The 108,986-nt window shown below is 65.6% G+C and carries 121 protein-coding genes and 2 pseudogenes (2 of these 123 cut by a window edge); 67 read left to right on the top strand and 56 right to left on the bottom strand.

The window, feature by feature from the left end:
- Positions 1-236, top strand: partial view of a rod-determining factor RdfA gene (rdfA, locus tag P1K32_RS17510; RefSeq protein ID WP_276252306.1) — the end only. It extends 379 nt beyond the left edge of the window; only the last 236 of its 615 coding nucleotides appear in the window; its start codon lies off the left edge, out of view; it ends in the stop codon at positions 234-236.
- Here rdfA (P1K32_RS17510) and P1K32_RS17505 read toward each other — a convergent pair.
- Entirely contained in the window at positions 212-2,200 is a 1,989-nt protein-coding gene (locus P1K32_RS17505; RefSeq protein ID WP_276252305.1) for an archaea-specific SMC-related protein, read from the bottom strand. The genes rdfA (P1K32_RS17510) and P1K32_RS17505 overlap by 25 nt on opposite strands.
- Before the next feature lie 240 nt (positions 2,201-2,440).
- Between P1K32_RS17505 and P1K32_RS17500 the strand changes: the two genes are divergently transcribed.
- From P1K32_RS17500 to pfkB, 10 genes and pseudogenes are all read left to right on the top strand, one after another.
- Positions 2,441-3,586: a PTS fructose transporter subunit IIC gene (locus tag P1K32_RS17500; RefSeq protein WP_276252304.1), complete on the top strand. Its 1,146-nt coding sequence runs from the start codon at positions 2,441-2,443 to the stop codon at positions 3,584-3,586.
- A gap of 5 nt (positions 3,587-3,591) precedes the next feature.
- A complete protein-coding gene (locus P1K32_RS17495; RefSeq protein WP_276252303.1) occupies positions 3,592-4,065 on the top strand; it encodes a PTS sugar transporter subunit IIA in 474 nt (157 codons plus the stop codon).
- Positions 4,062-4,340, top strand: coding sequence for an HPr family phosphocarrier protein (locus P1K32_RS17490; protein WP_276252302.1), 279 nt, complete (start codon positions 4,062-4,064; stop codon positions 4,338-4,340). Before P1K32_RS17495 ends, P1K32_RS17490 begins: the two co-directional genes overlap by 4 nt.
- A 2-nt stretch (positions 4,341-4,342) precedes the next feature.
- A pseudogene (ptsP, locus tag P1K32_RS17485) lies at positions 4,343-6,021 on the top strand (phosphoenolpyruvate--protein phosphotransferase).
- A complete protein-coding gene (locus tag P1K32_RS17480; protein ID WP_276252301.1) occupies positions 6,018-6,458 on the top strand; it encodes a PTS fructose transporter subunit IIB in 441 nt (146 codons plus the stop codon). Before ptsP ends, P1K32_RS17480 begins: the two are co-directional and overlap by 4 nt.
- Before the next feature lie 104 nt (positions 6,459-6,562).
- Positions 6,563-7,351 (top strand): class I fructose-bisphosphate aldolase, encoded by a 789-nt coding sequence (locus P1K32_RS17475; protein ID WP_276252300.1) that lies wholly within the window; start codon positions 6,563-6,565, stop codon positions 7,349-7,351.
- 3 nt (positions 7,352-7,354) lie between these two features.
- Positions 7,355-7,891, top strand: a complete 537-nt coding sequence (locus P1K32_RS17470; protein WP_276252299.1) for an aldehyde dehydrogenase family protein — start codon at positions 7,355-7,357, stop codon at positions 7,889-7,891.
- On the top strand, positions 7,801-8,073 hold the full coding sequence (locus P1K32_RS17465) for an aldehyde dehydrogenase family protein (protein WP_276252298.1): 273 nt from the start codon (positions 7,801-7,803) through the stop codon (positions 8,071-8,073). The genes P1K32_RS17470 and P1K32_RS17465 overlap by 91 nt, the downstream gene beginning before the upstream one ends.
- The gene (locus P1K32_RS17460; protein ID WP_276252297.1) at positions 8,070-8,741 is read left to right on the top strand and encodes an aldehyde dehydrogenase family protein; all 672 of its coding nucleotides are present in this window, start codon (positions 8,070-8,072) and stop codon (positions 8,739-8,741) included. Before P1K32_RS17465 ends, P1K32_RS17460 begins: the two co-directional genes overlap by 4 nt.
- Positions 8,741-9,646: a 1-phosphofructokinase gene (pfkB, locus tag P1K32_RS17455; protein ID WP_276252296.1), complete on the top strand. Its 906-nt coding sequence runs from the start codon at positions 8,741-8,743 to the stop codon at positions 9,644-9,646. The genes P1K32_RS17460 and pfkB overlap by 1 nt, the downstream gene beginning before the upstream one ends.
- Here pfkB and P1K32_RS17450 read toward each other — a convergent pair.
- Complete coding sequence (locus tag P1K32_RS17450; protein WP_276252295.1) at positions 9,643-10,836, bottom strand: outer membrane protein assembly factor BamB family protein; 1,194 nt, start codon at positions 10,834-10,836, stop codon at positions 9,643-9,645. The genes pfkB and P1K32_RS17450 overlap by 4 nt on opposite strands.
- Before the next feature lie 78 nt (positions 10,837-10,914).
- On the bottom strand, positions 10,915-11,058 hold the full coding sequence (locus P1K32_RS17445) for a hypothetical protein (protein WP_276252294.1): 144 nt from the start codon (positions 11,056-11,058) through the stop codon (positions 10,915-10,917).
- 476 nt (positions 11,059-11,534) lie between these two features.
- Here P1K32_RS17445 and P1K32_RS17440 point away from each other — a divergent pair, with 476 nt between their 5' ends.
- From P1K32_RS17440 to P1K32_RS17430, 3 genes are all read left to right on the top strand, one after another.
- A complete protein-coding gene (locus P1K32_RS17440) occupies positions 11,535-11,780 on the top strand; it encodes a DUF8028 family protein (protein WP_276252293.1) in 246 nt (81 codons plus the stop codon).
- Positions 11,777-11,950, top strand: a complete 174-nt coding sequence (locus P1K32_RS17435) for a DUF8106 domain-containing protein (RefSeq protein WP_276252292.1) — start codon at positions 11,777-11,779, stop codon at positions 11,948-11,950. Before P1K32_RS17440 ends, P1K32_RS17435 begins: the two co-directional genes overlap by 4 nt.
- Positions 11,951-12,028: 78 nt before the next feature.
- Entirely contained in the window at positions 12,029-12,226 is a 198-nt protein-coding gene (locus P1K32_RS17430) for a hypothetical protein (RefSeq protein WP_276252291.1), read from the top strand.
- A 44-nt stretch (positions 12,227-12,270) separates the two neighbouring features.
- Here the strand turns inward: P1K32_RS17430 and P1K32_RS17425 are convergent, their stop codons facing one another.
- From P1K32_RS17425 to rdfA (P1K32_RS17415), 3 genes are all read right to left on the bottom strand, one after another.
- A complete protein-coding gene (locus P1K32_RS17425; RefSeq protein WP_276252290.1) occupies positions 12,271-12,747 on the bottom strand; it encodes a hypothetical protein in 477 nt (158 codons plus the stop codon).
- 288 nt (positions 12,748-13,035) lie between these two features.
- Positions 13,036-14,925 (bottom strand): archaea-specific SMC-related protein, encoded by a 1,890-nt coding sequence (locus P1K32_RS17420; RefSeq protein ID WP_276252289.1) that lies wholly within the window; start codon positions 14,923-14,925, stop codon positions 13,036-13,038.
- A gap of 44 nt (positions 14,926-14,969) precedes the next feature.
- The gene (gene rdfA / locus P1K32_RS17415) at positions 14,970-15,593 is read right to left on the bottom strand and encodes a rod-determining factor RdfA (RefSeq protein WP_276252288.1); all 624 of its coding nucleotides are present in this window, start codon (positions 15,591-15,593) and stop codon (positions 14,970-14,972) included.
- Between the two features lie 308 nt (positions 15,594-15,901).
- Between rdfA (P1K32_RS17415) and P1K32_RS17410 the strand changes: the two genes are divergently transcribed.
- A complete protein-coding gene (locus P1K32_RS17410; RefSeq protein WP_276252287.1) occupies positions 15,902-16,270 on the top strand; it encodes a DUF5789 family protein in 369 nt (122 codons plus the stop codon).
- A gap of 11 nt (positions 16,271-16,281) precedes the next feature.
- Here the strand turns inward: P1K32_RS17410 and P1K32_RS17405 are convergent, their stop codons facing one another.
- On the bottom strand, positions 16,282-16,446 hold the full coding sequence (locus tag P1K32_RS17405) for a hypothetical protein (RefSeq protein ID WP_276252286.1): 165 nt from the start codon (positions 16,444-16,446) through the stop codon (positions 16,282-16,284).
- An 89-nt stretch (positions 16,447-16,535) separates the two neighbouring features.
- Here P1K32_RS17405 and P1K32_RS17400 point away from each other — a divergent pair, with 89 nt between their 5' ends.
- Together P1K32_RS17400 and P1K32_RS17395 are read left to right on the top strand one after the other, a co-directional pair.
- Positions 16,536-16,799, top strand: a complete 264-nt coding sequence (locus tag P1K32_RS17400; RefSeq protein ID WP_276252285.1) for a DUF6684 family protein — start codon at positions 16,536-16,538, stop codon at positions 16,797-16,799.
- 90 nt (positions 16,800-16,889) lie between these two features.
- On the top strand, positions 16,890-17,684 hold the full coding sequence (locus P1K32_RS17395; protein ID WP_276252284.1) for a mechanosensitive ion channel family protein: 795 nt from the start codon (positions 16,890-16,892) through the stop codon (positions 17,682-17,684).
- A gap of 60 nt (positions 17,685-17,744) precedes the next feature.
- Here the strand turns inward: P1K32_RS17395 and P1K32_RS17390 are convergent, their stop codons facing one another.
- On the bottom strand, positions 17,745-18,071 hold the full coding sequence (locus tag P1K32_RS17390) for a DUF7344 domain-containing protein (protein WP_276252283.1): 327 nt from the start codon (positions 18,069-18,071) through the stop codon (positions 17,745-17,747).
- A 218-nt stretch (positions 18,072-18,289) separates the two neighbouring features.
- On the opposite strand from P1K32_RS17390, the gene P1K32_RS17385 reads away from it, so the two are divergent.
- Both P1K32_RS17385 and P1K32_RS17380 read left to right on the top strand, forming a co-directional pair.
- On the top strand, positions 18,290-20,242 hold the full coding sequence (locus P1K32_RS17385; protein ID WP_276252282.1) for a GAF domain-containing protein: 1,953 nt from the start codon (positions 18,290-18,292) through the stop codon (positions 20,240-20,242).
- A gap of 189 nt (positions 20,243-20,431) precedes the next feature.
- Positions 20,432-20,956: a four-helix bundle copper-binding protein gene (locus P1K32_RS17380; RefSeq protein ID WP_276252281.1), complete on the top strand. Its 525-nt coding sequence runs from the start codon at positions 20,432-20,434 to the stop codon at positions 20,954-20,956.
- 377 nt (positions 20,957-21,333) lie between these two features.
- On the opposite strand, the gene P1K32_RS17375 is transcribed toward P1K32_RS17380, so the two are convergent.
- Complete coding sequence (locus P1K32_RS17375; RefSeq protein WP_276252280.1) at positions 21,334-22,095, bottom strand: hypothetical protein; 762 nt, start codon at positions 22,093-22,095, stop codon at positions 21,334-21,336.
- Between the two features lie 162 nt (positions 22,096-22,257).
- Complete coding sequence (locus P1K32_RS17370; protein WP_276252279.1) at positions 22,258-23,808, bottom strand: FAD-dependent oxidoreductase; 1,551 nt, start codon at positions 23,806-23,808, stop codon at positions 22,258-22,260.
- Positions 23,809-23,961: 153 nt separating this feature from the next.
- On the opposite strand from P1K32_RS17370, the gene P1K32_RS17365 reads away from it, so the two are divergent.
- The 8 genes from P1K32_RS17365 (at position 23,962) to P1K32_RS17330 (ending at position 30,795) form a co-directional block, all read left to right on the top strand.
- Entirely contained in the window at positions 23,962-24,093 is a 132-nt protein-coding gene (locus P1K32_RS17365; RefSeq protein WP_276252278.1) for a hypothetical protein, read from the top strand.
- Positions 24,094-24,136: 43 nt separating this feature from the next.
- Positions 24,137-25,303: a DUF7972 family membrane protein gene (locus P1K32_RS17360; protein ID WP_276252277.1), complete on the top strand. Its 1,167-nt coding sequence runs from the start codon at positions 24,137-24,139 to the stop codon at positions 25,301-25,303.
- 63 nt (positions 25,304-25,366) lie between these two features.
- Complete coding sequence (locus P1K32_RS17355; RefSeq protein WP_276252276.1) at positions 25,367-26,689, top strand: cation:proton antiporter; 1,323 nt, start codon at positions 25,367-25,369, stop codon at positions 26,687-26,689.
- A gap of 52 nt (positions 26,690-26,741) precedes the next feature.
- On the top strand, positions 26,742-27,041 hold the full coding sequence (locus P1K32_RS17350) for a DUF7553 family protein (protein WP_276252275.1): 300 nt from the start codon (positions 26,742-26,744) through the stop codon (positions 27,039-27,041).
- A 93-nt stretch (positions 27,042-27,134) separates the two neighbouring features.
- Complete coding sequence (locus tag P1K32_RS17345) at positions 27,135-28,514, top strand: hypothetical protein (RefSeq protein WP_276252274.1); 1,380 nt, start codon at positions 27,135-27,137, stop codon at positions 28,512-28,514.
- A 206-nt stretch (positions 28,515-28,720) separates the two neighbouring features.
- Positions 28,721-29,068: a HalOD1 output domain-containing protein gene (locus P1K32_RS17340; protein ID WP_276252273.1), complete on the top strand. Its 348-nt coding sequence runs from the start codon at positions 28,721-28,723 to the stop codon at positions 29,066-29,068.
- Positions 29,069-29,391: 323 nt separating this feature from the next.
- The gene (locus P1K32_RS17335; RefSeq protein WP_276252272.1) at positions 29,392-30,330 is read left to right on the top strand and encodes a hypothetical protein; all 939 of its coding nucleotides are present in this window, start codon (positions 29,392-29,394) and stop codon (positions 30,328-30,330) included.
- 114 nt (positions 30,331-30,444) lie between these two features.
- A complete protein-coding gene (locus P1K32_RS17330) occupies positions 30,445-30,795 on the top strand; it encodes a hypothetical protein (protein ID WP_276252271.1) in 351 nt (116 codons plus the stop codon).
- 139 nt (positions 30,796-30,934) lie between these two features.
- Here the strand turns inward: P1K32_RS17330 and P1K32_RS17325 are convergent, their stop codons facing one another.
- The 3 genes from P1K32_RS17325 to P1K32_RS17315 form a co-directional block, all read right to left on the bottom strand.
- Positions 30,935-31,273 carry a DUF7130 family rubredoxin-like protein gene (locus tag P1K32_RS17325; protein ID WP_276252270.1) on the bottom strand — a complete coding sequence of 113 codons (339 nt, stop codon included), beginning with the start codon at positions 31,271-31,273 and terminating at the stop codon, positions 30,935-30,937.
- A 117-nt stretch (positions 31,274-31,390) separates the two neighbouring features.
- Positions 31,391-31,999, bottom strand: coding sequence for a DNA starvation/stationary phase protection protein Dps (gene dps / locus P1K32_RS17320; protein WP_276252269.1), 609 nt, complete (start codon positions 31,997-31,999; stop codon positions 31,391-31,393).
- Between the two features lie 209 nt (positions 32,000-32,208).
- Positions 32,209-32,886, bottom strand: coding sequence for a hypothetical protein (locus tag P1K32_RS17315; RefSeq protein ID WP_276252268.1), 678 nt, complete (start codon positions 32,884-32,886; stop codon positions 32,209-32,211).
- Between the two features lie 533 nt (positions 32,887-33,419).
- Here P1K32_RS17315 and P1K32_RS17310 point away from each other — a divergent pair.
- Complete coding sequence (locus P1K32_RS17310; protein WP_276252267.1) at positions 33,420-34,127, top strand: CBS domain-containing protein; 708 nt, start codon at positions 33,420-33,422, stop codon at positions 34,125-34,127.
- Between the two features lie 70 nt (positions 34,128-34,197).
- Here the strand turns inward: P1K32_RS17310 and P1K32_RS17305 are convergent, their stop codons facing one another.
- The 3 genes from P1K32_RS17305 to P1K32_RS17295 all read right to left on the bottom strand — a co-directional run bounded on the left by P1K32_RS17305 (position 34,198) and on the right by P1K32_RS17295 (position 38,359).
- On the bottom strand, positions 34,198-34,941 hold the full coding sequence (locus tag P1K32_RS17305; RefSeq protein ID WP_276252266.1) for a GNAT family N-acetyltransferase: 744 nt from the start codon (positions 34,939-34,941) through the stop codon (positions 34,198-34,200).
- 924 nt (positions 34,942-35,865) lie between these two features.
- A complete protein-coding gene (locus P1K32_RS17300; RefSeq protein ID WP_276252265.1) occupies positions 35,866-37,053 on the bottom strand; it encodes an orc1/cdc6 family replication initiation protein in 1,188 nt (395 codons plus the stop codon).
- A gap of 928 nt (positions 37,054-37,981) precedes the next feature.
- Positions 37,982-38,359, bottom strand: coding sequence for a hypothetical protein (locus P1K32_RS17295; protein ID WP_220590071.1), 378 nt, complete (start codon positions 38,357-38,359; stop codon positions 37,982-37,984).
- 282 nt (positions 38,360-38,641) lie between these two features.
- Between P1K32_RS17295 and P1K32_RS17290 the strand changes: the two genes are divergently transcribed.
- Positions 38,642-38,989 (top strand): DUF7510 family protein, encoded by a 348-nt coding sequence (locus P1K32_RS17290; RefSeq protein WP_276252264.1) that lies wholly within the window; start codon positions 38,642-38,644, stop codon positions 38,987-38,989.
- A gap of 57 nt (positions 38,990-39,046) precedes the next feature.
- Here P1K32_RS17290 and P1K32_RS17285 read toward each other — a convergent pair whose 3' ends face one another.
- Positions 39,047-40,096 carry a glycosyltransferase family 4 protein gene (locus P1K32_RS17285; protein WP_276252263.1) on the bottom strand — a complete coding sequence of 350 codons (1,050 nt, stop codon included), beginning with the start codon at positions 40,094-40,096 and terminating at the stop codon, positions 39,047-39,049.
- A 237-nt stretch (positions 40,097-40,333) separates the two neighbouring features.
- On the opposite strand from P1K32_RS17285, the gene P1K32_RS17280 reads away from it, so the two are divergent.
- The 3 genes from P1K32_RS17280 to P1K32_RS17270 all read left to right on the top strand — a co-directional run bounded on the left by P1K32_RS17280 (position 40,334) and on the right by P1K32_RS17270 (position 43,311).
- Positions 40,334-40,708 carry a DUF4112 domain-containing protein gene (locus tag P1K32_RS17280; protein WP_276252262.1) on the top strand — a complete coding sequence of 125 codons (375 nt, stop codon included), beginning with the start codon at positions 40,334-40,336 and terminating at the stop codon, positions 40,706-40,708.
- Between the two features lie 83 nt (positions 40,709-40,791).
- Complete coding sequence (malQ, locus tag P1K32_RS17275; protein WP_276252261.1) at positions 40,792-42,282, top strand: 4-alpha-glucanotransferase; 1,491 nt, start codon at positions 40,792-40,794, stop codon at positions 42,280-42,282.
- 201 nt (positions 42,283-42,483) lie between these two features.
- Positions 42,484-43,311, top strand: a complete 828-nt coding sequence (locus P1K32_RS17270; protein WP_276252260.1) for a formyltransferase family protein — start codon at positions 42,484-42,486, stop codon at positions 43,309-43,311.
- A 50-nt stretch (positions 43,312-43,361) separates the two neighbouring features.
- Here P1K32_RS17270 and P1K32_RS17265 read toward each other — a convergent pair whose 3' ends face one another.
- The 4 genes from P1K32_RS17265 to malA all read right to left on the bottom strand — a co-directional run bounded on the left by P1K32_RS17265 (position 43,362) and on the right by malA (position 53,618).
- Positions 43,362-45,533, bottom strand: coding sequence for a hypothetical protein (locus P1K32_RS17265; protein ID WP_276252259.1), 2,172 nt, complete (start codon positions 45,531-45,533; stop codon positions 43,362-43,364).
- Between the two features lie 4 nt (positions 45,534-45,537).
- Entirely contained in the window at positions 45,538-46,542 is a 1,005-nt protein-coding gene (locus tag P1K32_RS17260; protein ID WP_276252258.1) for a hypothetical protein, read from the bottom strand.
- A gap of 412 nt (positions 46,543-46,954) precedes the next feature.
- Positions 46,955-51,490: a DUF7997 domain-containing protein gene (locus P1K32_RS17255; protein WP_276252257.1), complete on the bottom strand. Its 4,536-nt coding sequence runs from the start codon at positions 51,488-51,490 to the stop codon at positions 46,955-46,957.
- Positions 51,491-51,614: 124 nt separating this feature from the next.
- Positions 51,615-53,618: an alpha-amylase MalA gene (gene malA, locus P1K32_RS17250; RefSeq protein WP_276252256.1), complete on the bottom strand. Its 2,004-nt coding sequence runs from the start codon at positions 53,616-53,618 to the stop codon at positions 51,615-51,617.
- Between the two features lie 238 nt (positions 53,619-53,856).
- Between malA and P1K32_RS17245 the strand changes: the two genes are divergently transcribed.
- Positions 53,857-54,138, top strand: a complete 282-nt coding sequence (locus tag P1K32_RS17245; RefSeq protein ID WP_276252255.1) for a hypothetical protein — start codon at positions 53,857-53,859, stop codon at positions 54,136-54,138.
- Positions 54,139-54,239: 101 nt separating this feature from the next.
- Positions 54,240-55,001, top strand: coding sequence for an SDR family oxidoreductase (locus P1K32_RS17240; RefSeq protein ID WP_276252254.1), 762 nt, complete (start codon positions 54,240-54,242; stop codon positions 54,999-55,001).
- Here P1K32_RS17240 and P1K32_RS17235 read toward each other — a convergent pair whose 3' ends face one another.
- The 4 genes from P1K32_RS17235 to P1K32_RS17220 form a co-directional block, all read right to left on the bottom strand.
- Complete coding sequence (locus P1K32_RS17235; protein WP_276252438.1) at positions 55,002-55,607, bottom strand: GAP family protein; 606 nt, start codon at positions 55,605-55,607, stop codon at positions 55,002-55,004.
- A gap of 32 nt (positions 55,608-55,639) precedes the next feature.
- Positions 55,640-57,418, bottom strand: a complete 1,779-nt coding sequence (locus P1K32_RS17230) for a sensor histidine kinase (protein WP_276252253.1) — start codon at positions 57,416-57,418, stop codon at positions 55,640-55,642.
- Positions 57,415-57,774, bottom strand: a complete 360-nt coding sequence (locus P1K32_RS17225) for a sensor histidine kinase (protein WP_276252252.1) — start codon at positions 57,772-57,774, stop codon at positions 57,415-57,417. The genes P1K32_RS17230 and P1K32_RS17225 overlap by 4 nt, the downstream gene beginning before the upstream one ends.
- Positions 57,775-57,841: 67 nt before the next feature.
- Complete coding sequence (locus P1K32_RS17220) at positions 57,842-59,134, bottom strand: histidine kinase N-terminal 7TM domain-containing protein (RefSeq protein WP_276252251.1); 1,293 nt, start codon at positions 59,132-59,134, stop codon at positions 57,842-57,844.
- 173 nt (positions 59,135-59,307) lie between these two features.
- Here P1K32_RS17220 and P1K32_RS17215 point away from each other — a divergent pair, with 173 nt between their 5' ends.
- Both P1K32_RS17215 and P1K32_RS17210 read left to right on the top strand, forming a co-directional pair.
- Complete coding sequence (locus tag P1K32_RS17215; protein ID WP_276252250.1) at positions 59,308-59,745, top strand: TRAM domain-containing protein; 438 nt, start codon at positions 59,308-59,310, stop codon at positions 59,743-59,745.
- Between the two features lie 77 nt (positions 59,746-59,822).
- On the top strand, positions 59,823-60,074 hold the full coding sequence (locus P1K32_RS17210) for a DUF8028 family protein (protein ID WP_276252249.1): 252 nt from the start codon (positions 59,823-59,825) through the stop codon (positions 60,072-60,074).
- A gap of 151 nt (positions 60,075-60,225) precedes the next feature.
- Here P1K32_RS17210 and P1K32_RS17205 read toward each other — a convergent pair whose 3' ends face one another.
- Positions 60,226-61,209, bottom strand: a complete 984-nt coding sequence (locus tag P1K32_RS17205) for a ring-cleaving dioxygenase (RefSeq protein WP_276252248.1) — start codon at positions 61,207-61,209, stop codon at positions 60,226-60,228.
- Between the two features lie 71 nt (positions 61,210-61,280).
- Positions 61,281-61,874 carry an AsnC family transcriptional regulator gene (locus P1K32_RS17200; RefSeq protein WP_276252247.1) on the bottom strand — a complete coding sequence of 198 codons (594 nt, stop codon included), beginning with the start codon at positions 61,872-61,874 and terminating at the stop codon, positions 61,281-61,283.
- 132 nt (positions 61,875-62,006) lie between these two features.
- Between P1K32_RS17200 and P1K32_RS17195 the strand changes: the two genes are divergently transcribed.
- Both P1K32_RS17195 and P1K32_RS17190 read left to right on the top strand, forming a co-directional pair.
- Positions 62,007-62,204 carry a CopZ family metallochaperone gene (locus P1K32_RS17195; RefSeq protein WP_276252246.1) on the top strand — a complete coding sequence of 66 codons (198 nt, stop codon included), beginning with the start codon at positions 62,007-62,009 and terminating at the stop codon, positions 62,202-62,204.
- Between the two features lie 95 nt (positions 62,205-62,299).
- Positions 62,300-62,497: a hypothetical protein gene (locus P1K32_RS17190; protein ID WP_276252245.1), complete on the top strand. Its 198-nt coding sequence runs from the start codon at positions 62,300-62,302 to the stop codon at positions 62,495-62,497.
- Here the strand turns inward: P1K32_RS17190 and P1K32_RS17185 are convergent.
- The gene (locus tag P1K32_RS17185; protein ID WP_276252244.1) at positions 62,494-63,153 is read right to left on the bottom strand and encodes a helix-turn-helix domain-containing protein; all 660 of its coding nucleotides are present in this window, start codon (positions 63,151-63,153) and stop codon (positions 62,494-62,496) included. The two genes, P1K32_RS17190 and P1K32_RS17185, sit on opposite strands and share 4 nt — an antisense overlap.
- Before the next feature lie 299 nt (positions 63,154-63,452).
- Positions 63,453-64,901 (bottom strand): hybrid sensor histidine kinase/response regulator, encoded by a 1,449-nt coding sequence (locus P1K32_RS17180; RefSeq protein ID WP_276252243.1) that lies wholly within the window; start codon positions 64,899-64,901, stop codon positions 63,453-63,455.
- A 238-nt stretch (positions 64,902-65,139) separates the two neighbouring features.
- Between P1K32_RS17180 and P1K32_RS17175 the strand changes: the two genes are divergently transcribed.
- From P1K32_RS17175 to P1K32_RS17165, 3 genes are all read left to right on the top strand, one after another.
- The gene (locus tag P1K32_RS17175) at positions 65,140-66,090 is read left to right on the top strand and encodes a hypothetical protein (protein WP_276252242.1); all 951 of its coding nucleotides are present in this window, start codon (positions 65,140-65,142) and stop codon (positions 66,088-66,090) included.
- A 116-nt stretch (positions 66,091-66,206) separates the two neighbouring features.
- Positions 66,207-66,545, top strand: a complete 339-nt coding sequence (locus tag P1K32_RS17170) for a hypothetical protein (protein WP_276252241.1) — start codon at positions 66,207-66,209, stop codon at positions 66,543-66,545.
- A gap of 260 nt (positions 66,546-66,805) precedes the next feature.
- Positions 66,806-68,560, top strand: a complete 1,755-nt coding sequence (locus tag P1K32_RS17165; RefSeq protein WP_276252240.1) for a transcription initiation factor IIB family protein — start codon at positions 66,806-66,808, stop codon at positions 68,558-68,560.
- Here the strand turns inward: P1K32_RS17165 and P1K32_RS17160 are convergent.
- Positions 68,557-68,979 carry a DUF2391 domain-containing protein gene (locus P1K32_RS17160; protein ID WP_276252239.1) on the bottom strand — a complete coding sequence of 141 codons (423 nt, stop codon included), beginning with the start codon at positions 68,977-68,979 and terminating at the stop codon, positions 68,557-68,559. The two genes, P1K32_RS17165 and P1K32_RS17160, sit on opposite strands and share 4 nt — an antisense overlap.
- 232 nt (positions 68,980-69,211) lie before the next feature.
- On the opposite strand from P1K32_RS17160, the gene P1K32_RS17155 reads away from it, so the two are divergent.
- From P1K32_RS17155 to P1K32_RS17145, 3 genes are all read left to right on the top strand, one after another.
- Positions 69,212-69,706: a hypothetical protein gene (locus P1K32_RS17155; protein ID WP_276252238.1), complete on the top strand. Its 495-nt coding sequence runs from the start codon at positions 69,212-69,214 to the stop codon at positions 69,704-69,706.
- A gap of 168 nt (positions 69,707-69,874) precedes the next feature.
- Complete coding sequence (locus P1K32_RS17150; RefSeq protein WP_276252437.1) at positions 69,875-70,678, top strand: M48 family metallopeptidase; 804 nt, start codon at positions 69,875-69,877, stop codon at positions 70,676-70,678.
- Entirely contained in the window at positions 70,679-70,906 is a 228-nt protein-coding gene (locus tag P1K32_RS17145; protein ID WP_276252237.1) for a DUF6199 family natural product biosynthesis protein, read from the top strand.
- Positions 70,907-70,920: 14 nt separating this feature from the next.
- Here the strand turns inward: P1K32_RS17145 and P1K32_RS17140 are convergent, their stop codons facing one another.
- On the bottom strand, positions 70,921-71,340 hold the full coding sequence (locus tag P1K32_RS17140; protein WP_276252236.1) for a hypothetical protein: 420 nt from the start codon (positions 71,338-71,340) through the stop codon (positions 70,921-70,923).
- A gap of 93 nt (positions 71,341-71,433) precedes the next feature.
- On the opposite strand from P1K32_RS17140, the gene P1K32_RS17135 reads away from it, so the two are divergent.
- Positions 71,434-72,075, top strand: coding sequence for an HVO_2922 family protein (locus tag P1K32_RS17135; protein WP_276252235.1), 642 nt, complete (start codon positions 71,434-71,436; stop codon positions 72,073-72,075).
- Between the two features lie 161 nt (positions 72,076-72,236).
- On the top strand, positions 72,237-72,827 hold the full coding sequence (locus tag P1K32_RS17130; protein ID WP_276252234.1) for a metal-dependent hydrolase: 591 nt from the start codon (positions 72,237-72,239) through the stop codon (positions 72,825-72,827).
- Positions 72,828-72,850: 23 nt separating this feature from the next.
- On the opposite strand, the gene P1K32_RS17125 is transcribed toward P1K32_RS17130, so the two are convergent.
- Complete coding sequence (locus P1K32_RS17125; protein WP_276252233.1) at positions 72,851-73,135, bottom strand: amphi-Trp domain-containing protein; 285 nt, start codon at positions 73,133-73,135, stop codon at positions 72,851-72,853.
- 104 nt (positions 73,136-73,239) lie between these two features.
- On the opposite strand from P1K32_RS17125, the gene P1K32_RS17120 reads away from it, so the two are divergent.
- Positions 73,240-73,671, top strand: coding sequence for a pyridoxamine 5'-phosphate oxidase family protein (locus tag P1K32_RS17120; protein ID WP_276252232.1), 432 nt, complete (start codon positions 73,240-73,242; stop codon positions 73,669-73,671).
- 12 nt (positions 73,672-73,683) lie between these two features.
- Here P1K32_RS17120 and P1K32_RS17115 read toward each other — a convergent pair whose 3' ends face one another.
- Entirely contained in the window at positions 73,684-74,265 is a 582-nt protein-coding gene (locus P1K32_RS17115; RefSeq protein WP_276252231.1) for a VIT1/CCC1 transporter family protein, read from the bottom strand.
- A 6-nt stretch (positions 74,266-74,271) separates the two neighbouring features.
- A complete protein-coding gene (locus P1K32_RS17110; RefSeq protein ID WP_276252230.1) occupies positions 74,272-74,562 on the bottom strand; it encodes a DUF211 domain-containing protein in 291 nt (96 codons plus the stop codon).
- A 72-nt stretch (positions 74,563-74,634) separates the two neighbouring features.
- Here P1K32_RS17110 and P1K32_RS17105 point away from each other — a divergent pair, with 72 nt between their 5' ends.
- The 4 genes from P1K32_RS17105 (at position 74,635) to P1K32_RS17090 (ending at position 79,938) form a co-directional block, all read left to right on the top strand.
- Entirely contained in the window at positions 74,635-77,256 is a 2,622-nt protein-coding gene (locus tag P1K32_RS17105) for a cation-translocating P-type ATPase (protein ID WP_276252229.1), read from the top strand.
- A 515-nt stretch (positions 77,257-77,771) separates the two neighbouring features.
- Positions 77,772-78,761 (top strand): ParA family protein, encoded by a 990-nt coding sequence (locus P1K32_RS17100; protein WP_276252228.1) that lies wholly within the window; start codon positions 77,772-77,774, stop codon positions 78,759-78,761.
- Positions 78,758-79,234: a DUF7970 domain-containing protein gene (locus tag P1K32_RS17095; RefSeq protein WP_276252227.1), complete on the top strand. Its 477-nt coding sequence runs from the start codon at positions 78,758-78,760 to the stop codon at positions 79,232-79,234. The genes P1K32_RS17100 and P1K32_RS17095 overlap by 4 nt, the downstream gene beginning before the upstream one ends.
- 197 nt (positions 79,235-79,431) lie before the next feature.
- Positions 79,432-79,938, top strand: a complete 507-nt coding sequence (locus tag P1K32_RS17090; RefSeq protein WP_276252226.1) for a universal stress protein — start codon at positions 79,432-79,434, stop codon at positions 79,936-79,938.
- A gap of 152 nt (positions 79,939-80,090) precedes the next feature.
- Here the strand turns inward: P1K32_RS17090 and P1K32_RS17085 are convergent, their stop codons facing one another.
- From P1K32_RS17085 to P1K32_RS17065, 5 genes are all read right to left on the bottom strand, one after another.
- Positions 80,091-81,134: an NAD(P)/FAD-dependent oxidoreductase gene (locus P1K32_RS17085; RefSeq protein ID WP_276252225.1), complete on the bottom strand. Its 1,044-nt coding sequence runs from the start codon at positions 81,132-81,134 to the stop codon at positions 80,091-80,093.
- Positions 81,135-81,491: a thioredoxin gene (gene trxA / locus P1K32_RS17080; RefSeq protein WP_276252224.1), complete on the bottom strand. Its 357-nt coding sequence runs from the start codon at positions 81,489-81,491 to the stop codon at positions 81,135-81,137.
- Between the two features lie 104 nt (positions 81,492-81,595).
- Positions 81,596-82,000, bottom strand: a complete 405-nt coding sequence (locus tag P1K32_RS17075) for a helix-turn-helix domain-containing protein (protein WP_276252223.1) — start codon at positions 81,998-82,000, stop codon at positions 81,596-81,598.
- 74 nt (positions 82,001-82,074) lie between these two features.
- Positions 82,075-83,100 (bottom strand): sulfite exporter TauE/SafE family protein, encoded by a 1,026-nt coding sequence (locus P1K32_RS17070; RefSeq protein ID WP_276252222.1) that lies wholly within the window; start codon positions 83,098-83,100, stop codon positions 82,075-82,077.
- Between the two features lie 3 nt (positions 83,101-83,103).
- Positions 83,104-83,265 carry a DUF7512 family protein gene (locus P1K32_RS17065; protein WP_276252221.1) on the bottom strand — a complete coding sequence of 54 codons (162 nt, stop codon included), beginning with the start codon at positions 83,263-83,265 and terminating at the stop codon, positions 83,104-83,106.
- A gap of 358 nt (positions 83,266-83,623) precedes the next feature.
- Here P1K32_RS17065 and P1K32_RS17060 point away from each other — a divergent pair, with 358 nt between their 5' ends.
- Positions 83,624-84,466, top strand: a complete 843-nt coding sequence (locus P1K32_RS17060; RefSeq protein ID WP_276252220.1) for a universal stress protein — start codon at positions 83,624-83,626, stop codon at positions 84,464-84,466.
- Positions 84,467-84,475: 9 nt separating this feature from the next.
- Here P1K32_RS17060 and P1K32_RS17055 read toward each other — a convergent pair whose 3' ends face one another.
- From P1K32_RS17055 to P1K32_RS17040, 4 genes are read right to left on the bottom strand one after another with little or no spacing between them, the layout of a single operon-like run.
- Positions 84,476-85,657, bottom strand: a complete 1,182-nt coding sequence (locus P1K32_RS17055) for an inorganic phosphate transporter (protein WP_276252219.1) — start codon at positions 85,655-85,657, stop codon at positions 84,476-84,478.
- Positions 85,658-85,682: 25 nt separating this feature from the next.
- Positions 85,683-86,150 (bottom strand): DUF6691 family protein, encoded by a 468-nt coding sequence (locus P1K32_RS17050; protein WP_276252218.1) that lies wholly within the window; start codon positions 86,148-86,150, stop codon positions 85,683-85,685.
- Positions 86,150-86,641, bottom strand: coding sequence for a YeeE/YedE family protein (locus P1K32_RS17045; protein ID WP_276252217.1), 492 nt, complete (start codon positions 86,639-86,641; stop codon positions 86,150-86,152). The genes P1K32_RS17050 and P1K32_RS17045 overlap by 1 nt, the downstream gene beginning before the upstream one ends.
- 6 nt (positions 86,642-86,647) lie before the next feature.
- Positions 86,648-87,841, bottom strand: coding sequence for an MBL fold metallo-hydrolase (locus tag P1K32_RS17040; RefSeq protein ID WP_276252216.1), 1,194 nt, complete (start codon positions 87,839-87,841; stop codon positions 86,648-86,650).
- A 261-nt stretch (positions 87,842-88,102) separates the two neighbouring features.
- On the opposite strand from P1K32_RS17040, the gene P1K32_RS17035 reads away from it, so the two are divergent.
- The 3 genes from P1K32_RS17035 to P1K32_RS17025 are packed head-to-tail and all read left to right on the top strand — an operon-like array spanning position 88,103 to position 89,679.
- Positions 88,103-88,348 carry a sulfurtransferase TusA family protein gene (locus P1K32_RS17035; RefSeq protein ID WP_276252215.1) on the top strand — a complete coding sequence of 82 codons (246 nt, stop codon included), beginning with the start codon at positions 88,103-88,105 and terminating at the stop codon, positions 88,346-88,348.
- Between the two features lies 1 nt (position 88,349).
- Positions 88,350-88,922: a DsrE/DsrF/DrsH-like family protein gene (locus P1K32_RS17030; RefSeq protein ID WP_276252214.1), complete on the top strand. Its 573-nt coding sequence runs from the start codon at positions 88,350-88,352 to the stop codon at positions 88,920-88,922.
- 43 nt (positions 88,923-88,965) lie between these two features.
- A complete protein-coding gene (locus P1K32_RS17025; protein ID WP_276252213.1) occupies positions 88,966-89,679 on the top strand; it encodes a type 1 glutamine amidotransferase in 714 nt (237 codons plus the stop codon).
- An 11-nt stretch (positions 89,680-89,690) separates the two neighbouring features.
- Here the strand turns inward: P1K32_RS17025 and P1K32_RS17020 are convergent, their stop codons facing one another.
- Together P1K32_RS17020 and P1K32_RS17725 are read right to left on the bottom strand one after the other, a co-directional pair.
- A complete protein-coding gene (locus P1K32_RS17020; RefSeq protein WP_276252212.1) occupies positions 89,691-90,842 on the bottom strand; it encodes an aminotransferase class V-fold PLP-dependent enzyme in 1,152 nt (383 codons plus the stop codon).
- Between the two features lie 213 nt (positions 90,843-91,055).
- The gene (locus P1K32_RS17725) at positions 91,056-91,868 is read right to left on the bottom strand and encodes a nitrous oxide reductase accessory protein NosL (protein WP_349682137.1); all 813 of its coding nucleotides are present in this window, start codon (positions 91,866-91,868) and stop codon (positions 91,056-91,058) included.
- Between the two features lie 382 nt (positions 91,869-92,250).
- On the opposite strand from P1K32_RS17725, the gene P1K32_RS17005 reads away from it, so the two are divergent.
- On the top strand, positions 92,251-93,036 hold the full coding sequence (locus P1K32_RS17005; protein ID WP_276252211.1) for a sulfite exporter TauE/SafE family protein: 786 nt from the start codon (positions 92,251-92,253) through the stop codon (positions 93,034-93,036).
- Positions 93,037-93,160: 124 nt separating this feature from the next.
- On the opposite strand, the gene P1K32_RS17000 is transcribed toward P1K32_RS17005, so the two are convergent.
- Complete coding sequence (locus P1K32_RS17000; RefSeq protein WP_276252210.1) at positions 93,161-93,391, bottom strand: hypothetical protein; 231 nt, start codon at positions 93,389-93,391, stop codon at positions 93,161-93,163.
- Positions 93,392-93,466: 75 nt separating this feature from the next.
- Positions 93,467-94,477, bottom strand: a complete 1,011-nt coding sequence (locus tag P1K32_RS16995) for an arsenic resistance protein (protein WP_276252209.1) — start codon at positions 94,475-94,477, stop codon at positions 93,467-93,469.
- Positions 94,478-94,658: 181 nt separating this feature from the next.
- On the opposite strand from P1K32_RS16995, the gene P1K32_RS16990 reads away from it, so the two are divergent.
- From P1K32_RS16990 to P1K32_RS16975, 4 genes are all read left to right on the top strand, one after another.
- Positions 94,659-95,021 (top strand): hypothetical protein, encoded by a 363-nt coding sequence (locus P1K32_RS16990; protein WP_276252208.1) that lies wholly within the window; start codon positions 94,659-94,661, stop codon positions 95,019-95,021.
- A 136-nt stretch (positions 95,022-95,157) separates the two neighbouring features.
- Positions 95,158-95,406, top strand: coding sequence for a sulfurtransferase TusA family protein (locus P1K32_RS16985; RefSeq protein ID WP_276252207.1), 249 nt, complete (start codon positions 95,158-95,160; stop codon positions 95,404-95,406).
- On the top strand, positions 95,403-96,548 hold the full coding sequence (locus P1K32_RS16980; protein WP_276252434.1) for an NAD(P)/FAD-dependent oxidoreductase: 1,146 nt from the start codon (positions 95,403-95,405) through the stop codon (positions 96,546-96,548). The genes P1K32_RS16985 and P1K32_RS16980 overlap by 4 nt, the downstream gene beginning before the upstream one ends.
- 11 nt (positions 96,549-96,559) lie before the next feature.
- The gene (locus P1K32_RS16975; protein ID WP_276252433.1) at positions 96,560-96,955 is read left to right on the top strand and encodes a hypothetical protein; all 396 of its coding nucleotides are present in this window, start codon (positions 96,560-96,562) and stop codon (positions 96,953-96,955) included.
- 46 nt (positions 96,956-97,001) lie between these two features.
- Here P1K32_RS16975 and P1K32_RS16970 read toward each other — a convergent pair whose 3' ends face one another.
- Together P1K32_RS16970 and trxA (P1K32_RS16965) are read right to left on the bottom strand one after the other, a co-directional pair.
- Positions 97,002-97,226: a YgaP family membrane protein gene (locus P1K32_RS16970; RefSeq protein WP_276252432.1), complete on the bottom strand. Its 225-nt coding sequence runs from the start codon at positions 97,224-97,226 to the stop codon at positions 97,002-97,004.
- 68 nt (positions 97,227-97,294) lie between these two features.
- On the bottom strand, positions 97,295-97,705 hold the full coding sequence (trxA, locus tag P1K32_RS16965) for a thioredoxin (protein WP_276252431.1): 411 nt from the start codon (positions 97,703-97,705) through the stop codon (positions 97,295-97,297).
- Between the two features lie 148 nt (positions 97,706-97,853).
- Between trxA (P1K32_RS16965) and P1K32_RS16960 the strand changes: the two genes are divergently transcribed.
- From P1K32_RS16960 to P1K32_RS16950, 3 genes are all read left to right on the top strand, one after another.
- Positions 97,854-98,174 carry a DUF7471 family protein gene (locus P1K32_RS16960; protein WP_276252430.1) on the top strand — a complete coding sequence of 107 codons (321 nt, stop codon included), beginning with the start codon at positions 97,854-97,856 and terminating at the stop codon, positions 98,172-98,174.
- A gap of 58 nt (positions 98,175-98,232) precedes the next feature.
- Entirely contained in the window at positions 98,233-98,793 is a 561-nt protein-coding gene (locus tag P1K32_RS16955) for a nitrous oxide reductase accessory protein NosL (protein ID WP_276252429.1), read from the top strand.
- 68 nt (positions 98,794-98,861) lie between these two features.
- Positions 98,862-99,380 carry a winged helix-turn-helix transcriptional regulator gene (locus tag P1K32_RS16950; protein ID WP_276252428.1) on the top strand — a complete coding sequence of 173 codons (519 nt, stop codon included), beginning with the start codon at positions 98,862-98,864 and terminating at the stop codon, positions 99,378-99,380.
- Here P1K32_RS16950 and P1K32_RS16945 read toward each other — a convergent pair.
- The 3 genes and pseudogenes from P1K32_RS16945 to P1K32_RS16935 form a co-directional block, all read right to left on the bottom strand.
- Positions 99,340-100,191, bottom strand: coding sequence for a hypothetical protein (locus P1K32_RS16945; RefSeq protein ID WP_276252427.1), 852 nt, complete (start codon positions 100,189-100,191; stop codon positions 99,340-99,342). The two genes, P1K32_RS16950 and P1K32_RS16945, sit on opposite strands and share 41 nt — an antisense overlap.
- Complete coding sequence (locus tag P1K32_RS16940) at positions 100,188-100,907, bottom strand: ABC transporter ATP-binding protein (RefSeq protein ID WP_276252426.1); 720 nt, start codon at positions 100,905-100,907, stop codon at positions 100,188-100,190. The genes P1K32_RS16945 and P1K32_RS16940 overlap by 4 nt, the downstream gene beginning before the upstream one ends.
- A pseudogene (locus tag P1K32_RS16935) lies at positions 100,904-102,813 on the bottom strand (NosD domain-containing protein). Before P1K32_RS16935 ends, P1K32_RS16940 begins: the two are co-directional and overlap by 4 nt.
- A 108-nt stretch (positions 102,814-102,921) precedes the next feature.
- Here P1K32_RS16935 and P1K32_RS16930 point away from each other — a divergent pair.
- Genes P1K32_RS16930 through P1K32_RS16920 form a run of 3 tightly spaced genes read left to right on the top strand, consistent with a single transcriptional unit; the run spans position 102,922 to position 104,787 of the window.
- The gene (locus tag P1K32_RS16930; RefSeq protein ID WP_276252425.1) at positions 102,922-103,611 is read left to right on the top strand and encodes an SCO family protein; all 690 of its coding nucleotides are present in this window, start codon (positions 102,922-102,924) and stop codon (positions 103,609-103,611) included.
- Position 103,612: 1 nt separating this feature from the next.
- Positions 103,613-104,137: a TlpA family protein disulfide reductase gene (locus P1K32_RS16925; RefSeq protein WP_276252424.1), complete on the top strand. Its 525-nt coding sequence runs from the start codon at positions 103,613-103,615 to the stop codon at positions 104,135-104,137.
- Positions 104,134-104,787, top strand: a complete 654-nt coding sequence (locus P1K32_RS16920; protein ID WP_276252423.1) for a cytochrome c biogenesis CcdA family protein — start codon at positions 104,134-104,136, stop codon at positions 104,785-104,787. The genes P1K32_RS16925 and P1K32_RS16920 overlap by 4 nt, the downstream gene beginning before the upstream one ends.
- A 9-nt stretch (positions 104,788-104,796) precedes the next feature.
- On the opposite strand, the gene P1K32_RS16915 is transcribed toward P1K32_RS16920, so the two are convergent.
- The 4 genes from P1K32_RS16915 to P1K32_RS16900 form a co-directional block, all read right to left on the bottom strand.
- Positions 104,797-105,357 carry a class I SAM-dependent methyltransferase gene (locus P1K32_RS16915; protein WP_276252422.1) on the bottom strand — a complete coding sequence of 187 codons (561 nt, stop codon included), beginning with the start codon at positions 105,355-105,357 and terminating at the stop codon, positions 104,797-104,799.
- A gap of 2 nt (positions 105,358-105,359) precedes the next feature.
- A complete protein-coding gene (locus tag P1K32_RS16910) occupies positions 105,360-105,800 on the bottom strand; it encodes a DUF302 domain-containing protein (RefSeq protein ID WP_276252421.1) in 441 nt (146 codons plus the stop codon).
- Positions 105,801-105,882: 82 nt separating this feature from the next.
- Complete coding sequence (locus P1K32_RS16905) at positions 105,883-107,352, bottom strand: ATP-binding protein (protein WP_276252420.1); 1,470 nt, start codon at positions 107,350-107,352, stop codon at positions 105,883-105,885.
- 143 nt (positions 107,353-107,495) lie between these two features.
- A complete protein-coding gene (locus P1K32_RS16900; RefSeq protein WP_276252419.1) occupies positions 107,496-107,678 on the bottom strand; it encodes a DUF8073 family membrane protein in 183 nt (60 codons plus the stop codon).
- A gap of 121 nt (positions 107,679-107,799) precedes the next feature.
- Here P1K32_RS16900 and P1K32_RS16895 point away from each other — a divergent pair, with 121 nt between their 5' ends.
- Positions 107,800-108,986 carry the 5' portion of a cytochrome ubiquinol oxidase subunit I gene (locus P1K32_RS16895; RefSeq protein WP_276252418.1) on the top strand. Its footprint extends 268 nt past the window's final position, so only the first 1,187 of its 1,455 coding nucleotides appear in the window; it begins with the start codon at positions 107,800-107,802; its stop codon lies off the right edge, out of view.

Below are 108,986 nucleotides of genomic sequence, written 5' to 3'. Positions count from 1 at the left end.
AACGCGACGAGCAGTCCGCTGGGGTCGAGCGCGAACGCTCCGTCATCGACCGGCTCCAGAGCCGGGTCGAGCGGGTGGTCCAGGACACTGTCGACCGACTGCGGGCGGCCGGTCGGCTCTCGGTGGGCGAGTACCGCGTCCTCGTCAGCGTCGACGTGCTCTGTGAGGACTGTGGCGCCCAGTACACCGTCGGGGAGTTGCTGGACCGCGGTCACTGCGACTGCGATTCGCCCTGACCGATGTTCCGGACCCGCTCGTAGCGGTCCGGCAGGGCCGCGGCGTCCTCCGGCAGCAGGGCGACGACCAGATACGGTACCTCAGCGGCGAAGTACTCGACCAGCGCGGCGATTCGCTCGGCGTCGATGGCCTCAAGCGAGTCGAGCAGCATGAACGGCACCTGCTCGGCCACGTCGTGGACGAGATAGCCGGCCAGCGCGAACACGAGCCCGGTGACGGCCCGCTCGGACTCCGAGAGGTGCGCAACCGTGTCCTCGTAGACGGTCCCGCCGTCGGAGCTGCGGACCACGTGGAGTTCGAACTCCGAGCCCTCGATGACCGACTCGGCGTCGACAGTGGCCACGGAGTCTGCGGGGCCGTCGAGCCGTTCGAGCCAGATGCGTTCGACGTTCTCGTACTCTAAGATGTCGAGCAGGTCGGCCATCCGCTCGTTGAACGCCGTCGTCGCCTTCGTCTCCAGCGTGTCGATGCGGGTTCGCAGGTCGATGAGCTCGTCGACCACTGACTCACGGCGGGCCACGAGGGCCTCGTCCCGTCGTATCTCCGCCTCTGCCGTCGCTATCTCCGCTTCTATCTCTTCGAGCGTCGACTCCAGAGATTCGAGTTCGAACTCCAGCTCGTTGGCCTCGCTGTGGAGGTCGAGCACCTCGTCGACCTCGGCCGAGCGCAGCTCCGTCACCTCGGCTTCGAGTTCGCCGACCCTGGCCGAGAGGTTATCCCGACGCTCGCGCAGGTCCGACAGCGTCTCCTGGCGGCGCGCAATCTCCGTGTCCACCTCCTCGATGGTGTCAGTGAGCTGGTCGCGACGGTCCACCGTCTCCCTAATGCGGGTGACCCCGTCGGACAGGTCCTCGATTTCTGCCTCCAGATCGTCTATCTCCGCGAAGGTCTCCGCTCGGTGCTCGCGGAGACTGTCGAGCGTGCGCTCGAAGCGTGACGGCTTGACAGTCGAACCACAGGTCCAGCACGTCGTCTTCGAGCCCCGATAGAGCTGGTCGGTGATGTCCCCGACACTCTCTGGGGTCCGCCCGAGTGCCTCCGTGATACGGTCGTGCTCGCCGTCGACGAACTCCTCGTTGAACCCGATGATGGTCTGGAGCCGTGAGGTGTACGTCGATAGCTCGCGCTTGCGCTCGCGGCGGGCCGAGAGGCGGTCCTCTAGCTCTGACAGCCGGTCGGCCGGCGCGTCGGGGAGGCCGGCCAGTTCGGCGGCGAGCCGGCCGCGTTCGTCCCGTAGCGCTGAGAGGCTCTCCTGTTCGGTCGTGATGTCGGCCCTGACACGACGCAGCTCCTCCCGGGTCACCCGGAGTTCGTCGAGCCTGGTCTCCAGTGCCTCCGTGTTGGACTGGGTCAGGTCGACCGTGAGGTCCCGCTCGTCGAGACGGTCCTCGACCGCGGCCAGTTCCTCCCGGACCTCGGCTATCTCCGCCGTCGTGGCCTCGCGGCGCTGTTCCAGCTCGGGGAGACGCTGTTTGAGGTCGGCGATGTCGTCGAGTTCGTCGTCGATGTCGGCCTTGCGCTGCTCGGCCTGGTGGATCTCACGTCGCAGCTCCGACATGTCCACCGGCCGCATGATGATGTCCCTGAGGTCCGCCCCCCGGACGACCGCCTGGCGCGCCTCGTTGTCCTCTAGCAGGAACGCAAAGAGATTGGCGAGCGTCGGGTCCGCGAGCAGTCCGTCGCCGGAGCTGACGATGCCGTCCTCGGCCCGCGTGAGCTGGCGTTCGTACGTTTGCTCGCCCAGCGTGAGCGAGACCGCCCCCTGCTTTGCGTCCCCTTTCACCGCGGTCCAGTCGCTGCCGAGCGCGGCCATCATCGCCTTCAGGAACGAGGTCCGGTTGGTCGCGTTCCGGCCGGCCAGAACCGTAACGCCCGGCGACAGCGCCACTGTTGCCGAGTCGATGCCACCGATGTTCTCGACCCTGACGGTCGCGTCCGCATCGGCCGTCGTCGCCGGGTGCATAGCTCTACCTCTGACGGTCGCAATCTTAAACGCTGGGACGCGCGCGGCGACGGTGGTGCCGTAATTAGTTGATTACAGGAGGACATAATAACAAGCATATGCTTGTTAGGTCAGCCGCGCCCCACCCCTCATTCCATACAGAACCAGTCACTCAATTCCCTATAAGCATCAATACCAATCGTTGTCGTGCAAAAACGCTAACTTTTATGGTAGATAGTGGACGTAGCCGCAGGTGTCGCAATGTCAGAGAGCCCCAAATTCGAACGACTGCTCCGGTCGCACGTGACCTCCGTCAAGGAGGACCTGATGACCGGCGTGTCGTTCATGATTCCGTTCGTCACAATCGGTGGTATCTTCCTCGCCCTCGCGTACGCGGTGGGGGATACCCAGGCAGTCTTCGATAACACCGGCTCCCCCGGCTGGTTCCTCGCGCAGGTCGGCACTGCCGGCCTCACCATCATGGTCCCGATTCTCGGGGGGTATATCGCCTACGCCATCGCGGACCGCCCGGGACTTGCGCCCGGGTTCCTCCTGTCGTTCATCATCCAGGATGGGGTCGTCGTCTCCGAGGCCGCCTCCGTCATCGGCGTCGCGGGCGGCGAGGCCGGCGCCGGCTACCTGGGCGCCATCGTCGCCGGCCTGCTGGCGGGCTACGTCGCCCGCTGGTTCAAGGGACTGGACGTCCCGGAGTTTCTGGCCCCGATGATGCCCGTGCTCATCATCCCCGTGGCGACAATGGCGGTCCTCACGCCTATCATGCTGTTCGTGCTGGGCGTGCCGGTCGCGCTCGCTAACGCGAGTCTGACCGGGTTCCTGGAAGGGATGCAGGGCGGGCAGGCGATGTTCGTCGGGCTCATCCTCGGCGGGATGATGGCCTTCGACATGGGCGGCCCCGTGAACAAGGTCGCCTACGTCTTCTCGACGGGGCTCATCACCGAGGGCATCTACGCGCCGATGGCGGCCGTGATGATCGGCGGGATGGTCCCCCCCATCGGGCTGGCCATCTCGAATTTCATCTCTCCGCACAAGTACGCGGCCGAGATGTACGAGAACGCAAAGAGCGGGGTCGTGCTGGGCCTCTCGTTCATCACGGAGGGGGCGATTCCCTACGCCGCGGCCGACCCCCTGCGTGTCATCCCGGCCGTGATGGCTGGCTCCGCCGCCGGCGGCGCGGCGTCGATGGCGCTGAACGTGACGATGCCCGCGCCCCACGGCGGTATCTTCGTCATTCCGCTGTCGAACAAGCCGTTCATGTTCCTGGCCTGTATCGTGCTGGGCTCGTTCGTCACGGCGGCCGTCGCGCTCCTCCTCAAGCCCGACTTCGAGGACCGCATTGAGGCCGGTACCGAGTCCGGCACAGGCACTGCACAGCCGAGCGACGACTAACACCAATGACAGACCAGATTACAGACGACATCGACGAACTGATTCCGGCGAGTCACATCTCGCTGTCCGAACCGCCCGCGGGGAAGGAGGCGACTATCGAGTATCTGCTCGACCTCGTCGTCGAGTCGGGACGCGTCGAGGACCGCCAGACGGCACTCGACGCGCTGCTCGCCCGCGAGGAGGAGACGACCACCGGCGTGGGAATGGGTATCGGCATCCCCCACGCCAAGACCGAGGCCGTGAACCGCCCTTCGCTGGCCTTTGCCCGCTCGGAGACGGGCGTCGACTTCGGGTCGATGGACGACGAGCCGGCGACGCTCATCTTCCTGATACTCGTCCCCGAGGAGGGCGGCGAGGACCACCTGCAGATACTGAGTTCGCTGTCGCGGGCCCTGATGCACGACGACGTGCGTGGACGCCTGCACGCGGCCGAGGACGAGAGCGAGGTCCAGGCGACACTCCGGGAGGCGATTGCATGAGCGAAGAACGTATCGTCGAAATCGTCCCGGAAGCGGGGCTGCACGCCCGCCCCGCGGCGCTGTTCGTCGAGGCCGTCAACGACCACGAGGCCGACGTGGAGGTCGGCCCGCCCGAGGGCGACCTCGTGCCGGCCCAGTCGATGATTGCCGTCACCAGCCTCGGCGTGGGCCAGGGCGAGGAACTCCGCCTCGTCGCCGACGGAGCCGACGCCGAGGCGGTGCTTTCCGAACTGGAGCGAATACTGACGACCCCCGAGGACGAACTAGAGGCATAGCCATGGCATCCCGCACACTCACCGGCACCGGCGCGACGCCCCGCTCGGGTCTCGGCACCGTCGTCTGGTACGACCCCGAAATCACGCTCCCCGACGCGGACGAGCCGGTCGACGTCGCCGCCGAGCGCGACCGCTTTGCCGACGCCGTCGAGACCGCCCGGGCCGAACTGGAGAGCGAGCGCAACGCTACCGCCGAGCGCGTCGGCGAGGACGAGGCCGCCATCTTCGACGCCCACATCCAGTTCCTGGAGGACCCGACCATCGAGGAGGCCGTGACAGCGAGCATCGAGGAGGGGCACCCAGCGGCCACCGCCGTCGACGACACCTTCGCCGAGCACATCGAACAGTTCGAGGGGATGGAGGGTCGGATGGCCGAGCGCGCCGACGACCTCCGAGACGTGCGGGACCGCCTGCTGCGACTGCTGACCGGCGGCGACCGGGTTAACCTGGCCGACCTGCCCGAGGACAGTGTCGTCCTGGCCGAGCGGCTCACCCCGAGCGACACGGCTCAACTCGACCCCGAGACGGTGGCGGGCTTCGCCACTATAACGGGAGGCCGGACCTCACACGCCGCCATCTTCGCGCGGTCGCTGGCGCTGCCGGCGGTCGTCGGCCTCGGCGAAGGGCTGACCGACGTGGCCGAAGGCACCGAGGTCGTCGTCGACGGTGACGCCGGCGAGTTACTCGTCGAACCCGACGACGCCGAACGCGAGGCCGCGCGGGCCGAGGAGGGCGCAGACGTCATCCCGGAGTCGGTCGCGACGAGCGACGGTCGCGAGATAGAGGTCGCCGCCAACGTCGGCCGCCCGGAAGAGCTGGAGCCGGCGGCGGCCCGGGCGCCGACGGCGTCGGGCTCTACCGCACCGAGTTCCTCTTCCTCGACCGCCAGTCCCCGCCCGAGGAGGACGAGCAGTACGAGACCGTTCGGGACGCGCTCGACACCTTCCCCGACGGCCGCGTAGTCGTCAGGACACTGGACATCGGCGGGGACAAGCAGATTCCGTATCTCGACCTCCCCGAGGAGGAGAACCCGTTCCTCGGCGAGCGGGGCATCCGGCGCTCGCTGGACCCCGACGCCGAGCTGTTCCGCACGCAGCTGCGGGCGCTACTCCGGGCGGCCGCCGATGGCGCCGGAGAGCTGAACGTGATGTTCCCCCTCGTGGCGACCGTCGAGGAGCTCGAGGCCGCCATCGGGGCAGTCGACGACGCCGCCGCCGACCTCGCGGACCGCGGCGTCGACTACAAGCGCCCGTCGCTTGGCGTGATGGTCGAGACACCGAGCGCCGTCTTCATGGCCGACGAGTTCGCCAGGCGGGTCGACTTCCTCTCTATCGGGACGAACGACCTCACGCAGTACGTGATGGCGGCCGACCGCGAGAACGAGCGCGTCGGTGACCTCCACGACCCGACGCATCCGGGCGTGGTCCGGGCCATCGGCCACACAGTCGAGCAGGCCCACGCGAACGACGCCTGGGTCGGGATGTGCGGCGAGATGGCCGGCAACCCCGACGTCACCGAACTCCTGGTCGGGCTCGGACTGGACGAACTCAGCATGAGCGCCGTCACCGTCCCCGACGTGAAAGTCGCCGTCGGCGAGACCGAGTACAGCGCCGCACGAGAGCGTGCCGACAGCGCTCGTCGTGTCGCAACACGCAGCGAACTACACGAGACAATACAATGAAATTCGTCGCAGTCACCGCCTGTCCGACCGGTATCGCACACAGTCAGATGGGCGCCGAGAACTTAGAACAGGAAGCCAAGAGACGCGGCCACGACATCGAAGTCGAGATTCAGGGCGCGATGGGCGCCGAGAACGAGCTCTCGGCCGAGGACATCGAAACCGCCGACGCCGCTATCATCGCCGCTGACACCTCGGTGAATCGTGACCGCTTCGAGGACCTCCCGCTGGTCACAGGGACGATCAAGGCCGCCGTCAACGACGTCGAGGGCCTCATGGACGAGGCCGAGGCGGCCGCCGAGGGCGACCCCGACACCGAACGCGAGGTCGCCATCGACGAGGCCGACGACGCCGACCACGACAGCGGCTCGCCGGACGTGCGACGCGGCGGCGACCGCTCGAAGAGTCTCGTCGCCCGCCTCAAGCGCCTGCTGAGCTGACTCCGTCGCCGACAGTCGCCCGACGACTCGTCGTCGACGCGCCGACCCGCGGCCACGCACCGACACCCGACCGCAGAACGCACGCAGACACCCAACAGACACATATGTACGATTTCACCGACTCACCGCTCGTCCGCAACGACAAGACACTGGTACTCGCTCACGACCACGGCCTGGAACACGGCCCGAAACAGTTCAGCGGCGTCGAGGAACGCCTCGACCCCAGAGAGGTGTTCGAGATGGCCACCCACGACGCCGTCACGGCGCTTGCTGTGGGGAAGGGACTGGCCGAGACCTACTACCCCAGCTACGAGGACGACGTGAACCTGCTGGCCAAACTCAACGGTAGCTCCGACCTCTGGATGGGCGACCCCTACTCGCCGAAGAACTGGACCGTCGACTACGCCGCCGAACTGGGTGCCGACGCCATCGGCTACACCATCTACCCCGGCGTCAACGAGGAGCCACGGATGTTCGAGGACTTCCGCCCGGTCCAGGAGGCCGCCCGCGACCACGACCTCCCCATCGCCATGTGGGCGTACCCGCGCGGGCAGGCCGTCAAGTCACATCGTAGCGAGGACATCATCGCCTACGCCGCACGGCTCGGGCTGGAACTGGGCGCGGACTTCACGAAGGTGAAGTACCCCCGCAGCAAGGACGCGATGGCCCACGCCGTCCGGTCCGCAGCGGACAACCGCGTCCTGCTGTCCGGCGGGTCGAAGACCTCCGACCGCGACTTCCTCGAACTCGTCTCTGACTGCATGGACGTCGGCGTCTCCGGGCTGGCCGTCGGCCGCAACGTCTGGCAGCGCGAGGACCCCCGGCACATCCTCGATAAGCTCGAATCGGTCGTCTTCGAGGAGGCCACGGCCGACGACGTGCTGGAGGGGTAATCGATGGACGTTACACAGACCGAACGGCGGGTTCGACCGGTCGTCGCGGGCGAACGCCGCGACGGGAGCGGGTCGACCGATGTCGTCGACCGGACCACCGACGAGGTGTTCGCGACCGTCGCCACCGGCGACGCGACGACGCTGGCCAGCGCGGTGGCCGCCGCGAGCGGGGCGGTCCCGACGGACCTTGAGACGGCCGTCATCCAGCGCGCGAACTGGTCTGGGGCCATCGCGAGTGGAATCAGGGACCGGAGCGACGAACTCGCGGACGCGCTCGTCCGCGAGGCCGGTGTCCCGATAACCAGCGCCCGCGACGAAGCGGCGACGGCCGCGAGGCAGTTCGACCGCGTCGCCGACGTGCTCCGTTCGCTCACCGGGGCCTACCGCACCTGGACGACGGCCAGGGGGCCGGGGACAACTCCCTCGTCGCCGCGGTCCCGCTCGGAGTCGTGCAGTGTCGTCCGTCCGTTCGAGCCCCGCTGGCGACAGCGGCTCTGCAGCTCGCGCCCGCCCTCGGCGCCGGCAACGGCGTCGTGGTGACGGCCCCGGCAGCGACGCCGGTCGCCGTGTCGATACTGACCGAACTCGTCCGCGAACACGTCCCCGAGGGAGCGGTCGGGTTCGTCCCACTCGTGGCCGAGGCCGACGGGCACGCACGTACCGTTAGCGGGGGGCCGACGCCGTACTCGACGCCGGGGCTTCGGCGGGGGCCCCTGGGGTGACGCGGTTCCAGCAGCGCCTCGGCGGCGGGACGACGACACTGGTCTTCGCGGACGCGGACCTCGACGCCGCTGCCGCCGCCATCGCCGACCACGGACCCAGCGCCGTCGAGCGCCGCCTCGCGGGGACGTGCCACGTCCTCGCCCACGCGTCGATACAGGACGAGCTGGTCGAGCGTCTCGACGACCGCCTTTCCAACTGGACCAATGGCGACCTGTTCGACGCGACTACGACGGTCGCGCCACAGCGGGACGTCGCCGAGGCCGAGCGACTGGCGTACTTCGTCGACGACGCGACGACGAAAGGCGCGACGTTGGTCCGCGGGGGCGGTGCCGACGGCCGCGAGTTCCAGCCGACCGTCCTCTCGGACGTGCCGGCCGACGCGGCGCTCCTGGAAGACGACCAGCCCACGCCCATCGTCCCGGTGAGCCCGTTCGAGTCCGACACGGACGCCCCGGAGCTTCCGGCGGCCGACAGCCCGTCACAGGCAGTCAGCGTGTTCACCGCCCGCCACAGCCTGGCGATGGACGTGGCAGACGCCGTCGACGCGGCCACTATCAGCGTCCACGCGGGCGGCGATGTGTCCGACGAACGACCGCCCAGCCCCGGTAACCAACGGGTGCGAGAGACCGTGACGCGGCTGACCCGAACCAAGCGAGTGCTCCAGTGATGATAGCCACCGTCACGCTCAATCCGGCGGTGGACCAGACGGTCAGCACCGAGCAGCCGCTCTCGCCAGGGGAGGTCATCCGCGTCGACGACGCGCAGTTCGACGCCGGCGGGAAGGGTATCAACGTCTCGAAGTACCTCACCGCGATGGGGACCGAGACGGTCGCGACCGGCGTGGTCGGTGGGTTCCTCGGGCAGTTCGTCACCGAACGGCTGGCGGCCCAGGGTATCGAGTCCCGGTTCGTCGATATCGACGGGACGACGCGGCTCAACTCGACCGTCCTCGCCGCCGACGGCGAGTACAAGCTCAACCAGCGCGGCCCGGTAGTCTCCGCCGCGGAGGTGGCGGCCATCATCGAGCGACTCGCGTCACTGTCACCAGATATCGTGGTCGTCGCAGGCAGCCTCCCACCGGGGCTGGACACCGACGCCATCGACCGGCTCGCCCGGGCCGGTCCCTGGAAGACCGCTGTCGACGTCGAAGGCGCGCTCTTGCGAGAGCTTGACGCGCACTACGCCATCTGCAAACCCAACGCCCCGGAGCTCGAAGCGGCGACGGATCGGCCCGTCGACGACCGCGAATCGGCCGTCGCGGCCGCTGAAGCCCTCCGAGAGACTGGATTCGACTGTGTCATCGCCTCGCTGGGCCCAGACGGCGCCGTTCTCGTCACAGCGGACGACGTCGTCCACGAGCCAGCCATCGACTGCGAGGTCGTCGATACGGTCGGCGCTGGCGACGCGCTGCTTTCGGGCGTCCTTGCGGCCAGAGACGTCGGCGCCGACGAATCTGTCGCCCTGCACACGGGCGTCGTCGCCGCCACTGCAGCGGTCTCGACGCCCGGGACCGACGTGCCACCGCTGCCCGAAGCCGAGGAAACCGGGGTCGAGCCGGTCTCGAACAGTTAGGGCGCCGTCATGCCGTAGACGTTGCCGTCGCCGTTGCTGACGAAGATGACGTTGTCCACCACGGCCGGTGAGGACGCCACCGGACCGCCGGTCGACAGCTCCCACTGGACGGTCCCGTCACTCGCCGATAGGATGTACAGCTGGTTGTCGTTGCTGCCGACGTAGACGTTGCCGTCCACGACCGACGGGGCCGACCGAACCGTGTCACTGGTCTCGAAGGACCACTGCTGGGCACCGCCCGAGGCCGAGAGGGCGGTGACACTGCTGTCGTCGCTTCCGACGTAGACGGTCCCCTCGGCGACGGCCGGCGAGGAGTGGACCGGCCCGTCCGTCCCGTACCGCCACGCCTCGCTGCCGTCCGACGTCGACAGGGCTACGACGTCGCCGCCGTCAGTTCCGACGTAGACGCGCCCGTCCGCGACGGCCGGCGAGCCCGTGACATCGTCGCCGACGTCGGCTGTCCACTGCTCGCTGCCGTCCGTAGCCGAGAGGGCGGTGACAGTGCCGCCGTTGTCCCCGACGTAGACGCTACCGTCGAGAACCGCGGGCGTTGTTTGCACCGACCCATCGGTCCCGGTGGTCCACTGTTCGCTCCCGTCCGACGTCGAGACAGCGCTGACCCGGTCGCTATCGCTGCCGACGTACACCGTCCCGTCCGCGACTGTCGGCGATGCCCGGACCGGGGCACGGTCTACCAGCGGGTTGTCCGAGGCCCCCGCTTCGTAGCGCCACGTGACCTCCCCCGTGCCGGCCCCGAGGGCGTAGAGATACCCGTCGAAACTCCCGACGTAGACGGTCCCGTCCGAGACGGCCGGCGACGACCGTATCAGCCCCCCAGTCTGGAGCCGCCACTGCCGGGTGCCGTCGACAGCCGAGAGACAGTAGACGTAGCCGTCGTTGCTCCCGATGTAGAGGCTCCCGTCGACGATAGCGGGCGAGCTGAACACCTGCTTGCCAGTGGGATATCCCCACTGGACGATGACGTTCGCCGTCGGGCCGGTCTCGTCGGCCGCCGCCCCCGTGTTGGCGGTGTCGTAGCCGAACGACGGCCAGCGACCGACGCTTTCGGGGATAGAGGGACCACCGGTCGGGGTGGGATTATCGGAGTCGTTGGAACAGCCAGCCAACGCGGCCGCCCCAGCCACCCCCAGTGTCGCGAGGTACCGTCGCCGCGTCTGTCGCCCTGACATGGGGTCCTGTTCCGAGTCACCCGAAATAAATCCATCCGATACGTCGCGGGACCGCCGACGGAGCGGCCTCCCTCGCAGTCACTCGACAGCGTATCGCGCGATGCTCTCTGTCCCACAGACCGGACAGCGGCCGGTGTCCCCGTCAACGGTGTGGCCGCACTGGCGACACTCGTGGACGACGGTCCGTCTCCGCGAGAACAGCGAGCGCAGCGTCTCAATCATCGCCGACCAGGAGTGGTGTCACGGGCCGATGGGTATCCGGGGCAAAAGCGAGTGTCATATACGTATTATTTACTAACGAGAGAGTTGCCATCGTGTTAGTTACTGGGTTCCAAAAACTGCTAAACAGGCGTAAGCTAGTTCATAACGTGGGACACAGCCTGCGGGGACGCCTAAATCGCCAGCCAGACTGTCGCGGTTCGAACACTCCCCCATGGTCGTTCCCTGGGACCCACGTCAGCGTCTTCAGCGGGGTGAGAAGCGTCGAACGGGTGCACCACCAAGACCGCCGTCGGCTAACGAGAGATGTAACGCTCACAGACAGGCCGATAAAATTTCTCGGCGTCGATGAGAACGTTTTAGCGGTTCCAATTGCGTGGTAAAATAAGCTGAAAAAAGGGTAACACGGTAAAGAATCCTGAATCCACCCTAGGGGTCTGGTGTTTATATGTAACTATGGTGGAGATAGGCGACGCTCAATGCCCACCCTTGACCCCTCCACCCCACGAATACCCGACCTCACCACCGACGCCAGCGCCCTCGTCGGCAGGCTCCGGCGAGCCGTCAGCGGCGCGGCCTTCTGGGCGAGTATCCCGCTGCCCCTTTTCATCGTCGCCGTGTTGCTGTCAGGCATCGCGGCGGCGACACCTGTCGTGTTCGTCGGTCTCGTCCTCCTGAACGCCTGCTGTGCCACCGTCGGGCACTCCTACACCCCCACAAGATGACCCTCGAACAGAGACGCAACCTTCGGCCCGCCAAGACCCGACAGTTCTGTTCGACCTGCGACCACGAGAGCCCGCTTGAGGGCGACTGGACCGGTGACGACCGGGTTGCCCGACGCCGCCTGCTCTGTCCCCGCTGTGGCGACTGCGTGGTCGACCAGCCACAGGTCTGAGACGTGTTACTGTAGCGGGTTCGTCCCGAGCACGTTGAGTAAAAGTATCCGCGCGACGGCGACGCTGACGAGGCCGGCGTGAAGATAGCCTACTGCCGGCCGGAGTTGTTCGCCCACCTGTTCGGACTGCTCGCGGACGTCACGGACGCGAATCAGCTGACAGCGGCGGTCACTGTCGGTCTGACGGCGGACGGTGACGTGAACCCGTACGCGGACGAGCACGCCGTCGGGTCGGCCGATACTACCGAGTCGGGTGAGCCAGACGAGCGTTTCTGATTAGGTACTAGTATTTCCCTCAAGCAGTAAGCCTGCTGATATGCTTAGATAAGGTTCCGAACGTAGGAGAGTGCCCGTTTCGACCCCTGTCGGAATCGTTCGATAGGCGGCGTCGAGGACTGGTACTGGATGGCGTTGATGTTCTGGAGAATCTGGGCCTCGTTATCCAGCCCCTGTCGGAACGCCTCCTTCTCGAAGGAGAACTTCTGATACTGGACGTTCCCGCGCTTTTGCTCCTGCCAGCTCCGGATGCGTGAGATGAACGTGAACTGCTCGAAGTCGTTCGATGCGACGATGTTCGTGTGTCGGGACGTGCTCTCGGGAACGTACTCGTCGACTGATTCGTCCGGGTACGCCTCGATGACGACGATATACTCGTCGTTTCCGATACCGAGCAACCGTTCGTTCTGGGCGCCCATCCCCGGTCGCGGTTCCAGGCCGCGTTTCTCGAACGACGCCACGATATCGCCGAGCGAGGTCCAGTCGATGATGTCGTCGGCGGTGATCTGCTCGGTATTCACACTCACAGTTTCGTAGCCATGCATTTGAAACTGTGGTACGAGCGCTTGAGACGCCGACGAGAACGCTGGGGCGACTCCCGTTCCGAGTGGTGGGCGCACTGACACAGCCAGGGACGGGTCGGTGCCGCCGGTTACCCCGACCGACTGACACAGTCGTTGGGGCGGGAGAAGAGGGCCCTCATACCAGAATTATATCATACTCGGGATATTTATTATTTAGAGTCCAACGCAGCCGGCAGTAGTCAGTTGCGATAGGTACTCACGGGCACCAGACCAGTCGCTTGCGAGTCAGGCTGGCGCCCCGCCGATCTCGATGTGCTCGTATTCGTCCGGCAGCGCTTGGGCGTCCTCGGGAAGCAAGGCGACGACGAGGTGGTCGGCGTAGTCGGCGAAGTACTCGACCAGTGCGGCGATACGGTCGGCGTCGATGGCCTCGAGCGAGTCGAGCAGCAACACCGGGACCGTCTCGTGGGCGTCGTGGACGAGATACCCCGCCAGTGCGACGACCAGCCCGATGACTTCCCGCTCCGACTCCGAGAGGTGGTCGACCGTGTCCTCGTAGACTGTGCCGTCGGCCCGCGACCGGACCACGTGGAGGGCGAACCCGGTGTCGGCGTCCTCGGAAACGATACGTTCGATCCACACCCGTTCGATGTTCTCGTAGCCAAGCTGCGAACGGACCGTCTCCATGTGGTCGTTGAAGGTCTCGACGGCCGACCGCTCCAGTTCCTCGATACGGGTCCGAGCGCGTTCGAGTTCCGCCTCGCGGTCCTCGAGACGGTCCTCGATATCCTCGAGCCGGGACTCCGCCTCGCGGACCGTCGCGAGCTCGGCTTCCACGGACGCAATCTGTTCTTCGAGCTGGTCCCGTTCGTAGGCGAGCTCCGAACGGCGGCGATACTGCTCCAGAATTGCGCTCTCCCCGAGTTCGTCGGAGGCTTCGGCGGCCGACTCCAGCTCCTCGATGCGGCTGTCGAGTTCCGTGGTCCGGTCTGCCAGCTCCTCGATGGCCGCCTCGCGGTCCCTTATCTCCGCTTCGATGTCGTCGATTTCAGCTTCCAGTTCCCCGCGCCTGTCGGCCACCTCGCGGTGGTCGGACAGGTCGGCACGCCTGACCGCAAGCGCCGAGCGGACCTCGTTGCGCTCGGCCCGCTTCTCGTCGATGACCCCGCGGAGGTCCTCGAGATGGTCGTCGATGGTCGCCCGGTCCACGGCCGTCCCGCAGGTCCAGCACTCGACGCTCCCCGTCGTGGGGTCCGCGACGGCGTCGCCAGGCCCCGGTAGCTCCCCGTCGCCGGTAACCTGCTCGTTGAACTCCACGACCGAGAGGAGACTGGATATCGTGGTCTCGAGGTCACGCTTACGTCGCTGGAGCCGCGCTATCTCGGCTTCGACCCCCTCTCTGTCCACGTCCGGGTCCGACAGCTCTGACAGTTCGGTGCGGACGGCCGCTCGTTCGTCCCGGAGCGACGCGACGGCCGCCCGCTGGGTCTCCAGTCGGTCCCGGACCCGCTCGTATTCCGCTCGGGCCTCGGTGAGTTCCGCGACCACGTCTTCGGCGCGCTCGACGGCCTCGAGGTCGGTCTCGAACTCATCGACGGCCGCCCGGACGGCGTCGAGTTCCTCGTCGACCTCGGCGAGTTCCTCGCGGTGGTCGGCCAGCTGTCGCTCCAGTGACTCCCGCCGCGCTATCGTCTGTTTCGTCTCCTCGCGGTCCGCCCGGAGCGACTCGATAGCCTGCCGCGTCCGTCGAATCTCCGCCTCCAGTGCGTCGGTGTCCACGGGCGCCATGATGAACGACCGGAGCGCGTCGGCGTCCCCCCGGGTCACTGCCCGGCGGGCGGGGTTGTCGGCCAGCAAACCGCAGTACTGGTCGACGAGCGTCGTATCCGTGGTGTAGGGCTCACCACCGACAGAGACCGAGTCGCCGTCGCGCTCGAACGTCCTCGTGCAGTCGGTCCCGCCGAGGGACAGCGTCACCGACCCCCGGTCTGCGTCGGCTTTCAGGGCGCCGGTGCCCCCGCCCAGCGCGGCACCGAGCGCCCGCAGGAGCGAGGTCCGGTTCGTCGCGTTCCGGCCAGTCAGTACGGAGACGCCGTCGGACAGCTCGACCTCGGCGGCGTCGATACCGCCGACGTTCTCGACGACCACCCGCGGCGTTTCGTCGCTGTCAGCCATTATTCAGTCCGTCAAACCGAGCACATAACTCCTTGTCGGTCGCCTCACTGGTCAGCGCCGCCACAGTCGCACCCACCTCGTTCGAGAAACCGCTCGACCGGATAGCTGGCCCCGCAGTCCCCACAGGCGACCCGGACGACGTGTGTCACGTCCACGGAGCCGCTGTGAAAGCCGTCAGTCTCGTCGAGTCGTTCGACGGTCCGGCGAACGATACTTTCACTCCGGGAGCGCGCCCACTCAATGGTACCCACGGCGTCGTCGACTGACAGCGTGGTCTCACGGGTGGTATCGACGTCGAGACACTCCCGGAGATGGGTGCGAACGGTCTGGTAGGAGACGAAGTCGCCCTCGAGGTCGTCTGGGTCGACGCCGACACGTGACAGCCACGCCCGTGTCTCCGTCCGAACGCCCGCGCTCGTCTTCGCGTCGGTCAGCGTCCGGTAGATGTCTGTGACAGCTCCTGGCACGTGGGCGCCAGTGTCTTCGAGGGCCGCCCGAAGGACGGTCTCGTTCACGACGGTCTCCAGACGGCGGAGACTCGCGCCCTCGGCCCGCCGGTCGCGAAGCAGCCCGTCGATATCGTCGATTCCGTACGTCTCGGCCGTCCGCCCGATCTTGCACGCGCAGCTCGTTTCCCCGCTGACAGTCACCTGATTGCCGTCACTCATAGGCGGTGACGGCGGCGGCCAGTTCGTGTGCGATACAACTGGGATTCACACCAATGAATTGTCAGTAAAGTGTATTTAAGCGTTGTGCCGACCCCAGGTGGTCGAGATATCGAGGCTTATCGGCGGTAGGGACGCCTTACTCGAGCCGAGGGGCGTGTCAAGGTACGTCTCGGCAATCAGACGGCCGCCCACAGTGTGATGCCAAGAACCGAGTGAAACCAAAGAATAACAGTAGTATTAGTGTTAATTTTTCGTGTCGAGCGTGTCAACAGCACAACACCCTTGTGGCTGGTAGCGGAAGATGGTGTATGTCAAACGATAGTTCTGACGCGGAGTCCGGGAGCGAATCGCGCGAACAGGGCGTCGAGTTCGGTGGGTTGCTGACGGCCCTCGAGAACCACGACTATCCGACGACACAGGAGCAGCTGCTCGAAGAATACGGCGACGAGGAGCTGGACCTGGCCGAAGGCGAGGAGTCTCTCTCGAGCGTCCTCGCCGAGCGTGAAGTGGCCGAGGAGCAAGACACCATCGAGTACGATTCCCCCGACGAGGTCCAGCAAGCCGTCCTCAACATGGTCGGGGACCAGGCCGTCGGCCGGACGGATTACAGCGACCGCGGCGGGTCACTACAGGACGAGACAGAGGAGGGTGAGTCCGAGAGCGACCAGTCGCTGTGAGCGAGTCGGCGTCACAGGAGCCAGCCGGGAACCAGATAGAAGAGGCTCGATGGGTCCGGGAGCGAGCCGACGATGACGCCCGCGATATAGAGCGTCGAGGCGAGCGCCAGCAGGAGAATGAGTCCGATGAGATACCAGTATGCGCCTTCGGTGCTCGCCAGTGGTGGGACCTCCATACGGAGGAATCGACCGGCCGACCGAAAAGCATTTGCCAGTGATATGTTGTACAGGCAATACTTTTCGGTGGCTGGTACGTAGCTCGAGTATGGCTGACGAACCCGTCCGGACAGAGGCCGGCGACCAGCAGGACTGGGCCACCCTCGATACCCTCCTCGACGTGACGGTGAATCTCATCCCGATGGGAATCTTGCTGTTTTTCGTCCTGCTGTATAGCCTGTTCCGACCCTGGGAGTGGGACCCGGGGATGTTCGTGCTGATGCACTTCCTGACCGTGTTCCCCTTTGTACTGCTGGCCCTGCTGACGTACGTTTCCGCGCGAGCTATCGCGAGCGCTGAACAGGGGGGCTGACGGCCCACACGGCCGGCGTCCGAGTAGCTGCTTGCAGTCGCAAACTCGCCCGTTTAGCCGTCTGCGCTACAATACGGAGTGCAGCAAAATATGTCACTATTACAACCTTTCCAGTTGCAGATACCCGAGTTCCTGGAACAGACAGTTGCACAGATAGTCGCCTTCCTCCCACGGGTGGCGGCAGCGATCATCGTCCTCCTTATCGGCTGGATCGTCGGCGTCGCCGCGGCCAAGGCCGTGAAGGGACTCACAGACCGCGCCGAGGTCGACCGCATGGTGTTAGAGACGCCGCTGGGCCGCATGATGGGCGGGTCAGAGGACGCCGTCTCGCGAACGTTCGGCGCTATCACCAAGTGGTTCGTCTACGCGATCGCCATCCTCGCGGCCGCGAACGTCCTCGCCATCCCGACGCTCTCGAACTGGATACAGACCGTCGTCTCCTACATCCCGTCGTTCATCGCCGGGCTGGCCGTCATCATCGGCGGGTTCATCGTTGCCGATTTCATCGGCGACGCTATCACGCGAACCCGCGCGGCCACCCAGACTGAGTACACGTCGTGGTTCGCGACGGGGACCCGGATGTTCCTCTACTTCACGGCCATCGTCATCGGCCTGGACACGATGGGGATAGACGTCGGCATCCTCTACCTGTTCGCCCGGGCATTGGCCTGGGGTCTCGCGGCGGCCATCGCCCTCGGCGCCGGCATCGCCTTCGGCTGGGGCGCACACACCTACGTCTCGAACAACATCGACCAGTGGATGGGGAACGTCTCGGAGGCGACCCCGAATCCGCAGCGACAAGAGGCGGACGGCGGTCGCCCGTCGAGTGAGCGCCACGGTACCTCGGATGTCCAGTCCGACGGCGGGACCGACGTCGACAACTGAAAACCACCCTGTTCACCCCTCGCGGTACCGTCGGCGGTGCCAGACAGTCAGGGACGAACCTCAGAGCGTCTCGGCGGGGGCAGTGACCGCCCACGGCGCTCCGAGGCTGACGCGCTTCTCTTTGGCGTCGTAGTCGAGGAGCCCCGCTGCTGCCAGCATCGGCAGGTGCACGTGGTGGAGCCGACAGCGGAGGTCCCGTCGGCTACCGATTTGCTCGCTCCCGGTCCGCTCGACCGCCCGTTCGAGATGTGCCGTAATCTCGTCGAGCGTCATATCGACACCGTTACGGGCCGTCTGGAGCGACCTGATAACGAATCGTCGCTGCTCGTCTGCGAGCAGTCGGTGCTGAGTCGTTTCGTCGATGTCTGAGACAGTTTGTAGGTTCATGTGTTCGCTCTCGGACCGTCCGATATCTCTCTCAAGTAGCAGTATGGAGTAATGTACACGGCCTAATCGGATAGGCTCGGTCGCAACCGACGGCGTCGTCGTGGGTCGCGGTCCCGTCTAGCAGACAGGCCCAAACGCCGAAATCCGAACCGCTGCAGCCGGGCTGGACAGTCCCCGACAACGGAACGTTCATCACCCTGGCAAACGTGACAATGTATATGAATTTCCAGGGGGTGTCCCCCCAGCTACAGGAGACGCTGACTGTGTTCGACCGGGCTCGAACGGGAGCGCCGCTCACGACGAGCGAAGTCGCAAGCGAGCTGTCGGTGTCCCGGCGGACGACCTACGAGCGGCTCAGTCAACTGTCCGACCAGGGGCTCCTCCAGACCAAGAAAGTGGGGGCGAAAGCACGTATCTGGTGGCGTGACAGCGGGACGACCGCCGACCTCGAACGCCGCGTCCGTCAGCAGGAGATCGTGACCGAACTGGGCCAGTTCGCGCTGGCGGACCGTGACATCGAGTCGGTCCTGCAGCTGGCCTGTGACGGCGTCGCCGAGACGCTCGATACGGACTACTGCAAGGTCCTGGACCTGGACGAGGACGGCGAGAAGCTGCTGTTGCGCGCCGGTGTCGGCTGGCGGGACGGCATTGTCGGCACGGCAACGGTGTCGGCGACCGACGACGACTCGCAGGCGGCCCACACCCTGGCCACGGACGAGCCCATCGTCGTCGAGGACCTGCGGAGAGAGCGCCGGTTCAGCGGTCCCGAACTGCTGACCAACCACGACGTGCGCAGCGGCATCAGTGTCATCATCGGCACCGCCGACGACCCGTGGGGCATACTGAGCGCACACGACACCGTGCCCAAAGTGTTCGATACACACGACGTGAACTTCGTCCAGTCGGTGGCGAACATCCTTGCCTCGGCGATAACCCGGCGAGCCGACGAGGAGCGACTGGTCAGCCAGCGGGCGCGACTCGTCGCGCTGACCAATCTCCAGGAGGTCGTCCGCGTGACGACGGACGCGGTCATCGACCAGTCCACCCGAAACGAGATCGAGTCGGTCGTCTGTGCGCACCTGGCCGCGACCGACTCCTACGAGTTCGCCTGGATCGGCGACGTCGACCACCGGTCACAGACGGTCCGAATGCGAGCCGAGGCCGGCGTCGAGAACTACCTCGAGGATACGACCATCTCGGTCGACCCGAACGACGAACGCAGCGGCGGTCCGACGGGCCGGGCGATTCGCACGGGCGAGACCCAGACCTGCCACAACATCCAGACGGACCCGCGGTACGAACCGTGGCGTGACCGCGCCCAGGCCTATGGCTACCAGTCCTCGGCCGCAATCCCCATCGCTCACGAGGGGACCGTCTACGGCGTTCTGAACGTCTATGCCGACCGACCAGAGGGCATCAGCGGCCGTGAACGCACCGTCATCACGCAGCTTGGCGAAATCGTCGGCCACGCCATCGCGGCCGTCGAGCGCAAGCGCGCGCTGATGTCCGATACGGTGACTGAACTTGGCTTTCACATCGGGGATATCGGTGCCATGCTCGATATCGACGACGGCAGCGGAACGGTTACCCTCGACGAGACGATTCCGGTGAGCGATAGCGAGTATCTGGTCTACGGGACGGTCACCAGGGACGGCGCCGACCTGCTGGAGACCATCGTCGACCGGATGGAGCACTGGAAGGGCGTCGAGATACACGATTGGGAGAGCGACGACGTGACGAGTTTCGAGGCGCGGCTGCGGGACCCGCCAGTGCTCTCGGCCCTGGCAAACGCCGGCGGCGGGGTCGTCGAAGCCGGTATCGACGAGGGGAGCTACCACATGACGCTGCAGCTCCCACCCGGCGGGGACGTCCGAAGCGTCATCGACACAGTCCAGGCGGTATACCCCACGGCGGAGATGCTGACTCGGCGCCAGACCACCCGGGAAGCGGTCCAGACGTCGTCGTCCGCCCTCGATATCAGTGACGAGCTGACCGACCGTCAGTCGGCAGTTCTCCGGGCGGCCTACCGCGCTGGGTTCTTCGAGTGGCCCCGGACGGTCTCCGGCGAGGACGTCGCCGACTCGCTGGACATCGCTCCCCCCACCTTCCACCAGCACCTCCGCAAGGCGGAGAAACACGTCTTCGACGCACTGGTCCCAGCCCTCCTGTAATCGGAGCGCTGCTTACCACCGGGGTCAGAACCGCAAGCAAGCGCCCGGACCGGTCGCCCGTCGTCGAACCTGGGTATTACTATAGAGCACTTGGTGGCCGACACGCTGGGGCTATCGACGGTAACACTACTGTAGAAGCATGAACAATCGGCCGTTTATATTCAGTCCTTCAGTCAACTGGCGGGTGCGATGTCTCAGGAATCACAGTACACCAGCGGTCAGACAGCCCAGCAGCCACAGCAGCATCAGCAACAGCAGCACCAGCAAGGCGGCGCCCAGCAGCAAGGTGGCGGCCTACAACAACAGGGTGGCGCCCAGCAGCAGGACGCCGGCCGACTCCCACAGCAGTACCGCCAGAGCCTCGGGGCGGTCGCACAGGCCATCGAGGTGTGTGGCTGGTGTGCCGACAAGTGCATCGAGGAAGCGGACCCGAACATGATAGAGTGTATCAAGCTGTGTGAGGACGTCGTAGAGATCGGCGAGACCCTCCTCGCGCTCGGGCCGCGCTCCTCGCGGTTCACATCGGAGCTCGTCCAGACCTTCGAGCGCGCCGCACAGGCCTGCGCACAGGAATGTGGACAGCACCAGCACTCCCACTGTCAGGAGTGTGCCGCCGTGTTGCCACAGTCGGCCCAGATAGCGCGGCAGCTCTCCGGGCAGGGCGGGCAGAACCAGCAGTTCGGCGGCGGGCAGTCCCAACAGTTCTCGCAGTAAGCTCCCCAACGGTCGAGGATTGCACAGTCGCGTCCAACACCACTTCGGGAACGTCCAATTTTTTACCCAGACGCCGCGCCCACGCAGTCGGCCGCTCGTCGTCACGGTGGTCGAGAACGGGCCCGGGAAGGTCGGTACCGGGGAGTGGGCAAACGTCGAGCGGAGAGACGACAGTCGACAATACCGAAAACGGCGAGTAGCACCTTCTTGCGGGCGGTAGTGGCCGTATACGCATCTGAACTGTCGCAACGGGTTTATCAGGACCGGTCAATCCCTCTGACGGGAGCAGCGGCGAGACACCACGGCACCGTCCCCTCTCACAGCGTCGCATATTCCGGCGAGGCAATCGGGTTACTCGGGACGGCGCCGTCGCGTCGTCAACGCCGCACCCCACCCATTGAACCATGACATATCACGAAAACCAGCAGCAAGGGCAGCACCAGCAGGGCCAGCAGAACACACCGCAGTACGGACAGCAGAGCCAGGGCCTCACAGCGGAGCACGGGTTCGGAGAAAGCTCCCTCTTTAGCGGGCAGAGCGGACAGTTCGGTCAGCAGTCCCAACAGCGTCAGCCCCAGCAACAACAGAGTCAACAGCCCTCCCAGCAGTTGGGTCAACAGCAGCGTCAGCCCCAGCAGAGTCGCGAACAGCACCCACAGAGTCAGCTCCCCGCCCAGCAGTTCCAGCAGCAGCCACAGAGCCAGCAGCCACAGCAGCAGTCCCAGCAGCCGGGACAGCAGCCCTCCCAGCAGTTCCAGCAGCAGCCCCAGCAGCAGCCCCAGCAGTCGTCCAGGCAACCCCAGGGCCAGCAGCCCTCCCAGCAGCCACAGAGCCAGCAACCCTCCCAGCAGGTCGGACAACAGCAGTCGTCCCAGCAGTTCCAGCAGCAGCCCCAGCAGGGCCGCCAACAGCAGCCCCAGCAGGGCCGCCAACAGCAGCCACAGAGTCAGCTCCCCTCCCAGCAGTTCCAGCAGCAGCGCCAGCAGCCACAGCAGCAGTCCCAACAGCCCCAGCACCAGCCGGGACAGCAGTCCGGACAACAGCCACAGAGCCAGCAGCACCCCTCCCAGCAGCAGGGCGCGCTGAAGCTCCAGCAACGTTCCCAGGAGCAGCAGTCCGAGCAGTACTGAGCGGTTCACTTTCGACCCACCGAGGCGTTGGCACCGGTGGGCGAGCAGTACGGAGCCGACAGCGACGGCCGCCTCGATTCCAAGCGGAGCCTGCGAGGGGCGGGCGACGTGCCCGCACTTTTTTGACGTGACTATGAGCCAGCGACCGAACAGGGACGCCGGCTGCCGCAGTCAGGTATCTGACCCATCCGGGAGCGAGACATCGTCGAGGCCGTGGACGGCCGGCGTATCGAGTACCTCGCCGCCGACGTCGAAACGGGACCCGTGACACGGGCAGTCCCAGGACCGCTCGCCGTCGTTCCAGGCGACGAGACAGCCCTTGTGAGGACAGACCGCCGAGCGGGCGTGTAACTCGCCGTCGTCGTCGCGGTACACCGCGAGCGGGTCGTCGTCGACCTCGTATACGCCGGCGTCGCCGGGGTCGAGGTCAGCGGTATCGAGGGCCGGCTGGCTCCCGAGATAGTCCTCGAAATAGTGTTTCATCGCGTGTTTGTTGTGTGAGAGAAGGTCGGACTTCGAGGCGAGGGGCGTGAACCGGTTGGGGTCGAAGACGTCGCGGGCGGCCGACCGTCGGTCCAGAATCGTATCGGCCAGCAACCGCCCTGCTGCCGTCCCGTTTGTCATCCCCCAGCCGCCGAAGCCGGTGGCCACGTAGACGTTCGAAATGTGGGGCGCCGCGTTGCCGACGAACGGAACCCCGTCCACCGAGACGTAGTCTTGGGTCGCCCAGCGGTACTCGATGGACGCCACGTCGAAGCGCTCGTGTGCCTGCCGTTCCAGGCGCCGATAGCGCTCTTCGGTGCTGTCCCCGTGTCCGGTGCGATGGTTCTGTCCGCCCAGCAAGACCAGTTCGTCGTTCGTGGCGTGTGGCCGGACCGAGACGTACGGCTCGCCGGCGTGGTAGTATAGCCCCTCGGGGGGCGCCCCATCGAGGCGGGCCGCGACCACGTACGAGCGCTTCGGGCGCAGCCGCGAGAAGTACAGGGCGTCGTCCGCGACGGGAAAGTGTGAGGCGACGACGACGTCGTCGGCCCTGACGGTCCCGCGGTCGGTCTCGACGCGACAGGGGGTGCCGTCCTCGACACCCCCGACAGTCGTCTCCTCGAAGACGGCGCTGTCACCCGCCGCGACGTCGCTTGCTAGTTCCAGCAGGTACTGGCGCGGATGGAAATACGCCTGGTCGTCGAACCGCACCGCCGAGTCGACCTCGTAGGGCAGCTCGGTCTCCTCGACGTACGACGCCGGGAGCCCGAGTCGCCTGGCGGCGTTGACCTCCGACCGTACGCTGGAGCGTTCTTCTTCAGTTTTCGCGTAGGTGTAGGCCGGTGCCCGACCGAAGCCACAGTCGATATCCCGGCGGTCGACCGTCGCGGCGATGTCGTCGACGGCCGCCTGGTTGGCAGCGGCGTACTGGCGGGCCTTCTCCGCTCCGAAATTCTCGATGAGAGTGTCGTAGACGAGGCCGTGGAGTGACGTGACCTTCGCCGTCGTGTGTCCGGTGGTGCCGTCGAGGATACGGTCCCGCTCCAGGATGGCAACGGTCTGGCCGGCCTCGTCGAGTTTGGCGGCGGTCGTGATACCCGCAATACCGCCGCCGACGACGGCGGTGTCGAACGTACGGTCGCCGTCGAGCGGCTCGTAGTCGGTCCGGTCCGACGTCGGGAACCAGACGGATTCGTGCCTCCCTTCGGGTAGGTCGGGAGGCGAGAGGGAGTCGTCCATGGTGAGAGAAGCAGCGAGTAGACGCGCCGGCGTGAATTCAAGCTACTGCTGGCAACGGCAGGGGCGCTCGCAGTCTCGGCTGCGCTGCCGGCAGGGGCCCTTGCAACTGCCGGCAGTGGGTTCTCACGGCCACTAGCCGAATGGCGGGACACGATGACCGACCTGCTAGCGAAACAGACGAGCGAGGCGGGCGAGTTCGGGTGGGTAACGCCCAGCGACGAGGCGGAGGGCGAGCCCGTGCCTGGCCTGTTCGAGGACCGGGTCGTCACAACCAGCCACCACTGAGCAGCGTGCACCAAACTTCGCCCCAGCCCGGCCGGAGCCGGGTATGAGCCGCGACGAGCAACGATCCTGGCGCGATATCACGCGGGTAGTCACGGTGCCGCTGTCGGCGGTCGGAACCTGGCTTCGGTCCAACCGAGTCACGATGTGGGTCGTCTTCTGGGGCCGGCGGTCAGTCGTCTCGCTCGCCCTGCTTGGGGGGGTGTTCCTCGGGTTCACCTCGCTCGCGCTCGTTCGGCCGCTGGACATGGAGCGGCTGCTCTCGGATACGGCGACGGTCAGAACGCTGTTCTCGGTGCTACTGAGCGGCGCCATCCTCATCGTCTCCGTCGTCTCCTCTATCAGCTCCATCGTCCTCTCCGAGGAGATAACCGACATCGAGACGACCCAGGAACGCATCGACGCCTCCATCGAGTTCCGACGCAAGGCGGAGAACCTCGCGGAGGTCGAGGGCAGTCCCGGACAGCCGGCCGCGTTCCTGGAGGTCATCCTCTACACCATCTACCGGGAGACGCGAACGCTCCGGGAGGTGGCCGAGGGGGCCGACAACGACGAGTTCACCCAGGATATACGCCGCCTGACAGAGACCGTCCTCTCGGAGGCGAAGCAGGCCGGAACGACCCTCGACGGCGCCCGGTTTGGCACGTTCAAGGTGCTCTCGGCCGGGCTGAACTACGACCACTCCTGGCAGCTCAACACAGCCCGGCGGATACAGAACCGCCACGAGGAGGCGCTCACACAGGAGCAGTCCCAGGCGCTGACGGACCTGATAGACACGCTGAAGCTGTTCGCGACGGGGCGGCAGTACTTCCAGTCGCTGTACTACAAGCGCGAGGTCGCGCGGCTGTCCGGCATGCTCCTCTACGTCTCGCTCCCGGTCATCATCGTCATCTCGTATCTCATGCTCGCCGTGGACGAGACCATCATGCCGGAGTCCTCCGTCGGGCTGCTCTCCGGCCAGTCAGTGTTCCTGCTTGCCGCGTACACGCTCTCGCTGGCACCGTACATCGTCCTCACCGCCCACGTGCTCCGCATCGCCGCCATCACACTGCGGACACTCGCTGCCGGGCCCTTTACTATCGGGTCCGGGAGCGACCAGGGCGTCGTGGAGACGGATCTTGACATCGACCCGGAGAGCTGGGAGGCAAAGCCCGAGTCGGGGCCCGGAGACGAGGGGGCGCAGTTGCGGGACAGTGATCGGGTTGAACCTTAATCGTAACCCCCAATCGCCGCACCGCGGCACAAGGACCTTCCGGCCGACCGGGGTACCCTAGCTATGGCGGCCTACGAGATCGCGCTCCTGGTGACGAGTCTCTCGATTCTCGGAGCCGTCGTGCTACCGCGAGTTTTGGCGGACAAACCGATGTCGTTTCCCCTGCTCTACGTCGGTCTCGGGGCGCTCGTCTTCGCGCTGCCGACCGGCGTCACAGTCCCAGACCCGGTCTCGCACCCCAACGCGACCAGGCGGCTGACGGAGCTCGTCATCATCATCTCGCTGATGGGCGCCGGGCTGAAGCTCGACCGACCCTTCGACTGGCAGGCCTGGTCGCCGACCTGGCGCTTGCTCGCCATCACGATGCCCCTTACCATCGTCGCCGTCAGCCTGCTCGGGTGGGGTGTCCTCGGGCTCAGCATCCCGGTCGCGGTGCTGCTGGGCGCCGTGATATCGCCCACTGACCCGGTGCTTGCGTCCTCGGTCGAGGCCACGCCGCCGGCGTCCGACGTCGACGAGGAGGTCGACCCGACAGACCAGGAGGGGGCAATTCGATTCGCGCTCACCTCCGAGGCGGGGCTCAACGACGGGCTCGCCTTCCCCTTTACGTATCTGGCTATCCTGATGGCCGGCGCGAGTCTGGACCTCTCGCGGAGCGGGTGGCTGCTCGAGTGGGTCGGCTTCTACGTCATCTACAAGATCGGTGTCGGTATCATCGGCGGGGCCGTCGTCGGCTACCTCATCGCGCGGTTCATCTTCGGTCGGCCATCGAGCAGCCAGCTCTCCCGTGTGATGGAGGGCGCGGAGGCGCTGGCCGCGACCCTGCTCGCGTACGCGGCCACGGAACTCGTCGCCGGCTACGGGTTCATCGCGGTGTTCGTCGCCGCCCTGACGCTGCGTCACTACGAGTGGGAGCACGCTTACTACGAGAAGCTCCACGACTTCGCCGTGCTGGTGGAACGACTGTTGATGGCGACCGTCCTCGTCTTATTCGGCGGCGTGCTCGTCCAGGGGTTGCTCGCGCCGCTGACGCCGACCTACGTGGTCGTCGGGCTCGTGGTACTCCTCGTCGTCAGGCCGATCGCGGGCCTGCTCGCGAGCGTCGGGAACGACCAGCTGTTCGCCGAGCGGGCCGTCATCGCCGCGTTCGGTATCAGGGGTATCGGCTCCTTCTTCTATCTCGCCTACGCGCTCAACTCGGCGTCGCTCAGGGAGTACGAACTCATCGTGGCCGCGGAGGAACTGTGGGCGCTCCTGGGCTTTATCGTGGTCGCCTCGCTCTTCCTGCACGGTATCTCCGCCGCGCCAGTGATGAACACGCTCGACCGGATGCGGGACGAGCAGGACGGCGAGACCGGGGACGAGCCCGCGGCGGCCGACGACTGAGAGAGGGTTGGTCGACCCCCATCTGTTTCCGTCCGGACTGCCTACAGTTCGTATGGCATCACGGCTCGCTATCGCCCGCGATGCGGTCCAGACAGCCAGCGAACGGACCGACGACCCGACCGTCCACGAGCAATGCCAGTCCATCGTCCAGGCGCTGTCCGGACTCGCGGGCGAGGAGACCCTCGACGACGACGTCCGGGAGGGCGACCGGCTCGAACAGCTGGAACACCAGCTCGTGAAACTCGGCGACCAGACAGACGGTGTCGTCCAGCGACAGCTCTCGGTCGCGCGGGACAACATCGACCGGTTCAGACAGGAACGCGCCCCAGACTGGGAGTCGGACTCCCAGTAAGACTGCCCAAATCGGTCGCCAAAGTCGGTAATACGCCTGTTACCGATAGTATCTGTCCGGGGACTTAAACGTCAGAAGACCGAAGAGTGTTCGATGTCACGAGAGAGCAACACGCATACGGAGAGTCAGGTATCCGCAAACGCGGACACGATTCAATCGTGGTCCGGGACACAGACACTGGTACCGGTCCGTCGGGAAGGCGGGGGAGAGGGCCGGCTCGATGTCGTGCCCGAGGACGAGATGCACACGGACCACGAGGAGATGGACTGGACGGAGTTCGAGCGAGAGCTGCGAGACCGGGGGATGATAGTGGTTCGAGGCGGCGACTCGACGACGGATATCGACGTGGTCGACCGCTCGGAAGTCATCAGCCGCGCCACGGTCGAGAGCGAGGCCGTCGAGGAGGCACTGATGGAGGGCGAGACCGTCGAAAGCGAGATAACCGAGCGGCGCGTCGTCGAGCACGTCGTCGTCGAAGAGGCGACCGTCCAGAGCGAAATTGCGGGTCGCGAGATTATCCAGAGCGACATCGTCGACGTGGCACTGCTGTCGACCGACGTGGACCAGTGCTCTGTGACACGAGCGGAGCCGGCGGACGAGTCGACCACGGACCTGTCCTGGTTCCAGCCGGGGACGAACCTGTCCGACCCCTACGACGTAGAGATAGACGTCGACGAGGTGTGGGAGGTCACGCGGGACGTTGTCGAGCGCATCACCATCGAGAGCCAGGTCGTCGAGACCGACGTCGAGGAGACAGAGACCGTCGAGAGCGATACGATGCGTGACACGGTCGACATAGATGGCGTCACGGAGACCGTGCTAAAGGGCGAACTCGTCGAGTCGCCGGAGACGGCGGCCGAAGCAGTCCAACACGGCCGCGTCGAGAGCCAGTTCCGCGAAGACGACGTCATCGAGACGAACCTGCTGCGACGCCAGACTATCGACGAAGAGATGCGGGTCGACAAACGGATACTCGGGGAGGTCTCCGACGCCGAGACAGTCAGTACCGACGCCATCTCCCACACCGTCGTCGATAGCGAGATCGTCGAACAGGACGAGTACGACGTCGACCTCGCGGCGACCGTCGCCGCCGCAGAGACCGAATCCACTGCGGACACGGAACCGGCCGCCGGGGAACCGGCAGCTGGCGGTTCGGTGACCGGGGAAGAGGAGATGTCCGAATCCGAAGTGGCCGAACCGACGGCGGCCGACGAGGACGTCAGGGTCACGCCACGGGAGGAAGACGAGGGGAAGACGGTCGTCAATCCCGACGGCGAGGAGGTCGGGATGGTCGTCGACGTCGATGACGGGCAGATGTACGTCAACCCACATCCCTCGGTAACTGACCGCATCAGGACGGTGCTGGGGTGGAGCGACCACGACGACGATGACAGCTACCTGCTGGACACCGACCACATCGACCACGTCGAAGACGACCAGGTCGTCCTGCGAATGGGCCCCGAGTCCGAGTAAGGAACCTTATGTGAGCCAGGCGGACCTCGGCGCCTGACGGTTCAAACCGCAATAGGTCTATATTACCCGGGAACGGGCGGTCCGCAGCGACGCCGGCCGAGCCGAATCGGTCCGGCCGTTGTCATGCGTTTTTTGCCCTCAATAGAGGGGTATACTGAGGGGAAAGCTTTTATTACCCCGAAGGCAATGTGAGAGTGTCACAATCAATGTATCGTAACGAGGCACACGCGAAACAAACTCCCCAGCAGCACACGGTCCAGAATTCAGGGACGTACTACGTCAAACACGATTTCGACGGACCTGCGGAACTCACGACGACACTGGCTCACGCGCTATCTGACATCAGCGGCGTCGACGTCACCGATACGGGTTTTACACTGTACGACTACATCGACCCCGACGCGCTCGACAAGCTGTTCAAACCCACATCTGACGCCGAGCGGCGTTTCAACGGTAACCTCACGTTCACAGTCTGGAATCACACGGTGACCGTCTACAGCGACGGGCAGATAGCCATCGTGCCGCCACAGCAGCCCACCCGACCGACCCGGTGATATAGTCGTAAGCGGATTCTTCCGTCGACCCATCTGTCGACCGGCAGCGATGGCAATGTCACTGGTATATCGCCCGAACCTCAGTATCTGCGCTGCCATCGTGGTGGGGATTGACGCTTACTGGCTGAACAGTGTCTTCGGTTTAATACTGCCACCGCCATCCTCCCCGATGCACACTACCGAGGTGTAGCGCGTCGCCGGGAACTGTCCGGTGAACCACGGACGGCCCGGTCACGGTCTCCATCGCGCCCTCGGGCGCGGCCCGATCTGTGTGCACAACGCGCGTCGACTACGCCTCACGATACACTATGAGTCAATCCGATATGCAACAGACGAACCAGCTGATGAGCAACGCAATCGAAATGCAGCAAAACGCCCTCGACATCGGCCAGGAGGCGCTAGACCAGGCCGTCGAGATTCCCCTGAAACAGTCCATCGAATTCCAGAAGAGCGCCGGGAAGCTCTTCCTCAACGGACTGGAGATGACCAGCTGGCTCGGGAACCGCAGCACCGAGCTCACACGGGAGGCGCTGGACACGTACTTCCAGACGGTCGACAGCGCCGCCGAAAACGCCGCCCAGATGACCGAGCAGGGCATCGAGCAGGCCACCCAGATGACCGAGCAGGGCCTTCAGCAGGCCGGCAACATCGGGCAACAGCAGCTCCAGGCCGGCCAACAGCAGCTTCAGGCCGGCCCCCAGCAGCTCCCGCCCGGAAACGCCGCCGAGGGTCAGCAGCCGATGGCCCAGCCCCCGGCCCAGCAGCCGCCCACCAGCCCGCAGGCTCAGACGCCGATACAGCAGCCACCGACACAGCAGTCCCAGCAGGCGCCGGGCCAGCAGTCCCAACAGCCGCCAGAGCCCCAGATGCAGCAGCAGCCGGGACAGCAGTCCCAGCAGCCGCCGGGACAGCAGCCCCAGCAGCCGCCGGGACAGCAGGTCCAGCAGCCACCGAGCCAGCAGGCCCAGCAGCCGCCAGAGCCCCAGATGCACCAGCAGCCGGGACAGCAGTCCCAGCAGCCACCGGCACAGCAGTCCCAGCAGCCACCGGCACAGCAGTCCCAGCAGCCGCCAGAGCCTCAGATGCAGCAGCCACCGGCCCAGCAATCGCCGGGCCAGAAGCAGATCCAACCGGCTCCGTATCAGGAGCCCCAGCAGCCGGCCCAGGAGCAGCCCCAGCAGTCCCGGCGCCAGATAGCCATCAAGGGTGACGTTTCCGAGGAGAAGGCGTCCAGCGAAGAGCCCCCCGTCGACGAGGCCTGAGAACGGTCCCGTTCCACCGTATCGCCGTCCCGTACCGAAGTAATCGGGTGATACCAGGGCTAGCTCGGTAGTACTTATTTGTCAGCCATATGAAAATGAAGATGGTGTTTCACCGTGCAAATTATCTGTAAAGACGGAACCACGATACAGTGTGCCGACTTCGAGGCTATCGACTCCGGCGTCCTGTTCTTCCAGGAGGAAATGGAGCAGGCGGCCGAAGGCGGTGAGGAAGACGAGGAAGAAGAGGAGGAGGAGCGGAAGGCCGACGGATTCGTCCCCATCACAGAACTACACTTCGTCCTCCCCGACGAGATGGTCCAGCAGGCCCCACAGCCCGCAGGCGCCCCCGAGCAGGGTCGCGCCGGCGGATCGCCACAGGGAGCGCCTCCACAGCAGGGGGGCGGACTCGCACAGCAACAGCAGATGCAACAACCACCCCGCGGCCCCGGCCAGCCCGGCCGGTAAACCGGACCTGACCGACCGACGATAGTTTTCCGCCGTCCAGCGACCAGCGGGACGGCGGTGCCGTGCTGTCGACTGGTTCTTCGTGATAGTCTCTGTCACCCCGAGTGGTGGGTTTGACGAAAAAAGGCCGGCCAGCGGGTCAGTCCTCCGTCCAGTACATCAGCTGTTCCCGCTCGACGCCGCAGTTCGGGCACGATTCCGGGAGGCTGTCGCCGATGTCGCCCATCTCGCCACAGTCGAGACAGCGCCACATGAGCTCCGCCTGACCGAACGCGTGGCCCGAGCGAACGTGCTCGACACTGAACGACTCGACGCCGTCCCGGGTCGTCAGAAAGACGCCGCCGGCCTCCATCCCGCGGACGCTCCCGACGGGCTGGCCCGCATCGTCGTACAGGACCTGACCGAACGACAGCGCCGTCGCCTTCTCGGTCGCTTTCGCGTCTGCTTCGTGCTCGGGTTGCTCGCCTCGTCCAGTCATACCTGTGATTCGGGCCGGGCCGTCAAAACTCTGTTCGTGTGACAGTTTCGGTTCGGGGACGAGTCGGTCAGAAGCGCCCGGCTGGCGACCTCGATAGTAACCCACGAGGTCAGCGCGTTACCGTCGCTGGTCGGGAGCGCCCTGTGACTGTGGCACCTGGAGATGTGACTCGACGAACCACTGGGCTCTGGTCACGTCACGGGACACCTCGTTGAGCAGGTCGGCGGTGTCGAGGTCCCCCTGCTGGTCGGCGGTCTCGATCTGCTGGTAGAGAGTCGCATCGAGGACGGCCAGTCTGTCGGCTATCTCCCGGAGCATCGATTGGCCGTCGACGCCGGCGTGTGACAACTGGGGAATCGTCGTCTGCTGGGCGACGGCGCCGGCAGTGCCCATCGGCCGACCCCCCAGTGCGCTGGCGCGCTCTGCGACGGCGTCGATATGTGGCTCGAAGCTCTCGTAGAGGTCCTCGAACAGCTCGTGGAGCTGGTAGAACTCGATTCCCTTCACGTTCCAGTGGGCGTGTTTCAGCTGCATGGTTACCGCAGAGAGGTCGGCCAGCGCCTGATTCAGGAGGCCGATGCTGGTCGTTCGGACCTCGTCCGGGAGGTAGCTCCGTGTCGGAAACTGCTGGCCGGGTTTCGCGCTGGGTGGCTGTGACTGCCCGGTGCCGGTGGATCTGGACTGTGCCGACGGCTGTTGCTGGATAGACTGTTGGGACTGGCTCATACTGGGACTCCGTTCCGGGGTACGACCGCACCCCTGTAAAAGGTTAGTATGCCATCATATAATGCCCGCGAGTGGTATCGCCTCGAGCGTCGGATTTCCGTCCCGAACGGCTCTCTTCACAGTAATTGAGTTGTTAAAACAGGGCACACTGTGGCGCGGGGAAGGCTGCCGGAGCACCGCTCCCGTAATCCGGGGACAGACCGTGCCCGTTACACCGAAATCGTTTCGTATGCCGGAGGCCGGACCGGGAGCCGGAGCCACGGAATTGCGGGCAGGTACGTCGCTGGCGGTCGCGGATACCCGTTCGGGTTCGGAACGAAAACGGTCCCCCGCGCCGACTGGTGCGGGGCGGCACCACCGGCTGTCGACGGTTCGGGGGCTGGCTCGGTGCCGGACGCCTGCACGTTCCCCGACGTCGTCGTCTCCATCCCCGGTTCGGCTTCCGAATCCGCTGTCTCCCGCTCGCCCTCCGACGCATCTGTCGGTTCGGCCTCCTCCGCCTCCAGCTGTGGTTCCGCGTCGGCCTCATCCGCCTGTGGTTCTGCGTCGGCCTCTACTTCCTCCGCCTGTTCTTCGCCGTCCGCTTCGTGTGGTTCGTCCATCGATTCGGACTCCTGGTCGTGTTGTTCGTCCATCGATTCGGACTCCTGGTCGTGTTGTTCGTCCATCGATTCGGACTCCTGGTCGTGTTGTTCGTCCATTGATTCGGGCTCCGTTTCTCGCATTTCGGTCGTCGGGTCCGATTCGTCGTCCGACTGTTCGTCTGTTGAGCGGAACTCTCCGGTTTCCGGGTCGCGCGTCGGGCCGTTCGACTCTCGTTCACTGGACGCCGTTCCCTCCGCGTCCGGGTCGGTTTCCTGTTGTGTGTCAGTGTCGTCTGATGTCATACTGTCCTCCCGCCGGTCCTGTGGTCGTAGCTTCCTGCGGAGTTACATAAAATCGCTCGACGATTCGTCTGTTTCTACTGGGCTACCGGCAGTAGGACTGCCTTTTCGAGCTAGTACGGGCCGCTGAGAGTGTTAGGCGTGCTACGGGATGTCGGACGCCGCTGGACGGACGGTCGGTAGGAACAACGTCAGAAGCGGACACTCGGCAAGGTTTATTTGACACTAGATTGAACTGTTCAGTCGCCGTACATCACTGGAGCGTATACATCACTATGACACCGAACCACGGATACACACCGGCAGAGGACCCCGAGAGGAAACAGTCGATACCGAACCAGCCGCCCGGCCAGCAGCCACCACAGCAATCCCAGCAGTCGCCACAGGGACAGGGCACACCCCAGTCGATGCAGCAGGGCCAGCCCACATCACAGCACGGACAGAGAGCACAGCAAAGCCAGGGTCCAATCCAGTCGATGCGACAGGGCCAACCCACACCACAAACAGCCCAGCAAGAACAGAGTACACCCCAGTCGATGCAACAGGGCCAGCCCACACCACAGACCCAGTCGATGCAGCAGGGACAGCCCTCGCCGCCACAACAGTTCGCCCAGCAAGCACAGCCACCACAGCAGTCTCAGCAACAACAGCCGCCACAGCAGTCCCAGCAACAGCCGCCCCAGGCAATTGGACAGCAGCAGATGCAGTCTGCACAGCCCACACACGGAGCCGCCGGCGGCCCGGCGCAGTTCGGACAGCCGTCAGGGGCCCAGCCGCAACCTCAACCGCAGGGTCGGGGCCCACAGCGACCGCTCCTGAAACCCATTCGGGTCAACGAGATCATCACCGAGGACGTCGTCACCGCTGAGCGAGACACGCCGGTTCGGACGGTAGTCGCTCAGATGGCCGAGAACGACGTCGGCTCTGTCGTCGTCGTCGAAGATGACCGCCCGATCGGTATCATCACTGACCGGACAGTCGCGCTCGCGCTGGAGGAAAAGCCCGACATCACGGAGCTGACGGCCGATGACCTGCTCCACGGCGACGTGTTCACGGCCGACCCATCGATGAACATCTTCGATGCAATCCAGGTCATGAGCGACGAGGGAATCCGGCGGCTCCCGATCGTCGACGACAACGGCGCGCTCCGTGGTATCGTCACCCTCGACGACACGCTGGTCCTACTCGGCGGCGTCGTCAGCGAGGTCTCCGACACCGTCCAGTCTCAGTCCCCGAACCTGTAGCGCACTGAGCGGATGGCTCACGGCAGCCCCAGCGAGAGAACTCCCGGCCGACAGCAGGGGCCCCACCGCATCAGAGATACGCACCGTCCCACTCGTCGGCCAGATGGACGTTGCCACAGTCCCCACACTCCAGCCGGTCCAGCCCATCGGCGGTCACGTTGGTGCTTCCACACTGCGAACAGAAGTAGCCGTACGCCGACTCGCGGTCCCCCGACACGAAGGTCCGAAAGAACGGAGCCTCTCGGCCGGGAATCGGGTCGTCGCGGTCGAGCGGACGGGCCTCGCCCTCGACGCTGACCGACGCTGGAACCGGGACCGCCGGCTCGTTCGATTCCTCGACCCGTTCGCCCTCGGCGTAGAGGGTCACACCGTACTCGTGACCGCCGATTTCGAGTGAATCTCGGCCCTGTTCGGTGAGTCCGAACTGCTCACAGAACCCGACGCCCTCCACGGCGTCGTCAAGGACCTCCCAGGCGAGTGGGCGGTCTCCGTGCTCCGCTCGGAGGTGTTCAACCAGCGCCGTCCCGATGCCGTGCCCGCGAGCCTCCGGGTCGACGTGGAGCCAACGGATGCGCCCGGCCGCTGTGCCGTCCAAGAACCCGCCCAAAATAGTCTCGCCGTCGAGCTCCGTCTCCGCCGCCAGGAACCAGCCGTCCGAATCCGACAGCCGCTCTTCCAGGGCCGATTCGGAGAATCGCTCCTCGACGAGCGTTGCAATCTCCTCCGGGCTGAGCGCGAACGACGAGTTGAACGAACTCTCGGCGATGCGCCCGATGCGGTCGCTGTCTGCCGGCGTCGCCTCTCGAATGTCCATACGCGACGTTCGCGCTCCGCGTGGAAAAGAGCCCCTCCCGAATTCAGTTGGCTCGGTCGACCCATCAGTGATGTGGTATCGAGAATCCGGGCGTCACACTGGGTGTCACGGGTGGGTACCGTCTGGCGATGTCTCCGAGGTCAGACTTATCGAGTCCGACTGGGTCGGTATTTAACCAACATTCCGGGTGTGTTGGCGGGGATATTGGTTAATACGACCGACCAAGTCCCTCGCCCACCGTCCCCGTACAGCCCGACGAGCTAGGCCGGGAATCAGCAGTGTATAGGCCAGGAATCAGCAGTGCAAGACTGTTCGGTGAGACCATCTAACTGCGGCGAAGGAACCTGCTGTCCCCGCTAACAGCGGAACCAGTGGGGTATCCTGACCCCTCGTTCGACTAACAGCGGAAGCGATGGTGTTCCAGAGCAAGCGGAATCGGCAGTGAGTCGGGGCAGTCCCAACGGCGGAGTCTGGTGCGTGGCGAAGGTGTGGCTAACAGCGGAAGCGGTGGGAGGTATCCGATAGCTGTAACAGCGGAACCGGTGGGGTAGACCGGTCGTAACAGCGGAAGCTGTGGTACAGAACTACGCGACTGGTGGTGATTGCCCCGCACGGCGCTAACAGCGGAAGCGGTGGGGTGCGTTCCAGCAGGAGCGCTAACAGCGGAAGCGGTGGAGTGGTGCCATCCGATGGAACAGCTTATCGGTCATACCACGGCAGAAAGCGAGTATTATCCCCTGTCGAATGCTAGCACACTTACCGTTCATTGGTCACAGTCGCTTGGGAGTGACACCAGGTCGTCAGAAAGACGCCGCCGGGTTACAGGGGCGTCGCTAACAGCGGAACCAGTGGTGTTGGAGTGGTAACTGGCGACCCGTGACTGGCAGGCGACAATCAGCGCCGGTAACAGCGGAAGCGGTGGGGTCAGGGCGTCGCGTCGAGAATCTCGGAGAGCCCCGTCTTCACCGACGAAACCGACTGCTCCAGCTCGTGTTCTTTGTACTTGCCGCCGCCTTTGCCTCGGTTGAACTCCGTCGAGGAGATGATGCCCAGCTGGTCCAGTTCGCCGAGATAGTCCCGGACAGACCGCAGTGAGACCGGATCCATACCGTTCTCCTTTGCCACCTGCTTGTAGGCCGCCAGGATGTCCTTCGTCCGCGCCGGCGTTTCGTCCCGCTCGGCCAGCAACGTCAGCGCGTACAGGACGAGCTGGCCGTGGTCGGAGTAGTTCCTGATACCCTCGACGACCTGATCCGTCTGGAGGCGCTGTCTGGCCTCGCGAACGTGGGCCTCGGTGACGAGGTCGTCGTTGTACTCCCGGGCGAGGTCACCCGCTTCGAGCAGGAGGTCGAGCGCTTGCCGGGCGTCCCCCGAGTCCTTGGCGCCGTATGCAGCACACATCTGGACCACACCGTCGTCGAGGACCCCGTCTTTGAACGCCACCGAATCGCGTTGCTGGAGGACGAGCTGGAGCTCCTGGGCGTCGTAGGCGGAGAAAGAGACCTCTTTCTCACAGAGGCTGGAACGGACTTTCGAGGAGAGCTGGTTCCGGAAGTCGAGATCGTTAGAGATGCCGATGACGCCGAGTTTCGCCTCCGTCACGTCGCCGTTCGAGCGCGCCCGCGGGAGCTTATACAGCAGCGAGTCGTCCTGGATGTGGTCGACCTCGTCAAGGACGATGAGCACTGTGCCACCGGTGTCGTTGAGCTCCTCGAAGAGGAACTGGTACACCGATGCCTGGGGATAGCCGGTGTTCGAGATCTGCTTGGCGGGGTCACGAAGTTCGTTGACGAGAGCGACTGCGGCCTGGTAGCTCGAGTTGAGTCCGTCACAGTTTATCTCGATGGTGTGGAGGTCCAGTTCCGGAACGTCCGCGGCGTCACGTTTGAGCGCGTTGAGGAGATACCGGGTCGCGGCAGTCTTTCCGACGCCGCTCTTGCCGTAGAGGAAGATGTTGGAGGGACTCTCGTTGTTGATTACCGGCTGTAACGCGGCGTGGTACCGCTGGAGTTCGTTGTCACGTCCCACGAGTTCCTCGGGCGTCCACTCCTCCAGCAGCGCCTCACGCTTCTCGAATATCGACGACGTCGGCGTAAACGAGAGGTCACTCATCGATTTGGTCTCGGAGCGGGAAGGACTTAACCTTTGGTTCCTTTGCTTCCGCTGCTTCCGCTGTTCGAGTTTGTTTATATAGCATTCACTCCACTGGTTCCGCTGTTAGGGTCAAACACCGCAAACCAGGGTGTTGTCGGGGAAGACACCCACCCCACTGGTTCCGCTGTTAGCGATAGATGGAGGAGGGTGGGACTCTACGTTTCGGGCTGACTCGAGAGTGAGCCAGTGTCCCGCAGTTGTCGCCCGCAATGTCGCATTGTACTACCTTCATTCGAGTTTTGTGAGAGTTTCGTGCTAGTCTCGTCCGTTAAATAGACGCTGTAGCCAGTCTACAGTAGCTATGTGCGGTACGTAGTAGTTTGAGCAGTGTTGTATTGTTAGCAGTCTGCAGTAGCCGTTAGCAGTAGCCGTTAGCAGTAGCTGTGAGCAGTAGCTGTGAGCAGTAGCTGTGAGCAGAGCAGTAGCTAGTTACAATTTGCTGTAGCTGTAGGTAGTAGCTGTGGGTGGTAGCTGTGAACGGTAGCTGTTAAAGCTAGCTGTGACTTGGTAGCTGGGCGTTGTTCTACTCTTTTAGGGTACTTCTGCATAAGGTTCTATCTCTAGCAAATAAGCTTAAATAGATGGCTCGCTAACCACATCCGTATGCCGTTCCTCACAGAATGACAAGGCACCCCCTCCCATGGGGGTGGTGCCGTCTTCTCTTCGCTAACAGCGGAACCAGTGGGGTGGGTGTGTCCCCTCACAAATCATGCTCTTAATTCTCTACTTGACAATTTGCGCAACGGTCTCGACCAGTGGGCTGTTCTGTACGAACTCCCTCTGACTCACTCTTAACCAACAGCCGACCCGCAAAACCCAATCTGTTGGTTAAACCTTCCATTCGGGCCACCGTTACCGATTCCTCATCTATCACATTCCCATGTTTTCACAGCACACGCAGGAGAACGACCGACAGGCTGACGAACACGCCGATTCCGACGAAGACGTACACCCTGTCGGCGTCGGCATCGAGTCCTCGCGATAGCTCGTGGACCATGATTCCCAGTGAGAGGAAGAATATCACGACCACCGACACCACCAGAAAGCGGTAGGCGACGACGAACTGGAGTTCGAGAAATCCGCCGATAAACAGGAGCATCGCGGCGATCATCGCCGTAAGTAGCCCAAGTATTCCCATCCCACCGACGAAAATCCGATAGCGCCGGTCGTCCTCGTCTGTTACGGAATTGATAGCGAAGTTCGTAATAAGGACGATAATCGGGAACACGACGGCAGCAATCTGTATCTGTGTCGTATCAATCATTGTACTGAACCTACCACGCTCTCGCTCAAACCTGCTCGTGTCTGGGTGATATTCTTGGTCGTTTCACGTACACCCGTGTCGGCACTCACGTACTCACCAACAGGTCAGAACTTGACTACACGTCTCGACCGGGCCGGTTCGACTCACACGATGTATTTCGTATGCGGACAGTTCCGTGGTCGCTGGCTCCAGTTGCTGGTCACGGTCGGTTGCGGCCGTGTTCTACGAGCGACCGCGACGGTGTGGCGAAGGACTAAGTAAATGACCCTCCATTCTTCCGCCATGAGCGAGAGTTCGGAAAACGAGGACACGCCGCTCGAATCGGTCGGTTTCGATATGGACATCGGTAACGGCCGGACCGAAATCCGTGTCACGGGTGACCGTGACACGGCTGTTATCGTCCGGTCGGAGTCGGGCGAGAAGATCTACCTCCCGCCGGAAGACTTCGACCGCGAGGCCGAACCGGGCGGTGGGGCCTACGACAGCCCCTACGAACCTCGGAGCGGGGCCCAGGAGAGTCCGTACTCGACCCATCCCGACGCCTCGTCGGTCACCGGGATGGAGCCGACGGCCGGCGGCTACTTCATCGTCCACCCGGAACCGATAACTGACATCCGCTTTCTCCGATAGCGGCCCGTCTCACTGTCGTCGTGGTCTCGAATTGACGGCCGGCGTTTCGCCGCTGGGCTACTCCAGAATCTCGTTGTAGAACTCCACGTGTTCGTCAGCCACGTCTTCCCAGGTCCGCTCCTCGTATTCAATGGGGGTATCCAGCGCGAGCGCGTGCTCGATGCCGTCGGCGATGGAGTCCGAATCCGGCTCGACTTCGATGACACAATCCTCGGGTAGCAGTTCCGCGGCACCGCTCTCGCAGGCGACGACGCGGGTCCCGACTGACAGCGATTCGACGATGGTTATGCCGAACGGTTCGGCCAGTGACGGGGAGACGAACAGATCCGCACTGGCGTAGTAGTCCCCGAGTGCTTCCTGGGCGAGGAAGCCGGCGAAGATGACCTGGTCCTCGATACCGAGGAGCTCGGCAAAGCGCTTGAGCTGGTCGGTCAGGTGGCCAGTCCCGCCCAGCACCAGTGTCAGGTCGTCACGGCGGAGTTTCGAGAGGCCGTACAGAAGATAGGAGAGCCCCTTCTGGTCGGTGTGTCGGCCGACGAAAAACAGCATCTTCCCGTCGATATCGTACTTGGCCTTGATATCTTCGCCTGTCGGCTCGACCGAAGAGAAGCCGTTGTGGATGACCCGTGCGTCAGCGTCGTAGAACTCCTTGATTCGACGCCGGGTGAAATCGCTGACGGCGACGAGGTGGTCCGACCGGTTTGCCACCCGCTGTTCTGTCTGGACCTCCCGCTCCGGCGGGTTGACGTTGCGGTCCTGCGAGAGCGAGTGGAAGGAGGTAACCCACTCGACGTCGCTGGTCGAGGCGGCTCGCGTGCCGGGGTTGTAGCCGAACCAGTCATTCGTGTGGATGATGTCGAAATCGGACGCGATGTCGGCGAACTCACCGGCAAGTCGGCCGATTCGCGTGATGATGTCGCCCTGGCCGGTCGGTACCCCGTGGATGCCCGCTCTGTCTTCCGGGGCGTATTCGTCCGGCAACACCAGTTCGAACTGGATGTCGTCGCGCGGTTCGAGTTGCTCGTACAGTTCGCCCACGACCGTGTCGAGTCCGCCGGTGATGTTCGGCGGGAACCCCCAGCCGAGCATCAAAACTTTCGGTGGCATATCAGTAACCCGTATTCGTAAATCAAGTCAATGCGGTAAATACGTTTGTGGTGGTCGGGAAGCGCTGGTCGGAATGTCGGCGTCGCATTCGGGCAGAGCGAACTGGATACCCAGTAGTAGTCGCTAACCAACACTCCGGCCATTTTCGACGATTTGTTGGTTAAAACGATGCAGCCGGGAAACAGAAACGACCTTGCCGGGAAACACACCTATCCCCGCGGCGCGTGTATCGTATCTATGAGACAGAACTTGACGGTGTCCCAGTCCTCGCTGACGGCGGACGAAGCCGCTACCCTGGAGCGTGTTCAGACGGTTACGCGGCTGCTCGACGAGGCGGTGCGGATTCCGGGCACCGAGGTCCGTATCGGGCTCGACCCAATCTTGAGCATCCTTCCCGTCGCGGGCGACGCCGCCGGTGCGGTCCTCTCGCTGTATCCGGTCGTCGAGGCCTATCGACTCGGGGTCCCCAGTCGGACACTCCTGCTGATGCTCTCACTGGTGGCCGTCGACGCCGTCATCGGCTCGGTCCCGATACTCGGAACGGTGTTCGACGCGCTCTGGAAGGCCAACCAGTGGAACTATGGGCTGATGGAACGGCAACTCGACAGCTAGACAGCGACTGCTGGCCGCGTTGCCGGCCTCGCCTCACTCATCCCGGACAAAGCTTGAAATAGCTGTGCTTGGAAGCCGAGTGTATGCGTTTCGAACGACAAAGTGGCGTATTTCTCCATCTCACATCGCTCCCCGGCCCGCACGGCGTCGGCGACCTCGGCGACGGGGCCCGGGAGTTCATCGACTTCCTCGCAGAGGCAGACCAGTCGCTGTGGCAGTTCTGCCCGCTCGGGCCGACATCGGGCGCGCATGGCAACTCTCCCTACCAGGCGTACTCGGCCTTCGCCGGGAACCCGATACTGGTCGACCTCGGGGACCTCGCCGAGCGGGGCTACCTCGACGAGGGCGAGCTGTACCCGCCCGAGGCCGCCTCGCCCCACGAGGTTCGGTACGACGAGGTCACCGAGTTCAAACAGTCGAAGCTCCAGTCGGCGTTTGAGTCGTTCCAGCGTGACCCGAACGGTGACGACCTGGAGGCCTTCGAAGCGTTCTGCGAGGCCGAATCCCAGTGGCTGGACGACTACGCGCTGTTCATCTCGCTGAAAGCTGAGTTCGACGGACAGCTCTGGACCGAGTGGCCAGCTCCGTTAGTCACCCGGGACCCCGATGCGCTCGCCGAGCGTCGGGACCAGCTTGCCGAGGAGATACGGTACCACAAGTTCGTCCAGTGGGTGTTCGACGACCAGTGGCAGGCGATGGCCGACTACGCGGCCGAGCAGGGCGTCAAGTTGGTCGGCGACCTCCCCATCTACGTCGCGCTCGACTCGGCCGACGTCTGGTCAGCGCCGGAGGTCTTCCGGCTGGACGAGCACAACCAGCCCACGGAGGTGGCCGGCGTCCCGCCCAACCCCGGCGACGACGGTCAGCGCTGGGGGAACCCCGTCTACGACTGGGACACCTGCCGCGAGAACGACTTCGCGTGGTGGCGCCAGCGCTTCGACCGCCTGTTCGACCAGGTCGATATCGCTCGCATCGACCACTTCAAGGGGTTCGACGAGTTCTGGGCCATCCCCGCAGAGGCCGACAGCCCAGCGGCTGGACAGTGGCGCGAGGGTCCCGGTCGGGACTTTTTCGACCGGATGCGGGACCATCTCGGCGAGCTCCCCTTCCTCGTCGAGGACCTCGGGTTCCTCGACGAGCGCATCGCCTCGCTGCGGGACCACTACGACTTCCCGGGGATGCGCGTCCCGCAGTACGCCGACTGGTGTGAGCAGGGCCACATGTACCAGCCGATGAACTACCCTGAGCAGTCGGTCGGCTACACGAGCACCCACGACACCGACACGCTCGTCGGCTACTGGCGCGAACTCGGCGACCGCCAGCGTGACTGTCTCAAGCACAACCTCGGGACCGACGGCGAGGGTATCGAGTGGGACATGATAGAGGCGGTGTGGAACTCCAACGCCGTCATCGCGATGACGACGATGCAGGACCTGCTCGGCCTCGACAGCGACGCCCGCTTCAACACCCCGGGCACGGCCACCGGGAACTGGCGGTGGCGCGTGACCTCGGCGGGATTCGACTCCGACATCGCCACGGAACTGATGTTGGTCACCGACCGGACGATTCGGTAAGTCCGCCGGGGTGAGGGCGGCGTCGCGGCTTCGGCCGGAAGCCCTGTAATCGCAACATACCTCGCGGTCAGGGCGCTAACTGGATTGTTACTTTGCTTGACTGCCCGGCCACGTACAGACGATGCCAGGCCGGTCACGCGAACGGGACTCCACGAGCGTCCGAGCGCCACAGGCGCGAATCGAGACGAGGTTCGGGGTCGGATGACGGCGGAGACGCTGCTTTCGACGACACTGCTGGTGAACAGTCCCACACTGCCGCGGTGGCAGCGCGACGCGCTCCAGCGGATGGTCTCCGAGACGGACGCCGAGATAACGACGGTCGTCCTGCGCGACAGCGTCTCCCGCCGCGACGGGCTCGCCGATTACGTCCGGGACGCCAGGAACCGGTTCAGCGAATACCCTCTCTGGTCGCTGGTCGGGGTCGCTCGCACGGTGACGCCTGACCCGGCGTACAAGCGACAGGTCCCTATCACGACGATTGCCGGTGTTGCGAGCGCTGAGTGGATACACTGCCGGCCGGTGCCGGCCGACGGACTCGGCAACGAGCTCCCGGCAGAGACGGTCGAGCGAATCGCCGACGAGGCGGACCTGGCGGTCCGATTCGGATTCGGTATCCTCAAAGGCGAGGTGCTCGAGGCACCGACCCACGGCGTGTTGAGTTACCACTTCGGAGATATCCGTCGGTACCGCGGACGACCCGGTGGTTTCTGGGAGTTCCTGGCCGACGAGGACCGCATCGGCGTGACGGTCCAGCGGCTCTCGGAGACGCTCGACGGTGGGCGTATCGTCGTGCTGGAACACGTCGATATCGACGATACCGACACTTACCAGTGTATCCGCAAGCGGTGTGTCGACGTCGCCAGAGGACTGCTGACCGAGAGCGTCGAGCGTCTCGCCGACCCGGCCTTCACGCCGACGCCGCCGACGGAGACGGGGAAGCTACAGACCCTCCCACGGGGTGGTGCGGTAATGGCCTACCTCCTCAAAAATAACCGCAACCGCGTCCGACAGCTGATCGGAGCTGTCTGAGGCCGCGGGTGCCCAGTTGGTCCGCTGGTCGGACTGCCGTTCGAAGCGACTTACTCGTCTTGCACTTCGACGATACCGACACCGCTCAGGGACAGCGACTGGACGTCCCCGGTAAAGCGGAACGCGTCACGACCGTCTCCGACGGCGCCGACGGCTCGGCCGCCGTCGATGCTGTCGGCCGTCAGCCCCTCCGTCAGTGCCTCGTTGGCCGCCGTCGAGCGGTCCGCGTCCCGGGACAGCTCGCCGGTGACGGTGAACTCGTACTCGATGGGCTCGTCCGGCGTCGCGCTGCTGTCGATGACGAGCACCTTGGGCGAGGCGTCGTCCGACTTACCACTGGAGCCGTCACTGCCGCCGTTTCCGCCACCGTTGCCATTGTTTCCGCCGCCATTGCCGCCGCTTCCGTCGCTATTGTCGTCGTTTTCATCCCCGCCGGTCGAGGTGTCCTCGCCGTCGCCGACGAGCTCGGCGATGGAGACCGCCTCCCCGTCGAGGGTCACCGAGACCTCGTAGCCGTCGGTGACGACGAACTCGGTGATGGTGCCCGTGACCTGGTAGGAGTCAAGCGCACCGGGGTTCATCTCGACGCTGGTCGCTGTATAACTACCGTCGTCGTTCTCGACGATGGTGTCCGTGCCGGGTTCGGCCTCCTCGCCGAACTCGATGGGCCCGTCGGCGGTCACCGTCACGTCGCAGTTCGTGTCCGGGTTGTCGGAGCTGGCTTCCAGGACCAGCTCACGCGGTTCGCCCTCGTCGTCGACACCGAACTGGGCGAGGTCGAGTTCCTCACCGTCGAGGGTCAGCGTCGCCTCGTAGCCATCGGTGATGGAGACCCCAGTGACCGTGCCGGCCACCAGATAGGAGTCCAGTGCGTCGGGGTTCATCTCGACGCTGGTCGCTGTATAACTACCGTCGTCGTTCTCGACGATGGTGTCCGTGCCGGGTTCGGCCTCGTCGTCGAACTCGATGGGGCCGTCCGCAGTCACCGAGACGTCGCAGTTCGTATCGGGGTTGTCGGGGCTCGCGCGAATGACTAGCTCACTCTGGCCCCCGCTTTCGTTTCCCGTGTCACCGCCGTCGGTGACAGGTTCGGGCGGTTCGGGGTTCTCGACGGGCGTCCAGACCTCGTACTCCGTCGCCGGCGCGGTGGCGTCCTCGCCGGTCACGACGTCGAAGGAACTGGGTAGCCCGAACGTCTCGCCCCCGTCGTCGGAGCCGCCACTGGAGCCTTCGAGCGGGTTCCAGCGTCGGGATTCGATGTCGGTGCGGGGTTCGTCGCCGTCCGTGACGTCGCCGGGTATCTCGTCGCCCGAGAACAGCTGGTCGCTGACGACGCTGACGTTCGACAGCGAGGAGTCGCCGGCGACGCCGCCGGGCGCACTCGCCGTGTCGAACGCCTCACGGCCGGCGAAGTTCCCGAAGCGGGAATTGGACACCTCGATAGTGTTCGAGTCGGTCGCGGCGCCGCCCCAGTCGACACACGGGCCGTCGGCCGGCCCCGCGTCCTCGGTGACGAGTGCGTCGCAGTTCTCGATGACCGTCTCGCCGCCGCCCTCGAACTTGAACATCCGCGGGGTGCCGCGGTCCTCGGAGCTGCTGCCCTCCTCCTTGAAGTTTGGGACGGTGCCGTCGGCGAGGTAGATACAGTCCTCCACTGTGACGCCGCCGGCCCGGATGGGGCCGGCGCAGTTGTGGAACGCACAGCCGCGGAAGGTAACTGGCATCTCCTCAGTGTTGCGCTCTGAGTAGTAGAACGCGGAGTTCCCGTGTGGACCGAAGTAGCAGTTCTGGACCAGTTGCTCGCCAGTCCCGCTGTCACAGCGTGCGACGTAGCTGTCGGTAGGGTTCGCCGTCCCGTCGGGGAAGTTGAAGTTCACCCACTCCAGGCGGCCGCCGCTGAGGTCGACGTCTATCTTGACCTGCTCTTCGGGTTTCTTGCCCAGAATATCGATGTTCTCGATACGGAGGGTACCGCTCGTGTCCATCCGCGCGTTGGAGTCGTGGTTGCACTCGATGGACACCCCCTCCGGGTCACCGTAGATGGTCGCATCGTCGGCCTGAAAGTCCAGGTCGGAGTGGTTCCCGGTGTACTCTCCCGGCGGGATGTACACCTGAACGCCGTCACCGAGCGCGCTCTGGATGGCGCTCGGGAGGTCGTCGCCGCTGCTTACGTCTAGCTCGACTAGCTCGTTGCCCGGTCGGTCAGATGGAATAGATGCCATTGTGTTAGGCCTCGCTCACGTTGATTGTATCGCCTGTCCAGCCCGATTCGATCTCCCAGCCCGTGGTAAAGAGGGTCTCCTGGTCGCCGTAGCCCACGCGCAGGTCCGAGAGGGTCCCGGACCCGCCTTCGCCGCCGCCGGCGAAGTCGACGACACTCGTCCCGGGGCCGGCCCAGTTGAAGTCACAGTCCGTCACAGTGAGGTTCCCGCCGGAGACCGGGACCTGGACGCCGTGCTGGCTGGTCCCGTCGGTGCCGGCCGGCGCGGCCGCGGTCGCCTCGAAGTACGAGCCCCGCACCGTGGTGTTGTCCGGCCCGACCCTGACGGCGGCCGTGCCGGTGTTGACGAAGCTGCAGTCCTCGACGACGATGCGGCCGTCGCCCGACCCGGCAGGGGCCGAGGCGTGCAGCGCCACGTTCGCGAAGGAGGCGAAGTGACAGCTCTTGACCCACAACAGCCCCGCGTGGCTCTCCTGGGCGTACACACCCATCGACTCAGAGGACTCGATGGAGCCGTCGGGGAAGTTCACGTTCAGCAGGTGGACGCTCGCGTCGGCGGCGGCGCCCACTTCCCAGCGCGACTGGGCCTGCCCGGTTTCGCCCGTGACGGTGATGTTCTCGATTCGAACGGTGCCACCGGTAGCGGTGATGGACGGAGTGACCGTCGTCTCCGGGTCTTCGGGGCGCTGGAACTCGACGCCGTCGGTCGAGCCCACGAGTGCGGCGTTCGCGTACTCCCCACCCAGTCCGGCGCCGGTGTAGGTGTAGGTCCCCGCCGGAATCTGGACCTCGACGCCGTCGGCGAGGTGCGTCTCCAGATACGAGTCGATGGAGTCGCCGTCGGTTAATCCCTCGTTACCGAGGTCCACGACCGTCTCAGTGTCCGTTTGGGCCGACGCCACGCCGCTCGCGCCGAGCGCCAGCGTCGCAGCACCTGCCGCCCGCAGGACCGCCCGCCGACTGGTATGGTGTTCGTTACCCGCGTCGCCACCGGTATCATCTCGTGCCATATCTCGGTAGGATGAAGCTACACAAATAGCATTTCTGACCATATACACCTGGGCGGATGCGGGTTTACCCCGTTCCCTTCCCAGCACCCCGAGATGACTCGGCAGTTACGTACCGGTTGTTTCGGTTTTCGACAAGTGATATATACGTAACACGTCCGAACAATAGGTCAATATCGGGCTGTAGGAACGCCTTACTACCGGAAGCGAGAACATATCACTGGGTTATAGGGTCTGCCGTCGCCGGGGCGCGGACCGGCAGCCACCTCCATCGGTCACGTGCTGCCTCGGGTCTCCGTCGGACGGGCCACGGTACTTCGTCCGTCACCTCCAACCACGATACCGTCGCCCAGCCAAGTGCCGTCGCTCCCCTTGCACCGACAGTGGAAAAAACCCCGATGTTGGTGTCGCCGGTCTAGAGGCTCATCCGCCAGACGGTCGTGCCGGCAGATTCCAGATCGGCCTTGTCGGCGGCGGCGACGATAATCTGGTTCTCTCCGGGTTCGACGTCGAGCGCTTCCTCGAAGTCGCCGTCCTCGACGTCGACGATGACGCTCTCGACGGGCGTCTTGATGACGACCTTCACCCCGGTCGTCTCGCCGGAGACGACAATTTCGTTGCCGCGGAACTGCGTGTCGACGCGCAGAGCGGGACTGCGGTCGGGTTCGTTGAGTGCCTGTTCGCGGTAGCGCTCGTGGACGAATTCGGGCGTCTCCACGGGCGTGCCCGCGCTGACGCTGTGGGCCAGTCGGATGTACTGGGCCATCGCCCAGGCCAACGGCGTCGCGCCGCCGGTCCCCTGGCCGAACTCCCAGTTGTAGTCGGTCTCGTGTTCGCGGTCCCACACCTGCTCGGGCAGCATCCGCCCGGAGTTGGCAAAGTGTTCCATCGCCCGCAGCGCGACCTTCGGCTCGAGCGTGGGCTCGTCCAGGCGCAGCTCGTACTCGCCGCGTTCACCGGTCAGGAGGGGCCACAGTCGACCTTTCCCCTTGTGCTCGACGGACCACGGCGCGCCGGGGTCCTCGCGGCCCCGCTCCCCGTAGCCGTCGCCGTTGTAGCGGTAGAAGCCCGGCGCGTCCTCGACGTCGACGCGGATGGTGTCGTCGACCTCGACGACGCTGTTTTGCATCACCTCGTCGTCCGCCGGCTTGATGCCGAGTCGAACGAGGTCGAGGAAGCCGTGGTCGATGATGTTGCGCTCGTCCAGAGTCGGCCCGTTGTTGGCGAGCGTCCGCAGGTGGCCGGCCTCGGGGTTGCCGTCCCGCGTGATGCGGGTGTAGTACGGCGTGTTCTGGTGCTGCTCGGTCCCCGTCTCCGTGGCCGTCCAGTCCTCGACGTTGTTCGCCCAGTGGTCGGCCAGCGAGAGCCACACAAGGGCGTCTGCTTCGTTGCCCTCCTCCAGCGCGAGCTTGGCCGCACAGGCCAGCCCGGATATCTCGGCGGCGATAGAGGACGGCGAGAAGCCGGCCTCCTCCTCCCAGCGCTCCTGGGCCGTCTGTGGCCCGTTGCGGGCGACGTAGTCGGCCGACCGTCGGAGGTTCTCGTAGCTATAACTCACATCGTCGAAGGTGATGCCGGCCTCCGCGAGGTGGTAGGCCATCACTTGCGGGAACGAGATGTTGTCCATCTGCTCGCCGCCCCAGCGGGTGGTCCCGTTCACGTAGGTGTTCTGCGGGATGAAGCCGGCCTCGTCCTGCTGGTACTCGTAGATGTACTCCAGCTGCTGGGCCGCGATGTCCAGCGCCCCGACGGTGTCGAAGGCGGTAAAGACCTGATAGAGGTCCCGCGACCAGACGAAGTTGTAGCCGTAGTTCTTCGGCTCGCCGGCGTACACCGCTTCGCCCCACGGAACCGAGGGCGAGGCGATGGAGGCGCCGTGGTAGGTCTTGTCCTCGACCGCCATCAGGGTCATGATGGCGGTGCGGTACTGGTTGGCCAGGTTCGGGTGCCCCTCGACCGAGTCGGGCAGCTCCTTGTCCGCGAGGTATTCCCCCCAGCTCTCCGCGTAGGCCTCTCTGACCGTCTCGAAGCCGCGGTCGAGTGCCCCGTCGGCCTCACCGAGCGCGGCCGCGGTGTCGGCCCGCCGGGCGAACCCGAGCGCGACTGTCTCCTCGGCTGTTTCGCCGGTGCCAAGCCGCCCGATGAGAACGATGTTCTCCCCGTCGACGGACTCGGTGGGCTCGGGGAGTTCGCCCTCGGTGTAGAGGCCGTCGAGCCGTTCGCTGCCGGCCGCTCCGACCGTCGCCCAGTCGAACCGGCCCTCGGCGGCCATCGCCATCGCGACCGAGAGGGCGTCGCCGTTCTGGTCGACCAGCAACTCGTTGTGGGTCTCGGCCGTGTAGGCCTCCGGGTTGCGGGCGACGAGGTGGAACTTCCCTTCCTCCCCGTACCGGAGCCCGCGGTCGACGCTGTTCGTGCTCGTCAGCGAGATGTTCGCGGCCGAGAAGACGTCGTAGCTGTGGTCGTCCTCGGCGCTGAACTCGACGTTCGCGAGGATGGCGTCGTGTTCGGGGTCCGTCGCGTAGTCTACGGTCAGCTCCCAGGCGTGGCCCTGGCCGTCCCCCGTCTCCGTGAAGATGTGACGGAACAGCAAGGCGTCGTCCTCGGCGGGTACGACGCGGCGCTCGATGGTGTCGGTGTTGCGCCGGTCCTCCTTGTGGGTCCGGACCGCGTAGTCGGACTCGTCGTTACACCGGATGATGAAATCAAGCGTCCGCAGGTTCAGGAGGTCGACCTGTGGGAACCGCGCCTCTGTCAGGGCGCCCTCGGTGAGGGTAAACCAGACCCGCGAGGGGTCGGTCTCGGCGTGGTCGGCGACGGTGCCGACGCCGAACTTCTCGCCCGTCGTCCAGGTCGGCATCTCGTCGGGCGCCTCGGTCGTCGAGGAGGTGGTCGGCAGCGCGTTCAGGTCATCGAGCAGGGCGGTCGCGTGGAGCCGGATGGCATGCGACCAGCCAAGCGGCGTCGCGCTGTCGAGTTCCCCCGAGTCGAAGGCCTGCTCGGCCAGATAGCCCGCGTCGGTCGCCATCGGGCCGTCGTCGGCGATGAGCTCGTAGAGGTCGCTGCTACGGTTGAGGTAGGCGTCGCCGTTCTCGCCGCGCTCGTTCAGCATGACGCCGACCTGGGCGGCCGAGACCGCCCCGATACCGGTCGTCACCGACCATATCTTCTCGCCGTCTTGCTCTTGCATCCGCCAGCGGTCGCCCTCGTAGCGGATGAGCCCCGCGACCTGACTGTGTGGGGGGTTCCGGAACAGCGTGTCGAGCGTCGTGCTGACGTGGTCGGCCAGCCGCTCGACCTGCTCGTCGGTCAGCTCGACGTCGTCGACGGCGTCGTACGCGCGGAAGGCGTCCGTGAGCTTCAGCGCCGCGGCGTCGATTCGGTGGTCCACCTCGCCGTCGGTCAGGCGCATCACGTACACGCCCATCTCCTCGTCCCAGAGCTCCTCCAGCCCGTCCATGACGCGGTCGGCACCGTGGAGGCTGCGCTCTTTTATCTGGTTGGTCATGGGCGCCCGCGCGACCGCCGCGAAGGCCTCGATGTAGGCCGCCGCCGTGTGGGCGAACTGCCCGACGGAGTCCTCCCAGACGTTCTGACACTCGGAGGGCAGCCCGTTGTCGGCCACGTCGCGGGTGAGCGCGTCGACCGCTTCGACGATGGTGTCCCGAATCTGGACGGTCAGCGAGTCGCTCAGCCGACCGTGCCGGGCGCGAAGCAGGTTCGCGAGGAACGCCGTCACCGTCGCGGTCTGGTCGCCCTGATACTCGGGCGACTCGTCGTTGTGCTCGACGTTCGCGTTCGCCCAGCCCGGGGCGAGCGAGCCGTCGGTGGCCCACACGCGGTGGGGCCAGGTACCGTCGGCGAGCTGGCGGTCACAGAGGAACTGTGCGCTCTCTTCGAGCAGGTCGTCGGTCTCGATGTCGAGCCGGTCGCTGGCCTCTAGCAGGTGTCGCGAGACCGAGGCGTCGTCGCGGAACCAGACGAACCCGTACCCGCCGGAGTTCTCGTAGAACGGGTCGAACTCGGGGGCGGCGATGTGCCCGCCCGACGGCGAGGACAGCAGGTCCATCACGCGGAGGTCCGTCCGGAGGCTGTCAGCGCGGGGCAGCGAGTCTGGCACCTCGATGCGCGTCCGCTCACGAGCCGACTCCCGCAGGTCCGACGCCGTCGAGTGTGACTCGGCACAGATGCTCACGTCGGCCATCGCCTGCTGGCGGTCGACCTCCGAGTGGTCCGAAAGCTGTGTGATGAGCGTCGTGCTGTTGGAGCGTCCGACCGCCTCCAGTGGCGCCGTCACGACGAAGTCACCGGTCAGGCGGGTCTGGTCGCGCCGTTCGGTCCCCCGTCGACGCGGGAAGTAGATGGGCTCGTCGTCGAGTATCTCGCCGAGCCGCTCGGGCCGCTGCCCGTGGACCTCGTCCAGTCCCGTCGAGGCGGTGATGTAGTCGTGCTCCTGGCGGTGGTAGACCTCGAGCACACGCGAGTTATCGGGGCCGCTGTCCTCGTGGATGAGGGCGCCGACGCCGGTGTCTTTGCCCTCCGGGGCCATCGTGACGAAGGCGACGAGTTTCGCGCCCTGCGGGACGGTCCCGCGCACCTCCACGTGTGTCGCGTGGGCGCGTCCGAGTGTCAGGTCGTACTGGTGGACGGTGAAACTGCCGGCGTCGTACTCGGTCTCCACCAGGCGTGTGTCCCGGTAGTAGTGTTGTCTGATAGTGTCCAGGTCGCTGAACCAGCGTGTCTCGTCCCCGATCTGGATACCCAGCTGGGAGCGGTCGATACCATACAGTCCGGATAGCGAATCGGAGTAGTCCCGCAACGAACCGTGCTCCCCGATATGAACCAGGCGGTCCCCATGCCCCGAGAACGAGCCGCCGACCGTCTTGCTCTCCTCGGGGAAGCGCTCACCACGAGCTTTTTTGTACTCGTTGAGCGCTGTCGTAAGTCGCATAGCTACCACAAGACAACGCTCTCAATAAATCCCTACGATTTCGTACAATGTTGCAGGCCGGTCGGCTGGCGTGGGAACGACCCCGAACGTCTCGTCCCCGTCGGCTACTTTCGTCGCGGTTCGGTCACTGGACGAGGCTGTCTGCCGGTAGCACGACCGCACTGTCGACCGTGACGGCCGACCCATCGGCACCGACGTCCTCGTCGGCGACGATATCGTGGTCGGCCGCCTCCTCCGGGACCGTCACCGTCGCGGGCTCCTCGCCGAAGTTCAGCACGACGACGACGGCCGCCTCCTCGGTCGCACGGGCGTAGGCGACCACGCGGTCGTCCCAGCCCTCCTCGACCGCGTAGTCGACGCGGTGGAGCTCCCCGTCGGCCGACAGCGCCGGGGTGTGCTTGCGCACGTCGGCGAGCGAACTGAAGAACTCGCGCATCTCGTCGTCGGCGTGGTCCCACGCGAGGTCGTCGCGTTTGCCGCGCTGGCCGAACTCCTGGCCCGCGTACACCATCGGTGCGCCGGGCAGAGTGAAGGTCGCGGCCGCGGCGGCCTCGGCGGCCTCCTTGCCGTAATCGACGATGTAGCGGGTCTCGTCGTGGTTCTCGGCGTACACCATGAAGGAGGCGTGGTCGGGGAACCCGGCCTCTGTGCGCTCGTCGATGGCGTCGAGGACGAGTTCGGCGTCCTCGCCGCCGCCGACCTGGCGCAACGAGAAATACAGCGTCGAGTCGAAGTGCATATCGAACAGGCCGGCCTGGAAGTCCGCGATGTACGGGATGGTCTCGTCCAGCAGGAGGAAGTCGTCGTCGACGTCGTTGCAGTAGTCGTGGACCTCCCGCCAGAAGTTGTTCGGGACCGCCCACGCCATGTCACAGCGGAACCCGTCGACCAGTGGCTGCCACTTCTCGACGGCGTCGAGCAGGTGCCGGCGCACCGGCAGGTGCGAGAAGTTGAAGTTCGCGATGTGCTCCCACTCGAAGTACGTCTCCGGCTCGGTGTCGCCGCGCCACTCGTACCAGTCCCGGTACTCGCTCGACTTGTCGTTGACCGCGGCCTGGAAGTGCGGGTGCGTGCGGGCCGAGTGGTTGGCAACCAGGTCGAACAGCACCTTGATGCCGCGGTCGTGGGCCGCGTCGATGAAGCGCTCGTAGTCCGCCCGGGTCCCGAGGTCGTCCGCGATGGAGAGGAAGTCGACGATGTTGTAGCCGTGGGGCGCGTGGTCGTTCTGGAGCACCGGCGTGAGCCAGATGGTATCGACGCCCAGCGACTCGATGTAGTCGAGTCGGTCGACGATGGCGTCGAACGCCTCGCCCTCCTCGCCGCCGAAGGTGCGAATGTATATCTCGTAGATGACCGACTCCTCGGCCCATTTTGGCGGGTGGTACGGCTGGTTCGTGGTGACTGTCTGGCCCGTCTGGACGGCGGTGCCGCCGTCGGTCGCGAGCTCCTCCTCGTCCCGTTCGAACTCCGCGGCGTCTGCGACGCTGTACCCGTCCTCGCCGATGGCGACCGCGTGCACGCGCAGTCGGTCGCCGACGGCCGAAAGCGGGACACGCAGCTCCCGGTCGTCGACGGTGACGGCGCTCGGGTCGACGTCGTCGCGGTCGTCGAGCAGGAACTCCACCTCAAGGTCGTCGGCCGTCTCCGTCGCGTTCGGGTGTGGCTGGGGGTCGGCCTTGACGACGGCGTCGTCGCCCTCGACGACCGGCGTCAGGGTCAGGCGTGGGCGCCCGCCCTCGCCTTTCTCGCGCGTGGCGAGTTCCCCGTAGCTGCCCGACCCGCTCCGGCCGCCGCTGACGCCGCCGGAGACACCGCCGCTGACCTGGCCGCTCCGGCGACCGGAGAACCCGGAGCCGGACGCTCCCGGAACGCCGGCCGGGGAGAGCGCGCTGGGAAATGCCCGCACGGTCAGGCGATGGGTGTCGTCGGGCGCGGTGAGCTCCGCGACGTAGGTGCCCGGCACGTCCGGGACCAGCTGCTCGACCGGCTCGTCGCCGACGGCCGCGTCGGAGTCCTCGGGAGTCTGTACGAGCTGCCACCTGTAGGTCGCCGACGGGTCGGGGTCACGCGGTGCGAGCTCTATCTCGTCACCGGCGGCCACGAACCGTGGCGGTCCAGGGTGATGCATATATGTATCTCTGCGATTAGGAGTGTCTTGGGCCTTGCGGTGACCACTCGCTTCTCACATGAGGCAGTTCTGGCCAGTGGGCCCTCTGGCGTCCCGCATTTTGGCCCCATAGACCACGTGGAACAGTCTGAAACCTCTCGTTACAGGTCGGTTGGGCCACCATACCGCCCTGGCCGTGGTCGACGACGCCCGGGAGGAAACCACAAGCCACACCACCGACCCGGACGGTCCTCGACGCATGTCACCGACTGTCGACGAACTACGGAACGACATCAGGACCGCGGTCGGCCGGTTCGAGCGCCCGGAGTCGACGGCGTTCACCAAGGAGTCCCTGGCCGCAATCTGTGGGGCCGTCGGCTACGATATCGACACGGACAGGCTCCCCTCGAAACCACAGATGCGGGCCGGCATCCTCGCCGCTATCGGCGAACTGGAGACCGACGACCCCGAGCAGACACAGACCGCCTTCCGCAAAGCGCACCTGGAGGCCGTCGCGGCCGCGCTCGACGACGATTCGTAGGACCTCGGCGCCACCGCCGGGCTATCGACATCCACCTCGCGATGCTGTTGGCTGGCTAACGGTTATATCGTCCCCAGCCGACGTCTCACACGTGAACCCATATGACTGACAGATTAGCCGATCGCACGGCACTCATAACGGGGGCGTCGTCCGGTATCGGCCGCGCAATCGCGCTGCGGTTCGCCGAGGCAGGTGCGGACGTCGTCGTCGCGGACGTCCGCGAGGACCCCCGTGAGGGCGGTGACCCGACCCACGAGCGGATCGAGAAAGAGACCGACCAGCGAGCGGCGTTCGTCGAGACGGACGTCTCCGTCGTCGCGGACATCGACGACGCCGTGGCGACCGCGACCGACGAGTTCGGCGGACTCGACGTCATGGTCAACAATGCGGGCGTGTTCACGGCCAGTGCGCCGATCGAGACGGTCGACGAGGCGGACTACGACTGGCTCATGGACATCAACCTGAAGGGGGTGTACTTCGGGAGCAAGCTCGCCGCCGACGTGATGCGAGACGATGGCGGTGGCACCATCGTCAATCTCTCCTCGGTTGCGGGGCTCGTCGGCTACCCGAACGCGTCGACCTACTGCGCCTCGAAAGGTGCTATCACGAATCTCACGCGGGAGCTCGCGCTCGAACTCGGCCCAGCCGACATCCGTGTCAACGCGATCAACCCCGGGGTCATCGAGACGACGATGACGACGGAAGACGAGGCGGTCGCGGGGACGATAGAAGACGGGATACCGCTTCGACGGGACGGCCAGCCAGGCGACGTGGCCGATGCCGCTCTCTTTCTCGCCAGCGACGAGTCGTCGTACGTGACCGGCCACAACCTCGTCGTCGACGGCGGCTACACGGCACAGTAGTCACGTCAGAGTGAGGACGATGAAGATACCGATGACGAACTCGGTGACGATCCACGCGTTGTCGGTCATCCAGTCTCGCGCTTTCGGGAGGTGTCGCTCGGCGCGCTCGCCCAGCGCCACCACCGTCAGTGAGGGTAGGACGAGTAGACCGAGCGTTACGAACAGAAAGCCTGCCGCGTCGGTCAGCGGTGCGCCCTCGCTGGAGAGGCTCGTCCCGACGGCAATAGACGTGAGAAGGTCCGTCGGAAAGAAACCCAACAGCAGGAAGCCAAGGCGGAATGAGAACCGTGGGTTCGACCCGGTCAACGTCCCCATCCACGAAGGTGGCTCGGCGGTCTCTCGGGTACGGTAGACGTTGATAGCAACGACGAGGAGTACGACGCGAACTACCCAGGTAAGCGTCGTGTTCGAGGCCCCGAGCGACCGCGTGCCGCTCGCGAGGAAGTACGCCGCCGTCACGACGAGGCTGATAGCGAGGGCCGCGCCGGTGACGTAGGCCATAGAGTTGCGTCGCCACTGGTCGCTCGTCGCGAGGAAGATGGCGCTGAGAAATTGCGGACCCGCGACCATAACGACTGCCAGCGGGAGGACGGTGAGCAGGCTCATGACGGACGGCGGCTCGGCTCCGATACTGTTGTTCACTGCTTATTCCAGGCCACCGACGCCTCCGCTGGCTCGACGCTCGTGACCGCGTCGCTGACCACGAAGCGGGCCCCGTCGTGCTCGGGGTCGACCCGTATCGACCAGCCGTGGGACTGGACCATCGTCTGGACGATGCGCAGACCCAGGCCGGTTCCCTCGCTGCTGGTGGTGTAGCCGTAATCGAACAGCCGGTCGCGGTCGGCGTCGATACCGCGCCCGTCGTCCTCGAAGACGAAGCCGTCGTCGGTAAGACGGACCGTGACGGTGAGGTCCGCGGCCGCCGTGTCCCCTGACTCGGCGGCTCCGTGCTCGACACTGTTCCGGATGAGGTTCTCCAGGACGCTGAGCAGTCGGCTCTGTTCGGCCGCTATCGTCCCGTCGCGCTCGACTACGAGCGTCGCGCCGTCGGTGTCGACGTGTCCCCAGGCGGTCCGGACCGTCGGGTCGAACGGGACCGGGTCGGTGGACTCGACCGACTTGCCCTGTTCGGCGAGCGTCCGCAGGTCCGTGATGATGGCCGCCATCCTGTCGAGTGCGCCCTCGAGGTCGTCGAGTCGGCCGATGTCAACCCCCTCGGGCGGCGGTTCACCGATGCGGTCCCGGGCCAGTTCGGTCTGCCCGGCGGCGATCTGCAGCGGGTTCCGAAGGTGATGGGAGACACTGCTCGCGAACTCGTCGAGTTGCTCGTTCTGGCGTCGCAGCTCCCGCCGGTTCTCGACGCGTTCGGTCACGTCCCGTACCAGCAGTGCCGACCCCGAGACCGCCTCTCCGTCGGTCACGGGTGAGATGACGACCGAGTACCGCCGCCCGTCCTGGGTGAACTCGGTATCCGAGCCCGAGTCCTCCCGGGCAGTTATCTTCCCGCCGCTGTCGTCGAGGGCCGCAGCCAGCGCGGGTGCGACCGTCGCAAGCGGTGACCCGACAGGCGCTCCCTCGCCGGTGAAGAACCTCCGGGACTCCTCGTTGTGGTCGACCACCGTCCCGGTGTCGTCACAGACCACGAGCCCGTCGCCGGAGGTCTCGAGCAGCCGGTCCCGGGAGATGGGCGCGATTTCCACCATCCCGAGCCACGCACCGACGAACGTCGCACCGCTGACGATACCGAGCCCCATGACGGTGTGGTCGTACCCCGGCAACGTCGGTACCTCTGCGACGAACGTGACCGCGCCGGGCACGAGCCCGACCAGAATACCGACGCTGTAGGCGAGAAGCGGTCGTCGCGACCGGTGCTGGGAGGTGATCAGCAGCTCCGTCAGGTAGTACAGCGACACCGCGATACCGATATACGACAGGACGAAACTGAACTGCCACAGCGGGCTGAAGCCGGTGCGGTAGTACGGGAACGGCTCCGTGGCACGCACCAGGGGGTCGAAGTGCAACCCGAGCCACGGGTCGGTCACCAGCCCCAGGAACCCGATTGCCATCCCACCGAGGAAGAGGGCGTTGAACGGTCGTCTGAGCGAGGTCGAGCGGCCGCTGTACACCGTCCCGAAGTAGACGAACAGCACCACCGCCAGATAGGAGCAGGCGGTGCGCAGATACACCAGCCAGCGGCCCAGCGTCGGGTCGACGACGAGCAGTTCGAGCGCGGCGACGGCCGCCCACACCATCGCGACGGTGTGGAGCGGCAGGACGGCCCGGATGCGGGTCGTCGACCGGCCCCGAACGACCCACACGTTCAACAGGGCGAGGACGACGATAGACGCGACCAGGAGGCCGACGTACACCGCCATGATGGGATGTAGCTCCGGCTGCGCGAGCAGAGGGCCGGTCATCTTCGAGCCTCCGTTTCCACCGTGGTCTCGGCACCGGTGACGACGAAGGCGGTCCGCTCACCGGCCTGCTCTACGGAGATAGACCATCCCTGGGACTCGACCTGCGTCCGAACTATCTCCAGCCCGAGCCCGACACCCTGTCCGGTGGTCGTCGTGTCGGAATCGAACACTTCCGTGTGCTCGGCCGCGGGAATCAGTCGGCCGTCGTCCCGATACGTGAACCCCGACTCGGTGAGCGTGACCGCCACGCGGGCCGCCGCTCGCTCGCGGCTGTGGCGGACGAGCTGTTCGAGGACGCTGGCCAGTCGCCCACGCTCGGCCTCGATGGTCCCGCCGGCCCGGACGTCGAGTGTCATCTCCGCGGTGTCGACCTCGTCCCAGGCCCCCGGACAGCCGCCCCGAACGCCACCGGCTCGGTCTCGGTCACGGATTTGGCGTGTTTCGCAGGGTCTGCAGTTCGTCCAGTCTGTCGTCCATCCGGGCGACCGCGCCGGTCACCCGGTCGATGTGGTCGGCCGCAGCGGCCGCCTCGGGACCGTCGGCGGCCCGGAGCTGTTCGCGGAGGAGTGTTCCGGCGCCGTCTGCGACCTGCAGCGGGTTCCGGAGGTCGTGGGCCACGGTGCTCGCGAACTGCTCCAGCTGGTCGTTCTGGCGTCGTAGCTCCCGCTTCGACCGTTCGACCGCGGTGACGTCCCGGAGGACCACCGTATAGCCGGCGACGGTGCCCCGCTCGACAATCGGCGAGACCGACACCGCGTAGTGGGTTCGGCGCCCGTCGACGACCGTCGTGTAGGTGGCCGAGACGTCGTCCTCGCCGGCCGCTGGGAGGGGCACCTGGGCGGCCAGACCGGGTAGCAGCTCCGACAGCGGCGTCCCGACGGGCGTGTCCACGTCCTCGGGGAGGAGGGGCCCGGCGGCGGCGTTGTAATCGACGACTCGTCCCGCGTCGTCCAGCCCGAGCAACACGTCGTCGATATCGTCGACGATTTCGGCGCGGGCCATCGGTGCGAGGTCGAGTTCGCCCCTGAAGAAGACCGTGTACCCCAGGATGACGGTCAGGGGGACGATTCCAAAGACTGTGTAGTCATAGCCCGGCAGCACCGGGACGATATTGAGCGTCGAAACCAGGTTGGGCAGGAACGAGGCGACCGCTGCGGCGACCAGCAACAGCACCGAACTGGTCGGCCTGTGGGTCGAACTGATGAACAGCCGGGTCAGGTAGACGAGGCTGACCAGCACGACCGCGACGGCCACCGCCGAGCCCAGCAGGTAGGCCGGCCCGGGCGTGACTGCCAGATACGCGACGGGCTCCCGGTGGTAGGTGACCGAGGCATACTGTAACCCGAACACCGGCTGTGTGAGGACACCCCCGACAGCGACGACCAGCCACCCCGCAAAGAGCGCGTTCTGTGGCCGCCGGAGCGAGAGCGAGCGGTTCGTGTACACCGTCGCGAAGTAGCCGATGGCCGCGATGGCACCCACGGCCAGCAGGTCGGCCAGCAGGCTCAGGGCGTACTTGAGTTCGGGCGGCCCGACGAGGAACTTCGCGGTTGCGACGAAAAGCCAGGACGCCTGGACTGCGACGTAGCCGACGAACTCACGCTGGTGGTGTGCTTCCGGCTGTGAGTAAACGAGATATCCGGTGGCGGCGAGGAGGGCCGCCGAGACGACCTGAATGCTCACGTACCAGAGCCACAGTGGCAGTGAGCTGACCATACCACCGACTAGGCAGCGCGCGAAAAAAACACCACGGGGTTCCTGGCCGTCGGTTGACACCTGAACTGGCCGAAGAGCGCGCTCCGGCACCCTCCGGAGCCGAACGTGACGGCCAGTCGAATTATACAGGACGATTCCGGTAGGATTTAGCCCTGGGGTCCGAAGAGGAGGCAATGACAGAGATATCTGATTCGCTTCGATTGTTATTCGAGACGTCGGTCGAGGACGAGGGCGACCGCTACACCGTCGCTATCCCGTCCGAACTCGTCGAGAACGGCTCCATCGAGACGGGCACGTCGTACCGCGTCGCGCTCCTGGCCGCTGAGGAGGACGAACAGACGGAGACCGCCCCGTCCCCGGATACCTCTTCGGTGTCACGGGCCGACCCCGCGCCGTCACACGCACAGGGACCCCCTGTGGAGGAAGGCGAGGTCCGCACGGTCTCTATCGACACGCTTGGCGACCAGGGCGACGGCATCGCCAAGGTCGAGCGCGGTTTCATCGTCATCGTTCCGGGTACGAAACCCGGCGACAGGGTCGAGGTGGAGATAACCGACGTCAAGGAGACCGTCGCCTTCGCCGAGACCGTCGGCGAGGCCACTGTTCGGTGACCGCTGTCTAGCCCGCGCAAGGCCGGCCACTCGTTATAGGCCGCTTACTCTTGCACCACGGCCCTGGGTCCCACAGTATGGGCCTGGGACTGGACCCGCTGGGAGCGGGGGCGCTCCGGCGTTTTGTCACCGGTGTCGTCGCGTGTGTGAGCTACGCAGCCGAATTGCTGCGCGCCTCGGCGTTCTGGGGCACTATCGTCCTCCCGCTCATCATCGTCGCCGGCCTCGTGACAGACCTCGCCACGTCGGCCCCTGTCCGTCTCCCGTTGCTGGTCGTCCTGAACGTCGTCTGTCTCCTCCTGAGCCGGGGGTATCGTCCGGGCGACTGACGCTGCCGGAGCTGTGATCGCAGCCCGCCGCCAATAGAGCCGTCTCCACCACCGACTCCCGAACGCGCTCATACGGACTGTTATAGGTCTGTTCCGCATCGACCGCACGCCGTCGTGCGGTCGGAGCGGTAAATCTCTAGAGCAGTCCGTATCAGTCGTCGGCCTGGGCCGACTCGGCACGCGGCACCGTAATCTCGGTCAGTTGCGCCTCTATCTCCTCGCGCCGCTCCTCGAACGTCCCCGGGAGGACGAGCCGTTCGCCCAGTTCGTCGAGCGGTTCGTCGCTCGTATAGCCCGGCCCGCTCGTGGCCAGCTCGAAGAGGACGCCGCCGTGTTCCCGGACGTACACCGAGCGGAACCAGTGGCGGTCTATCTGCTGGGTCGGGCGCAGCCCGTCCGACTGTATCACGTCCCGCATCGCCATCTGGTCCTCGTCGGTCGGCGTCTGGAAGGCGACGTGGTGGACGACGCCGTGACCCTGCCGACCGCCCTGTATCGTCGGGAGCACGTCGACGTACTTGCCGACCGGCCCGCCCGCGGCAAAGCGGGTCCGTTCGTCACCGGGCGTGTCACCCTCGGCTTCCTCGGTGCCGACCGCCTCGAGCCCCATCTCACCCAGTAGCTCCTCGGTCCGCTGGGGGTCGGCCAGCCACAGCGTCACGGAGTGAAAGCCACGGATGGCGTACGCTTCGGGGACGAACTCGGTCCAGGGGACCGTCGGCTCGTCCTCGGGCAGTTCGACCGCGACCAGTTCGACCGGCAGGCCGTCGGGGTCCGAGAAGGGGAGGACGGTCTCGCCGAAGCGCTCGACGCGGTCCTCGTAGTCGACGCCGTACTCGTCAAAGCGGTCCTCCCAGTAGTCGAGACTGTCCTCGGGCACGCGGAAGGCCGTGCGGGCGACCTGTCCCGAGCCGACCTTCCCCTGGCGCATCCCCTCCCAGGGGAAGAAAGTCATGCTCGTCCCCGGCGTCCCCTCCGCGTCGGCGAAGAAGAAGTGGTAGGTCCCGGGGTCATCCTGGTTTACCGACCGCTTGACGAGCCGGAGCCCCAGCGTTTCGACCCAGAAGTCGATGTTCCGCTGCGGGTCGCCCGCGATACACGTCACGTGATGGATGCCGGGTGTGGAGACTGTCATATCATCTGGTAGGCCTTCCTCGCACTTTAATACGCGCTGACACCGATGTTACCGGCTTCTGACGGGCCATCTCAGTCCGCACCCTCCTGTAGCTCCGCGTATTTCTCCTCGAAGCGTGCCTCACAGGAGGGACAGCAGAACTGGTAGAGCGAGCCGTCGAGACGCGCCGCCGTCCCCTCGCTGTCGACGGTGTTGCCACACTGCGCACAGGAGAGTGCGAACTCCGTCCCGCCCAGGTCGGGCGACCACGCGGCACCCGCCAGCAGCTCCACCTCGAAGTCGCTGACGTCGTCCATATCGACCGTGTCCGCGAGCCACCCGGCGATGTCGTTGTCCGGGACGCGGGCGAACACCACGAGGTCGGCCTCGGCGGTCGTGAACACGTGCTCGACAGCGTCGGTCTCCAGCAAGGACGAGCGCAACGCCGCCGGGTCGTCGGTGCTCGGCTCGATGGAGACCAGCACCGGAATCCCCGACCGGAGCTGGGACCGGTCGACGTCGAGCGTGAACCGGTTGATGACGCCGGCCTCCTCCAGACGGGCTACGCGGTCGGAAACGGCCGGCGCCGACAGGCCGACCGTCTCAGCGATTTCGCTATAGGGCCGCCGGGCGTTGGCAAGCAGCAACTCCAGAATCTCCATGTCGGTCTCGTCGAGGTCGCGCATACGTCTCCCCACTCGGTGAAGCGGTAAAAGTGCCCGGCCGATATGACTTCGAATCCGAAAGCGAATGTGTCCACCTATCACCGAAATCGAAGGGACAATCGGCTTAACGCCGGCGGCCCAACAGGTGCGTGTATGACGACGACACTGACCGTCGAGGGCATGAGCTGCGAGCACTGCGAACAGAGCGTCGCGGACGCACTGCGTGACGTCGAGGGCGTCACCGAGGTCAGCGTCGACCGCGAGGGCGAATCCGCGACAGTCGACGGCGACGCCGACGCGGACGCCCTGGTGGCGGCCGTCGAGGACGCCGGCTACACGGCACAGGCCTGAGCGCGGTGTCGGCCAGCCGTCGATTCAGCGGGTAAAAACTCCCCGCAGACACAGGGGGAGCCTTCTCACTCGTCGGTGGCGAACCTGTGGCTACGATGCGAACACAGACACAGGGGTCGCCCCTCGGAAACCTCGCTATCATCTCCACGCTCGTTGACGCCGCGATGGCCCTGCGCCGCGGCGAGCACTGGGCGGCCGCCCTCTTGCTCGGGGCGGCGGCGCTATCGACCCGCGTTAGCGGCGTCGGCGTCGTCGCCTCCGTGCTGGTACGGCTCCTCCGGCGGCTCAGCTAGCCGTCCGATGGCGTTCCGACCAGTAACGTGTCCTCCACGAGCGATTCGGTCCCTCGCCGGAGCCGTTCGGAGAGCGCCTGGTGTGATATCTCGAATTCCTCCGCCAGCTCCTCCAGGGTCTGTTGCTGGGGCACGTCGTAGTACCCCTCTTCGACGGCCGTGATGAGCGCCAGATACTGGTCCTCGGTGAGGCCGAAACGGCCCGAGGGCTGGCCGTCCATCTCTCGAATCGACTCGATGGTGAACTCCATCCCGTGGGCCTTGCAGAACTCGTGGGTCTCGGAGAGGTGTGACCGGTCTGGGAACATCACCCGGACACGCCACCCTCCGTGTCGGCCGTGGGCGTCCAGTATCGTCGCTTCGGAGTTCGTAAGCATATGCAACAGGAGCTGCACCCGGTCGACCCAGTCCATCCGGTAGAGCAACTCGTCGCCGAAATCGGCCAGCAACGTGACGTTGTTCACGGTCGGGTCGCCCTCGATGGCCGCCTCGAGGGGCTCTCGGTCGGCGTTACGGGCCCACAGCAACGGCATCACAGCGTCGTCACCGCTCAGGATGATCCGCTCGCTCTCGAAGGTCACGTCGGGCAGTTCTGCGAACGTGTGAGTGAGTGCGAGTTCCTCTGTCGGCACTGACCCGATGACGATGGTTGCCATGCTGCGCGGTTCTTCTCAAACGAACAACAAGAACCTTCGCTCGAACGGGCGGCTCTGGGAAGTAGTCCGTCTGTTTCCGGGCTAAAATCGAGGCTGAGCGGCATACGGCCGGCCAGTAAGAATAAGTGTCGGTTGAATTATGGGTAGGGTATTGATACGACGTTCCGACGGGGACGCTGGCCCCGCGCTCGCGGTCCCTGCTGTCCGTCCCTCGTCGGATTGTACTCCAGAACTCCGCAGTTCCTGACGGTTTCGTCTCACCTACACGACCCGACGAGTGACTCACCGTCGCGATGGTCTCACTCGCCCCCACCGGCCGGCTGTTCCGTGAACTCGAACCTGGCGCCGCCCTCGTGACTGTCGGTGACGGTCACGTCCCAGCCGTGGGCCTCGGCGATCTGTGCGACGATAGCCAGTCCGAACCCGGTGCTCTCTGCCGCCGTCGTAAAACCCGAGTCGAACACCTCCTCGCGGATGTCTTCGGGGATGCCGCCGCCGTCGTCGGCGACGTAGAATCCCGTGGTGGTGTCGCCACTGGTGCGTGTCGCCGTATACAGCGGCTGAATCTCGCCGATTCTGATGGTCTCAGCGCCCCCGCCGTGTTCGACAGTGTTGGCAAAGAGATTCTCGAGGAGCTGTCGCAGCCGGTCGCTGTCGGCCGCCAGCTCGACCTCGGTGTCGAACGACAGGGTGAGCCCCTCGGTCTCGACAGTCTCCCACGCTTCCCGGGCGATGTCCCGCAACTGGACTGGTTCGGTCTCGTCGACCGTCCGGCCGTGGCGCGCGAGTGTGAGGATGTTCTCGATGATGGTCTCGATGCGGGCGAGGGCGTCCTCGGCCTGGGTGAACGCCGCCGGGTCCTTGGTCTGTCTGGCGATTTCGAGCTTCCCGCTCGCGACCTGCAGCGGGTTACGGATATCGTGGGAGACGACGTGGGCGAACTCCTCCAGCCGTGCGTTCTGGCGTTCGAGCTTCTTTTCACGCCGTTTCTGCTCGGTGATGTCCTGGAGGATACCCCGGACACGGACGATTTCGCCGTCCTCCGACTGTGGCTCCCCTCGCGTCCGTACCCAGTGCTGTGTTCCGTCGGCGTCCCGCATCCGAAGCTCCAGGTCGTAGGAGCGACCGTCCTCGATGGCCCCGCGGAACGCCGTTCGGAGTTCGCCGCGGTCCTCGGGGTGGAAATACTCGATGGTCTCCTCGGGGGTGAGATGTTCGTCGATGCCCAGTCCGTGGATGCGCAACACCTCGTCGGAGACGTAGGAGGTGTCCGTGACGAGGTCGTACTCCCAGGCACCGACGTTGCCGATGCTCTCGGCCTTCTCGAAGAGGTCGTTCTGGCGCTCCAGCTCGCGGGCGGTCCGGTACTGGTCGACTGCCGTGGCGATGCGTTTGGCCAGCAGTTCGTACTGTTCGGAGCCGATGGCTTTCTGGAGGTAATCCGTGACGCCGGCCGATATCGCGTCGCTTGCCACCTCCTCGCTCCCTTTGCCGGTAAACAGGATAAAGGGCAGGTCGGGGTAGTCAGCACGGACGGTCTCGAGGAACGCGATACCCGACTCACCGGGCATATCGAAGTCGGAGACGACACAGTCGAACTCCGCCGACTCCAGACGCTCTCGACCCGCCTCGGGCCCCGGTGCTGTCGTCACGGTGATGCGGTCGTTCTCCCGCTCGAGGAGCTCCGCGGTCAGCTCTCTGAAGTCCGGGTCGTCGTCGACGTGGAGCACCCGGATCGGACTGTCCATGCACCCTCATACACAGGCGTCCCTGTATGAATATTAGGGTAGTTACATCTTGAACAAACCGCCGGTCACAGCACAGTGGGCCGGCTGTCCGTTCGACCGTCGGCACGATACATTTAGAGATACTGCCACAAATTCAGCGGTGTAACTCCCGAATCACCACAAATGTATTACACTTTCGGCTGGAGGTGTCGGATAGACCGCCGACGTGCCGAGTGACCGTCGGGGTACAGGAAGTCACATGTCAGAGCGGAGTCTACCGACCGGGACGCATCGACAGCCGAAACTGAGCCGGCGGCAGCTACTGCGGGCCGCTGCGGCCGGGACGCTCCTCGCGAGCGGCTCCGTCGCTGCCGGGGCGTCGGGCGACGACGGCGACGGCTTCCCACCCGAGGGTATCACGACCTACGGAGAGGCCGTCACACTCGGGGGCGGCGAGGTCACCCCGTTCACGACGGCAACACCAGACGGCGTCCCGAAGTACCACGGCGTCGAGTTCGACCGCGAGGTGGTGACCGGCTCGCTGCCCAGCGCCGACGACCTGGCCGCGGACCGGACCATCGATGACCCGACCTACGACGACACGTACGCACCGACCGGTCAGGCGCTGGAGGTCCACCGCCGCGAGTCGCTCCAGTTCTTCGTTCCGTTCCCGGACGCCGAGGCGACCCCGTTTACGTTTCTCGGCCTGAACTGGAACCCCGACGGCCACCCCGGCGGCGGTGGGGCCTGGGCGAAACCGCACTTCGACGTCCACTTCCATATGCTCGGGACCGACACCGTCGACGCCATCGACGGGCCCGAATACGCGCCGTACGACGGTATCCCAGACGAGCAGATACCTTCGGGCTACAATCGATCCCCGCCTGACGCCGCGGCCGAGCGATACATCACAGACATGGGCGAGCATCTGGCCCCGGCGGACGCGCCGGAACTCCCCGGGAATCCCGGGGCGTTCACGAACACGCTCATCCAGGGGTTTGTCGGCGTCGACGGCGAGCCCGAACTGGCGTTCGTCGAGCCGATGCTCACCCGTGAGTACCTGCGTGAACTCGAGGGCACGGAACGAACGGACGTCCCACAGCCGGCCGTCTACCCCCACGACTGTCACCACCCGACGGCCTACAGCGTCCGGGCCGACCCGGCGGGAGGGACTATTACCGTCGCGCTGGAGGGATTCGAGCAGGTCTGAGCGGCCCGCTCCGCCGGTCTCTGGCGGCGTCGACCAGGGCGACCGTTCGTGATACTGCACAATAATTAGTTCTCGAATACGTTTTTCCGGCCGAAGCGTCTACCGCTGCTCACACCATGCAACCCAACGGGTACAGAGTCACGGAGGCGCTGGCGGGCTTTGCGGCCGGTGACGTCCTCAACGTGACTGAACGATACGGTCACCGCCACGGCGACCGACTGATGCTCGAACACATCGGTGACACACCGGGGGCCGACACCGTCGTTGTCGTGGACGAGCCCACCGGGTTCAGCGAGCGAGACGTCCTCGACCCGACTGCGCGTCTGGGGGACTGGCAGGACTACAGCCGAACCTTCCACGCCGGGGGGGAAACACTCGGACCGGTCGAGCGCGACAGGCCGCGCCGCCTGACTATGGCGACCCTGTCGAGCATTGCTGACCCGATATCGGTCTAATTCGGACGAGCTGTTTTGTGAGTACCCGGACTTGTTGGCCGATTCGGTTTCTCCCGGCTCCGTCCAGACGGAGACGACCGACGGCGCGGCCCTGCGGACGCCCGAACAGGGCGTGGCCACTCCAGTCTGGCTGCCTCGTTCTCGCCCAGGCGCCCCCAGCGGCGGGTCCGTCCGTGACCGTCGACCCATCGACTGGTGCGTGGGTCGCGTTCGCTAGCAGTATGCAAAACTTAACACCAAGAAGAGCACAACGGGGTATAATGGCGAGTACCTCAGATAACTCAGTGCAAAATCGGCTCGTGACGGTGTGCGAGAAATTGCAGATACCCAACAATACGATGCAGATTACACTGGTCCGGCTGGACCAGCTCCGCAACGAGCCCGACGTCAACGAGGACCGGCTCGATAACACCGCTGCCGCGGCGCTGGCGCTTTCCGCCCGTGAGGACGGGCTCCCGGTCCGCGACGAGGACATCGCGAGCGCGTGGTCGGATGCAGTCGACGCGCCGGACGCCGACATCAACATCACTACCCAGCAGCTTGAGGCCGTCTCCGATTACTTCGATATCGCCGAGGTGCCGCCCCACCCGAACACCCTGGTCCAGCGCTTCGGCGAGTCCGTCGATATGCCAGAAGAGCTCGTCACGGTCGCGCACCGACTCCTGCAGGACGCGTTCGCGCTCGACCCGACCGTCGTCTCCGGCGGCCCCGCACCCGCAGCGACGGCCGGCGGGGTCCTCTCGCTGGCCGCCCTCGTCAACGGCCTGGACGACAACTACGAGCAAAGCACGCTCGGCAAGGTGTCCGGCACGAGCGAAGTGTCCGTTCGGAACCGCTGTCAGGACCTCCAGGACCTGCTCGACGACCGGCTTGGGAACGACCGCTACCGGGTGGTGCCGGCCTCGCAGGCACCGGACCAGCCGGGCGACGAGAGCCAGACCGACGCTGCGGCCGAGACGTCGGCGACCGCGGCGGACGGCGCCGGCAGTGGCGAAAGCGCGACCGCTTCGTCGAGTTCGTCTGATTCTGCCGGCTCGTCGAGTTCGTCCGATTCGTCGACGACGACCGCCGACGGGGAGGCCGTCCTGGAGACCGTCCAGTCCGTCTATCCCGACGAGCTTCCGACCACGACGAAGGTGGCCGAGACCCACGACACGAGCGAGACGGCCGCCGAAGGCGCCCTGAAAGCGCTGGCAGACGACGGGGCGGTCCAGCGCAAGCGCGCCGGCTCCGTCGACGTCTGGATTCCGGCCGGCGCCGACGAGACCGGGGCCGCGCTGACCGTCGACGCTGTCGAGACCGAGATAGACGCACTGGTCGAGGAACTTGATATCGGCTCATCGACCCGGCTGCTCGCCCGCGGGATGGTCAGTGACGCCGTCGAGGGCGCCGATGTGGAGGACGCGGCCGAGCTCGCGGCCACGACCGTGGTCGCTGCTGCACGGATGAGCGGCGGGGACGCCGACATCGTCGAGGTGGCGGGACTGCGCTCGTTCGAACCCCGCGTCATCGCACAGTGGCTGGACACCCTCGACGGGACCGTCGACGCGGATATCCCGCGGCGGGACCCCGAGGACATCGTCGAGGACGTGGCCGAAGAGCTGGGCCTCTCGGAGGCCGTGCTCTCCGAGAGCCGCCGCTCGCTTGAGCGCTTCGACGGCGACGTAGAGGAGTTCACCGCCGCGGAACTGGGCGCGGGCGCCGTGCTGTTCGCCGCGACCATCGGCCAGTCGCAGGTGGACGTCGACCGGCTGGCCGCCGTCGCCGGTGCCGAGACCGAATACGTCACGTCGGCGATGCACAGTATCGTCGTCTCGCTGTGTATGGCGCTCGTCCGCGGTGACATCGAATACGAGGACTGCGCCTGGACCACTGAACTGCTGCAGTCCGAGCTGACCCCCACCCTGGGCGACTCAGAGACCGGCCGCGCGATCGCTATCGCCAAGGCCTACACCGCGGGCCGTGAGGGCCAGTACGTCGACGACCAGACCCTCGACGTGCTTCGGGGCGACTAGAACAGGCTGTCCGTCGTCACCGCGCCGACGACGGAGAAGACCGCGGCCACGCTGAGCGCCCGGAAGGTGACCAGCAACGTCGTCCGTGGGGGGAGCTCTTCGAGGAACAGGTCCGGGGCGGTGATGGCAAAGGCCAGCGTGCCCACGGAGCCGAAGGCGACGAACATCACCGAGATGAATCGCACCGGTATACCGACAAAGGCGGCCTCGGTTCTGGGGTCACGGTCGTTGTCGGCGCCGTAGAGGCCGCCGTAGCCGATGGCCATGATGGCCCCGACGAGAAAGAAGCTGTGGAACATCGTCATGTTCCGTGCGAGCAGCCAGACTTCTTGGGTGACGACGAACGGACCGGCGAGCAGAAACCCGCCCACTATCTGCTGGGCAGTGTCCGCGAGTTTGTGTTTCTTCCGTTGCTTCATACGTCCGTACTGACGGTTCTGACCCAAACCAGTTGGGGCGGGGCAGCCTGGTCCCAGCCCCTGCCGCGGGCGGCAGGGCCGCCTCGAACATATGCGACGGCGTGCTCGTCGAGTCCGCAGACTGCCTCGAAGGCGAACCTCGCGACGACAGTGTCGCGTCCGCACCGACTTCGAAATGTTTAGATTCACCGCTCACTCTTTGACCGGTACAGAGCCTCAGGCTGCTGTCCTTATGACAGACAATACACCAACCACCGACCAGCGCATTCTCCTCGACGTCATCGGTAATATCCCCGCCGCGTGGGACCTGGAGATTACGTATCCGACACTGCCGGAGGTCACGCACCGATTCGATTCGCTCCCGGAACTCGTGCTGAGGGCCACCGGTGACGAGGCGACCCACGAGATAGCGGTCCGGGCCATCATCTCGGCGGACCGGGTCTTCCACGGGTACGCCGTCACTACTACCTATCCCGAATCCGGTATTCTCACAGCTGCGTGTCGAGAGCGGCGTCTCACGTCGCTGTCACACCGGGAACTGCGCTCAGAAGGGCTCGGTATCGGCCACCACCCCGATGACGGTCCGGACAGTGAGCGGGCTATCGCCCAGTCACTGTCGCTGGGCGCGGCCGCCAGCCTCGCTGTCTACTACGCCGACACCGTCGGTATGGACGCTGTCGGCGACGAGGGACCCGCACGCGAGACCGTTCCGACCGCCGACGACTGACACTCGCTCACGTCGAGCAAGCGGTGCTGCCGGCCCTGAGACATCCCCACAGTCGCGTCCGGTCGGAACAGTCGCCGTGCCGTGGTTCCATTCGTCGTGTTCAAACGGGTTTATATGTCTCAGTTTCCAAGTACTTCCCATATGAAACACGTTGGCCTGAAGATACGGATGGCAGTCGTCGGTGCCATCCTCGCCGGGTTCTACCTCGTGGTCGTCGCGTTCGCGATGGCCGCCTACGGCACAGGTATCTGGCCGATAGCGGTCGCGGGAAGCGTGCTGCTCATCGGGTTCCAGTACAAGATCGGCAAGTGGGGGGCCCTGCGTAGCGTCCGCGCCGAGGACCTCCCCGAGGAGCAGTACCCCCAGATTCATCAGCAGGTCAGACAGCTCTCCCGTGATATGGGCATCGAGAAGCCACGGCTGATGGTCGCCCGGATGGGCGTCCCGAACGCCTTCGCCGTCGGCCGCAAGGGCGCCGGTGTCGTCGTCGTCTCGACGGAGCTGATGCAGCTGCTCGACGACGACGAACTCGAGGGCGTCCTCGCACACGAGCTTGCCCACATCGCCAACCGCGACGTGGTCACCATGGTCATCGGCCAGGGTATCGCCTCCATCGTCGGTATCGCCGCCCAGATTGTCGTCTTCGCTACCGGCGACAACGAAATCACCGACTTCTTCCTGGCCATTATCGTCGGGAACATCGTCCAGTTCTTCGTGATGCTGTTCGTGCTCGCCATCTCCCGGTACCGGGAGTACGTGGCCGACGCCGACGCTAAGGACGCCATCGGCAGTGGCGACCCGCTCGCCCGTGCACTGGAGAAGATATCCGGCGGCCACCAGCGGGCCCGCCACTCTGCGGTCGACGAAGAGGTCAGCGCGCTGTGTATCTTCGGGGGCTCGGACAGCTTCCTCTCGAAGATAGTCTCGACCCACCCGCCGACGGAGAAACGCATCGAGCGGCTCCGCTCGTAGATGGTCGACGTTCGACAGTGGCTCGCGGTCGGACTGGGCGTGCTGTTGGGGCTCTTTCTGCTAGCTGCCCCGCGCGCGGCGATCAAACTGTCCGTACTGGGCGGCCCCGGACAGCGGCGTCGTCGCGGTGAGTACGGCAGCGACGCTCCCATCTCACAGTGGTGGGTGTGGGCGACGCGGGGGGTCGGCGTTGTCTGTCTCGGCGTGGCCGCGTTCATCGCTCTCTGAGGCCGGACCGACCGTCAGACGGAGCGAAAGGAGTCGAGGTCGTCGGTCAACTGACGCCGGGTACGCTGCCCGGCCTGGTACCGGCTGGCGATTTCCGACTGGTGGTCCGGACAGCCAAGCAGCACCGCCGCACCGCCCTCGACCGGCACCATCGCGTGGCCTGCGGCGTGTGACGAGCGGCGACAGGCGGGACAGGTGATGCCGCCGGCCGGTTGGTGGGAAAGCAGTTCCGCCCGGCCGTCCGTCGTGAAACCACAGACGGCCCGGAACTGCTCCAGGTGGTCCCGACAGCCGACAACCGGGAGGGTGAACTGGTCCAGCAGCAGAAAGGCGACGCTGTCCCGTGACACCGACGCGAGCGCGTTCCGGCAGGCGTCACAGGGGACCGGCGGCTCCGCATCCGGCTCCGCCGGCGGTGGCGCTGTGGGGTTCATCTACTCGCTTACCTCTCGGGTGGCCGGACAGGTAAAGGATTGGGCCCGGTTCTGGGATACGACTATATGTTTTCCATCTGTTTACCACTCTGTATGTCAGACGAGCCACTATACGAATCCGAGGAGACACGAACCCGTCGCGGCCTCGCGACGTACTTCCGCCGACTGGCCCGCAGACTCAGCCGCGGTGAGCCGATTCCGGCCGACGAGGAACAGACGGTGACCGTCGAGGTGCCGGCCGACCCGGAATTCGAGGTCGAACTCGAACAGGAGGGCGAGACGATGAGTCTCGAAATCGAGATGGAGTGGCCGGCCGAGGAGGGGACCGTCGACACGGACGCTCCCGGGAGCAAGGCGACCTTCGACCTCTACGAAGACAACGCCGAGGAGTGGCGCTGGCGGCTGGTCCACGACAACGGGAACATCATCGCCGACAGCAGTGAGGGGTACGCCTCGAAACAGAAGGCCAAACAGGGCCTCGAGAGCGTCCGGACGAACGCGCCGGGCGCCCACGTCGTCGACCAGTCGAAAGACGACGAGCCCGAGGCAGACGAAGGCGCCAGCAAGGCGACCTTCGAGCTGTTCGCTGACGTCGCCGCGAAGTGGCGCTGGCGGCTCCGCCACGACAACGGCGAGATAATCGCCGACGGCGGGCAAGGGTACTCCTCGAAGCAGAAAGCGAAACAGGGACTCCGGAGCGTCAAGACGAACGTTCGGGGCGCCGAGGTCAGATAAGGTCTCACGTCATCGCTGAGCGTTCAGCTATCGTAACAATGGCCCTCGTCGCTGTGACCGGTACTCTCGGAGGCCCATTCCTCCCGATTGCGCTCTCTCGCGAACATACTTATCGCTGGGGCGACAAGTCCGTGACATATCGCCGAGGGGTCGCCACCACAATGATGCCCTGGACACACGCGATCGTCGCGTACATCGGGTTCTCTCTCGTCTCACACGTGTTCTCGCGAACTGCTCCCACGACCCGAGAGACAGTTCTCGTCGCGTTCGGCGCTCTCCTTCCGGACCTCATCGACAAACCGCTGGCCTGGCAGTTCGGACTGCTCGAAGGCGGGCGAACGCTGGGGCATTCGATTTTCACCGCGGTCCCGCTCGCTGTCGCCGCCGTGGTCGTCGCCGTGTGTCGGGGACGACCACGGCTCGGTCTGGCGTTCGCTGCCGGCTACCTGCTGCACCTTCCCGGAGATATCGTCCCGGCGTACCTCGCCACCGGGGATCTCCAGCTTGATACGCTTCTCTGGCCACTCACGGCCGGTGGCGGGTCGCAAGGAGAGAGCTTCGTCGGGGAGTTCACGAGTAACGTGGTCCCCTACGCGAAGGGTATCGCAGCGGCCGTCCTGTCGGGTGACCTCTCACGGGGACTGTTGGTCTTTCTCTCGCTGTGGGCGCTCGCTGTCGCGCTGTGGGTCTACGACGGGATGCCTGTCGTTCGCGATAGCTACGACTGGCTTCGACGGAGTATCGGCCGGTAAGTCCGCGCCAGGGACGAGCGCGGCTACTCGACGCCGGGTGCCTGCTCGTCGGTACGGCCCGGCAGTTCGACCTCCAGTTCGAGGGAGGGTTCGCCCATCCCCTCGAAATCTATCTCCAGCTCCACGGGCTCACCGAAGGCGAAGGGGAGCTCCCACTCGTCCTCGACGATAGTGAGTTCGTCGCCGTCGCGCAGCTGTTCGCCGATGGCGATGAGGAACTCGCCGGCTTCGCTCGCGTCGAGTCGGTACGCCTGTTCGAAGTCACGGCCCGCGCGGATGACCGAGCGCTCGTTTTCGGGGTCTGTCATCACGAGACTAGTTCGCATCGACCGTTACATCGGTTTCGTTTAGCCCCGGTGTCACGACGGCCGGGTCCCGTGGGCTTATGCCCCTTCCTGTCAACGTAACAACTATGTCGACTACCAGCGTCGCGATGGGAGACGAGCAACGGGACGAGTTCCTCGGGCGGGGTGGGACGGGTGTGCTCTCGCTGTCCACCGACGAGGGGCCGCCCCACGCCGTCCCAGTTTCGTACGGCTACGACAGCGCAGAAGCGACCTTCTACTTCCGGCTGGCCGTGGGCGAGTCCCACTCGAAGGGCCCGCTGCCCGACCGAGATGTCACGTTCGTCACGTTCGACCGAACGGACGAGGACTGGCACAGTGTCGTCGCGGCGGGACGCCTCGAAGACGTCGAGCGCGCCGGTATCGAGACCGAGACCCTCGATGGGTTACACAGAGTCGAGATTCCGCTCGTCGGAATCTTCGACCACCCCACCCGCGACGTCGACTTCCAGTTCTATCGACTGGTTCCGGACGAACTGAGCGGTCGCGTTCAATCCTGAGTGAGGGCGCGGTTACCCCGGGAGAAAGACGTTGATGACGGCGACGACGAGGCCCGCAAGCGCCATACGGGCCGCCGCCACGTACCATCGCTGACCGGATATGGACCCCATGTACGCGCCGAACACGCCCAGGATGGCGATGCCCAGCGCGACCGCGAGGAGGGCGGCCCCGACCATCGAGACCACGGTGCCTTCGAGGAGGAACGGCGAGAGCGGGACGAGGATACCGATGAGGGGTCCCAGGCCGCTCAGCGTCGCGTGGACGAGCTGTTCGCCCTTCTGGTCCCGCTGGTATCGTGTGTCGTCCAGCTCGACGAGCATCGCTCGCTCGATGCGCAGCATCTCGGCTCTCGTTTCGGCGCGCTCTATCTCCCAGACGCTCCAGAGGGCGGAGGTCCCGAGGCCGACTGCCGCCCCCAGCCCGATTTTGACGACCGTGACCCCGTCGGGCACCCCCGAGAGGACGGCACCGACGACGACGCCGATGCAGGTCAGCGTCCCGTCGAACCCGTTGGAGACGAAGTACCGGCGCGATATCGACCGCACGTCCTCGTCGCCAAGGAGCCGCCCCACTGTGTCGCGAATCGAGGGCACGGCTCCTCAGCGGTCCTGTGGAACCGGGCGGTCCTCGACGACCCGGTCACCACAGGACACCTGGTCGACGGAGTGGACGGTCCCGCCGAGGGCCGCTACCTCGGCCTCCGTCGCGTCGACGTCGACGTCGTCGCCGGCGACGGTGAGTTTCACGTTCTGGACCTCCCTGTCGTGTTCGATGAGCGAGGCGGTGACGCCGTCGACGCTCCCGACGTCGGCGACGTGGGCGGTGAACTCGGCCAGTGGGGGGTCGTGTGGTTTCAGAATGTCGACGACCAGCCGCTTGACGGGTGCCATACTCGAACGTGTTGCACGCCAGACACAAAACCGTAGCCGAGGTCCTTCAGGGGACGCCCCCTTGATTTCGCGATGACGACGGACTCGGACCCGTCCGCGGCCGACCAGCCCCACAGCCACGCTCCAGCGGCTGTCCTCGCGGCCCAGGACACCGACCGAACGGGGCTGTCTGAGACCCAGGCGGCCGAGCGACTCGACGCCTACGGCCCGAACGAGGTCGAAGGGGGCGGGAGCCGAAGCGCCGCCGACATCTTCCTCGCGCAGTTCGACAGCGTCCTCATCTGGGTGCTGGTGGTCGCGGCCGCGCTCTCGCTGTGGGCCGGTCACGCGGTGGATGCGGTGCTCATCGCGGTTATCGTCCTCGCTAACGGCCTCTTCGGCTTCGTGCAGGACTACCGAGCGGAGGAGAGCCTGGCCGCGCTCAGGGAACTGGCGGCGCCGACGACCACAGTGCGTCGCGACGGGGAGCCCGTCTCCCTGCCCGCACCCAGACTCGTCCCCGGCGACGTCGTCGAACTCGCCGGCGGCGACGTCGTCCCGGCGGACTGCCGGCTCCTCGAGGCCCGCTCGCTCGAGGTCGACGAGGCGGCTCTCACCGGCGAGAGCGTGCCGGTCTCGAAGTCGGTGCCACCGGTCCCAGCGGACACGCCGCTCGCGGAGCGTCCATCGATGGTGTACCGGGGGACGAACGTCTCCCGCGGGTCCGGCGTCGCCGTCGTCACCGGGACCGGGATGGACACCGAGGTCGGCGCTATCGCCGGCGAACTCGCGGGGACGGCCGAGACCGACACACCGCTCCAGGCCGAGCTGGACCGGCTGGGGCGGCTGCTCGGTCTGGGTGTTATCGTCCTCGCGGCACTGGTCGTCCCGCTGCTGCTCGCCCGCGGGACGGACCCGGTCCAGTCTGCGCTGACGGCCATCTCGCTCGCTGTCGCGGCCGTCCCCGAGGGGTTGCCCGCGGTGGTTACGCTGACGCTGGCGCTGGGTGTCAGGCGAATGGCCGAGGCGAACGCGCTGGTCCGCCGGCTCCCCGCTGTCGAAGCTCTGGGCGCTGTCGACACCATCTGTACGGACAAGACCGGGACCCTGACCGAGGGGCGGATGTCGGTCACGCGGTGCTGGGTCAACGACAGCGTCGTCTCGCCCGGTGGTTCGGCCGATAGCCCCGAGGCCGAGCGTGTGGACCGGCTGCTCCGGGCGGGGACCCTCTGCAACGACGCCACCGCCGAATCGGGTGACCCGACCGAGCAGGCCATCGTTCTGGCGGCCGAGAAGCGTGGTATCGACGTCGAGACTCTCCGTGAGCAGCGACCCCGAACCGGCGAGATTCCGTTCTCCTCCGAGCGCAAGTGGATGGGGACCGTCCACGACGACGAGGTCTTCGTTAAGGGGGCTCCGACAGTGGTCGTCGAGAAGTCCTCGAGGGTGCTCACCGCGGACGGGCCAGAACCGCTGACCGACACCGACGCCGACCGAATCCACGAGCGCGTCGACGCCTTCGCCGACGACGCGTTGCGGGTCCTCGCAGTCGCCGTCGGCGAGCGCGATATCGTCGAGCGAGACGTCACCGGGGACCCTGTCGACATCAGCGACGGACTGACGTTTGTCGGGCTGGTCGGGATGCTCGACCCGCCCCGCGAGGAGGTGGCCGCGGCGGTCGATGCGACCCAGCGGGCCGGTATCGAGGTGAAGATGGTGACTGGCGACAACGCCCGCACCGCCGCCGCTATCGGCGAGTCGCTGGGACTCGGTGGGGCGGTAACGACCGGTCGCGATATCGAGGGCCTCACCGACGAACAGCTCCGCGAGCGCGTCGAGTCGGTCGACGTCTTCGCCCGCACCTCTCCCGCACAGAAGGTCCGTATCCTCCAGGCGCTGCAGTCGGGCGGTCACATCGTCGCGATGACCGGCGACGGCGTCAACGACGCGCCCGCGCTGAAGAACGCGGATATCGGGGTCGCGATGGGTGTTCGGGGCACCGACGTGGCCAAGCAAGCAAGCGACATCGTCCTGCTCGACGACGACTACGCGACTATCGAGCGGGCCGTCGAGCGCGGCCGCGCCATCTTCGACAACGTCTGGAAGTTCGTTGCTTACCTCCTCAGTGCGAACGTCGCGGAGGTGGCTATCGTCTTTCTCGCCTCACTTCTCGGGTATCTCGTCCTCCCGGCGGTCCAGTTGCTCTGGATAAACCTCTTGACCGACGGCTTGCCCGCGCTTGCGCTGGGTGCCGACCCCCAGCGTGGCGACGTGATGGGGCAGCCCCCTCGGGACCCCGACCGCGGTATCGTCGACCCGGAGATGCTCGGACTCATCGGCGGCCTCGGAACCGTCTCTACAGTCGCCATTCTCGGGCTGTTGTTGTTCACGCTCGATGGCGCCCCGTCGGTCACCGCATACGTGATGACGATGGTCTTTACGACCTTCGTCGTCCTGGAGTTCGAGAAGCTCTACGTCATCCGGTGGCTCCGCGAGACGCCGACGCTGTCGAACGGCTGGCTCGCCGCCGCCGTCGCCGGCTCGCTCGCGTTGCAACTCGCCGTTCTCTACACGCCGCTCAACGACTATTTCGGGACCGTGCCACTCGGTCCTCTCGACTGGGGATACATCGCGGCCCTCGCTGTCGGCGTGTTGCCGCTGTATCTCGGCGTGGCGGTGCTGGTCCGCCGGTTCGGGACACGGACCCAGGCTTGACGGTCCTTTCGGAACTCGGTCGTACACTGCGACACCGGTGGTTGCTGGTCGACCGTGGCGCCCTCGTTGGGGTATCGGCCCAGCCCACAGTAGCAGCACTCTGCCACGACTGTCTGTAACAGATATCTGTGATATATGCCTATTGTTGGCTCTGTCCCCTCTGGGCTGGTGTCGTCTGTCCGCGCGTCGATATCGAGCAGTCACTCGAGTCGGTCTGTCACAGTCGTCTGTTCCCGATAGCCGGGGCTACTGTCCCGGTGACCTGTGGCAGATGCTACTCATTGATTTCTGTTGTAGACGTCTGACACAATTTTCTGGGATGGATATCTGTTGTAGAAGACTGTAACAGATGTCTGTTACAGATTTACGCCACAACTCTCTTGTTGTTCTGAAAAACACGGTACAGCGAGCGTCTCATATGTTAGTTACAGATAACTGTTACAGACAGCAATTACAGATACCTGGCACAAATGTCTGACACAGATTTATGAGATAGGCACACAACAGACCCCACTATGATAACGGCCGTCGTGTACTCGGAGTCTGGCGGGACGTACAAGACGACGATGACAGCCAACCTCGCGGTGGCCCTCCAGCGGATGGGGCTGCGGACGCTTGTCATCGACCTGGACCCACAGGAGGGGAATCTGACCAGCCTCTTCGACGCCGGCGAAAGTCGGAGCGATCCGGACGCGGACAACCTCGTCAAACACGTACTGGATATGCCCGATGGTCTCTTCGCAGACCTCATCGAGACGACCGCCGAGGGCGTCGACATCATCCCGAGCCACGATATGCTGGGCGATTTCACCTCGAATCTTGAGCAGAAGATATCCTACGAGACGGGGATGCAGAACATGAGCCGCGAGGAGTACCCGCGGTTCGAGCTCCTCTATGACCTGCTGTGGGAGCGGGAGGAACTTCATAAACAGTATGATGCTATACTCATCGATCCGAACGCCCGCGCGGAGGACCTGCTGTACAACGCTATCTTCGCGCTTCGCACGCTGGTCGCGCCGGTCAAACCGGCTGGGAAGGGCAATCTGAGCCTCGATGGGCTGGGCGAACTCGTCGGCAACATGGAGACGCAACTGGACATAGAGGTCGGCCTCGCCTGTGTCGTCCCCTCGGGCGTGGGCCAGACCAACGCCCACCAGCAGTACCGCGACCAGTTCGAGTCGACCCCCGAGTTCGCGACGCCGGTCAGCATCGGCGACCGAGAGAGCCTCATGGACGCGATGTGGGAGGCACGCGGCTCCGCGTTCAAGGTGGTCGAGGAGCGCTGGAAGACCTTCGAGCGCGACGGCGAGATGGTCAGCGAACCCGGCCAGCGCCGAGTCCGGGACCGTGAAATCGAGACGCTACGGAAGCTGTACGAACTCGCGTACTTCCTCGCCACGGAGACCTTCGACGCCGAGGTGGAGCCGGTCCTCGACATCGATGTCAGGGACGACGAGCGTCGACAGATCGACCTCTCCGAGGAGCGGGAGGTGACGACGGCGTGACGAACTTCAAGTCCGGTTCCGGGAACCTCAACTTCGACGGCGACGACTCGTCCGAGGAGTCAGCGGCCGAAAGCTCGGCGTCGAAGAGGAGTTCGGCCGAAGGCGACGAGCGGTCGCCGCAGGGGTCCGAAAGCCCCCCGACCACCGCCCCTGACCAGTCCACTGCCGACTCCGACTCGGACGTCCCGAGCGGCGGGACGACAGCCACGACGGAACCCAGCGGCCGGGAGCGCTATCCGTACTTCGTCCGCCGGAGCAACGTCGGCGACGAGCGGGACACCCGCCTCGAGATACACGTCCGTGACAAGGTCGCCGACGGTGAAGCGGAGTTCCGACACGCCCTGGCCGCGGAGCTCGGCGCGAACGACGTCTCGAAGACCGACGCCCGGGAGTTCGCGCTGCTGGCCGCGTTTCGCCACCCCGAACGGGTCGCCGAGCTGATGCGCGAGGAAGGGTTCGACTCGCTCAGCTAGCGACCACTACCGCTGCAACCACACGGTGTGGAGGGATTCGGTCTTGCTGACTCGCGGATAGACCGACCGTCTTGGGCCAGTTTCGGGCCGGTGGCCGCGCCCGCATAGAAGTGGTCGTCGGACCGCCTCGGTACGGGTCTAGCTATCCGGCCCGTATTTTTAACAGTTCGGCCAACCAACATTCACATTGGAGGCCCATGTACGAGAGCATCCTGTTCCCAACCGATGGCAGCGAGGCCGCAGACGCGGCCCTGGACCACGCCGTCGACCACGCTCGGCAGTACGACGCCACGTTGCACGTGCTGTTCGTGGCCCAGGATGACTTCGGACCGTCGGGGCTGATCCACGAGGAACACGACGACGTCGAACAGTCTGACATGGTCGGCGAGCACGACGAGACGCAGTCGTCCGGGATGACCAACGAAGACCCAGAGCGGATGGGGGTCATCGCCGAGCACGGCGAGGCCGTCGTCTCCGAGGTCGCCGACGCGATCGGTGACGAGGTGGTCGTCGAGACGGCGGTCCTCAGTGGCACCCCCTACGAGCGCATCCTCGATTACGCCGACGAGGAGCGCGCGGACCTGCTCGTGATGGGGACCCACGGGCGGACCGGCGTGGACCGCTACCTCCTCGGGAGCGTTACCGAGAAGGTGGTTCGGACCGCCGACATCCCAGTGCTCACCGTGCGCACGGGTGACCAGTAACCTCCCAGCTGCTTTTCTCGACTGCGCTGGCGACAGCTGCGGCGGCTCTGTGTGCCACTACTCGCGGTGTGTCCTTCGACGGCTTCCAGCGCCGCGCACACGACTATCCGACCGCGCCAAGCGCTGTGCCGGACCGGCATAGCCTGTCGCGCTCATCCAGAGGGGGTGGTCGTCGTCGGCGTTCCCGCTGCGCTCGACGGCTGGTCCGTCGACCGGGACTCGATGTACGCCTCGGCATCGAGCGCCGCCATACTGCCGGTGCCGGCGGCGGTAATCGCCTGTCGGTAGGTCGGGTCCGCGACGTCGCCCGCGGCGAAGACGCCGTCGACGCCAGTCTCGGCCGTAATCCGACCAGCGGCGTCCGTTTCGGTCACCACGTATCCCTCCGAGTCGAGTTCGACGGCCGTGTCGGTCAGGAACGCCGTGTTCGGCGTGTGGCCGATGGCGTAGAACACGCCCTGGACGTCGACGGTCTCGCGGTCGACGACCGTCCCGTCGGCCGCTCGCTCCGTCGGATGGCCGTCGGGGTGAGAGACGAGCGTCGCACCGGTCACGCCGTCAGCCTGGGACCCGTGAATCGCCTCCAGCTCGGTGTTCCAGCGGAAGCTGATAGCATCGTGGTCGCGTGCGCGCCGCGCCATGATATCGGACGCCCGGAGGGACTCACGTCGGTGGACGACCGTCACCGAATCGGCGAACTTCGCGAGGAACAGCGCCTCCTCTATCGCGGAGTCGCCACCGCCGACGACGAGGACGTCGTTCCCTCCATGGAAGGCGCCGTCGCAGGTCGCACACGTCGAGAGCCCGTAGCCCATCAACTCGGCCTCGTTGTCCGCCCCGACCCAGCGCGCGCTCGCACCCGTCGCCACGAGGAGGGCACGCGTCCGTATCGTCTCGCCGGACGAAAGCGAGAGCTCGATGGGGTCGCTGTCGAGCGTGGCCGCCTCGATACGGCCGTGTTCGAAGGTCGCGCCGAACCGTTCGGCCTGTTCTTTCCCGCGCTGTATCAGCTCCATACCGCCGATACCGTCGGGAAAGCCGAGGTAGTTCTCGACGTCGGTCGTCAGCGTCAGCTGTCCGCCGGGCTCGTCGCCTTCGAGCACGAGCGGCGCGAGGTCCGCACGGGCGGCGTAGACCGCCGCTGAGAGCCCGGCGACGCCCGACCCGGCGATGACGAGGTCTCGTGAGTCACTCATTTAGGTGTAGGAGGCCACGAGCGACCGCAACTGGTCTTCGGGCTGGACACCGACGATTTCCTCGACCTGCTGGCCGTCGGCAAAGAGGACGAGCGTCGGGACGCCGCGAACACCGTAGGCGCTGGCGAGTTGCTGGTTCGCGTCGACGTCGACTTTCGCCACGACAGCGTCTGTCTCTGCGGCCAGCCGCTCGACGACGGGCTCGAGCATCTTGCACGGGCCACACCAGTCGGCGTAGAAGTCGACGAGCACGGCGTCGTGTGTCGATACGAGGTCGTCGAGCTGCTCGCCGCTCGAAACACTCACTGGTTCGCCGCTCGGTTCCGTGTCCGATTCTGTTGCAGTATCAGTTGTCATCACCGTAGGGTAGGGGCCATGAGTGTTTAAGAGTTGTGGGTATACTATACAATACAATTATCGAACGATACGAAACTACCGTGCACTGACGCAAAACCGCCGCGCTAGCTCTGCGCTTGCGGCGGGGACTCGGCTTCGTCCTCGTACTTCCGTTCGAACTCCCCGATGAGCTGGCCCATCTTGGCGTACCAGTCGTTGAGCATCCGCTGCATCTCACCGGCTATCTTCGAGGGATCCGTGGGGCGGTAGACGTGGTAGTAGCCGCCCTGGTCGTAGTTAATCTGCTCTTTCTGGATGAAACCCGTCTGGAGCAGGCGCTGGACGGCCCGGTAGGCGGTCGAGCGCTCGCGGTCGACGGCATCGGCTATCTCGTCGACAGTGAGCGATTCGTCGGCGCTGACGAGGGCCTGAAAGCACTCCTTGTCGAGCTGTTTGAGCCCGTGGAAACACTCAAGCAGCCCCTCACACTCCATATCCTGTTGTAGCTGTTCGGTCATCGAGTCAGGCATTGTTCTAGCTAGACGGAGGGGCCGTGTCTGTAAAAAGATTTGTGTAGAGTTCGCACAATTGTGTACGAACGACCTCAGGCCGGTGAGGACGACTGTGACTCCTCGCGGAGGGCGGTGACGCTGCTGTAGACGACGGCCCCGCTGACCATGAGCGCGGAGCCGAGGATGAGCACCAGACTGACGGTGTTTAGCACCTCGATGCCGTAGACGTTGCCTATCTCGCGGACCGCGACGGCGAGCGCGCCGCCCAGCAACATCAGCCCGAAGTACACCTTGATCTCGTCCTCGTCGACGATGCTGGTCGCGGCCGAGCCGATTCGAGCACCGAAGGCACTGCCGGCTAACAGCGGCACGACGATCGAGAGGTCGACCCCGCCGTCCATCGCGTACAGGAAGCTCCCCAGTCCGCCCGAGAAGACGATCTCGAAGAGGTCAGTCCCGACAGCGATGGGGACCGGGACCCCGATGAGGTAAAACAGCGCGGGCATGCGGATGAACCCGCCGCCGACGCCGAGAAAGCCCGAGAGTAGGCCGGTGACGAAAGCGACAGCCAGTATCAGCCACAGCGAGACGCTGACGCCGCCACGGAGCGACATCATCGGGGGGACGCGATAGGACTGTATCTTCTTCGCTATCTCCGGGATGTCGTCGTCGTCCACTTCGGCGTCCGCCTGGTCGTGGTCGATGCCGCCGCCACCGCCGCCTTTCAGTGCTTCGTAGGTGACGAAGGCCCCGATGCCACCCAGCAGGAAGACGTAGGTGACACTGATGATGCTCCCGGCCATTCCGAGTGACTCCAGGTGGATGACGATCTCCTTGCCGGCCTCGATGCCCGCGGTCGTCCCGGCAATCATCAACACTCCGAGTTTGTAGTCGACCTGACCCATATCACGGTGTTTCAGCGTCGCGATGACGGAGGTCCCGAACACGAACGCGAGCCCGCTCCCGACGGCGACCCGGGTGGGATACCCCATCACCAGCAGCGCCGGCGTGACGAGGAAGGACCCGCCCATCCCGAAAAAGCCAAACAGGACGCCGATGAGCAGCCCGAACCCGATGAACAGGAGGACCATTCCCAGACCGAGACCCAGTATCTCCATCTCTCACTCTCCCTTCAGTCGGTCGACCACGCGGTGTCCGAACACCTGTTCGACCGCACCGTAGCCGATGTAGAGGAGGACCGCTTCGAGCAGCACGACTCCGATGAGCACGGCTGCGTCGACGCTGTTCGCTCCGCCGGCTGCGACCGCCGCCAGGTCTACCATCGATACGTCCCTCCGGAATTGTTCTGTTGTGCGAAGATCATACTTTTCTGCTCGTCTCCCTCTAGCCGGAGGGTACTGATAACGGTTTTGGGCGATAGACACAATATTACTGCAGAGAATCTGACCGCTAACCCACTGGAATATTTGCATACGTTATCTGGATATCGGCCATCGGGCCGTAACGATTACAACTGCCTCTCCCTTGTGAAATAAATTCGCGCGCGCCCCACGACATAGTATGTGACTGCCGGTCGCCGGTACAGGACGAACAGGAGCGGCCGTCGGCTGGCAGGGACGACGTCGCCAAGAGTATTGTCTAATACAAACAATATTAATGGTGGGTCACGTACCCACGCGTATGAGGGCCATCTATGCGACAGACCTCTCGGCGGCAAGCGAAGCGGCGATAGCGTCGGAAACGTGTCTGGAGTGTCTCGGGCGCATCGGCGTCGACACCATTCACTTGGTCACGGTCATCCCGTCGAACGTCCACGCCGGGATGCCGGGGATGAACTTCAGCGAGCGCCGCGAGCGGGCGCTGGCTCGCTATCAGAACGTCATGGCGGACGCGGGGTTCGAGACCGAGACGCACGTCGTTCGGGGGACGCCCCACCGTCGTATCAACGGGCTCGCCGAGGCCGAGAAGGTGGATATGACGATTATCGGCTCCCGCGGTCAGAGCCCGCTTGAGAATCGGGTCATCGGGTCGACGGCCAGGAACCTCGCGCGGACGACCGTGGTGCCGCTCCTGGTCAACCGGGTCGAACGCGAGGCTGACGACCCCGAAGTGCTCAGAGAGCATCTGTTCCAGCGGGTGCTCTATGCGACCGACTTCTCCGAGAACGCCGAGCGCGCCTTCGACGCGTTCTCGTATCTGCGCCACGCCACGCAGGAAGCGACGCTCGTCCACGTCAAATCGCCCAAGGACCCGGGCGCGACCGACGGGGACCCTGGGGACCAGCTGGACGAGCTCGCTTCAACGCTCGGGCAGTGGGACATCGACACGACCGTCGAGGTTCGACAGGGTGACCCCGCAGAGGAGATTCTGGCCGTCGAAGACGCGGTGACGCCGACGACGACGCTCGTCGGCTCCCGGGGCCGAAGCCGGATGCGGCGGCTGTTGCTCGGTAGCGTCTCCGAGGACATCGTGGCCCGTGCGAGCGGGAACGTCTTCCTCGTCCCGCCGCCCCGAACCGCCTGAAAACGGCCGCTAAACGGTCCCGATAGCGGTCATCGACCCGAATCCGAGGGCAAAAGAGAGGGCGAAGGAGCCGACCCACGCGCCGACCGTGACGGTTATTTTCCGCGGGTCGATGGCCTCACTGCCCCCGACCGCGGCGCCGCTCCCGATAATGGCGCTGACGATAATCTCGTTGAACGAGACCGGGACGCCCAGCAAGACGGCGAGTTGTGCGATGAGGAAGCTCGGAACCAGGGCAGCGATGGACCGGCGCGGGCCCAGCGAGGAGTAGTCCTGCGAGAGCGATTTTATCATCCGGGGGGCACCGGTCCAGGAGCCCACGAGGATTCCCAGACCGCCGCCCAGGAGGACGACAGCGGGAGAGAGCATACCCACGTCGTCGAGCAGCGGGAGCAGCGGCCCGACGGCCAGTCCGACCTGGCTCCCGCCGGCTGAAAAGGCCACGAGCGAGCCCAGAACCAGCAGGACGCGTCTGAGGCCCCCCGCCTCGTCGCGACGGACGTCCCAGTAGACCAGGCTCGCGACGGCCAGTGCGACACCCCCCGAGAGGACCGCTGTCGCCGCGACCCCGTTGACACCGAGCAGCCGCTCTCCGAGGGCAGTAACCGACCCTGGCTCACCGCCAGGGCCGAGGAAGGCAAAGTCGACGTTCGCGAGGACGACACCGACGAGTGCAGCCAGAGCCGGGATGGTCATCCGCTCCGGGGCGTCCGCCCGCGGCAACACGCTCGCGATGCCGTAGGCGACGGCGCCGCCGACGACGGGCGTCAGCAGCCACACGGTCCCGATTTGCTGGTACTTGGCCCACACCGGGGTCCCCCCAATGGCCATCCCGACGCCGATGACCGCGCCGGTGACGGTAAAGGCCGTCGCGATGGGGTAGCCGGTGTAGATGCCGACGGCCATGAGCCCGGCCCCGACGAACAGGGCGACGATGACCCCCGACGCGGGGAGACTGACACCGCCGACGAGCCCGCGCCCGACTGCCTCCGAGACGTTCGCCCCCTGGGTCACCGCACCCGCGAGTCCGAAGATCCCGACGACGAAGGCCGCCCGCATCGTCGAGATGGCGTTGGCGCCCACGGCGGGCGCGAAGGGGGTTGCGCCGCTGGAGCCGGCACCGATGACCCACGACATGAACAGACTGGCGATACCGGCGATCAGGAAGAGCGCGATGACTGCGAGTTCCATTGGTAGTGAGAATGAAAACCGAGCTTTAGTCCGCGCCTGCGGGGGCGGCGTCGGCGCTACTCGTCTGGCTCCGCCACCAGCCCTGCAGGTACGCGCCGAGGAACATCCCCCCGAGCGCCCAGAGGATTGCCACGTTGCCGATACCGAGGCTGGCGTAGGCGGCCCCCGGACAGATGCCCGAGAGCCCCCAGCCGACGCCGAATATCCCGCCGCCGATCAGCACGTTGCGGTCGAAAGACTTCAGCCGGCGCTCGAAGCGGTCGCCGGTCAGGGGCGCCCGGTCGAGCACCCGCGGCATGACGAAGAAGACGACCCCCGTCACAGCCGCGCCGCCGAACATCACGAACAGCAGGCCGAAGTCCTCGAACTGGAGGAAGTTCAACACGACCTCCGGGCGGGCCATGTGGCTGTAGGCGAGCCCGAACCCGAATATCAGCCCGCCGAGCAGCACGAGCGGCATGAACAGCGGGTGGCGGTCAGTGGCTGACGCCATTACGGTGTCACCCCCAGTGCGGCGACTATCTGTGCCGTCACGATCGCGGTGACAAGGAACGCCACCACGCCCAGGATAGACGTCTTCGAGGCTGAGCCGACGCCACAGACGCCGTGGCCCGACGTACACCCTTTGCCGACACGGGTCCCGATGCCGACGAAGACGCCGCCAACGAGCAGCCGCCACCAGGCGACGTCGGTGGTCCACGCGCCGCCCTGATAGACGACCGCATACACTGCGGCCCCGAGGACGATGCCGAGCGTGAACACGACCCGCCAGTCTCGCGAGGCGACGTACTGCTGGAACCGCGACTGGCCGGAGACGTACGATAGCGTCGACTCGAGGAACGTGCTCGCCCCGGCACTGATGCCGGTGCCAACGTAGATGACGGCCGCCCCGAGGCCGACGAGCAGCCCGCCCACGGCATACCGGGAGATCCCGTTCGGGAACAGCTCGGCGGCCACCTGCAGCGGAACTGGGTCTGTTACCATCGCCGCTTAGTCACCCGCGAGCGATTCCTGGCTCGCTGCGCAGTTGTTGGGACCGAGTTCGAGCGTGAACGCCTCCTCGTCGTCGACGGTGTTCTGTCCGAGGTTCGTCGCGATGATCTCCTCGTAGTTGGCCGGCCGCGGCGGCATGTCGGCAAGCACCGTCTCGACGAAGTCGTCTTTCTCCATCGTGAGCGCGTCCATCTCCGCGACGAGCTGGCCGATGGGTGCGGTGTAGGTGCCGTCGTCGGCGGGGACGGCCGAGTCGCTGAAGTGTGCGCCGGCGACGAGCGTGTCGTCGGGCAGCGTGAGCACGCGCTCTTGCAGCGAGTCGTACAGCATCCGGGCGGCGTCGGGTGCGCCCTCGTCGCCCTCCTCGAGGTCGGGACGGGCGACACTCTCGATGAACAGCCCGTCGCCGGTAGCGAGCAGGCTGTCGTCGACGAGATACGAGGTCATCCCGGTCGTGTGGCCGGGCGTCGCGACGGTCTCGATGGTCGCGTCGCCGACCTGGAACTCGTCGCCGTCGTCGGCGGTCGTCAGTTCGTCCGCGTAAGTGACCCCGCGGTCGACGGCCGCTGCGGGGATGACACCCTCGACGCCTTCGCCGGCCAGGTCACGCACGCCCGAGATGTGGTCCGCGTGGATGTGCGTGTCCAGTGCGTACTGCAGGTCGACCCCGAGCTCTTCGGCGTCGTCGAGATAGCGGTCGGTGAAGGCGCGCAGCGGGTCGATGACAGCGGCCTCGCCGTCGTCGTAGACGAGATAGCCCAGACAGCCCGAGGAGGGGCGCTGGTACTGCAGTAGCGTCCCCGCCCCGTCGTAGTCGGTGACCTCGACGGTCTCGTAGATGCGAGCCCAGCCGTTCATCCCGTCTTCGAGGTGGTCGACGTCGTAGCCCTCATCGGCGAGCGTGCCCGCGACGTACTCGCTTGCGCCACCCTTGGCACAGAGGACTGTGAGCTCGCGGTCGTCGGGAATTGATTCGAAGACCTCGTCGTCGATGTCGTCCTCTAGGAACTGGAAGTACGGGACGTTGATAGACTCGACGTTCTCGCCGTCGATACGCCATTCGTCGTAGTCCGAGGACATACGCGCATCGAGGATGGTGACGGACTCACCGTCGTCGATGCGTCCTTTCAGCGTTTCGGGCGTGACCGATTCGACGTCTGCGTCCGGCGTCGGGAAGTCGTCAGCGTTCATGTGGTACACCCCCTTCTACAGGGTTGATGCATAAAAGAGTTTGTATAGAAATTCCCAATACACACAATACTATATGTCCGAATAGCAGCCCTCTTGGACGTGATCTATGTCCTAAAACCGGCTATTAGAGGCTTTGGAGTAGGTCTGGGACGATTCTGGTAGGGGTAATAGTTCGAGGTGAGTACAATAATCGACAATGTTTTAACCTGGCACCGAATATTGTGCAGTAGCTCCAATACACCACCTGGAGTCCTTCCAACAATGAGTGAATCATTCGACATCGCAGAGACGCTCGACGTGAAAGGTGCATCGTGCCCAATGCCGGTTGTCAAGACCAAGTCCGCAATCGACGACATCGCCGAAGGCGGCGTACTGGAGGTCCTATCGACGGACAGCGGTAGCATGAGCGACATCGACGGCTGGGCCGAGGGGACCAGCGGCGTCGAACTGCTCGAACAGGTCGAGGACGGTGACGTGTACAAACACTACGTCAAGAAAACCAACTGAGATGAGTACGGATACACCCTCGACCGGCGACGACGAGTCCATGACCGAAGCACAGCTCCTGGCTCGAATCGAAGAGCTCGAAGAGAGCGTCGCCGAGCTCGAAGCCGACGACGACCAGAAGAAGATGACCATCGTCGCCACCCAGGGGACGTTCGACATGGCCTATCCGCCGCTCATCCTCGCCAGCACGGCGGCGGCCTTCGGCTGGGACGTGGTCGTCTTCCACACCTTCTGGGGGCTGGATATCCTCCACGAGGAGAAATCGGAGAAGCTCCAGCTCTCGGCGGTCGGCAACCCGAACATGCCGATGCCGAACGCGCTCGCCGCACTGCCCGGGATGGACCGGATGGCGACGCGGATGATGGAAAAGCGCATCGACGAGAACGGGACGGCGACTATCAAGGAGCTCATCGACCTGTCGCTGGACCAGGGCGTCGAGCTGCAGGCCTGCCAGATGACCATCGAACTGATGGACTACGACGAGGACGACTTCCACGACGACGTCACCGTCGGCGTCGGCGCGGCCACCGCGCTCCAGCACATGGCCGAGTCCGACATCCAGCTCCTGGTCTGAGCGGCCACGTTCACAGGGCACCCTTTGCAGTACTGAACGCATCATGAGCCAGACAACAATCGCAATCGTCGACGCATCGGTCGGTGACACGCCCGCAGAACGCAATTTGACACGCTCACTCGACGCCGAGACGCACGTGTACGAGGTCAGCGACGGCCAGTTCCCACCGCTTCCGACCGGCCCCGACCGGGCGTACGACGGCGTCGTCATCAGCGGTTCCCAGACCTCAGTGTACGACGACCACGACTGGATTCACGACCTCACGTCGTGGGTCCGCGAGGTCCACCGTGCGGACGTGCCTGTCCTCGGCATCTGCTGGGGCCACCAGCTGCTCGCGCAGGCGCTTGGCGGGCGCGTGGTCGATATGGGCGAGCACGAACTGGGCTACCGGACGGTCCACCGGCGTGGCGACGACCCGCTGTTTGCGGGCGTTCCGGTATCCTTCACCGCCTTCCAGACCCACTCAGACCGGGTCGCCGAGCTCCCGTCGGGGGCGGTCGAACTGGCGCGCAACGACCACGGGATTCAGGCGTTCCGGCTCGGCGCCCGCTACGGCGTCCAGTTCCACCCGGAGTACGACCGCGAGACCGCCGAGTGGGTCATCGGCAACAAGGACCTCTCGGCGGACCGGCTCGAATCGGTGCGCGCGACGCTCACCGACGAGTCGGTCGAGGCGGCCAGCGTGGCGACGACCGTGTTCCGGAACTTCCTCGGGCTGGTCGCCGCCCACCAGCGCCGCCCCGACCGGACGGACTGACGCTTTTAGTCTCAGAACTCTTCGGCGAGCGCGTCGGCCAACTGGTCTACCTCTTGCTCGGTGTTGACCGCGTGAATCGATGCCCGCACAGCCGACGGGTCGGGCAGCGACCGGACGACGATACCCTCGGACGCGAGTCGCTCGACTATCTCCGCTGGGGCCGCCACGTCGATGGTCACGAGCCCGGATTCGGGCGTCGCTGGACTCAAAAGCCGTTCGGACGGGACCTGGTCCCCGAGTCGGCCGGCCAGACGGTGGATACGTGACTCGATGCGCTCGATGCCCACCGCACTGACCGTTTCGATGGCCTCGCCGAGAGCGACGTGTGGCGCCGGATTCGCCGAGCCGACCTCGAATCGGCGGGCGCCCGATTTGAACGCGAACGGGTCAGCGGTCGGCGTCTCGACGCTCCGGTAGCCCACTGTTCGGGGCTGTAACTGCTCTGCCGCGTCGCTATCGACGTAGAGGAACCCGCCGCCCCACAGGCCCAGCAGCCACTTGTGACCGGCCGCCGCGACCGCGTCGGCTCCCCACGCCGACACGTCCACCGACAGCTGGCCGGGGACCTGCACGGCGTCGACGAGTGCGAAGGCTCCCGCGTCGTGGGCGATATCGACCAGCTCGGCGACGGGGAGCCGTGTGCCGTGGGTCCACGTGAGGGCGCTGAAACAGACGACGTCGGCCCCAGCGACGGCTGTCTTGTAGGCCTCACGGTCCAGCCGACCGTCCGTGGTCTCGACCACACGCACCTCGACGCCCTCGCGTTCGAGTCGCTGCCACGGGAGGACGCCGGCGGGATGTTCCAGGTCGGTCCGGACGACCACGTCGCCCGCGCCGAGTCCGAGGCCGTCGGCGACCGCGTTGATGCCGGCGGTCGTGCTCTCGGTCAGGGCGATCTCCTCGCCCGATGCGCCGACGAAGGAAGCGACCCGTGCCCGGACGTCGTCGTAGGCGTCGAACGCCATCCCGTAGGGGTCCGACCCGACGGGTGACTCGAACTCGTGTGCCGCGAGGAACTCCTGGGCGGCCGAGACGACGTACCGTGGACTCGGCCCATGGGCGCCGTAGTTCATGTAGACGCCGTCTTGCAGGGCGGGGATGTCGGCCCGGAGTTCGGCCGGCGTCAGCTGGTCGGTCGATTGTGGGTGGTCGAGTGCGGTCATCGGCTGTGGTTACGTCGTCAGTATAGAATAGTTTTGGGTGTACTATACAATATCGAGAACAGGTCGCCTCCCCGAGCAGTCGTCTGGACACGGGGTATCCGGCGTCGCGGCTTGGGCCTCCCTGCCCAGGAGTGGGTGCCACGGTCGTCTGGCCGGTCCAGGTTACCACCGTGGGCGGCAAGCGCCACTGACCGCTGCTGCCAGGAGCCCGGGCTATTCGAGCAGCTGGCCGCGGTACTGCTCGGCCAGCGCGCGGTCGAACGCGGACAGCTCGACGATGTCGTCCTCGGTGAGTGACTCGACTTCGTCGACGTAAGCGACGGCGTCCGCGCGGGCCTCGAAGGGGGCGGGATTGACCCGCATGGGGTCGTCGAGACGGTCAGCGTCGGTCTCGAGGGCGTAGTACGCTGCCGTTCCGTCGATGAGGTCCCGCGAGTTCAGGTCCCTGACCCACAGGCCGTCGACGTCTGCATCGGTCTCTGCGAACTGCCCTGTAACGGCGTAGTACGTCGTCGCACAGCCCGACGTACAGAAGAACGCTCGGGTGTCGTCGGCGTGGACGGCCTGTCCGTTCCACTCCGGGAAGTTTGCGGCCTTCATCTCACAGACGGCACAGCGGGCATCGTCGGGAACCGCGACCGCTGAGCGGGCGTCACCGTCGTCGGTCTCGCTCTCGTGAGCGACGTAGCTCGTACAGTATCCGCTGGGGTCGATCGTCCCCTCGACGATGGTACAGGCGCCGAGTCCGTCGCCGTTCTTGTCGGGGATGTAGTAGCTGCAGCCCGAACACTGCTTTCCGTCTTCTGGGTCGGACTGGTAGTTCACTGCCCCCTGAGAAGAGAGGGAATCGGGGTCGCGCTGTTCGCCACTCAGACCCGTCGCTGTCCGGTACTCTTCGGGCACGCTGTCGCTCCCCGTCGCCGTCGGGGTCGAGTCACCGTCGCCGTTGCCGCCACAGCCCGCGAGGGAACCGGCGGCACCGCTCCCCAGCAGTGCGAGCATCGTCCGTCTGTCGAGACCTCTCATGGTTCGTTCTCGCATACTCGGGTCTCCGTCGGCGACAATGAAAGTCGGTCTGGTAGAATCGTCGTCCCGTTTCGAGAGCCCCACCAGACCGCTTACCTCCGCCAGCGAGAAAGAGAAAACCATGCAGCGACGGAGCTGCCTCCTGGCCGGTCTCGGTGTCGCCGCCGGAAACGTCGTCCCTCCCACCGCTTTGCTCTGGGGGAGCGGCGGCGACGAGACGGTCCTCGGCCCGCAGGCTGACCACCAGTCCGGGGGTGGGAAACTCCCAGATCCGAGCGACTGGGATCGAATGCAGCCAGACATATCGGCTGGAAACTGGCGGTTCCTGCGGCCCGAGAGACCGTTCCGCACCGAGGGAGTCCTCGAGGGGACTACCTGACCGATGCAGTCCTGCACGCCAGCTAATCCGCTCCTGGGAACGGAGACGCTCGGACTGCCGGTGCTGGCACTCGCCGGCCTGCTCGGCGGCGCACACTGTATCGGCATGTGCGGGCCGCTGGTCGCTATCTACGCAGACCGGATGTCAGAGGACGGGCGCGACGACATCCTCTCGTTCTGGGAAATCAGGCAGCACGCGGTGTTCAACCTCGGACGTACGGCTACGTACACGCTACTGGGTGGGGTCTTCGGTCTCGCGGGCCAGCTCGCGTTCCTGAGCGCCCGGAACGTGACGATGGTCGCAACGGAGGTCCGCGCCGTGACAGGTGTCATCGTGGGTCTTACCGTCGCCGCCGTCGGCCTCAGCTACGTCACTGGCGAGACGCGGACCGTTTCGATACCGGGTATCGACCGTGTCACGAACCCGGTTCGGCACGCCCTGCTCTCGCGGGTCGACGAGTGGGTCGGCGACTACCGCATCGCCGGGCTCGGTGCGGTCCACGGGTTCCTGCCCTGTCCGCTGCTGTACCCGGTGTACCTGTACGCGTTCGTGCAGGGGTCTGCACTGGGTGGCGCGGCGGCGCTCGCCGCGTTCGGCCTCGGCACCGTTCCGGCTGTCTTCGTGACCGGCACGGTGTTCGAGGGGCTGAACGTCGGCAATCGGCGGTGGCTCCACCGTGGGCTCGGTGTGGCGTTCGTCATGCTGGGGTACATCCCACTCCAGCACGGTCTCGCCGAGCTCGGTATCGCGCTTCCAGCCGTTCCGCTCCCGCACGTCCAGCCGTGGTGAGCGACCACGCGAGCCGCACAATCGAGGGGACTGAACGCGAGGACGTGTATTGCCGGGGGTTGCAACCAGCCGGGCGTCCGACGACCCCGCGGTGGGAACCGCCCACTGGCCAGGACTGTCAGTCTCAGTCGTCGAGTCCGAAGTCAGCGAGCGAGTGCGTGTGGTGCCACACGGCAACGACCTCCTCGATGTCGAACGTTAGAACACCGTCGGTCAGCTGAATCCGGACGGTTTCGTCCGCTATTTCCGTGTCGTGCAGATGCATCTCCAGCGGTTCGTCGAACTCCGATACAGCGAGCATCAGTTCACCTTTCTCTTCGAGCTCCGTCCGTAGGTCGTCAGTCTCAACTACCATTGCGTCTCAAGATTGGACCTCAGTATAATAATATATTTTTAGCATTCTCAAAACATTACTTTCGACGAAGCGTTTTTATATTCCCATCAACCTGGTGGCGGCTTCCCTGAGGGACATCCCTTCCCCGACGACATCGCGCCGGTAGTGCATGTAGACGACCCCGAGCGGTGGCTGGAGGATGTACGCCAGGGCGATAGGTAACACGGCTCCGGTCGGCAACGTCTCGGCGGCGACGACGATGGCTATGGCGATAGAGAGGTTCCGCATGCTCGTGGCGTAGACGAGCGCGACCCGCTGGGCGTCGTCGAGGAAGACACGCCCCAGTCCGGACCCGACGGCAACCACGGCCACGTAGAACACGACGAGCGGGACGACGACGCTGGCGGAGGCGACCGGGTCGGCCAGAATCGCCCGCGACCGCATCGTCATCGCGATGAACACGATGAGCATCACGCCGACGGAGCTGAGCCCGCCGAACGTGGGTTTCAGTTGGCGGAACCTCTCCGGGCCGTACCGACGGAGGAGGAGACGGCGGGTGACGTTGCCCGCCACCATCGGCACGACGACGACCTGCGCGAGCTGTCGGTACAGCGCCGTCGGCTCGAAGCCGACGCTTCCGGGTATCAACAGGGACAGGTAGGCAGGGAGTATCGCGACAGCGGCGAGCAGGTTCACCGCCATGGCGACCAGCGCCGACTCCAGGTCACCGTCGGCCAGCCCGGTCCAGGCGGCGGTCATCCCGGAGGTCGGAATCAGGGCGATGAAGTAGAGCCCGACCGTGTATTCGACGCTCCCGGGGAAAAAGGCCCGGGCCAGCAAGACCGCCACGAGCGGCGAAACCAGGAAGTTCACCACCAGACTGAGCCCCACGGGACGCACGTGAGCCTGCAGATTGCGTATCTCGTCTAAGTCGATGGGTATCATCATGGGATAGACCATCAGAAACAGCACCGGGACGATGGCCGTCTGTAACAACGCTCTGGTTCCCTCGCCCGCCACCTGACCGAACGCGAGCCCGGTGACAAGCGAGGCGATGACGACGTAGATGAGGTTGGCCTTCAGCGTCTCGAAGAGTCTCGGTATCATAGTTGTGTGTCGGTGTCCCGTCACGCGGCCCCGGGGTCGGCACCACCGCGACGGACGCCGTACATCTGACCACTGTCTGCCGATACAAAAATGTACAGTTAGCACAATACAATGAGGTATAACTCGGCCGCTGTCGTGTGCCAACTACAACTACATGTACGTCTCCCACGTTCTCTCGACCGTGACAGCAACACAGTCGCGCTCGGTCGATGGACGGGGAGTGTCGCTAACCGGGCTTGAACAGGGTATCGTCGTCCTCGTCGCTATCACGGCAGTAACACATATCTACCCCGGTATCGTCGAGGGCGCGCCGCCGCTCGTGCTCGCGGGCCTGGGCTTTCTGGGCGGCGCGGCGCTGTACGTCCGCGGCGTCCGCAGACAGGCGCTCGCCGTCGCGGCGATACCGTACACGGCCGTCCAGATACCGCTGTGGGTCGTGATAAAGGCCGGCAACTACACGCTCGTCGGCTACGTCGACAAAGCCGTCCAGGTGGTCCTCGTGCTCGCGTTGCTGGTCCTCGTTCTCAAACGGTACCGGGACTGAACGACTGTTCCGGTCGCTGCGCTCGCTCGTCTGTTTATCTGGCTGGACCGCTCGGGAGCCGCTTATCTGTTCTCACGGTCTTGGAATAACCATACATTATTAAATGGTTCGCTCGCCTACTACTACGTGAGAACCCATGACTACGAACCAGACTTCGGCCGAGGCTGAGACGACCGTCGACGCCAGGGGTGCGACCTGTCCGGGCCCGCTGATGGACCTCATCGCGGAGATACGGGCCGTCGACACCGGCACTGTCGTCGCCTTGCTGAGCGACGCTGACAACTCGAAGACGGAGGTCCAGGAGTGGGCCGAGGAGTCCGGAAACGAGGTCACCGATATCGTCGACGAGGGCGACCACTACAGGATTCACGTACGAAAACTATGACCGAACACATCGCAATCGTCGGCGGCGGAACCGGCGGCACCGTGCTGGCAAACAACCTCGCGGAGGAGCTCGGAGCGGAACTCGATGCCGGTGAGATAGCCATCACGCTGTTCAACGACGGCCCGGACCACGTCTACAAGCCCGTCTGGCTCTATGTCGCCTTCGGGCAACGGGAGCCCGCCGACGGTCGGCGGCCGCTCCGTGAGCTCGTCGACGACCGCGTCGACATCCGGCAGGACTACGTCTACGACATCCACCACGAGCGCCGCCAGCTCGAACTCGTCGACGCCATCGAGCCTGTCGAGTACGACAAACTCGTCATCGCGACGGGCTCTCAGCTCGACCCGGAGCGCGTGCCCGGACTCGTCGAGGGTGGCCACCACTTCTACGGCGAAGACGGGGCCCAGGCGCTCCGGGACGAACTCCTCACGCTAGAGGGGGGCCATATCGTGCTTTCCGTCGTCGGGACCCCTCATATGTGTCCGGCCGCACCCCTGGAGTTCGTCTTCATGGTCGACGACTGGCTCCGCGAGCGGGGCCGCCGCGACGACGTCGACGTCACGTACACCTACCCCATCATGCGGGTCCACGGGAACGAACACATCGCCGAGTGGGCCCGACCACGACTGGAAGAACGCGACATCGGAATCGAGACGATGTTCAACGCCGAATCGGTCGACCCCGACGCGGAGACCATCACGTCGATGGAGGGGACGGAACTGGACTACGACCTGCTGGTCGCCATCCCGCCCCACACCGGGAGCGACCTGATAGAGACGGCCGGTCTGGGCGACGGCGGCTGGGTCGACGTCGACCAGCACACGCTCGAAGCGACCGGCTTCGAGGATATCTACGCCATCGGCGACGCCGCACAGACCGGCGTGCCGAAAGCCGGCAGCGCCGCCCATTACCAGGCCAACGTCGTCGGCCAGCGCATCGCCAGCGAGGTCCGAGGCCAGCCGGCGACGGCCGTCTACGGCGGCAAGACTATCTGCTTTATAGAGACCGGGATGGACGACGCGACGTTCGTCGAATTCGACTACGAGAACCCGCCGGAGCCGAGCGAGCCGACCCAGGCCATGCACTGGTCGAAGCTCGCCTACAACGAGTCCTATTGGCTGACCGCGCGGGGGCTGCTGTGAGGTGACTACCAATGAGTGAACAACAATCACCGACCGACGACCTGACCGAGGAACTGACCGCCGCCATCGAGGAGAACCCCGAGGCGTTTGCCACGTTCGTCCGGAACCTCGATACGGTCAACGAACTGGTAGAGGTGGCCGACCTCGGGACGTCCGCGATGGACGACGAGATGATAGCCGAGCTGGCCCGGACCGGGTCGTCGCTTGGCGAGCTCGCCGATTCCGCGGCCGATGGGAATACCCGAAGCGGGATTCAGGTCCTGCTACGGGCGCTGGGCGAGGCCGACGCGAACGGTCCCGTAGACCGACACGACGTCTGGGACGGGATTCGCAGCGGCGACTTCCTCCTGGGAGTGCGCTACGCGCTCTCGATAGTCCGGTCGCTCGGCCGAGTCGCCAGAAACTGATGGCCATCTCCCGTTCCGTGACCGCGAAGAGAAAATTCGCGTCTCGTTACCGACTGTCTACCGGACAGGTATTCATCCCCAGTACCGAGTAGAGCGGACAGAAGCCCGTGAGGCCGGTCCCAATCAGTATCACCGCGCCGAGTCCCAGCACAGGTGCGGAAAGCGACGGGAGCGGTAGTGCGCCCGCGAGTACCGCGAGCGAGACGAGTCCGGCGATGGCGCCCAGGCCGATTCTGACGCGCCCGTCCGTGGCACCGACATTTTGAGCCATACATGTATGTAGCGCCCCATCGACAATAAGGTTGCTATTGTACAACTCTCCCAAGAAAGATACCGCTCTCAGCTGTACCGCTCGATGAGCGAGCGCAGCTGTGGTTCCTGCTGGAGGCCTACGAGCTGTTCGACCTGCTCACCGTCTGCGAACAGCAACAGGGTGGGGACGCTACGGACCCCGAACTGGGCCGCGAGGCCCTGGTTCGCGTCGATATCGACTTTCGCGACCGTGGCGTCGGTTCCGGCCGCCACGCGCTCGACGATGGGTTCGAGCTGCTTGCACGGCCCACACCAGTCGGCGTAGAAATCAACCAGCACGACCCCATCAGCGACGATGTCCTGGAACGCTTCGGCGGCGTCGACGTGGACTGGCTCGCTCGGTGACGCCTCGCTCTGTCCGCTGTCACCCGTCTGTCGCTCGCCGTTCCGGAGCTGTTCCAGTTTGCGCTGTCGTATCTCCTCTAGCTCGTCGGTCATCGGCGGAGACAACGCGTTCCTCGGGCTTATTTGTTTTGCACAAAAGATACAATACTGGCGCGCTCGCCGGCCGCTGTGTCGGCTGGCCCACGCCGCCGTCGCTGTCGAAACTGTTTCGGCGGTCACCGACTAACTACCACGGCGAGGGATGCTCCGACTGATCGGTGACTGGCTCGGCTGGGGCGAGGCGACGGCACTCCTGGTCCTCATCGGACTCGCGACACTCGGGACGCTGGCACTTTTCGCTGTCGCCGCCGCCGGCACGCTCAGGCGTCGGAGCAGGCCCTATCTGCTGTTGACCATCGCTATCGGGCTGCTCGTCGCTCGGTCCATGCTGGGGTTCGGGACCGCGCTTGGCGCCGTCCCGATGCCGGTCCATCACCTCGCCGGCCACGGCGTCGACCTCGCGATTGCGCTCCTCGTTCTCGGGGCCGTCGCCGCCGTCGACCGACCGCCGTCACCGGAGTGAGTTCTGTTTCGACGACCGCACCAAGAGCCATTTCTTGCCTGTTGCAGTAGTACGGCGTATGGCTGACTGTACGGGGGGTCCGACCCGCAGACACGTGCTCGCCGGTACGGCGACGCTTCTGGCCCTCGCCGGCTGTCAGGGCGACAGCGACACGGCCGAACCCGTCTCGATTGCTGACGACGAGAACTGCATACAGTGTGGCATGGTGATCTCGGACCATCCCGGACCGGTCGGGGAGACGTTCTACCAGGATGCCACGCCGAGCGGGCGGGAAACCCCGGTCACGTTCTGCAGTACGACCTGCACCTATCGACACCGCTTCGCGAAGGAACAGGAGGGGTGGACGCCGTCGGCGACGTTCCTGACCGATTACAGCAGCGTCGACTACGACGTGCGGACCGACGGCGGGGCCACCGTGTTGACACACCACCTCGACGCCACGGCCTTCGCCGAGACGTCTGAGCTGACAGTCGTCGCGAACTCCGACGTCCAGGGCGCGATGGGGACCGCTATCGTCCCGTTCAGCGACAGCGGCGACGCCGAGGCCTTCGCCGAGGAGTACGGCGGAGAGACCCTCCCTGCGGAGGACATCCGGCGCGAACTCGTCAGTAGCGGGTGAGGGGATTCCTGCGAGTTGAGAACAGGCGACAGCCTGTTTTTACTGGTACGGTAAGTCCGGGATGTCGAATGTCCACGGTCAGAGAGCGCGTGCACGAACACGTCGAAGCCAATCCTGGCGTCCACTTCACCGCGGTCAGGGACGACCTCGACATCGCGACGGGACAGGCACAGTACCACCTCCGAAAGCTCGTCCGGGCCGGGGACGTCGTCGCCGAGGAGATTCGCGGCCAGACACACTACTTCGACCGGTCCTTCGACCCGTGGCAACGCCGCGCACTGGCGTTCGCACGGCGCGAGACGGCCCGGGCCCTGCTCGCTCACCTCATCGAGGACGGCCCGTTGGGGGCGGCCGAACTGGCCGACCGACTGGACGTGAGTCGCAGCACGGTCGCCTGGCACGTCTCGTCGCTCGCCGACGCGGGGGTCGTCGAGAAATCCTACGGTGACCGGGGCAGGGTCGTCGTCGAACTGGTCCGGCCCGAGGAGACCCGCCGCCTGCTGGGTGAGGTGACACCCTCGCTCGCCGACCGGCTCGTCGACCGCTTCACCCGACTCGTCGACGGGGGACTGTCCGACCCCGACTAGCGGAGGGTTGCGACGACGGCGGCGCCGGCGAGGGTCGCCCCCACCAGCACAGCAACGCGCCGGTCGCCAGCCGACCCGGCACGAACGACGACCTGGTCGGGACAGCGACGTACAGCACCTGGTCGAACACCAGCCCGCGGTACGCCCCAGCCGGGGTCACCGCCAGCGCCCCGCCGAGCGAGTCACTCGTGACCGTCCCGCCGTCCAGCGCTGCAAACACGGCGACGTCCCCGCCGACGGTGAGCACCAGCAGCCCGGCCAGGGCCAGCACCAGCGCGCGAGCGCGAGAGCCGGCGATCACCGACAGCAAGAGGACCAGCGACAGCGAGACGAGCCCATAGACCAGCGTGAGCGCGAGGAATCGCAGGTACAGCCACGGCGAATCGACCCCGCGGTGGCTCGCGAACACCGTCGTCTCCGGCCCTGCTGTGGTCGCCACGTAGACGCCAAGCGCTGCGAGCGGCACACCGACCACGACTGAGAGCACCATCGCACGGCCGGCGTAGGTGCCGCCGACGTACCCCCACGCCGGGAGCGGATAGGTCTCCATGACGTCCAGTTCGCCCCGCGAGATGGGGTCGGCCATCGCGCGGTAGCCGACCGCGAAGGCGACCGCCGGGACGAGCACCTCGACGACGAGGAGCACGTCGATGACGGTGGGGACGTAGCCGCCGGTCGGCCCGCCGCCGGCGACGGCGACGCCGAAGACGGCGACGGCCGTCACGAGTGCCAGCGCGAGGTACGTCCGCGTTCGTCGCGCCGCCGTGACCTCGCGGGCGAACACGCGCCAGACGCCGTCGGCCGCCGTCATCGGTCACCTCCCGCTGCGACGACGCCGGTGTCCCCCGCTAGCAGCGACGTGAACGTCTCGTGGAGCGGCCCGCCGGTCTGTTCTCGCAACTCTGCCGGGCTTCCCGTCGTGCGGAGCCGCCCCGATTCGAGGACGGCGAGGCGGTCGGCGGTCCGTTCGACCAGGGGGAGCTCGTGCGAGCTCAACACGACGGCACGCCCCTCGGCGGCGATGTCCTCGACGACCCCGAATATCCGTTCGCTCATCGCCGGGTCGAGCCCGCTCGCCGGTTCGTCGAGCACTACTACCGGCGGGTCGCCGGCCAGCGCCTGGGCGATACCCAGTAGCCTCGTCATTCCGCCCGAGAGGCCCGTGACCGGTCGGTCCGCGACAGCCTCGAGCCCGACGTTCGCCAATAGCCGGTCCGGGTCGTCGCCGACCAGCCCGGCGTAGAAATCGACCGTCTCGGCGACGGTAAAGCCCGGCCGGAAGGTCGGGCGCTGTGGCAGGTAGCCAAAGCGACGGACCTCCTCGGGGCCACCGTACTCGACGGACCCCAGAGTCGGGCGCTCGATACCGAGCAGTAGTTCTATCAGGGTCGTCTTCCCGGAGCCGTTCGGGCCGACGAGGCCGGTCACGGCTGTATCGGGGAACTCGACTGTGACCGCGTCGACGGCGGTCACGTCGCCGTATGACTTCGTCAGGTCGCTGGTCGACAGGTACGGTGCAGCGGTCACGGCGTTACCTCCGTCTGTGTCTCGTTTCGTAGCATAGCGAGCGTGTCTGGGTTCGCTGGCTCGGCCAGCGGATGGGTGTCGACGATACTCCCGCGGCGAAAGCCCGGTGTGGTGCCCCGCAGCGACCGGAGAGCGCGGACACTCGGTGCCGAGCGGAGGACGACCGCGGCGTCGGTCTGGTGGAGCCGCCGGTCGACAGTGTCGGTCGGCGAGTAGGTCCGGGTCAGCGTTCCGTCGTCGCTGCCGGCCAGGTCGTACGCACCGCTCCAGTAGTTTCCTCGCCCGTCGTGAGTGTATCGACGCAACGGACCCGGGCCGGAGACGGCGTGTTTGTCGTTGGCAACGAAGTCGTTTGCCCTGACGACGTTCGAGGGCAGGACGGTCGCGGCGCTGAGGCCGATCTCGTTGCCGTAGATGACGTTGTGCTCGTAGCGGGAGCGACCGGCGTTGGTCGAGAGTCCTCTCGACGTGTTCGCGATGGCGTTGTGGGCGACGTAGCTCCGGCTACCGGCCATCATGATACCGCTGCCGGAGTGACGGACGTCGTTGCCGACGACGGCGTTGCCCTCGGGGTTGGTCATGACGACGATGCCCGAGTACAGCTGGCTGCGGGCCGTGTTGTCCGCGACGAGCGCCGACGAGGTGTACATCAGGTGGACGCCAAAGCGACCTTCGTGGAAGGTGGTGTCCCGGATTACGGTCCCGTCGGCGCGGTGGAGATAGACGCCGTCGCGGCCCCCGCGGAACCGGCTGTTCTGGACGACGATGTCGCCGTGCATCCCGACGACGCCCATGAAGCCGTCCTCCCAGTAATCGGTCCCGTCGACCGTGACGTTCTCGACGACGGCGGCCGGGGTCCGCCGAAGGACGAGCCCGCTCGACGGCGTCCGGACCGAGAGGTTCGCGGCGTACAGCGCCGAGGCGGTGCGCGCGGTGACCGCCGCGTCGCTGTTCCCGTAGGCCGCGGTCACGGTCGCGTCCCAGGCGTCACCGGCCGCCGAGCGATTGCCGACCGTCTGGTTCCCGACGCCGCGCAGGTCGAACCCGACGAGGCCGACGCGGTCGGCCCGGACCGTCACGACGGAGCCGTTACCGCCGCCGTCGAGTGTCGCCCCCGACCGCGCAGCGTTATCGGTTTCTCGACGGTCACCTGCTCCCGGTAGGTGCCATCGGGGACGACCACGGTCGTGTTCGGCGGCGCGGCCTCGACGGCGGCCTGGACCGTCGGGGCGTCCTCGCCCACGACGACCGACACCGGTCGAGCGCTGCGCTCGCGGGCGGCCCGGACGCTGGCGTTGGCGCCCGCTCGCCGGTCGTCGACCGCGTCCCGAACAGTGGTCGCCCCGTCGCGCTCGAACGACCGGTTCCGCAGGGTCGCCCAGTCGACGACGCGGCCGCCACACCGGTCCGCGAACGCGTCGGCGTCGTCGCGGCTCCCGAACGGCACGGTGACGGGCCCCGCCGGGCCCCGCGCGGTCCCGTCGACGACGAAGTGGGCGTCGCTCGCGGCCACCCAGTCAGGTGACCCCTCGGTCCCGAGTGTGCCCCTGTCGCTACAGCGGGCCTCGGCGTCGCTGTAGTCGGAGACGTACACCGCGAGCGGGTAGCCGAACTGCTGTTCGTGGCCCGGTTCGGTGAGGGCCGTCACCGCACGGTCGAGTCCCTCGTAGCCGACGACGTAGCGGTACTGCGAGTAGAACACCTGCACCCGCGGAACGCTGATATCCCGACTGAGCGCGCGCTGTTCGTCGGCCATCGTCATCCCGCGCTGGACTGTCTGGTCGAACGGGACGGGGTCGGGGCGCTCGCTGCCGAGGTCGACCGCGAAGGCGGCGCCGAACACGACGACCGTGACCACCACCCCCAGTGCCGTTACCGTCTGCCACGTCGATAGCGTGGGACCCATCTATCGACGGCTACGAGAGCCTCGATGAAACCCGGTCTGGTACGACCGTCGAACCGTTTCGAGAGGCCCACCAGACTGCTTTTGGGCGTGATTTCCCAATCCCAACCGATGCGACGGCGACAGCTACTTCAGGGTGTCACAGCGGCCGGGACCGCCGCGGTCGCCGGCTGTCTCAGTCGGTTACGGAACGGCTCGGGGTCGAACGTGGTGCTCGACCCGCCGGCCGACCGCCAGTTCGACAGCGAGGAGCTCCCGTATCCCGCTCACGGCCAGTCACTGCCCGCGTTCTCGCTCCCGAACCCGCTGTCCGGTGAGACGGTTGCCACCGAGGAACTGGACGAGACGCTCGTCGTCACCGGCTTCTTCGCGACCTGCCCGGCCGAGTGTGTCCAGCTGGTCGGCCAGCTGGTCGGCGTCCAGCGCGGTACTATCGAGCGGGACATCGCCGACGCGGTCCGCTTTCTGGCGATAACGTTCGACCCGGAACGGGACGACGCCAGGGCGCTGCAGGAGTACGCGGAACGGATGGACGTCGCCCTCGACGCCGGCAACTGGGAGTTCCTCCGGCCCGAGGACGCCGCGGACGCAGAGCGGGTCGTCGACGAGCGACTCGGTATAACCTTCGAGCGCGTCGGGGCCGAGGAGAGCCCCCGGGTGGAGGGGTACGATTTCAAGCACCTCTCGCTTACGTTCCTGGTCAACCCTGACGGGTACGTCGAGCGCGCGTACCGTACCGAACAGCCGGACGCGAAACAGGTGCTCTCGGACGTGGAGACGGTCGTCGAGCAGACCAGCTAGGATGCGCCGACGTCACCTCCTCGCCGGCGTCGCCGGGACGACCGCGCTGGGCGCGGGCGGGCTGTACGTCGGCCCGTGGCTGTCCGGCGACGCGGCCCGAGACCCCGTCGCAGTCGAGACGCTGGCCGCGCCGGGGAGCGAGGCCGGCACGGTCACCGTCCCGCCGGCCGACCGGCCCCTGGTGCTCGAATTTTTCGCCACGACCTGCTCGGTCTGTGCTGACCAGATGTCGACACTCGCGACCGCCAGGCGACGGCTAGACGGGGCTGTGTCGTTCCTGTCGGTGACGAGCGAGCCGGTCGGCCTGTCGGTGACACGGGACGACGTGCGCGAGTGGTGGCGGACCCACGACGGTCGCTGGGCCGTCGGGCTGGACGACGGGACGACACTGGCCGAGCGCTACGACGCGACGCGGGTACCGACGACGCTCGTGCTCGACCCAGACGGCGGGGTCACTTGGCGACACACCGGGCGGTTCGACGCGGCCAGCCTGGTCGCGGCCGTCACCGAGGTGACCGACGGATGACGGCGGGGGCCACGCTCGCCTTTGCGTTCGGCGCGGGACTGGCGAGTTTCGTCTCCCCGTGTGTCTTCCCGCTCCTGCCGGGGTACGTCGCCTACTACGCCGACCAGCACGGCGGACGGGCGTCGACCCGACCGATGCGACAGGGAACTGCAGCGGCTGCGGGTGTCCTCACCGTCTTCGCGGCGCTCACGGTCGGCGTCTACGCTGTCGGCAGTCGACTCGTGGCGTCGGTGGCCGGACTGGAACCCGCCGTCGGCGCACTGCTGATCGCGCTCGGCCTCGTGACGGTGGTCGACCGGGCACCGTCGATACGGGTGTCGCTCCCGCGCCGTCGGAACACGTTGCCAGGCGTGTTCGCCTTCGGCGCCGTCTACGCCGTCGCCGCCGTTGGATGTACCGTTCCCCTCCTGCTGGCGGTGGTCGCACAGGCCCTCGCGATGGCGCCGCTCGCCGGCGCGACAGTCGTCACGGCCTACGCCCTGGGCGTCGCGCTCCCGATGCTCGGGACGACCGTGGCGGTGGGGTACGGCTCAGATATCCTGTCGGGCGGTATCGATATCTCCAGCGCCGCAGTCACTCGAATAGCGGGGGCTGTCATGGTCTGTGCGGGCGCCGTACAACTGTGGGCCGGGCTGTCGGTTGGCGGGTGAGTGGCCCGTTCAGTCTGCCGTCGCGACGAGGAGGTACGTCTCCGGTCGCGCGGCCTCGAACTCGACGGAAAAGCCGTGCTCGCAGAGCATCTCGACCGCGTCCGTGAGCGCGTAGCGCTCGGCGAGGGGCGGTCCCTGCTCGCCTTCCCCGTTGGCGGCCCAGTCCGCGATGACGAGCCGCCCGCCCGGTCGGAGCACGCGGCGTATCTCCTCGATTGCCGCCGCCGTCGCGAACTCGTGGTAGGTCATCGTCGAGAACGCCCTGTCGGCGCTGCCGGTGTCGAGGGGCATCTCGTCAACCGGGGCGGTCACGAGTTCGACGTTCGACGGAACCCCCTTCTCCCGGTAGAAGTCGTGCATCTCCGGCTGGAGGTCGACGGCGTACACCTCGCCGGTGTCGGCCGCGACGTCGTCGGTGTAGAACCCGGTCCCGCTGCCCAGGTCGACGACCGTGTCGTCGGCTGCACAGTCCAGCGCCCAGCGTAGCTCCTCGGCGGAGAGGACACGGTACCGTTGCTCGGGGGCTTCCAGTGTCGCCGCGCGGTCGGCGTCGAAGGTGTGGTGGCCCATCGTCAGAGGTTCTCGAAGGCCGCCTCTACCAGCTCGCCCGTGTCGGCGATGATATCGGCCATCGTCTCGTCGTCGGGCGCCATCCCGACGAGCCGGGCGATGCGCATGATGCTGACGTGGTAGACCCGCTGGAGGCCCGGTTCCTCCTCCCAGATGACGACGTTACACGGGAACAGGCCGCCCATCCGTTTGTCCGACGCGTCGAGGGCCCGGTCGGCCACGGCCGGGTTGCACGCGCCCAGCACGTAGTAGGGGTCGCGGCCGGCGTCGACTTTCTCGTTGAGCATCTCCGAGGGCGAGAACTCCGTGGCGACGCCGAAGCCGGCCTCGGTGAACACGTCACGGACGTGCTCGATAGCCGTCTCGTGGTCCATCTCCAGGGTCGCCTGGACTTCACCGATATCCGCCGGGTCGAACTGCTGTGGGTCGATAGGTAGCGACATTCGTGTATTAAATTGTGCCTGGCGTGCAAAACACTTCGGGACCGCAATGTGTACTGCTACCACATATCGAAGAAACGCACTGTCAGGCCCGTTGCAGCGTGATAACGAACTCCGAGCCGTCCTCGCCGTCGGTGACGTAGACGTCCCCGTCGTATCGGTCGAGGAGCGTATCCACGAGATAGAGGCCGAGACCGGTCCCCGAGCTCTCCAGTCCCTTCTCGCCGCGCCCGAATATCTCGTCTTTCCGCTCGTCCGGAATCCCCGGACCGTTGTCAGCGATGTGGACCGTGACTCGCTCCTCGGTCGTCTGAACCCACACGCGGAGCCGCGGGACCGAACTGTCGTTGTGCTGGATGCCGTTTGCGAGGATATTACGGAACACCGAGGCCAACATTCCGTCCGCGAGGACCGAGACGCTCGGGATTTCCCCCTCGACAGTGACGATTGCCCGGCTGTAGGTGCTGCGAATCTCGTCGAGCTGTGTCTCGAGTGTGGACTTGAGCGGTATCCGCTCGGTTCCGAACTCCGACTCCAGCATCGTCTCCGTGAGGTCACGCGCCTGCCGGGTGATGTCCACAGCGTGGTGGCCCTTGGTCACCATCGTGTCGAGGTACTCCAGCCCCTGCTCGTCGACGTGGTCGCGGAGCACCTCCGCCATCCCGAGGACGACCTGGAGGTCGTTGCGGATGTCGTGTCTGGTGACGCTGTTCAAGATCTCGAGGTTCTCCGTCTGCGTTTCGAGCTTCTGTTTCTGTCGTCGCTGTTCGGTGACGTCCTCGACACTGCCCACGATACCTTCGATGCCCGCCTCCTCGTCCGATAGCGGGGCCTTCTGAACGCGAACGTGTCGTTGTTCGCCATCGACGGTCACCGTCGTCTCTATTACCTGATTCTCCCCCGTCCGGCGGACTTTCTCGTCGTGTCGCGCACAGACCTCAGCCAGTTGCTCGTTCTGTAGCGTGTCCGTCCTGTGCCCGATGATGTCTTCTCGGTCTTGCCCACAGAGCGTCTCGAAGGCGGCATTACACCCGAGATAGACACCCTCAGAGTCACGGTAGAACACCGGATGCGGGATACGGTCCAGCACGGTCCGCAACCGCTGTTCCGTCCGACGCCGTGCGTCCAGTTCCCGCTGGAATAGCTTCGCCACGTCGTCAGCAGCGACCGATTCGGCGGCCGATAGGGTCGCCTCGAGGCGAGCGACCAACTGCCTGGGTCGGCCGCTCGGCGCGTCGCGTTCGACGTAATCGTCGGCGCCGGCCGAGAGGACATCAAACACCAGGACGGGGTCCGTCGTCGATTCGACGACGGCCACGACCGGCGTCGTCTCCGTCCGGTCTGCGAGCGACCGGACAGTCCCAACTGGCTCCTCGACGCCGGCCGTGTCGACGACGACGGCGTCACCTGCTTGGCCGTCGGCTACGTCCACACTCTCGGCAGTCTCTCTCGAGCGAACTGTGACCGTGCCGTCAGTTTCGGTTTCGATCGCCGTCCGGTAGTCGCCATCGGTCCCGACGTACAGTATCCGTTCAAGCGTCACGTGCAGTCTCATCCCCATCAAGGTGTTTGCGGAATAAAAACGGCACAGTTCGACCACGATAAATCATGCTGTAGTGCCTGCTCGCACGGCGCTACTGTCCTCGCTGCCTCGAGACGTACACCGTCCGGAGCCATGCGGTGACTCGCCTACCGGGGCTATCGGCCGACCTGGTCCCAGTATCGGACCAGTGCCACGCCGAAGGCCAGCACGACGGCGCCGACCCCTACCTGTCGACCGACGGTTCCGAACTCGCCGTTCTGGACGGCGACGACAGCCCGGACGGCCATGACTGCCGTCACGACCGACACGAGCGCGAGCACTGCCAGGCGAGTTTCCATATCTGGACAACGCCACTCTCCCAGTAAATCCCCTCCTTGTCACAGGACAAAACTGAATCTAAGGCTTCCTCGCATCTACACTCGAATAGCGCTCAGACCCCGCAGAACCCTGTTACAGACCATGATAGACCCAGTTATCGCAAGTCGACTACAGTTTGCGGTCACGACCATCGTCCACATCATCTTCCCCGTGATGAGCATGGGCCTCGCCCCGTTTCTCATCTACTTCACGTGGAAGGACATCCGGACGGGAGAGCCGATATACGAACAGTTGCGTCGTTTCTGGACGAAGATATTCGCCATCTCCTTCGTCGTCGGTACCGTCACCGGCATCGTCCTCGAGTTCGAGTTCGGGACGAACTTCGCAGCCTTCTCGACCGCGGCGGGTGAACTGTTCGGCGGTCCGCTGGCCGTCGAGGGCATGATGGCGTTCATGCTGGAGGCGACCTTCCTCGGCGTGTTCGTCTTCGGCCGGGACCGCGTCGGCGACAAACTGTACTTCATCTCCAGTATCGCCGTCGGGCTGGGAACGTGGCTGTCGGCGGTGTGGATTCTCATCGCGAACTCGTGGATGCAGACCCCGCGTGGCTACGAGCTCGCGACCGAGAACGGCCAGACCGTCGTCCACCTCGTCGACCCGATGGCGGCGTATTTCACGCCGCGGTTCACCTACATGTACGTCCACATGCAGAACGCGGCCGTCGAGTCGGTCGCGCTGTTCATGGCCGGCGTGGGCGCCTACTACGTCTTCCGCCACCACGTCTGGGGCTACCCCGTCGAGAACGTGGACTTCTGGGAGGCGACGCTGAAAATCGGGTTAATCGCACTGCTCATCACCGCGCCGCTGCAGGTGCTCCACGGCGACATGTACGGCCGCCACGTTGCCGAGACCCAGCCACAGAAGTTCGCCGCGATGGAGGCCGTCTGGGAGACCGAGTCCTACGTCCCCGAGTACATCGTCGCCGTGCCGACGAGCGTCGACGGCTTCACCGACCCGCGAGCGAAGGAGCTGTTCGGCATCGGGATACCGGGCGGGGCTTCCTGGCTGGCCAGCGGGGGTGATCCAACGGCCGAGATACGCGGCCTGAACGACTTCGAGACGGAGGCCCCGCCCGTCGCCATCGTGTTCTGGGCGTTCCGCGCGATGGTCGGGCTGGGTTTCTGGTTCATCCTGCTTGCCCTCTGGGGCGGCTACCGCTGGTACAAGGGCCAGCTGCTGGAGGACGGTCTGCTGCACAAGGCCTTGATGGGGTCGTCCTTGCTGGGCATCCTCGCCGTGGAGCTGGGCTGGATTGTCACGGAGGTCGG

This window comes from Haloarcula rara (assembly GCF_029338235.1).
In the GTDB taxonomy this organism is placed as follows: Archaea; Halobacteriota; Halobacteria; order Halobacteriales; family Haloarculaceae; genus Haloarcula; species Haloarcula rara.
This window is presented reverse-complemented; position numbering and strand designations above follow the sequence as displayed.

Coding starts and splice junctions, on each gene's coding strand:
- P1K32_RS17495 (WP_276252303.1), top strand. CDS start 3,592: ATGACAGACCAGATTACAGACGACATCGACGAACTGATTCCGGCGAGT.
- P1K32_RS17315 (WP_276252268.1), bottom strand. CDS start 32,886: ATGACATCAGACGACACTGACACACAACAGGAAACCGACCCGGACGCG.
- P1K32_RS17390 (WP_276252283.1), bottom strand. CDS start 18,071: ATGAACCTACAAACTGTCTCAGACATCGACGAAACGACTCAGCACCGA.
- trxA (WP_276252431.1), bottom strand. CDS start 97,705: ATGACCGACGAGCTAGAGGAGATACGACAGCGCAAACTGGAACAGCTC.
- P1K32_RS17155 (WP_276252238.1), top strand. CDS start 69,212: ATGACAGACAATACACCAACCACCGACCAGCGCATTCTCCTCGACGTC.
- P1K32_RS17240 (WP_276252254.1), top strand. CDS start 54,240: ATGACTGACAGATTAGCCGATCGCACGGCACTCATAACGGGGGCGTCG.
- P1K32_RS17360 (WP_276252277.1), top strand. CDS start 24,137: ATGAGCCGCGACGAGCAACGATCCTGGCGCGATATCACGCGGGTAGTC.
- P1K32_RS17435 (WP_276252292.1), top strand. CDS start 11,777: ATGACCCTCGAACAGAGACGCAACCTTCGGCCCGCCAAGACCCGACAG.
- P1K32_RS17070 (WP_276252222.1), bottom strand. CDS start 83,100: ATGGAGATACTGGGTCTCGGTCTGGGAATGGTCCTCCTGTTCATCGGG.
- P1K32_RS17180 (WP_276252243.1), bottom strand. CDS start 64,901: ATGGACAGTCCGATCCGGGTGCTCCACGTCGACGACGACCCGGACTTC.
- P1K32_RS17135 (WP_276252235.1), top strand. CDS start 71,434: ATGTCAGACGAGCCACTATACGAATCCGAGGAGACACGAACCCGTCGC.
- P1K32_RS17230 (WP_276252253.1), bottom strand. CDS start 57,418: ATGACCGGCCCTCTGCTCGCGCAGCCGGAGCTACATCCCATCATGGCG.
- P1K32_RS17110 (WP_276252230.1), bottom strand. CDS start 74,562: ATGGCACCCGTCAAGCGGCTGGTCGTCGACATTCTGAAACCACACGAC.
- P1K32_RS17325 (WP_276252270.1), bottom strand. CDS start 31,273: ATGACTGGACGAGGCGAGCAACCCGAGCACGAAGCAGACGCGAAAGCG.
- rdfA (WP_276252288.1), bottom strand. CDS start 15,593: ATGAGTGACGGCAATCAGGTGACTGTCAGCGGGGAAACGAGCTGCGCG.
- P1K32_RS17050 (WP_276252218.1), bottom strand. CDS start 86,150: ATGGCGTCAGCCACTGACCGCCACCCGCTGTTCATGCCGCTCGTGCTG.
- malQ (WP_276252261.1), top strand. CDS start 40,792: ATGCGTTTCGAACGACAAAGTGGCGTATTTCTCCATCTCACATCGCTC.
- P1K32_RS17280 (WP_276252262.1), top strand. CDS start 40,334: ATGAGACAGAACTTGACGGTGTCCCAGTCCTCGCTGACGGCGGACGAA.
- P1K32_RS17175 (WP_276252242.1), top strand. CDS start 65,140: ATGTCAGAGCGGAGTCTACCGACCGGGACGCATCGACAGCCGAAACTG.
- P1K32_RS17255 (WP_276252257.1), bottom strand. CDS start 51,490: ATGCGACTTACGACAGCGCTCAACGAGTACAAAAAAGCTCGTGGTGAG.
- P1K32_RS17470 (WP_276252299.1), top strand. CDS start 7,355: ATGGACGTTACACAGACCGAACGGCGGGTTCGACCGGTCGTCGCGGGC.
- P1K32_RS17105 (WP_276252229.1), top strand. CDS start 74,635: ATGACGACGGACTCGGACCCGTCCGCGGCCGACCAGCCCCACAGCCAC.
- P1K32_RS17385 (WP_276252282.1), top strand. CDS start 18,290: ATGAATTTCCAGGGGGTGTCCCCCCAGCTACAGGAGACGCTGACTGTG.
- P1K32_RS17020 (WP_276252212.1), bottom strand. CDS start 90,842: ATGACCGCACTCGACCACCCACAATCGACCGACCAGCTGACGCCGGCC.
- P1K32_RS17420 (WP_276252289.1), bottom strand. CDS start 14,925: ATGGCTGACAGCGACGAAACGCCGCGGGTGGTCGTCGAGAACGTCGGC.
- P1K32_RS17355 (WP_276252276.1), top strand. CDS start 25,367: ATGGCGGCCTACGAGATCGCGCTCCTGGTGACGAGTCTCTCGATTCTC.
- P1K32_RS17055 (WP_276252219.1), bottom strand. CDS start 85,657: ATGGAACTCGCAGTCATCGCGCTCTTCCTGATCGCCGGTATCGCCAGT.
- P1K32_RS16930 (WP_276252425.1), top strand. CDS start 102,922: ATGCGACGGCGACAGCTACTTCAGGGTGTCACAGCGGCCGGGACCGCC.
- P1K32_RS17410 (WP_276252287.1), top strand. CDS start 15,902: ATGTCAAACGATAGTTCTGACGCGGAGTCCGGGAGCGAATCGCGCGAA.
- P1K32_RS17245 (WP_276252255.1), top strand. CDS start 53,857: ATGTCACCGACTGTCGACGAACTACGGAACGACATCAGGACCGCGGTC.
- P1K32_RS17445 (WP_276252294.1), bottom strand. CDS start 11,058: ATGATTGAGACGCTGCGCTCGCTGTTCTCGCGGAGACGGACCGTCGTC.
- P1K32_RS17195 (WP_276252246.1), top strand. CDS start 62,007: ATGACGACGACACTGACCGTCGAGGGCATGAGCTGCGAGCACTGCGAA.
- P1K32_RS17395 (WP_276252284.1), top strand. CDS start 16,890: ATGTCACTATTACAACCTTTCCAGTTGCAGATACCCGAGTTCCTGGAA.
- P1K32_RS17270 (WP_276252260.1), top strand. CDS start 42,484: ATGACGGCGGAGACGCTGCTTTCGACGACACTGCTGGTGAACAGTCCC.
- P1K32_RS17160 (WP_276252239.1), bottom strand. CDS start 68,979: ATGAAGCAACGGAAGAAACACAAACTCGCGGACACTGCCCAGCAGATA.
- P1K32_RS16975 (WP_276252433.1), top strand. CDS start 96,560: ATGAGTGAACAACAATCACCGACCGACGACCTGACCGAGGAACTGACC.
- P1K32_RS17235 (WP_276252438.1), bottom strand. CDS start 55,607: ATGAGCCTGCTCACCGTCCTCCCGCTGGCAGTCGTTATGGTCGCGGGT.
- P1K32_RS17185 (WP_276252244.1), bottom strand. CDS start 63,153: ATGGCAACCATCGTCATCGGGTCAGTGCCGACAGAGGAACTCGCACTC.
- P1K32_RS17045 (WP_276252217.1), bottom strand. CDS start 86,641: ATGGTAACAGACCCAGTTCCGCTGCAGGTGGCCGCCGAGCTGTTCCCG.
- P1K32_RS16910 (WP_276252421.1), bottom strand. CDS start 105,800: ATGTCGCTACCTATCGACCCACAGCAGTTCGACCCGGCGGATATCGGT.
- P1K32_RS16915 (WP_276252422.1), bottom strand. CDS start 105,357: ATGGGCCACCACACCTTCGACGCCGACCGCGCGGCGACACTGGAAGCC.
- P1K32_RS17450 (WP_276252295.1), bottom strand. CDS start 10,836: ATGTCAGGGCGACAGACGCGGCGACGGTACCTCGCGACACTGGGGGTG.
- P1K32_RS16985 (WP_276252207.1), top strand. CDS start 95,158: ATGACTACGAACCAGACTTCGGCCGAGGCTGAGACGACCGTCGACGCC.
- dps (WP_276252269.1), bottom strand. CDS start 31,999: ATGAGCCAGTCCCAACAGTCTATCCAGCAACAGCCGTCGGCACAGTCC.
- P1K32_RS17140 (WP_276252236.1), bottom strand. CDS start 71,340: ATGAACCCCACAGCGCCACCGCCGGCGGAGCCGGATGCGGAGCCGCCG.
- P1K32_RS17290 (WP_276252264.1), top strand. CDS start 38,642: ATGAGCGAGAGTTCGGAAAACGAGGACACGCCGCTCGAATCGGTCGGT.
- P1K32_RS17035 (WP_276252215.1), top strand. CDS start 88,103: ATGAGTGAATCATTCGACATCGCAGAGACGCTCGACGTGAAAGGTGCA.
- P1K32_RS17370 (WP_276252279.1), bottom strand. CDS start 23,808: ATGGACGACTCCCTCTCGCCTCCCGACCTACCCGAAGGGAGGCACGAA.
- P1K32_RS17340 (WP_276252273.1), top strand. CDS start 28,721: ATGTATCGTAACGAGGCACACGCGAAACAAACTCCCCAGCAGCACACG.
- P1K32_RS17475 (WP_276252300.1), top strand. CDS start 6,563: ATGTACGATTTCACCGACTCACCGCTCGTCCGCAACGACAAGACACTG.
- P1K32_RS17040 (WP_276252216.1), bottom strand. CDS start 87,841: ATGAACGCTGACGACTTCCCGACGCCGGACGCAGACGTCGAATCGGTC.
- P1K32_RS17225 (WP_276252252.1), bottom strand. CDS start 57,774: ATGACACTCGACGTCCGGGCCGGCGGGACCATCGAGGCCGAGCGTGGG.
- P1K32_RS17505 (WP_276252305.1), bottom strand. CDS start 2,200: ATGCACCCGGCGACGACGGCCGATGCGGACGCGACCGTCAGGGTCGAG.
- P1K32_RS17305 (WP_276252266.1), bottom strand. CDS start 34,941: ATGGACATTCGAGAGGCGACGCCGGCAGACAGCGACCGCATCGGGCGC.
- P1K32_RS17120 (WP_276252232.1), top strand. CDS start 73,240: ATGTCGACTACCAGCGTCGCGATGGGAGACGAGCAACGGGACGAGTTC.
- P1K32_RS17490 (WP_276252302.1), top strand. CDS start 4,062: ATGAGCGAAGAACGTATCGTCGAAATCGTCCCGGAAGCGGGGCTGCAC.
- P1K32_RS17265 (WP_276252259.1), bottom strand. CDS start 45,533: ATGGCATCTATTCCATCTGACCGACCGGGCAACGAGCTAGTCGAGCTA.
- P1K32_RS17350 (WP_276252275.1), top strand. CDS start 26,742: ATGGCATCACGGCTCGCTATCGCCCGCGATGCGGTCCAGACAGCCAGC.
- P1K32_RS17165 (WP_276252240.1), top strand. CDS start 66,806: ATGGCGAGTACCTCAGATAACTCAGTGCAAAATCGGCTCGTGACGGTG.
- pfkB (WP_276252296.1), top strand. CDS start 8,741: ATGATAGCCACCGTCACGCTCAATCCGGCGGTGGACCAGACGGTCAGC.
- P1K32_RS17145 (WP_276252237.1), top strand. CDS start 70,679: ATGGTCGACGTTCGACAGTGGCTCGCGGTCGGACTGGGCGTGCTGTTG.
- P1K32_RS17300 (WP_276252265.1), bottom strand. CDS start 37,053: ATGAGTGACCTCTCGTTTACGCCGACGTCGTCGATATTCGAGAAGCGT.
- P1K32_RS17060 (WP_276252220.1), top strand. CDS start 83,624: ATGAGGGCCATCTATGCGACAGACCTCTCGGCGGCAAGCGAAGCGGCG.
- P1K32_RS17215 (WP_276252250.1), top strand. CDS start 59,308: ATGACAGAGATATCTGATTCGCTTCGATTGTTATTCGAGACGTCGGTC.
- P1K32_RS17725 (WP_349682137.1), bottom strand. CDS start 91,868: ATGAGAGGTCTCGACAGACGGACGATGCTCGCACTGCTGGGGAGCGGT.
- P1K32_RS16945 (WP_276252427.1), bottom strand. CDS start 100,191: ATGACGGCGGCCGACGGCGTCTGGCGCGTGTTCGCCCGCGAGGTCACG.
- P1K32_RS16900 (WP_276252419.1), bottom strand. CDS start 107,678: ATGGAAACTCGCCTGGCAGTGCTCGCGCTCGTGTCGGTCGTGACGGCA.
- P1K32_RS17200 (WP_276252247.1), bottom strand. CDS start 61,874: ATGCGCGACCTCGACGAGACCGACATGGAGATTCTGGAGTTGCTGCTT.
- P1K32_RS16925 (WP_276252424.1), top strand. CDS start 103,613: ATGCGCCGACGTCACCTCCTCGCCGGCGTCGCCGGGACGACCGCGCTG.
- P1K32_RS16950 (WP_276252428.1), top strand. CDS start 98,862: ATGTCCACGGTCAGAGAGCGCGTGCACGAACACGTCGAAGCCAATCCT.
- P1K32_RS17075 (WP_276252223.1), bottom strand. CDS start 82,000: ATGCCTGACTCGATGACCGAACAGCTACAACAGGATATGGAGTGTGAG.
- P1K32_RS17335 (WP_276252272.1), top strand. CDS start 29,392: ATGCAACAGACGAACCAGCTGATGAGCAACGCAATCGAAATGCAGCAA.
- P1K32_RS17170 (WP_276252241.1), top strand. CDS start 66,207: ATGCAACCCAACGGGTACAGAGTCACGGAGGCGCTGGCGGGCTTTGCG.
- trxA (WP_276252224.1), bottom strand. CDS start 81,491: ATGACAACTGATACTGCAACAGAATCGGACACGGAACCGAGCGGCGAA.
- P1K32_RS17130 (WP_276252234.1), top strand. CDS start 72,237: ATGATGCCCTGGACACACGCGATCGTCGCGTACATCGGGTTCTCTCTC.
- P1K32_RS17285 (WP_276252263.1), bottom strand. CDS start 40,096: ATGCCACCGAAAGTTTTGATGCTCGGCTGGGGGTTCCCGCCGAACATC.
- P1K32_RS16955 (WP_276252429.1), top strand. CDS start 98,233: ATGGCTGACTGTACGGGGGGTCCGACCCGCAGACACGTGCTCGCCGGT.
- P1K32_RS16905 (WP_276252420.1), bottom strand. CDS start 107,352: ATGAGACTGCACGTGACGCTTGAACGGATACTGTACGTCGGGACCGAT.
- P1K32_RS16920 (WP_276252423.1), top strand. CDS start 104,134: ATGACGGCGGGGGCCACGCTCGCCTTTGCGTTCGGCGCGGGACTGGCG.
- P1K32_RS17310 (WP_276252267.1), top strand. CDS start 33,420: ATGCAACAGGGCCAGCCCACACCACAGACCCAGTCGATGCAGCAGGGA.
- P1K32_RS17190 (WP_276252245.1), top strand. CDS start 62,300: ATGCGAACACAGACACAGGGGTCGCCCCTCGGAAACCTCGCTATCATC.
- malA (WP_276252256.1), bottom strand. CDS start 53,618: ATGCATCACCCTGGACCGCCACGGTTCGTGGCCGCCGGTGACGAGATA.
- P1K32_RS17065 (WP_276252221.1), bottom strand. CDS start 83,265: ATGGTAGACCTGGCGGCGGTCGCAGCCGGCGGAGCGAACAGCGTCGAC.
- P1K32_RS17210 (WP_276252249.1), top strand. CDS start 59,823: ATGGGCCTGGGACTGGACCCGCTGGGAGCGGGGGCGCTCCGGCGTTTT.
- P1K32_RS17125 (WP_276252233.1), bottom strand. CDS start 73,135: ATGACAGACCCCGAAAACGAGCGCTCGGTCATCCGCGCGGGCCGTGAC.
- P1K32_RS17085 (WP_276252225.1), bottom strand. CDS start 81,134: ATGAGTGACTCACGAGACCTCGTCATCGCCGGGTCGGGCGTCGCCGGG.
- P1K32_RS17005 (WP_276252211.1), top strand. CDS start 92,251: ATGCAGTCCTGCACGCCAGCTAATCCGCTCCTGGGAACGGAGACGCTC.
- P1K32_RS17295 (WP_220590071.1), bottom strand. CDS start 38,359: ATGATTGATACGACACAGATACAGATTGCTGCCGTCGTGTTCCCGATT.
- P1K32_RS17030 (WP_276252214.1), top strand. CDS start 88,350: ATGAGTACGGATACACCCTCGACCGGCGACGACGAGTCCATGACCGAA.
- P1K32_RS16995 (WP_276252209.1), bottom strand. CDS start 94,477: ATGATACCGAGACTCTTCGAGACGCTGAAGGCCAACCTCATCTACGTC.
- P1K32_RS17000 (WP_276252210.1), bottom strand. CDS start 93,391: ATGGTAGTTGAGACTGACGACCTACGGACGGAGCTCGAAGAGAAAGGT.
- P1K32_RS17500 (WP_276252304.1), top strand. CDS start 2,441: ATGTCAGAGAGCCCCAAATTCGAACGACTGCTCCGGTCGCACGTGACC.
- P1K32_RS17220 (WP_276252251.1), bottom strand. CDS start 59,134: ATGGTCAGCTCACTGCCACTGTGGCTCTGGTACGTGAGCATTCAGGTC.
- P1K32_RS17100 (WP_276252228.1), top strand. CDS start 77,772: ATGATAACGGCCGTCGTGTACTCGGAGTCTGGCGGGACGTACAAGACG.
- P1K32_RS17405 (WP_276252286.1), bottom strand. CDS start 16,446: ATGGAGGTCCCACCACTGGCGAGCACCGAAGGCGCATACTGGTATCTC.
- P1K32_RS17365 (WP_276252278.1), top strand. CDS start 23,962: ATGACCGACCTGCTAGCGAAACAGACGAGCGAGGCGGGCGAGTTCGGG.
- P1K32_RS17345 (WP_276252274.1), top strand. CDS start 27,135: ATGTCACGAGAGAGCAACACGCATACGGAGAGTCAGGTATCCGCAAAC.
- P1K32_RS17150 (WP_276252437.1), top strand. CDS start 69,875: ATGGCAGTCGTCGGTGCCATCCTCGCCGGGTTCTACCTCGTGGTCGTC.
- P1K32_RS16970 (WP_276252432.1), bottom strand. CDS start 97,226: ATGGCTCAAAATGTCGGTGCCACGGACGGGCGCGTCAGAATCGGCCTG.
- P1K32_RS17090 (WP_276252226.1), top strand. CDS start 79,432: ATGTACGAGAGCATCCTGTTCCCAACCGATGGCAGCGAGGCCGCAGAC.
- P1K32_RS17440 (WP_276252293.1), top strand. CDS start 11,535: ATGCCCACCCTTGACCCCTCCACCCCACGAATACCCGACCTCACCACC.
- P1K32_RS16980 (WP_276252434.1), top strand. CDS start 95,403: ATGACCGAACACATCGCAATCGTCGGCGGCGGAACCGGCGGCACCGTG.
- P1K32_RS17205 (WP_276252248.1), bottom strand. CDS start 61,209: ATGACAGTCTCCACACCCGGCATCCATCACGTGACGTGTATCGCGGGC.
- P1K32_RS16960 (WP_276252430.1), top strand. CDS start 97,854: ATGCTCCGACTGATCGGTGACTGGCTCGGCTGGGGCGAGGCGACGGCA.
- P1K32_RS17400 (WP_276252285.1), top strand. CDS start 16,536: ATGGCTGACGAACCCGTCCGGACAGAGGCCGGCGACCAGCAGGACTGG.
- P1K32_RS17025 (WP_276252213.1), top strand. CDS start 88,966: ATGAGCCAGACAACAATCGCAATCGTCGACGCATCGGTCGGTGACACG.
- P1K32_RS17260 (WP_276252258.1), bottom strand. CDS start 46,542: ATGGCACGAGATGATACCGGTGGCGACGCGGGTAACGAACACCATACC.
- P1K32_RS17480 (WP_276252301.1), top strand. CDS start 6,018: ATGAAATTCGTCGCAGTCACCGCCTGTCCGACCGGTATCGCACACAGT.
- P1K32_RS17380 (WP_276252281.1), top strand. CDS start 20,432: ATGTCTCAGGAATCACAGTACACCAGCGGTCAGACAGCCCAGCAGCCA.